The 115,343-nt window shown below is 45.6% G+C and carries 109 protein-coding genes, 2 tRNA genes, 5 pseudogenes and 1 other annotated feature (1 of these 117 running past the window's edge); of the genes and pseudogenes, 20 read left to right on the forward strand and 96 right to left on the reverse strand.

The features are described 5' to 3' along the window. Window positions 1-288, forward strand: a 288-nt coding sequence (locus ACWA2B_RS17550; RefSeq protein WP_449292468.1) for a transposase, incomplete at its 5' end; no start/stop codon positions are given. A gap of 192 nt (window positions 289-480) precedes the next feature. Here ACWA2B_RS17550 and ACWA2B_RS17555 read toward each other — a convergent pair. Beyond that, window positions 481-741, reverse strand: a complete 261-nt coding sequence (locus ACWA2B_RS17555; RefSeq protein ID WP_209949540.1) for a hypothetical protein — start codon at window positions 739-741, stop codon at window positions 481-483. A 322-nt stretch (window positions 742-1,063) separates the two neighbouring features. Here ACWA2B_RS17555 and cysK point away from each other — a divergent pair, with 322 nt between their 5' ends. Continuing rightward, window positions 1,064-2,002 carry a cysteine synthase A gene (gene cysK / locus ACWA2B_RS17560; protein WP_029517693.1) on the forward strand — a complete coding sequence of 313 codons (939 nt, stop codon included), beginning with the start codon at window positions 1,064-1,066 and terminating at the stop codon, window positions 2,000-2,002. A gap of 105 nt (window positions 2,003-2,107) precedes the next feature. Here cysK and ACWA2B_RS17565 read toward each other — a convergent pair whose 3' ends face one another. From ACWA2B_RS17565 to ACWA2B_RS17575, 3 genes are all read right to left on the reverse strand, one after another. Continuing rightward, window positions 2,108-2,287: a hypothetical protein gene (locus ACWA2B_RS17565; protein ID WP_449292469.1), complete on the reverse strand. Its 180-nt coding sequence runs from the start codon at window positions 2,285-2,287 to the stop codon at window positions 2,108-2,110. Between the two features lie 153 nt (window positions 2,288-2,440). Then, entirely contained in the window at window positions 2,441-2,788 is a 348-nt protein-coding gene (locus tag ACWA2B_RS17570; protein ID WP_069010548.1) for a YolD-like family protein, read from the reverse strand. Between the two features lie 854 nt (window positions 2,789-3,642). Continuing rightward, window positions 3,643-4,869, reverse strand: coding sequence for a serine hydrolase domain-containing protein (locus ACWA2B_RS17575; RefSeq protein WP_069010547.1), 1,227 nt, complete (start codon window positions 4,867-4,869; stop codon window positions 3,643-3,645). Between the two features lie 299 nt (window positions 4,870-5,168). Between ACWA2B_RS17575 and ACWA2B_RS17580 the strand changes: the two genes are divergently transcribed. After that, window positions 5,169-6,962 (forward strand): response regulator, encoded by a 1,794-nt coding sequence (locus tag ACWA2B_RS17580; RefSeq protein WP_449292470.1) that lies wholly within the window; start codon window positions 5,169-5,171, stop codon window positions 6,960-6,962. Between the two features lie 37 nt (window positions 6,963-6,999). Here ACWA2B_RS17580 and ACWA2B_RS17585 read toward each other — a convergent pair. After that, window positions 7,000-7,284, reverse strand: a pseudogene (locus ACWA2B_RS17585) (IS110 family transposase); the annotation flags it as partial. Window positions 7,285-7,649: 365 nt separating this feature from the next. Here ACWA2B_RS17585 and ACWA2B_RS17590 point away from each other — a divergent pair. Beyond that, a pseudogene (locus ACWA2B_RS17590) lies at window positions 7,650-8,096 on the forward strand (transposase); the annotation flags it as partial. A gap of 219 nt (window positions 8,097-8,315) precedes the next feature. Here the strand turns inward: ACWA2B_RS17590 and ACWA2B_RS17595 are convergent. From ACWA2B_RS17595 to ACWA2B_RS17640, 10 genes and pseudogenes are all read right to left on the reverse strand, one after another. Continuing rightward, on the reverse strand, window positions 8,316-8,630 hold the full coding sequence (locus ACWA2B_RS17595; protein WP_449292471.1) for a hypothetical protein: 315 nt from the start codon (window positions 8,628-8,630) through the stop codon (window positions 8,316-8,318). 21 nt (window positions 8,631-8,651) lie between these two features. Next, window positions 8,652-9,320: an MFS transporter gene (locus ACWA2B_RS17600; protein WP_449292493.1), complete on the reverse strand. Its 669-nt coding sequence runs from the start codon at window positions 9,318-9,320 to the stop codon at window positions 8,652-8,654. Between the two features lie 30 nt (window positions 9,321-9,350). Beyond that, window positions 9,351-9,878: pseudogene (locus tag ACWA2B_RS17605) on the reverse strand (MFS transporter); the annotation flags it as partial. Then, a complete protein-coding gene (locus ACWA2B_RS17610; protein ID WP_029517701.1) occupies window positions 9,875-11,008 on the reverse strand; it encodes an MGDG synthase family glycosyltransferase in 1,134 nt (377 codons plus the stop codon). The gene ACWA2B_RS17610 and the pseudogene ACWA2B_RS17605, both read right to left, overlap by 4 nt. 22 nt (window positions 11,009-11,030) lie before the next feature. After that, window positions 11,031-11,732, reverse strand: coding sequence for a polysaccharide deacetylase family protein (locus ACWA2B_RS17615; protein ID WP_029517702.1), 702 nt, complete (start codon window positions 11,730-11,732; stop codon window positions 11,031-11,033). Window positions 11,733-11,762: 30 nt separating this feature from the next. Beyond that, on the reverse strand, window positions 11,763-12,929 hold the full coding sequence (locus tag ACWA2B_RS17620) for an MGDG synthase family glycosyltransferase (protein WP_209949530.1): 1,167 nt from the start codon (window positions 12,927-12,929) through the stop codon (window positions 11,763-11,765). Window positions 12,930-12,953: 24 nt separating this feature from the next. Further along, complete coding sequence (locus tag ACWA2B_RS17625; RefSeq protein WP_039272208.1) at window positions 12,954-13,475, reverse strand: phosphatase PAP2 family protein; 522 nt, start codon at window positions 13,473-13,475, stop codon at window positions 12,954-12,956. Beyond that, a complete protein-coding gene (locus ACWA2B_RS17630; RefSeq protein WP_449292494.1) occupies window positions 13,453-14,079 on the reverse strand; it encodes a YqaA family protein in 627 nt (208 codons plus the stop codon). The genes ACWA2B_RS17625 and ACWA2B_RS17630 overlap by 23 nt, the downstream gene beginning before the upstream one ends. Before the next feature lie 32 nt (window positions 14,080-14,111). Beyond that, entirely contained in the window at window positions 14,112-14,261 is a 150-nt protein-coding gene (locus tag ACWA2B_RS17635; RefSeq protein WP_449292472.1) for a hypothetical protein, read from the reverse strand. A 20-nt stretch (window positions 14,262-14,281) separates the two neighbouring features. Continuing rightward, entirely contained in the window at window positions 14,282-14,863 is a 582-nt protein-coding gene (locus ACWA2B_RS17640; RefSeq protein ID WP_049816996.1) for a YkoP family protein, read from the reverse strand. Window positions 14,864-15,781: 918 nt separating this feature from the next. Here ACWA2B_RS17640 and ACWA2B_RS17645 point away from each other — a divergent pair. After that, a pseudogene (locus ACWA2B_RS17645) lies at window positions 15,782-16,110 on the forward strand (response regulator transcription factor); the annotation flags it as partial. A 1,214-nt stretch (window positions 16,111-17,324) separates the two neighbouring features. Here the strand turns inward: ACWA2B_RS17645 and ACWA2B_RS17650 are convergent. Further along, window positions 17,325-17,410: transfer RNA gene (locus tag ACWA2B_RS17650), tRNA-Leu, on the reverse strand. 246 nt (window positions 17,411-17,656) lie between these two features. On the opposite strand from ACWA2B_RS17650, the gene ACWA2B_RS17655 reads away from it, so the two are divergent. Beyond that, window positions 17,657-17,815: a hypothetical protein gene (locus ACWA2B_RS17655; protein ID WP_013311032.1), complete on the forward strand. Its 159-nt coding sequence runs from the start codon at window positions 17,657-17,659 to the stop codon at window positions 17,813-17,815. Between the two features lie 129 nt (window positions 17,816-17,944). Further along, window positions 17,945-18,133, forward strand: coding sequence for a hypothetical protein (locus ACWA2B_RS17660; RefSeq protein ID WP_023989396.1), 189 nt, complete (start codon window positions 17,945-17,947; stop codon window positions 18,131-18,133). A 75-nt stretch (window positions 18,134-18,208) separates the two neighbouring features. On the opposite strand, the gene ACWA2B_RS17665 is transcribed toward ACWA2B_RS17660, so the two are convergent. The 3 genes from ACWA2B_RS17665 to ACWA2B_RS17675 all read right to left on the reverse strand — a co-directional run bounded on the left by ACWA2B_RS17665 (window position 18,209) and on the right by ACWA2B_RS17675 (window position 19,020). Beyond that, a complete protein-coding gene (locus tag ACWA2B_RS17665; protein WP_165149143.1) occupies window positions 18,209-18,361 on the reverse strand; it encodes a hypothetical protein in 153 nt (50 codons plus the stop codon). Window positions 18,362-18,457: 96 nt separating this feature from the next. Then, window positions 18,458-18,784, reverse strand: coding sequence for a YnfA family protein (locus ACWA2B_RS17670; RefSeq protein WP_029517707.1), 327 nt, complete (start codon window positions 18,782-18,784; stop codon window positions 18,458-18,460). Between the two features lie 53 nt (window positions 18,785-18,837). Next, complete coding sequence (locus ACWA2B_RS17675) at window positions 18,838-19,020, reverse strand: hypothetical protein (RefSeq protein ID WP_029517708.1); 183 nt, start codon at window positions 19,018-19,020, stop codon at window positions 18,838-18,840. A gap of 353 nt (window positions 19,021-19,373) precedes the next feature. On the opposite strand from ACWA2B_RS17675, the gene ACWA2B_RS17680 reads away from it, so the two are divergent. Next, window positions 19,374-19,652: a hypothetical protein gene (locus ACWA2B_RS17680; protein WP_449292473.1), complete on the forward strand. Its 279-nt coding sequence runs from the start codon at window positions 19,374-19,376 to the stop codon at window positions 19,650-19,652. A gap of 30 nt (window positions 19,653-19,682) precedes the next feature. Continuing rightward, on the forward strand, window positions 19,683-20,714 hold the full coding sequence (locus ACWA2B_RS17685) for a glycosyl hydrolase (protein WP_029517710.1): 1,032 nt from the start codon (window positions 19,683-19,685) through the stop codon (window positions 20,712-20,714). 72 nt (window positions 20,715-20,786) lie between these two features. On the opposite strand, the gene ACWA2B_RS17690 is transcribed toward ACWA2B_RS17685, so the two are convergent. From ACWA2B_RS17690 to ACWA2B_RS17715, 6 genes are all read right to left on the reverse strand, one after another. Then, entirely contained in the window at window positions 20,787-21,002 is a 216-nt protein-coding gene (locus tag ACWA2B_RS17690; protein ID WP_013311038.1) for a hypothetical protein, read from the reverse strand. 186 nt (window positions 21,003-21,188) lie between these two features. Beyond that, window positions 21,189-22,292, reverse strand: coding sequence for a glycerol dehydrogenase (locus tag ACWA2B_RS17695; protein WP_029517711.1), 1,104 nt, complete (start codon window positions 22,290-22,292; stop codon window positions 21,189-21,191). Window positions 22,293-22,425: 133 nt separating this feature from the next. Beyond that, window positions 22,426-22,974, reverse strand: a complete 549-nt coding sequence (locus ACWA2B_RS17700; protein WP_449292495.1) for a GNAT family N-acetyltransferase — start codon at window positions 22,972-22,974, stop codon at window positions 22,426-22,428. Window positions 22,975-23,175: 201 nt separating this feature from the next. Then, a complete protein-coding gene (locus ACWA2B_RS17705) occupies window positions 23,176-24,162 on the reverse strand; it encodes a ketoacyl-ACP synthase III (protein ID WP_449292474.1) in 987 nt (328 codons plus the stop codon). Between the two features lie 31 nt (window positions 24,163-24,193). Beyond that, the gene (locus ACWA2B_RS17710; RefSeq protein ID WP_029517714.1) at window positions 24,194-24,544 is read right to left on the reverse strand and encodes a hypothetical protein; all 351 of its coding nucleotides are present in this window, start codon (window positions 24,542-24,544) and stop codon (window positions 24,194-24,196) included. Window positions 24,545-24,727: 183 nt separating this feature from the next. Then, window positions 24,728-25,381, reverse strand: a complete 654-nt coding sequence (locus ACWA2B_RS17715; RefSeq protein ID WP_449292475.1) for a cell wall hydrolase — start codon at window positions 25,379-25,381, stop codon at window positions 24,728-24,730. 457 nt (window positions 25,382-25,838) lie between these two features. Between ACWA2B_RS17715 and ACWA2B_RS17720 the strand changes: the two genes are divergently transcribed. Both ACWA2B_RS17720 and ACWA2B_RS17725 read left to right on the forward strand, forming a co-directional pair. Continuing rightward, entirely contained in the window at window positions 25,839-26,504 is a 666-nt protein-coding gene (locus ACWA2B_RS17720) for a cupin domain-containing protein (RefSeq protein ID WP_165149139.1), read from the forward strand. Window positions 26,505-26,616: 112 nt separating this feature from the next. After that, a complete protein-coding gene (locus ACWA2B_RS17725) occupies window positions 26,617-26,847 on the forward strand; it encodes an LSm family protein (protein ID WP_029517718.1) in 231 nt (76 codons plus the stop codon). A 189-nt stretch (window positions 26,848-27,036) separates the two neighbouring features. Here the strand turns inward: ACWA2B_RS17725 and ACWA2B_RS17730 are convergent, their stop codons facing one another. Then, on the reverse strand, window positions 27,037-27,165 hold the full coding sequence (locus tag ACWA2B_RS17730) for a hypothetical protein (protein ID WP_013371969.1): 129 nt from the start codon (window positions 27,163-27,165) through the stop codon (window positions 27,037-27,039). 168 nt (window positions 27,166-27,333) lie between these two features. Here ACWA2B_RS17730 and ACWA2B_RS17735 point away from each other — a divergent pair, with 168 nt between their 5' ends. Next, window positions 27,334-27,600, forward strand: a complete 267-nt coding sequence (locus ACWA2B_RS17735) for a DUF2642 domain-containing protein (RefSeq protein WP_025719729.1) — start codon at window positions 27,334-27,336, stop codon at window positions 27,598-27,600. Window positions 27,601-27,671: 71 nt separating this feature from the next. Here the strand turns inward: ACWA2B_RS17735 and ACWA2B_RS17740 are convergent, their stop codons facing one another. Then, complete coding sequence (locus ACWA2B_RS17740; RefSeq protein ID WP_029517719.1) at window positions 27,672-29,216, reverse strand: GH25 family lysozyme; 1,545 nt, start codon at window positions 29,214-29,216, stop codon at window positions 27,672-27,674. 239 nt (window positions 29,217-29,455) lie between these two features. Further along, window positions 29,456-30,481 carry a YeiH family protein gene (locus ACWA2B_RS17745; RefSeq protein WP_069010298.1) on the reverse strand — a complete coding sequence of 342 codons (1,026 nt, stop codon included), beginning with the start codon at window positions 30,479-30,481 and terminating at the stop codon, window positions 29,456-29,458. Window positions 30,482-30,599: 118 nt separating this feature from the next. Here ACWA2B_RS17745 and ACWA2B_RS17750 point away from each other — a divergent pair, with 118 nt between their 5' ends. After that, entirely contained in the window at window positions 30,600-31,487 is an 888-nt protein-coding gene (locus tag ACWA2B_RS17750; RefSeq protein WP_029517721.1) for a LysR family transcriptional regulator, read from the forward strand. Window positions 31,488-31,547: 60 nt separating this feature from the next. Here ACWA2B_RS17750 and ACWA2B_RS17755 read toward each other — a convergent pair whose 3' ends face one another. The 7 genes from ACWA2B_RS17755 to ACWA2B_RS17785 form a co-directional block, all read right to left on the reverse strand. Continuing rightward, the gene (locus tag ACWA2B_RS17755; protein WP_340932632.1) at window positions 31,548-33,125 is read right to left on the reverse strand and encodes a glycoside hydrolase family 43 protein; all 1,578 of its coding nucleotides are present in this window, start codon (window positions 33,123-33,125) and stop codon (window positions 31,548-31,550) included. A 16-nt stretch (window positions 33,126-33,141) separates the two neighbouring features. Continuing rightward, window positions 33,142-34,098 (reverse strand): pectinesterase family protein, encoded by a 957-nt coding sequence (locus ACWA2B_RS17760; RefSeq protein ID WP_029517723.1) that lies wholly within the window; start codon window positions 34,096-34,098, stop codon window positions 33,142-33,144. Between the two features lie 25 nt (window positions 34,099-34,123). Then, a complete protein-coding gene (locus ACWA2B_RS17765; protein WP_029517724.1) occupies window positions 34,124-35,008 on the reverse strand; it encodes a dienelactone hydrolase family protein in 885 nt (294 codons plus the stop codon). Between the two features lie 23 nt (window positions 35,009-35,031). Beyond that, window positions 35,032-36,393 (reverse strand): glycoside hydrolase family 28 protein, encoded by a 1,362-nt coding sequence (locus ACWA2B_RS17770; protein WP_449292476.1) that lies wholly within the window; start codon window positions 36,391-36,393, stop codon window positions 35,032-35,034. Window positions 36,394-36,564: 171 nt separating this feature from the next. Then, the gene (locus tag ACWA2B_RS17775; RefSeq protein ID WP_029517726.1) at window positions 36,565-38,085 is read right to left on the reverse strand and encodes an extracellular solute-binding protein; all 1,521 of its coding nucleotides are present in this window, start codon (window positions 38,083-38,085) and stop codon (window positions 36,565-36,567) included. 28 nt (window positions 38,086-38,113) lie between these two features. After that, window positions 38,114-38,737 (reverse strand): YesL family protein, encoded by a 624-nt coding sequence (locus ACWA2B_RS17780; RefSeq protein WP_029517727.1) that lies wholly within the window; start codon window positions 38,735-38,737, stop codon window positions 38,114-38,116. Window positions 38,738-38,758: 21 nt separating this feature from the next. Then, window positions 38,759-39,718, reverse strand: a complete 960-nt coding sequence (locus tag ACWA2B_RS17785) for an ABC transporter permease (RefSeq protein ID WP_023989418.1) — start codon at window positions 39,716-39,718, stop codon at window positions 38,759-38,761. Window positions 39,719-39,986: 268 nt separating this feature from the next. Between ACWA2B_RS17785 and ACWA2B_RS17790 the strand changes: the two genes are divergently transcribed. Then, complete coding sequence (locus tag ACWA2B_RS17790) at window positions 39,987-40,886, forward strand: carbohydrate ABC transporter permease (protein ID WP_013311057.1); 900 nt, start codon at window positions 39,987-39,989, stop codon at window positions 40,884-40,886. Here the strand turns inward: ACWA2B_RS17790 and ACWA2B_RS17795 are convergent. Beyond that, window positions 40,883-43,144: a helix-turn-helix domain-containing protein gene (locus ACWA2B_RS17795; RefSeq protein WP_069010294.1), complete on the reverse strand. Its 2,262-nt coding sequence runs from the start codon at window positions 43,142-43,144 to the stop codon at window positions 40,883-40,885. The genes ACWA2B_RS17790 and ACWA2B_RS17795 overlap by 4 nt on opposite strands. A 168-nt stretch (window positions 43,145-43,312) precedes the next feature. On the opposite strand from ACWA2B_RS17795, the gene ACWA2B_RS17800 reads away from it, so the two are divergent. Next, window positions 43,313-44,809, forward strand: a complete 1,497-nt coding sequence (locus ACWA2B_RS17800; protein ID WP_449292477.1) for a GDSL-type esterase/lipase family protein — start codon at window positions 43,313-43,315, stop codon at window positions 44,807-44,809. A 290-nt stretch (window positions 44,810-45,099) separates the two neighbouring features. Then, complete coding sequence (locus ACWA2B_RS17805; RefSeq protein ID WP_069010293.1) at window positions 45,100-45,432, forward strand: hypothetical protein; 333 nt, start codon at window positions 45,100-45,102, stop codon at window positions 45,430-45,432. Window positions 45,433-45,687: 255 nt separating this feature from the next. Here the strand turns inward: ACWA2B_RS17805 and ACWA2B_RS17810 are convergent, their stop codons facing one another. The 12 genes and pseudogenes from ACWA2B_RS17810 to lspA form a co-directional block, all read right to left on the reverse strand. Next, window positions 45,688-46,227 carry a GNAT family N-acetyltransferase gene (locus tag ACWA2B_RS17810; RefSeq protein WP_449292478.1) on the reverse strand — a complete coding sequence of 180 codons (540 nt, stop codon included), beginning with the start codon at window positions 46,225-46,227 and terminating at the stop codon, window positions 45,688-45,690. Between the two features lie 226 nt (window positions 46,228-46,453). Further along, window positions 46,454-46,527: transfer RNA gene (locus ACWA2B_RS17815), tRNA-Ile, on the reverse strand. 124 nt (window positions 46,528-46,651) lie between these two features. Further along, complete coding sequence (locus ACWA2B_RS17820) at window positions 46,652-46,816, reverse strand: hypothetical protein (protein ID WP_014282411.1); 165 nt, start codon at window positions 46,814-46,816, stop codon at window positions 46,652-46,654. 147 nt (window positions 46,817-46,963) lie between these two features. Continuing rightward, entirely contained in the window at window positions 46,964-47,605 is a 642-nt protein-coding gene (gene pyrE, locus ACWA2B_RS17825; protein ID WP_013311063.1) for an orotate phosphoribosyltransferase, read from the reverse strand. Next, window positions 47,602-48,396: an orotidine-5'-phosphate decarboxylase gene (gene pyrF, locus ACWA2B_RS17830; protein WP_080658631.1), complete on the reverse strand. Its 795-nt coding sequence runs from the start codon at window positions 48,394-48,396 to the stop codon at window positions 47,602-47,604. Before pyrF ends, pyrE begins: the two co-directional genes overlap by 4 nt. Before the next feature lie 67 nt (window positions 48,397-48,463). After that, window positions 48,464-51,679: a carbamoyl-phosphate synthase large subunit gene (carB, locus tag ACWA2B_RS17835; RefSeq protein WP_340932641.1), complete on the reverse strand. Its 3,216-nt coding sequence runs from the start codon at window positions 51,677-51,679 to the stop codon at window positions 48,464-48,466. A gap of 1 nt (window position 51,680) precedes the next feature. Further along, window positions 51,681-52,817 carry a glutamine-hydrolyzing carbamoyl-phosphate synthase small subunit gene (gene carA / locus ACWA2B_RS17840; protein WP_029517734.1) on the reverse strand — a complete coding sequence of 379 codons (1,137 nt, stop codon included), beginning with the start codon at window positions 52,815-52,817 and terminating at the stop codon, window positions 51,681-51,683. A 61-nt stretch (window positions 52,818-52,878) separates the two neighbouring features. Further along, window positions 52,879-54,200, reverse strand: a pseudogene (locus ACWA2B_RS17845) (dihydroorotase). Window positions 54,201-54,259: 59 nt separating this feature from the next. After that, the gene (locus tag ACWA2B_RS17850; RefSeq protein WP_023989427.1) at window positions 54,260-55,174 is read right to left on the reverse strand and encodes an aspartate carbamoyltransferase catalytic subunit; all 915 of its coding nucleotides are present in this window, start codon (window positions 55,172-55,174) and stop codon (window positions 54,260-54,262) included. Continuing rightward, entirely contained in the window at window positions 55,171-55,737 is a 567-nt protein-coding gene (gene pyrR / locus ACWA2B_RS17855) for a bifunctional pyr operon transcriptional regulator/uracil phosphoribosyltransferase PyrR (RefSeq protein WP_029517736.1), read from the reverse strand. Before pyrR ends, ACWA2B_RS17850 begins: the two co-directional genes overlap by 4 nt. 504 nt (window positions 55,738-56,241) lie before the next feature. After that, a complete protein-coding gene (locus ACWA2B_RS17860; RefSeq protein WP_165149110.1) occupies window positions 56,242-57,213 on the reverse strand; it encodes an RluA family pseudouridine synthase in 972 nt (323 codons plus the stop codon). A 1-nt stretch (window position 57,214) separates the two neighbouring features. Further along, the gene (gene lspA / locus ACWA2B_RS17865) at window positions 57,215-57,706 is read right to left on the reverse strand and encodes a signal peptidase II (RefSeq protein WP_023989430.1); all 492 of its coding nucleotides are present in this window, start codon (window positions 57,704-57,706) and stop codon (window positions 57,215-57,217) included. 235 nt (window positions 57,707-57,941) lie between these two features. On the opposite strand from lspA, the gene ACWA2B_RS17870 reads away from it, so the two are divergent. Next, window positions 57,942-58,676, forward strand: a complete 735-nt coding sequence (locus tag ACWA2B_RS17870) for a TraR/DksA C4-type zinc finger protein (RefSeq protein WP_069010288.1) — start codon at window positions 57,942-57,944, stop codon at window positions 58,674-58,676. Between the two features lie 22 nt (window positions 58,677-58,698). On the opposite strand, the gene ACWA2B_RS17875 is transcribed toward ACWA2B_RS17870, so the two are convergent. The 37 genes from ACWA2B_RS17875 to ACWA2B_RS18055 form a co-directional block, all read right to left on the reverse strand. Continuing rightward, the gene (locus ACWA2B_RS17875; protein ID WP_029517740.1) at window positions 58,699-59,046 is read right to left on the reverse strand and encodes a DUF5665 domain-containing protein; all 348 of its coding nucleotides are present in this window, start codon (window positions 59,044-59,046) and stop codon (window positions 58,699-58,701) included. A gap of 185 nt (window positions 59,047-59,231) precedes the next feature. Continuing rightward, window positions 59,232-62,321 carry an isoleucine--tRNA ligase gene (ileS, locus tag ACWA2B_RS17880; RefSeq protein WP_165149107.1) on the reverse strand — a complete coding sequence of 1,030 codons (3,090 nt, stop codon included), beginning with the start codon at window positions 62,319-62,321 and terminating at the stop codon, window positions 59,232-59,234. A 79-nt stretch (window positions 62,322-62,400) separates the two neighbouring features. After that, window positions 62,401-62,682, reverse strand: a binding site (T-box leader). A 167-nt stretch (window positions 62,683-62,849) separates the two neighbouring features. Then, window positions 62,850-63,359 (reverse strand): DivIVA domain-containing protein, encoded by a 510-nt coding sequence (locus tag ACWA2B_RS17885; protein ID WP_023989434.1) that lies wholly within the window; start codon window positions 63,357-63,359, stop codon window positions 62,850-62,852. A 172-nt stretch (window positions 63,360-63,531) separates the two neighbouring features. Continuing rightward, window positions 63,532-64,314, reverse strand: coding sequence for a YlmH family RNA-binding protein (locus ACWA2B_RS17890; RefSeq protein ID WP_340956075.1), 783 nt, complete (start codon window positions 64,312-64,314; stop codon window positions 63,532-63,534). A gap of 8 nt (window positions 64,315-64,322) precedes the next feature. Next, the gene (locus ACWA2B_RS17895; protein WP_029517743.1) at window positions 64,323-64,580 is read right to left on the reverse strand and encodes a YggT family protein; all 258 of its coding nucleotides are present in this window, start codon (window positions 64,578-64,580) and stop codon (window positions 64,323-64,325) included. Window positions 64,581-64,587: 7 nt separating this feature from the next. Beyond that, the gene (locus tag ACWA2B_RS17900; RefSeq protein WP_069010286.1) at window positions 64,588-65,040 is read right to left on the reverse strand and encodes a cell division protein SepF; all 453 of its coding nucleotides are present in this window, start codon (window positions 65,038-65,040) and stop codon (window positions 64,588-64,590) included. Further along, window positions 65,031-65,732, reverse strand: a complete 702-nt coding sequence (locus tag ACWA2B_RS17905) for a YggS family pyridoxal phosphate-dependent enzyme (protein WP_029517744.1) — start codon at window positions 65,730-65,732, stop codon at window positions 65,031-65,033. Before ACWA2B_RS17905 ends, ACWA2B_RS17900 begins: the two co-directional genes overlap by 10 nt. An 8-nt stretch (window positions 65,733-65,740) precedes the next feature. After that, a complete protein-coding gene (pgeF, locus tag ACWA2B_RS17910; RefSeq protein ID WP_069010285.1) occupies window positions 65,741-66,625 on the reverse strand; it encodes a peptidoglycan editing factor PgeF in 885 nt (294 codons plus the stop codon). A gap of 81 nt (window positions 66,626-66,706) precedes the next feature. Continuing rightward, window positions 66,707-67,051 carry a YlmC/YmxH family sporulation protein gene (locus ACWA2B_RS17915; protein ID WP_176715675.1) on the reverse strand — a complete coding sequence of 115 codons (345 nt, stop codon included), beginning with the start codon at window positions 67,049-67,051 and terminating at the stop codon, window positions 66,707-66,709. A gap of 112 nt (window positions 67,052-67,163) precedes the next feature. Then, window positions 67,164-67,946, reverse strand: coding sequence for an RNA polymerase sporulation sigma factor SigG (gene sigG / locus ACWA2B_RS17920; RefSeq protein ID WP_007431182.1), 783 nt, complete (start codon window positions 67,944-67,946; stop codon window positions 67,164-67,166). Window positions 67,947-68,042: 96 nt separating this feature from the next. Further along, window positions 68,043-68,783 carry an RNA polymerase sporulation sigma factor SigE gene (sigE, locus tag ACWA2B_RS17925; protein ID WP_176715674.1) on the reverse strand — a complete coding sequence of 247 codons (741 nt, stop codon included), beginning with the start codon at window positions 68,781-68,783 and terminating at the stop codon, window positions 68,043-68,045. A 105-nt stretch (window positions 68,784-68,888) separates the two neighbouring features. Further along, complete coding sequence (gene spoIIGA / locus ACWA2B_RS17930) at window positions 68,889-69,875, reverse strand: sigma-E processing peptidase SpoIIGA (RefSeq protein ID WP_029517748.1); 987 nt, start codon at window positions 69,873-69,875, stop codon at window positions 68,889-68,891. A gap of 188 nt (window positions 69,876-70,063) precedes the next feature. Next, entirely contained in the window at window positions 70,064-71,188 is a 1,125-nt protein-coding gene (gene ftsZ / locus ACWA2B_RS17935) for a cell division protein FtsZ (RefSeq protein WP_013311084.1), read from the reverse strand. Between the two features lie 67 nt (window positions 71,189-71,255). Beyond that, on the reverse strand, window positions 71,256-72,527 hold the full coding sequence (gene ftsA / locus ACWA2B_RS17940; protein ID WP_039272246.1) for a cell division protein FtsA: 1,272 nt from the start codon (window positions 72,525-72,527) through the stop codon (window positions 71,256-71,258). Window positions 72,528-72,725: 198 nt separating this feature from the next. Then, window positions 72,726-73,490 carry a cell division protein FtsQ/DivIB gene (locus ACWA2B_RS17945; protein WP_029517750.1) on the reverse strand — a complete coding sequence of 255 codons (765 nt, stop codon included), beginning with the start codon at window positions 73,488-73,490 and terminating at the stop codon, window positions 72,726-72,728. Window positions 73,491-73,546: 56 nt separating this feature from the next. Beyond that, complete coding sequence (gene murA, locus ACWA2B_RS17950; protein WP_176715673.1) at window positions 73,547-74,857, reverse strand: UDP-N-acetylglucosamine 1-carboxyvinyltransferase; 1,311 nt, start codon at window positions 74,855-74,857, stop codon at window positions 73,547-73,549. Further along, window positions 74,847-75,752 carry a UDP-N-acetylmuramate dehydrogenase gene (gene murB / locus ACWA2B_RS17955; RefSeq protein ID WP_029517752.1) on the reverse strand — a complete coding sequence of 302 codons (906 nt, stop codon included), beginning with the start codon at window positions 75,750-75,752 and terminating at the stop codon, window positions 74,847-74,849. The genes murA and murB overlap by 11 nt, the downstream gene beginning before the upstream one ends. 146 nt (window positions 75,753-75,898) lie before the next feature. Continuing rightward, the gene (gene murG, locus ACWA2B_RS17960) at window positions 75,899-77,008 is read right to left on the reverse strand and encodes an undecaprenyldiphospho-muramoylpentapeptide beta-N-acetylglucosaminyltransferase (RefSeq protein WP_340885915.1); all 1,110 of its coding nucleotides are present in this window, start codon (window positions 77,006-77,008) and stop codon (window positions 75,899-75,901) included. Window positions 77,009-77,014: 6 nt separating this feature from the next. Continuing rightward, complete coding sequence (gene spoVE / locus ACWA2B_RS17965; RefSeq protein ID WP_029517754.1) at window positions 77,015-78,112, reverse strand: stage V sporulation protein E; 1,098 nt, start codon at window positions 78,110-78,112, stop codon at window positions 77,015-77,017. Window positions 78,113-78,161: 49 nt separating this feature from the next. After that, window positions 78,162-79,583, reverse strand: a complete 1,422-nt coding sequence (gene murD, locus ACWA2B_RS17970) for a UDP-N-acetylmuramoyl-L-alanine--D-glutamate ligase (RefSeq protein WP_340885918.1) — start codon at window positions 79,581-79,583, stop codon at window positions 78,162-78,164. 4 nt (window positions 79,584-79,587) lie between these two features. Then, window positions 79,588-80,556, reverse strand: a complete 969-nt coding sequence (gene mraY / locus ACWA2B_RS17975; RefSeq protein ID WP_013311092.1) for a phospho-N-acetylmuramoyl-pentapeptide-transferase — start codon at window positions 80,554-80,556, stop codon at window positions 79,588-79,590. 22 nt (window positions 80,557-80,578) lie between these two features. Continuing rightward, complete coding sequence (locus ACWA2B_RS17980) at window positions 80,579-81,982, reverse strand: UDP-N-acetylmuramoyl-tripeptide--D-alanyl-D-alanine ligase (RefSeq protein ID WP_342435182.1); 1,404 nt, start codon at window positions 81,980-81,982, stop codon at window positions 80,579-80,581. Beyond that, on the reverse strand, window positions 81,982-83,469 hold the full coding sequence (locus ACWA2B_RS17985; RefSeq protein WP_069010279.1) for a UDP-N-acetylmuramoyl-L-alanyl-D-glutamate--2,6-diaminopimelate ligase: 1,488 nt from the start codon (window positions 83,467-83,469) through the stop codon (window positions 81,982-81,984). Before ACWA2B_RS17985 ends, ACWA2B_RS17980 begins: the two co-directional genes overlap by 1 nt. Before the next feature lie 55 nt (window positions 83,470-83,524). After that, on the reverse strand, window positions 83,525-85,441 hold the full coding sequence (locus ACWA2B_RS17990; protein WP_025721601.1) for a stage V sporulation protein D: 1,917 nt from the start codon (window positions 85,439-85,441) through the stop codon (window positions 83,525-83,527). An 81-nt stretch (window positions 85,442-85,522) separates the two neighbouring features. Then, entirely contained in the window at window positions 85,523-87,877 is a 2,355-nt protein-coding gene (locus tag ACWA2B_RS17995) for a penicillin-binding transpeptidase domain-containing protein (protein ID WP_069010278.1), read from the reverse strand. Between the two features lie 60 nt (window positions 87,878-87,937). Beyond that, window positions 87,938-88,318, reverse strand: coding sequence for a type VI secretion system membrane subunit TssM (locus ACWA2B_RS18000; RefSeq protein ID WP_029517759.1), 381 nt, complete (start codon window positions 88,316-88,318; stop codon window positions 87,938-87,940). A gap of 24 nt (window positions 88,319-88,342) precedes the next feature. Continuing rightward, window positions 88,343-89,293 (reverse strand): 16S rRNA (cytosine(1402)-N(4))-methyltransferase RsmH, encoded by a 951-nt coding sequence (gene rsmH / locus ACWA2B_RS18005; RefSeq protein WP_023989455.1) that lies wholly within the window; start codon window positions 89,291-89,293, stop codon window positions 88,343-88,345. Between the two features lie 17 nt (window positions 89,294-89,310). Then, window positions 89,311-89,748: a division/cell wall cluster transcriptional repressor MraZ gene (gene mraZ, locus ACWA2B_RS18010; RefSeq protein ID WP_013311099.1), complete on the reverse strand. Its 438-nt coding sequence runs from the start codon at window positions 89,746-89,748 to the stop codon at window positions 89,311-89,313. A 331-nt stretch (window positions 89,749-90,079) separates the two neighbouring features. Beyond that, entirely contained in the window at window positions 90,080-91,345 is a 1,266-nt protein-coding gene (locus tag ACWA2B_RS18015; protein WP_013311100.1) for an adenosylhomocysteinase, read from the reverse strand. A 65-nt stretch (window positions 91,346-91,410) separates the two neighbouring features. After that, entirely contained in the window at window positions 91,411-93,042 is a 1,632-nt protein-coding gene (gene bshC, locus ACWA2B_RS18020; RefSeq protein ID WP_449292479.1) for a bacillithiol biosynthesis cysteine-adding enzyme BshC, read from the reverse strand. Between the two features lie 122 nt (window positions 93,043-93,164). Continuing rightward, window positions 93,165-94,103 (reverse strand): ABC transporter ATP-binding protein, encoded by a 939-nt coding sequence (locus ACWA2B_RS18025; protein WP_029517761.1) that lies wholly within the window; start codon window positions 94,101-94,103, stop codon window positions 93,165-93,167. An 11-nt stretch (window positions 94,104-94,114) separates the two neighbouring features. Next, complete coding sequence (locus ACWA2B_RS18030; RefSeq protein WP_013311103.1) at window positions 94,115-95,065, reverse strand: ABC transporter permease; 951 nt, start codon at window positions 95,063-95,065, stop codon at window positions 94,115-94,117. Between the two features lie 4 nt (window positions 95,066-95,069). Next, the gene (locus tag ACWA2B_RS18035; RefSeq protein WP_039272253.1) at window positions 95,070-96,002 is read right to left on the reverse strand and encodes an ABC transporter permease; all 933 of its coding nucleotides are present in this window, start codon (window positions 96,000-96,002) and stop codon (window positions 95,070-95,072) included. 197 nt (window positions 96,003-96,199) lie between these two features. Then, window positions 96,200-97,903 carry a peptide ABC transporter substrate-binding protein gene (locus ACWA2B_RS18040; RefSeq protein ID WP_039272254.1) on the reverse strand — a complete coding sequence of 568 codons (1,704 nt, stop codon included), beginning with the start codon at window positions 97,901-97,903 and terminating at the stop codon, window positions 96,200-96,202. A gap of 153 nt (window positions 97,904-98,056) precedes the next feature. Further along, window positions 98,057-98,446: a DUF3397 domain-containing protein gene (locus tag ACWA2B_RS18045; RefSeq protein ID WP_013311106.1), complete on the reverse strand. Its 390-nt coding sequence runs from the start codon at window positions 98,444-98,446 to the stop codon at window positions 98,057-98,059. 4 nt (window positions 98,447-98,450) lie between these two features. Next, entirely contained in the window at window positions 98,451-99,410 is a 960-nt protein-coding gene (locus tag ACWA2B_RS18050) for a ketopantoate reductase family protein (RefSeq protein WP_340956092.1), read from the reverse strand. 126 nt (window positions 99,411-99,536) lie between these two features. After that, window positions 99,537-100,187, reverse strand: coding sequence for an RsfA family transcriptional regulator (locus ACWA2B_RS18055; protein WP_039272257.1), 651 nt, complete (start codon window positions 100,185-100,187; stop codon window positions 99,537-99,539). Window positions 100,188-100,484: 297 nt separating this feature from the next. Between ACWA2B_RS18055 and ACWA2B_RS18060 the strand changes: the two genes are divergently transcribed. Then, window positions 100,485-101,570 carry a coiled-coil domain-containing protein gene (locus tag ACWA2B_RS18060; protein WP_341039646.1) on the forward strand — a complete coding sequence of 362 codons (1,086 nt, stop codon included), beginning with the start codon at window positions 100,485-100,487 and terminating at the stop codon, window positions 101,568-101,570. 101 nt (window positions 101,571-101,671) lie between these two features. Here ACWA2B_RS18060 and ACWA2B_RS18065 read toward each other — a convergent pair whose 3' ends face one another. The 5 genes from ACWA2B_RS18065 to ACWA2B_RS18085 all read right to left on the reverse strand — a co-directional run bounded on the left by ACWA2B_RS18065 (window position 101,672) and on the right by ACWA2B_RS18085 (window position 107,872). Beyond that, window positions 101,672-103,003, reverse strand: a complete 1,332-nt coding sequence (locus ACWA2B_RS18065) for a PhoH family protein (protein ID WP_029517767.1) — start codon at window positions 103,001-103,003, stop codon at window positions 101,672-101,674. Between the two features lie 303 nt (window positions 103,004-103,306). Beyond that, a complete protein-coding gene (locus ACWA2B_RS18070) occupies window positions 103,307-104,368 on the reverse strand; it encodes an LCP family protein (RefSeq protein ID WP_311078925.1) in 1,062 nt (353 codons plus the stop codon). A 125-nt stretch (window positions 104,369-104,493) separates the two neighbouring features. Continuing rightward, window positions 104,494-106,335, reverse strand: a complete 1,842-nt coding sequence (gene typA, locus ACWA2B_RS18075) for a translational GTPase TypA (RefSeq protein WP_029517769.1) — start codon at window positions 106,333-106,335, stop codon at window positions 104,494-104,496. Between the two features lie 291 nt (window positions 106,336-106,626). Beyond that, entirely contained in the window at window positions 106,627-107,118 is a 492-nt protein-coding gene (locus ACWA2B_RS18080; RefSeq protein WP_029517770.1) for a LiaF transmembrane domain-containing protein, read from the reverse strand. A 94-nt stretch (window positions 107,119-107,212) separates the two neighbouring features. Then, a complete protein-coding gene (locus tag ACWA2B_RS18085; protein ID WP_029517771.1) occupies window positions 107,213-107,872 on the reverse strand; it encodes a TerC family protein in 660 nt (219 codons plus the stop codon). A gap of 216 nt (window positions 107,873-108,088) precedes the next feature. Between ACWA2B_RS18085 and ACWA2B_RS18090 the strand changes: the two genes are divergently transcribed. Then, window positions 108,089-108,784: a TerC family protein gene (locus ACWA2B_RS18090; RefSeq protein ID WP_069010274.1), complete on the forward strand. Its 696-nt coding sequence runs from the start codon at window positions 108,089-108,091 to the stop codon at window positions 108,782-108,784. Between the two features lie 73 nt (window positions 108,785-108,857). Here the strand turns inward: ACWA2B_RS18090 and thiI are convergent, their stop codons facing one another. From thiI to ACWA2B_RS18120, 6 genes are all read right to left on the reverse strand, one after another. Next, on the reverse strand, window positions 108,858-110,084 hold the full coding sequence (gene thiI / locus ACWA2B_RS18095) for a tRNA uracil 4-sulfurtransferase ThiI (protein WP_069010273.1): 1,227 nt from the start codon (window positions 110,082-110,084) through the stop codon (window positions 108,858-108,860). 1 nt (window position 110,085) lies between these two features. After that, on the reverse strand, window positions 110,086-111,234 hold the full coding sequence (locus ACWA2B_RS18100; RefSeq protein ID WP_029517774.1) for a cysteine desulfurase family protein: 1,149 nt from the start codon (window positions 111,232-111,234) through the stop codon (window positions 110,086-110,088). Between the two features lie 157 nt (window positions 111,235-111,391). After that, entirely contained in the window at window positions 111,392-112,084 is a 693-nt protein-coding gene (locus ACWA2B_RS18105; protein ID WP_029517775.1) for a lytic transglycosylase domain-containing protein, read from the reverse strand. A gap of 222 nt (window positions 112,085-112,306) precedes the next feature. Continuing rightward, window positions 112,307-112,699, reverse strand: coding sequence for a hypothetical protein (locus ACWA2B_RS18110; protein ID WP_029517776.1), 393 nt, complete (start codon window positions 112,697-112,699; stop codon window positions 112,307-112,309). Between the two features lie 44 nt (window positions 112,700-112,743). Then, window positions 112,744-112,971: a DUF1540 domain-containing protein gene (locus ACWA2B_RS18115; RefSeq protein ID WP_029517777.1), complete on the reverse strand. Its 228-nt coding sequence runs from the start codon at window positions 112,969-112,971 to the stop codon at window positions 112,744-112,746. Between the two features lie 187 nt (window positions 112,972-113,158). Then, window positions 113,159-113,665: a YpuI family protein gene (locus ACWA2B_RS18120; protein WP_029517778.1), complete on the reverse strand. Its 507-nt coding sequence runs from the start codon at window positions 113,663-113,665 to the stop codon at window positions 113,159-113,161. A gap of 186 nt (window positions 113,666-113,851) precedes the next feature. On the opposite strand from ACWA2B_RS18120, the gene ACWA2B_RS18125 reads away from it, so the two are divergent. Beyond that, window positions 113,852-115,343, forward strand: partial view of a S8 family peptidase gene (locus ACWA2B_RS18125; RefSeq protein WP_341039648.1) — the 5' portion only. It continues 389 nt past the right edge of the window; only the first 1,492 of its 1,881 coding nucleotides appear in the window; it begins with the start codon at window positions 113,852-113,854; the stop codon falls past the right edge of the window.

The raw sequence follows: 115,343 nt of genomic DNA on the forward strand, positions 1-115,343 counted from the left end.
CAGTGTACCCAGTCTCGAAACCACCGCAAAGTGGTGACTCGGCATGTCTGGGAAGACAGCAAAGAGTGGGTACGGAGCAACCGGCTGAGCCCATCTGGTAAAAAGCTGTACCGCAAACGAAAAGAGACGATTGAGCGAAGCTTCGCGGATGCCAAAGAGCTCCATGGGTTTCGCTATTGCCGTTTGCGCGGTCTTCCAAACGTCAGGGAACAAGCCCTTATGACGGCAGCCGTGCAGAACATGAAGAAGATGGCGATCCACCTAGATCGCCTGGAGAAACAGGGGTAACCCCCCCCTGCTTCTCCAGAGACCAGAGCATTATGATGTGAAAAAGAAACCCACGTCTCAAAATGACGGGGTTTCTCGACAATCTGGGCCGTCAATAGACGGTCTTTTTTGTATTCTCTTCTCTATGAACACTCTTATTCATATTTCATAAACTACTAGTGTAGCAAATATGTCTACAGAAAGAGGGTTAATTCAAATGAAACCAAAGAAAAGTGGAAAAGGCGTAGCCCCTGTCATATCCTCCCGCACTTTCTCAATCTCGGGAAATTCAAGAACTGTTTCCAGAGATTTAGTGTTCCGTGTTACAGCAGAGGATACCTTTGCCACAATTCTTTTAGATGATGTATCGATATCCTTATTAAGAACATAAATTACTTCGTATTGTAGGCATTTAGTCGTAAACTCTCGCAAGAGCAACTTGATGGCGCGATTGATACACCGTAAGCTTGCCAAAACAAAAACGCCTCCCCGTATGTTAACGGTGAGGCAGAAGGATTAATTCCTTACTGCTCTTTTTGCCTTCTACTAAATACAAATTCGTTATCCGCCGACCACTAGGTTAGCGGGTAAAAGGATACACTGTATACATTCTTAATGACTCTCAGGTTCTGAATAAGCTTGGACTACTTTTTTATGAGTAGTACCTTAGGTTTAAACTGTTCCATCCGTTCCCGCTCCTCACTATGAATTAACAGAACATGGTTATGAAGAAAAATTCGTGATAATATCTATGTCATAGTAAGTAGATATGAATTAATTGTTTGGAGGGATAATTTTGACTAAAATTCACCAAAAGTTGACTGAATTAATTGGAAATACTCCTTTGCTAGCACTGTTGAACTACAGCCAAATCCAAAATATTGAGGCAAACGTGGTAGCAAAGTTGGAATATTTCAATCCGGCTGGTAGCGTTAAGGACCGCATTGGATATGCTATGATTAAAGACGCTGAGGAGAAAGGCTTAATCAATAAAGACTCCGTTATTATTGAACCAACAAGTGGCAATACTGGAATCGGACTTGCATTTGCAGCTGCGGCTCTTGGATATAAACTTATAATTACACTTCCTGAAACGTTTAGTATCGAACGTCGCAAGCTTTTGACTGCGTTCGGTGCTGAGCTTGTGTTAACACCGGGATCCGAGGGGATGAAAGGCGCTATCAAGCGTGCTGAACTATTGGCTGCCGAAACACCAAACTCTTTCATACCACAGCAGTTTAGCAATCCTGCCAATCCAGAAATCCACCGCAAAACTACAGCTGTAGAAATCTGGCATGATACGGATGGCGGTGTAGATATTTTTATTGCGGGCGTAGGTACAGGTGGAACTATTTCGGGCGTTGGCCAGGGATTGAAGGAACGAAAACCTTCTGTAAAAGTGATAGCCGTCGAACCGTTCGATTCACCAGTGCTGTCTGGGGGTACTCCAGGTTCACATCAACTACAAGGACTCGGTGCTGGTTTCATTCCAAATAACTTTAATGAAGAATATGTGGATGAGGTTTTCAAAGTTAAAAACGAAGATGCATTTGAAACTGCACGCCTGCTTGCCAAAACAGAAGGGCTGCTTGTTGGTATTTCTTCTGGGGCTGCGGTTTATGCAGCAACACAAATTGCGAAGCTTCCAGAAAACAAAGGCAAGACGATCGTGGTCATATTACCTGATACAGGTGAGCGTTATTTGTCCACTCCGCTTTTCTCAGACGTAGAATAATAACAAAAGAGACAGGAATCCCGCTGCCTCTTTTGTTAATTTTCCAAGTACACAAGCAAGAGCTCATAGAATTGTTTCATTAACCTGAATTGATTTCTTTCTTCGCTAGCGGTCCATTTTTTGCACAACAAATGGACCGTTAGTGAAGAAAAAGTTACCTTGGTCCAGCGCGATGTTGTTGGAGCTCATCAGGATTTTCTGTAAAAAGTAGGCTTCCCCATAGTAGTCTTGTACCAATCTGTATGCCTCTTTCTTTAACTTGATGCGGGTGTAGTGCATCGTCATCAGGAAGTTTTCGATTGCGATATGAGGATTGATCTGCTCAGCTAAAACACTAGCATCAAATGCTCCTAGAAAGACTTCGGCTGAATTGTCGTAGATAAGGCAGCTGAGACATTTCTTGTTTGTTGAATAACATCAGTAGAATATTTACTACCCTTAGATTTTTGCTAGATACTTGCTGAAAATGATATCCTCCAACTTGATCCAACTAAAATCATCCTCGCCACGAAACAGTTTCACTTCCCTGCGAGCAGTATTTATAGACGTGATTACACCTGTGAGTTCTTCGTCATCGAACGGGCTAAAAACCACTAGTGTTATAGGTTGACGTGTGTTGTAGGACTCTATAAGCGCTTGCTCGATCAACTGGACTTCCTGATCGTCAAGTTCCGGCTTGCCTCTCCGCTGACGGTCTTTCATGAGTTTTAAGTATGCTTCCTTGTGTTCTGGTATGATAATCCTGCTGCTTTCCCATAAGCCGTTACCTTCTAATTTTTTCGACATGTATGTAGCCTCCTGATGTATTATGTAGAAATTATATTCCGAACATACGTTCTAGACAAGGCTTTTTGTATACCGAATCCAAAACTTTTGTCCTAGAAAAATATTCCTAGGTCTGATAGACTAGACGAAAATACAAAATCAGAGGGATAAAATGAAAATTTTGGAGCATTAAAATTGGCTAACCACCGCATATTCACCTGGTTAGATCAAGTTTTGAATAATGATTAAGTTTCTTTCCCTCAAATTCATCTCCTATATTGTCCCATACGATTGTATCGACATTATTCCATGCATCTTTCGAATTGTCATATCGCTATTCTCCATAAAATAAGTTTTAGACGGACTTTGAAATTGGAACAGTGACAACCAGTACGAGAAAATAATGTCCTAGACTGTCGCTGTTCCATTGAACTAACGTATCCCGTTAGCGGAATAACATATACGAAATTCTGATATTTTTGTACAATAGTCTTAATGTTTGATTTTCCTTGAAGTCTTTTTTAAATAGAAATTGTAGTCTGGTGCAATATGTAGGTTAGTAATATTACGTTGTCTATACCTACTATGTATTTCTAAAAATCCATATATCTCTTCTTATTCTCTATATCGAATTTGCGTCTAACCTATTTTACGATTTTGGCGGTAAACCATCTGTTGGCGGGAGTGGTAAAGAAGTCGATAGTAGAGCTTGACCGACCGAATATAAAATACGCCGTCGTTATGCCCCTCGTGAATCTTATCTATCGTTTTATTCTGAATGCGGACATTTGTGCCTCGATTGCATGAAACGACGGTTAATCACAGCAGAAACCGACATCCGCCCTCAAATAAAGGACGCGATGTCGGCTTTAAACTTAACGGCCAAACTCCTTATTGATTATTTTATTGTGAGCAGGCTCCACTTCCGGAGCTACCGAGTTGATGCACGTTACCAAAATATGCTGCCCGCCTAGAGATCCGAAGGCTCTCGATTCAAATCCGAAAGTACCGCCAGCATGCCCCCAGTATGATTGCCCGTCAGCTGTTTTTATTTCATAAATCCCTAGTCCAACTTTACCTATAGGTGAATCTACTGTCGTGAGCATCTGGTCCATTATCTCTTGATTTAGAAGCTTTCCGCCCAACAGCGCACTGAAGAAGGTGGTCAAATCTTTGGTTGTTGAGACTATATCTCCGGCTGCATTTGCCCATGATTGATTCATCTCTGTTAAATCATACAAATGACCCGATCTGTCCATATTATATCCTGTGGCATGCTTACCTGGAATATCGTGACTATTTTCCATTACAAATGTCCCTGTCATCCCGAGCGGTTCGATCAACCGTTTCCTGATCTGCTCCGCATACGTCTCTCCTGTTACCTTCTGAATAATTTGACCGGCTAGTATAGTATTCATGTTCGAATAGTTCCAGCCCTTCCCTGGCGCATATACAGGCGGCTTAGCTAGTCCCATGCTGATAAGCTCGTCGGACGAATAGTAACGGAATGGATTTTGAGGCAAGGTAATATCTCGAAAATCAAGATCAGTATAGCTCGCAAGCCCGCTTGTATGGTTCAATAACTGACGAATCGTAATTTTGTTGCCGTCATACCCATTACCCTTTATGACCCCCGGCAGCCATTTTTCGACCGAATCATCCAGGTTCAATTTTTTCTCCTGAGCCAACTGCAATACAACGGTAGCAGTGAATGTCTTCGTGATGCTTCCAATACGGAATGAAAAATCCGGCTCCACCGGGCGTGGTACTTCGAAACTGGCTGTACCCGTAGCGTAGGACCAGCGTTCCCCATCCTGTAGCCCGCCTGCCACGACACTTGGAACTCTTTTGTTGGTAACTACTTGATCCATGACGCGTTTGACTTCTTCCCGATGCTTTCTTTTCTTTTCTTTCTCGTTGAGTTCTTTTTTGGGTTCTTTTGCGAATTCCGACGATAAAATATTGTCGGTATTGGCAGCTTTATTGATAGCTTGATAAGTTGCCGTCTGACCCTCTGCGTGGACAGTTCCATAGGCCACTGTACCCGCCAATATAGCTATTAAAGTAAGTGCAACTCCTTTTCGAATGGTGAATGATTTCATAACGCATCGCTCCTATTATTTTGAATGTTGTTCTGCTTTACCCCCTCACCTTACCTCTGATATTGTTAAATCGAACAGTGATAAAACCGTCTAGCTTTTGATGACATCGTACTTGGACTTGTCACATATACCGCATGACAAACTATCAACTGTCTTATATGACGTGCTTGCTAAGCTACGTTCTAACCGCCGTTACCCCACCCTCTTTCGCTTGACGGATCGGGAAGTTATATTGCATGATAGGTCTGAATCATTCGGAATTTGATTTGCAAAAAAATATAAGAAGGTGTGCGTAATTCGTGTTCTCGATAATGAAAAAAAGGGTCTGGTATGATTGGATACTTGTGGCCATACGAACGCTTTGGCTGGTCATTATCGCAAGCGCTGGTTTTGTCGATCCGTCATTAACCGTTGTGTCGCTTTGGGTTGTACTTTCTCTCGCTTTCGTCGTTTATCTCGTTCCATTAATCATCCTCTATAGGAAAGAAGACTGGTATCTCACAATCGAAGTCACGGTAACGGGCTTTTTTTATCTTTATTTAGCTTACACAGCCCCGGGATTGCTTTGGTCTTTTGTTTTACTCGTGATTACTATCGGCTTGACGAGCAGTCGAAGAAACTATGTGTGGACAGGTATCCTTAGCGGAATCGTATTCCCGGTATTGAACGGTTGGATTGCTGATCGTCTCCCGTATGAGTTTATCGTTAGCTGCAGCCTTGGTTTTGCCATCGGCTTCGCGTTTAATATTTTAATTCAGTCCCATAAGCAAGCCCGAATTATTCAAGAGCAAAAGCTGTTGCTGGAGCAGCATATTAAGCGGATTGAGGAACTTACGCTGATGGAGGAGCGCAGCCGGCTGTCACATGAGCTGAATGACACGATTGGCCATACGCTTACCTCGCTCATCGTCGGCGTCGAATCACTGCGATCGTCCGTACCAGATGCGCAAATAGAGAGGATCAATTCGCTTGTCGGAATCGCCCAACACAGTCTGGTTGATATCCGAAAGCATCTGCATCAGCTCTCTCATACTCCGTTGAACCATTCGTTAAGTGAATCGCTGCGGCAATTAACTGAAGATTTTATGAAGTCAACAGGTATAACGGTCAAATTCCGTGTGATCGGCAGTGAGACTCTTGTTATGCAAAAAATAAACAATTGTTTATATCGTTGCCTTCAAGAGTCTCTAACCAACGTGGTTCGGCACGGCAAGGCGAGCATGATATCCGTTCAGTTACATTTCAATAGTCAGCAGCTTCGATTACAGATCGAAGATAACGGCATCGGAATGGAAGAAATCCAATTTGGATCTGGGCTCAATGGAATGAAGGAACGACTTGAACTATTTCACGGCACGGTGTCCGTGCATTCCGAGTCAGGACAAGGAACTTTCGTCATATGTGATATTCCGTTGCAGACAGAGCCTGTACATGATGCAATCCGCCTGCTGATCGTTGATGACCAGGTGATCATTACCGACAGCTTGAAGCAAATTTTGGATCAGCATGCTGATTTTAACGTCGTTGGTACAGCCAGGGACGGGCGCGAAGCATTAGAACATTGTGATCGCTCCCAACCAGATATCGTGCTAATGGATATTCGTATGCAAGGAATGGGCGGGATTGAAGCTTTAGTTGAGATGAAACAACGATGGCCTGATATGAAGGTTGTATTCATGACAACGTTTAAGGATTCCTCGCAGGCAGCAACTGCATTGGAGCGCGGGGCAGAAGGCTACATGCTGAAGTCGATTCATCCGCGGGAGATGAAGGAAGCCTTGAAACTTATTTATAATGGAGGAACCTGGATTGACCAATCGGTCGCTACGCGAGTCTTCGAAGAGATGAAGCGTCAACGTGAGCAGTTGGAGAAAATCGGTTCAAGTCAGGGAAACTACCCGTACGGGCTTACGAAACGCGAGATGGAGATTCTGGAGCAACTGTCGAGCGGTCTGCGCTACAAATCGATTGCCGCCAAGCTATTTTTATCGGAGGGAACGATCCGCAATTACTGCTCGATTCTCTACTCGAAACTCGGCGTCAACAACCGTGAAGAAGCATTAGAAATGGCGCGAATGAAGAATATCGTGTAGCTGGAGAACTTCCCGATGGTACTCACGATATAGGGGTCACGTGCTGTTCTTTCACAAAATGGGCCAGGTTCAACCAGTAGTGGTCGGTTGTTTCCATGCCAACGATGACGTCCTGGAACCCTTGCTCCGTAGCAATCTTTCTGAACCAGCTAACGAACAATTCAAAGCCTTCACGGTCGTTCTCAAACGTAATAGCCTTCTCGAACTCGACTCCGCGGTAGTCTTGTGCCCGGGCGACATGTTTGAATTTAGCGATGTCTACACCGATAATTAAGGTAGAAGAAGTGATTTGATTAATACGTTCATTTTGAGTAGAATTCATCTTGTAGTCTCCTTGGTTTGTTTTTGGATCCCGTCGCTGGCCAGCATCTTGGACCCATTTACATCATACCAAGGAGTCTTTTTCATTCTGAAACCTCTTATTTCAACTTACGCTCATATAAAAACTAAACCCACTTCATTATCAATATAGGGGACAAACTTGATAAATAGTGATTACTTTCTTCGTTGCAACGGCATTTTAAATTGACTGATTATTTATGTATTTGAAAGTTTATCAAGGGTTGGGTAGCAGCAACTTCCTCGTGTAAATCTTCATTTGTAAAATGAAAATGCTGGCTGTACTGAACCACGACTTGTTCTAAACCAATTTTCCTGATATCGATTCATAATAACCGGCCTGATTTGCAGCGTCCCAATACGATCCGTAGCCGGAAAACCTTCAGTCACTGGGAGCCGGATACGGTCATTTCCAGCCGAGGAAAGAGTAAGCTTGCGTCGACACATCGTGGAGGCAAAAACACGTTTTTACCAAGTGATTATATGACGATCGCACGGCATTATCGATGAAAGCGCGACCGTGGGCGAGGGAAAGAATTCGCCTGTCACTGAGAGTTGGAACGACTGTACGGCGTGGGCGTCTATTTCGCCGACCCGTACTCATCCTGGCAACGAGACTCCAACGAGAATGCCAAGTCTTGAGCGTGAATTTATCTCAAAGGGGCATAACTTCGCTCAGGTGACAGATGCTGATCTGGGACAAGCTCTCGCCCTGATTAACAACTGGCCCCGAAAAACTTAAGATGGAAGTCCTCTCACGAATCGTTACAGGAGGAACTGTTGTACTTGTCTTGACAATCCGTCTATTAAAAAAGGTGAAAGAAAACCATCATTTCACTGGTATTCTTTCACCTTTTACGGTTTAAGGCTTTTTCAGTAGCTTATATAATGACTCTACTTATTCAAACTGTAAATTTCCATCAGTTATTATAAATCCAAATGTTTTATTTAAGGCTTGTAACTCACTCCCATGAACTTCCGTTATTTTGATTATCTTATTGTTATCATCTCTAATCACTTTGAAATCGGATTTCCTTTAGCATCATAGTAAAAGTTATTTGATCTACCTTCATTTTTTATATCCTTATCAACAAACAATCTGACTTGCTTGCCATGGAAGAGAAATCTGTCCTCTTTCTTATCATAAGTTAGACCATAGGCAATGTAATCCTTTAAAGAATCGTAATTAAAATCGGCACCTTCACCAGCTTCTTGTACTGAGGTAGATGAACTGAGGCTTGTATCGTGATGATTTTCGATGGCTTGGATTTCAGGTGTACTCGGCGGAATGGGGAGCGCGATGAAGTCCAGCGGCAAGCCGATGAGCAAGACCAGGTATCCATACTCGGTTCAACTAACCCGATCAGGTCCATGAGCGTTCTCCCTCTTGTGCTGCAAAGTCCCGCCAGCCGAGACAAGCTTGTTTTGCGGCAAAATCAAATAAAAAAGTGCAAGAACCGCCAGTAAAGCAGCGCTGATGCTAATGGCAGCGGCATTCGTATACTGGCTGGCTATCCCTCCCCCGATGACCGGGCCAATCATAATACCGAGCCCTTCAATCCCGGAGAGTACTCCCCACCCGGTCCCCTTCTGATCCTCCGGAACAAGGTACGACAGCACCGCATTCCAGGCCGGAAGCACGGCTGAGTAAGACAATCCCAGCATAAAGGCAAACAGCATCGTTAATGCAGGCGGCGGCATGGATACGACTAACAGAGCCAATACGACCGTAAGCGATACGAAACCGGCGAACAGCATTTGCTTGTGCCCCCATCGATCGGCCAGCTTTCCCATCGGGACAAGAAACAGCATCGCGCCGGCCCCGCCTAATATGAGCATTAGCGAATATTGCGGCTGGCTCAGACCGAGTTGGTCAGCGGCAAAACCGGGCAGTATCGGCAGCAGCAGTCCCGCGGCGGTCATCTGCAGGACCATGCCTGGCAGCAGCCATTTCAGCTGAACGAGCCTTCTTCGCAGTCCTGCCGCTTGTTCGGCAAAGCTGACATTCTGGAGATGCAAGGGGGTTGTTCTGTTAATCCCGAACGATGCGATGCAGCCGACGGCGAGCAGCGCAACCATCAGCCGGAAGGCAGGTTCGAAGCCATAATCGAAGGTGAGATTGATTGTGACCGGCCCCAGACCGATGCAGGCCAACCACACGGTGTATATCGCTCCCATCTGGGCCGCCCGCTCCGTAAGTCGGACTTTCTCCAGACAAATGAGCCATATAGGCGACGCCCCCATCCCAAGCATCACGGAACCGGCAACAAGCCCCCAGGCATACGGACTAAAGAACACGGCGGCTAGTCCGGACAGCATCAGGACGAAAGTGGCGGGCAGCAGCCAGCGCAGCGAAAACCTGTCCAGCAAATATCCAGCCACACATTTAATCAGCGTATCGGCTGTATAATGAAGCGAGACGGCAAGACCGACCAAAGCAACGGTTTGCCCCGACTCGTTGACGGCAAAGTTCGGCAGGAACGAGAACAAGAAAGCGCTTCGGACAAACTCTGTGCAAAAAAGCACCGTGAACAGCGTCAGAGTAGAAAGCTTGAACGCGCTCCTCCCGCTCATCATATTCCACTCCTTCTTAAGGGACTTGCCTCAGGAAACAAATGCCGGACAATATGGTCCGCAGCCGCTTTCTGCCTTGCTGCGAGCAGCCCGTTCATCATCGACTGCTTGATCTGCTCAGAGGAGATCATCGCTTGTATCTGCAACACCAGATCATGAATCGTAAAGGCCACGACTGCCGCTCCTTTGCGCTGCAAATACAGGGCATTTTCCTTCTCCTGCCCCAGAAACGGATTTAGGATGAAAATTGGAACCCCGGCCTGAATCGTCTCGGATAGTGTAACGCCTCCCGCTTTCGTGACTACGCAGCAGGCGCTGCTCATCAGAACATGCAATTGATCGGTGAAGCCGAATACATCCACACTTGCATCATCCGCCCAGCTCTCCGCAAGCCTCCGTCTCCATCCTTCCTGCCGGCCGCAAATCACTTGAATGCGGACGCCTGACAAGAGCAGCAGCTTCCCGATGAGCCTCGATAGCGAATGCAATGTGCCGCAGACGTTAGCCATAAGCAGAATCACATGCTCATCTGCTTCTTTAACGGAGCCGGGACCACTCATTGCCGCATCATGAAATGACTCTCTGACCGGAATTCCGGTCACGGTAATACGACTCTCGGGGACGCCCTGCCTGACCATGGCCTCTTTCACGTCGCTGGCAGGGACAAAATAATGATCCGGCTTGGCGAACAGCCATCTTCGGTGAACGTCAAAGTCCGTTATGACAACAGCAGTCCGGGGACGGATCGCAGATAATGCCACGCTGCTTGGCAAGCTGCCGAACGGGAATGTATAAATGATGACTTCCGGCTGGTACTGGAGGATGATTTTCTTGAGCCTGTCGCCGCCAAGACTGTTCATCCAGGCTGCGATCTTTCCCTTCATGGGAAGCTGGTTGGTCAGATGGTAGGTCCATCCGTAATAGGGAATGCCCAGGCTGGCTGCATACAGGCTTTGCCGGTACAGATAGCGGATTATTTTGTTCAGCACAGGATAGGCTTCCCGGAACAAGTCGACAACCGCCACCTGGCAATAACCATTGCGGATCAAGCTTTGCTGCAACACCTTGGACACCTGATGATGACCTTCTCCGTAATCGGCCGTTAAAATTAAAATTTGCGGTTCCTGTCCCACTATTGTCACCTCATTTCCTTTGTCAAGCCATTTCATCCAGACGAACGAATTGCAAGTTGCGTCCCTGTAATTGATGCAGTACTTCCTCCAGAGCCCGAAGCATAAAATATGGCGCGTGACGGTCCGCTCCCGGCGAATCTCCGCTGTCATGCAGCAAAATAACAGATCCGTCCGTAATTCCGTTCAGCAGCGTTGCCTTCAGTTTCTTGCGGCAGCTTCTGCTGCGCCAGTCCCCCGCCTTCAAGGACCAGAGTACAATGCGGTACGATTTGGGATGAAAGAAATCGAAAGCGTTCATGAGCCCCCACGGCGGACGATAGTGATCCGGCCTTTTTCCAATTATGGATTCAATAATATCTGCGGTCCGTTTCATATGATCACGCCGCACCGTCCAGGGAAGCATCAGCCAATTGGAGATGTGATTGTAATTGTGGATTCCAATCTGATGACCTTCACGATCCATTCTTCTGATCAGATCCGGGTGCAGCTCCGCCTGCGAGCCAAGCACGAAGAATGTGGCCTTCACTTGATAATCCTGCAATAAATCCAATAATTCCGGTGTATACCTCGGATGCGGCCCATCGTCGAACGTGAACGCTACCTGGTTCTTGGTCGTTCCCTTACGAAAGGCTCCAAATTTGATCATTCTTGGCAGAAAACTAGGAATTATCATATACAGACTGATGAAGCCTATGAGCCCAATCAACAAATATTTAACAAGCAACGTCTTTATCCTCCTTAGTGAAAATTAAGCTTAAGCATACTGCTGCAAGGAGCAAACCCATTTTTCTTCCTGTGTATCGCTCTGCATGCTCAGAATTTGCATGACCGCATGTCTGGCGGAATCCTGCTGTCTGCACAGCCCTGCCTTCTCCCTCATTTCTTCCAATAGGGAAGGCTGTTGAACCAGCCGCTGAAGCTGATCCTGCAAATTGTCAATCTGACATAGATACGCTACTCCCGCTTGAATCAAATAACCGGCATTATCCTTTTCCTGCCCCAGCCGTGGCTCCAGCAGCAGCATGGGAAGCTGAAGCGCCAGCGCTTCGGAGGTCGTCAGTCCGCCCGGCTTGGTAATCAATACGTCTGCGGACGCCATCCATTCATGGATTCCCTCCAGGAAGCCTGTCAGTATGACGTTATCCCTGTCTCCCAACGCTTCACGCAGGCGGTACAGCAGCTTCACATTGCGTCCGCATACGATGACAAATTGCACGTTAGGGGGAAAAGAGTCAGATTGCATTTGCTCGATGAAGGATTTATCGATAATCCCGCAGCCGCCACCCATCACCAGCACGACAAAGGCGTCAAGAGCCAAGGCCAGCTTCTCGCGCAGCCGGTCTTTATTGTCATGCTGACTGTAGGATGGGCGAACAGGGATGCCCGTTACAGCGATTTTGTGGTCAGCAACGCCTTTTCTCTGCAGAGCTGCACGCACGCCTTCGGAGCCAACCAGATACAGATCCGTAGACGGATGTATCCAATAGCTGTGATCGGAATGGTCGGTAATGACCGTTGCCGCAGGCAGATCCGTCATCCCTTTTTCCTTAAGCAAGGAAATGGCGGCTGATGCCAGCGGGAACGTGCTGACAATCAACGTCGGCTGTTCCTCATTCAGAAGTTTGAGCAGCCGCTGCAGGCTGGTCGTGAGAAAATGCTTCAGGAAGAAAGTAAGTGTACTGTCCGTCCGGGTCTTCTGATACATATATCCGTATGAGGAAGGAAAATGCTTCACCCATTGCAGGAAGCAATACCGTTCAACCACATGCATGCGGGGATGGATCCATTGCATGAAGTCGATCACCTCTACTCCCTGTTTGTACAGCACCGATGCCTCTAAAATCGCCTTGGCCGCCTGCATATGTCCATCCCCGAGCGCGCCGGACAGAATCAGCAGCTTTTCCCGTTTCATGCTATTCATCAACAATCGCCTCCCTCGTGAAATTTAACTATGCATGAACAAAACAACCAGCACCGCCGTTAGGAATCCGACCATCCCACCAGCCACACAATCGATCGGATAGTGATAGCCCCAATAAACCCGGGATATGGCCACCAACAAGGCCAGACCAATCAAGACAAGCATAATTGCCGGCGATGAGGCCAACATAAAAGGTGTAACCAGGGCGAAAATAGCGGTAGTATGGCCGGATGGGAAGGAATAATCCTTCAACGGGAATTTGCCTACCTTCACCTGCTCCAGCTTGCGGAAAGGCCGGTCTCTGCGCACCTTTCTCTTGATCAGGACAGCAATGATATGGCTAACGGCCAGTGCGATCAAGCTTTGCAGCCCGATTCTGCTGAACTCCCCCTCGGCGAACCATGCCAAGGACACGGCGCAAATGATGGTAAACAAAGCTCCGCCCAAATGGGTAATCCATCCGAACAATCGGTCCATTGCCCTACTGCTCAGCCGCTGGTTGCACCAGAAGAACATCGTTTGATCAATTCGCCTTATCCACTGCATCCTGTTTTCCGCCTCCATTCCCTTTTTTTTCGATCGGTTGATGTTCATCCCTTATCTTCCTCCGCTCGCACAGCTTCCGTATCAAGAACCATATTGCCGCAATCGCAACACCAATGCCCACCAGCGTAATCGTGAGAACTTGGTTCACCATATTCTCTGCCGCACGGCCATATATATAGAAGAGAAAACCGACTACATAAAACTTCACCGCCCGGCCAATGGCCGCATAGCTGAGCAGCTTCCACAATGGATAATTCATGCATCCAGATAAAATCGTAAATATTTTAAATGGGATCGGAGTGAACGATCCGATCAGGATTGCAGCCTCGCCGCGGCGGGCAAATAAGTCGCTTGCCGAATCCAGCCATTTTTTCTTCATTACACCACCCATAACATGCTTTCCCGACACCTTGCCGATCCCATAACCGATCGGTGTCCCAAGCAGACTTCCTGCAAAGCCAACCGTAGCGAGCCATAAAGCCGACTCCGGTTGCACCGCGCTTAAAGAAAGCTGCAGGAAGAACGCCGGGATGGGGAAAATAATCGCATCGAGCATAGCGTGAATGAAAAGTCCCGTCGCTCCAAAGTTCTGTAAAAATTCCATAATTTTATCCATGAATGCCTATCCCGCCTTTGTTACAGAGCATGATGAAAAATAGGTTGCCTCCGGGCGGTATGGGTTTCCAATCGCTGTGTTTCCAACTCCATACCGCCCTCCAGGAACTTACTCACCACGCTCTTAGTTTCTTTTTTTTTAATTAATTGGAGCTTGATTTGGGTAGACATAACTCCTTTGAAACGGACCGTCACTTCACCGTCATAAATCGGTTCCTCAGCGAGCTGCGGGAGTGAATCAGCATCATCGGTATCAATTTTTCGGTCTTGCGGCCAATCCGCTTCTTGCCTTCAGGGTGCATGACGGATAACAATAATCGGAGATAAGCCGTTGTAATGCGTTGGAACAGATCGGATTTCATCGGTTGTTGTTCGAAACCAAGACCATGTATCAAACCACGATGAAGCAGCGTAACGCCGACTAACGCCTTCACCTCTCTGAACTCCGGCTGACTTGCGAATGCCTCGCTGATCTGCTGCATGGATTTCCGTGTAAGCCGGGCCGTCATGAGCGCTGCGCGGTCTGAGTCTTCGGATTTGATCAGCGTCAGAATCGTTTCATTATTGAGATGGAGTTCCCCGACCAGATCGCCTTTATTGATGATCGTGGAGTCCGCACAGACGATACTCTCCCCTCGGTGTTTCTTAATCATGACTTTGCAAATTCCAAAGTGCGATGTATGCGAGCCGCGAAAGCGTGAAATCCAATCGAACCCTCTTTCCCACACCATCCAGGCCGCCTGCATTGAAGATTTGCGTAAACGAAGCAACATTGATCCAATCATCCCTCATTCTTATTTTAATCGACAAATTTTATTGAAATTGTCCAACTGAAATAATATTCCTATGTGAATTCCTTATTTTTGTTACTTTTATGATAGAGGATTTAACCAAAAAAGCATCCGGGCTGAGGTACTGGATGGTGGCCCGTCTTGAGGGGGGCCTTCACTCAATTTGATGCACATCGCTGATCGCTCAAGTTTAATCTGATATATAAGTGCGACCAAAAATAATTTCGTTACATGCTAGTTGAGATTCATTTGCACTCCTAACAATCCAATCAGGTAATACTGATAAGATGGCTTCTCCTTCTGAAAAGTCCGGATGACCCGAATCACATCGGTACGATGCTGATCGGAAACCTTCAATTAAAGCAGTGTGCAGCGCGTGCCGGGAAAATGACGGAAAGTCCCCTCATAGACATCTTCTTCAACAAACCCTGCAACCTAAGGATTCGTCGCCCTCTTACGGCCGAAGCTAAACAATCCATTCAGTTCTGCGTACCACCTGTAAGAAATGTACAGCTGAATAAGAACGTGAGTTCAAATCCCTGAAGTAGCGAATCGTTAAAGAGCAGCGTTAGGAATCCGTCTCCAATATAGCTATTATAGTAAGTGCAACTCCTTTTCGAATGGTGAATGATTTCATAACGCAATCGCTCCTATTATTTTAGAATCTTGTTCTGCTTTACCCCCTCATCTTACCTCCGATACTGTTAAATCGAACAGTGATAAAACCGCCAAGCTTTTGATGACATTGACTTGGACCTGTCACATATACCGCATGACAAACTGTCAACTGTCTTATATGACGTGCTTGCTAAACTACGTTCTAACCGCAGTTACCCCACCCTCTGTCGCTTGACGGATCGGGAAGTTATATTGCATGATAGTCTGAATCATTCGGAAATTGAGATGAAGGAAGCCTTGAAACTTATTTATAATGGAGGAATCTGGATCGACCAATCGGTCGCTACGCGAGTTTTCGAAGAGATGAAGCGTCAACGTGAGCAGTTGGAGAAAATCGGTTCAAGTCAGGGAAACTACCCGTACGGGCTTACGAAACGCGTGATGGAGTTCTGGAGCATCTGTTGAGCGGACTGCGCTACAAATCGATCGCCACCAAGCTATTTTTATCGGAGGGAACGATCCGCAATTACTGCTCGATTCTCTACTCAAAACTCGGCGTCAACAACCGCGAAGAAGCAATAGAAATGGCGCGAATGAAGAATATCGTGTAGCTGGAGAATTTCCCGATGGTACTCACGATATAGGGGGCACCTCACGAAACGGAAAAAATCGTATGCTAAGCAATGCGTTGCAGAAAAAACCGGACCCTTACAGGGGAATCCGGTTCTCGTCATAGCAGCAAGTGAAGTTGAACTATCGTGTCCCGTTACTTTAACGATGTAATCGAACTGAAGCTAAATGCATTAGATCCAAATATCATTGACTGCTGTTAATTCTGACTCAGTCTCGCCAGTGTTTACTACGCCCCTGGGCTCTACTAACATGATATGATACTCCTGGTTAGCGAAAGTTTTGTGTTCGACACCCTTGGTACAATAAACAACATCTTGGGAAATCTTTACTTGGCTATCGCGGAAATCAATGAACATCTCTTCTTCGAGCACGATAAACACCTGGTTGGTATCTTGATGAGGAGACCAATGTATTGATCTTAGATAATTTCTCATTCAGACTATTACTTTATTTTTCAGTCTAGAACTTTAGACACCTACAATAAAGACCGCAAAGGCTTAAGCCCTTACGGTCTAATTTACTTCTGGCATCCTGAGTCCATTTTCACTTTTCTTGTTTCGTTTCGTCCCCCGTCCATAGTCGTTGGTGACAAAATCCAGTATTCGGTTGACAGCACCAAAAATGGCCAGGCGGACATTACAGATACCAAGAATGAAGCATCTAACGATTATGTAGATATGCCACAATGGTACATGGAGGAACTGGCCGTCCATGTTAAAAGCATGCGGAAATTAAGGTTTGAGACAAAGGCAAATGGGACATGGAAAGGCGGGGATCGTAACTTTGTTTTTCATTCAGGTACAGGGAAACCCTATTACCATACAACGCCGTCCCAGCAGTGGAAAAACTGGTGTGAGCGGCACAGCTTCCGTAATGTATCACTTCATGATCTCCGCCATACAAATGCAACGTATTGCTGGGCCAGGGAGCATCTATCGAGGAGATTCAACATCGATTACGACATTCCACATCTCAGGTGTCTTCAGATACCTATGCTCACATCACCAAGAAGCTTAGTCGTAAAACAACAGCACACCTCGATGTCTTCGATCCAAAAGTTCGTCCCCAATCCGTCCCCAGGAGCGAAAAAGGCGCTCGCTCCCTGTGATCCTGTGATATGGAAGCCAGGATTTCAATCACTAAAAAATAAAAAATCCCTTGATAATCAAGGGATTCAAAAGAAAAACAATAGTGCCGAGGACCGGGATCGAACCGGTACGGTAGTCACCTACCGCAGGATTTTAAGTCCTGTGCGTCTGCCAATTCCGCCACCCCGGCATAATCTTAGGAACGCTATTTTACACTTACTTGTTCTTGTCTTACAAGTATCTGAGAAGCTTACTTATTAAGAAGTGTTCTCGCTATGTAAATGTCGTTCAACCGGGCACCAACATATAATACGATAATTTCATCGGATTGTAAAGTTTTTTTTAAAAAAATAATAAAATTTCTTTTTGTATAACTTATGCACATTTGAATTACACTAATAAACGTCTTTCCAAACTACCAGAAGGGGTGTTACGAATGCGTGAAGGTATGATTCCAGCTGTTCTTGGAACGGTAGTATCGGCTTCAGGCGCTGTGTTGCTGAGCAGTAAGTACAAACTTGCAGCTACAGGCATTCTCGGTTTCGGACTGGCTCATGTTGTTCTGGGAGCGATTGATCTGATTGAGCATCGCTAGTTGTTTGGGAAGTGCCGGGCGGGATTACTCCCCCCCCGGTTTTATTTTTATCAACGTTTAGTCTGGAGTACAAACGTTTATGTAAAGTATAGAAGCTGATGTACCTAATAAAAGGAGCTGTGATGTGCTATGAGAGATAATAACTCTGAAAAGAATCGTACTGACGATCAAATTGAACATAAACAATCCCTGGACAAGCGCGAGCCAGGATTTAATCGCATTCCTGACACTGATGCAGATACACCTGCTGCTACCGATATGATTGATGAAGCCATAGGTCGCGGGATAGACAAGTTACGTAACGATTTCACAAAATAAAGCGTGGGTAATAGGACATAGGTTTAAAGTAGCCCTTAATGCATTTGTTTTGATATGTACAGCGATTTCGTAAAATCACTTAAAGATCAGCATGATCCAGCCAATGATCGAGATCCACAGCACGATGCTGATTAAGAGTCCACACATGATACCAAAAGAGAAATTACCTTCATTTTTTGGCATGGTACTGCCAAATTTCAATCTAAGCTTCATTTGATTCCAGTTCATAGAACCCCCTCCTTAAGTTCTATTTCGGAATATGAAGCTTGTTTTTGTAGACCTATAGTCATGTTTTTAAAAATAAAAAAAGGGTTTTTCGTCCTATCATCCTGATCGCGGAAACAGGATTACAGCTATACCGACCAAACAAATCAATCCACCAATGAAATCGTACAAGTCGGGTGTCTTTTTATCAATCCACCAGCCCCATGCAATGGAAAGAACAATAAAGACACCACCATATGCTGCATATACACGCCCAAAGGAGGAAAATACCTGAAAGGTAGCAATAATTCCATACACAGCTAAAATTAATCCGCCGCAAAGTCCGACATACCATGTCTTCCCTTCCCGCAGCCACTGCCAAATCAAATATCCTCCTCCAATTTCAGCGATGCCAGCCAATATAAAAAGTAAAGCTGCCTTTAGCACCATTTCACATCCCTAATTCTTTAAATTTTTTTTGATTTTTTTGGGATATCTCATTAGAGCACTCGACCTAAAATGATAATTAATGCAATCACACCAACCAGAATCAGCAGGTTGCTGACCTGACGCCATAAGCTAGGCACTCCCTCGGAGTGGAGCTTCCGCTGATTGGCATCAAAGTTCGCTTTTGCTCCTTCAGCATCTGCCGATCTAGAGAATGGTCTGTTTTCTTCATTCATAAGAGTACCTCCTTTTCAATCCACTTTAATCATACCAAACTTTTCCGTCGATTTCGCGTTGCTTTTATGTATATACTTACCACATATTTCTGATTGCATCTTCATATATGTGAAGTGTACCCCCTTATGTCAATATTTCGCTGAATATAAAGTCTGATGTCGAATCAAGGTAGAGTGGGTATTTAGACGTCTTTCATTGCAGGACGGTAGTTATGGTATAATTTAGTCAACTTGTTCAAGATCGTAACCAGTGCTCAATTGTTTACTCAACTTGCAATTAAATTCACATCCAAGAATCCACATTCCGTTTACAACCTGCATATTCTGTTTGTAAACCCAGGAGGAGGATACCGATGTCCCCAATCTTTTTAGCAAGTTTAATGATAATGGGTATATTTTTATTTCAGGCAGCCATCGTTTTCGGCATCATACATTGGATTTCGAAACGCACTCAACGTCCAGCACAAACCAAAATGTATCTCACTATGAGTTTGCTCGTTGTAATTTTAGGCTTCCTTGTATGGGACAACTGGATACACTCACAGGAATTCAATGGATGGGCCATGATTAGTCTGCTGATGATTATTATTAGTGCCTATATACAGCTTAGAAAGCAAAAAGAAAAATACTAATCCATTACCATGCATCAAAGGAGGAGCGCCATGAAATCTCACTCAACACGCTTTTGGTTACAGAGGGTGCTACTGCTAATGCTTGTTTTACTCTTCAGCGGCTCTCAGCAATCGTTCATTGTTGCCGATGCCGCCCCGCCAATTAATGTTCAGGCCTCTGCCAAAGCCAAGCAATTACTTGCCTACCTATCTAATGTACCGGATGGTATGCTAATTTCCGGGCAGCATGATTACTTAGAGGCACCGGATGAACAAAATAACAAGCTACAACAAATCAGCGGACAATACGCAGGGCTTCACGGCTATGAGTTTGGAGGATTAGCCAATCAGTCTCTTACGGCCCTACGAGAGCAACGTCAGCATGTTGTGAATAGTGCTATCCAATGGAGTCGGGGCGGCGGAATCGTAGCTGTTACCTTCCATCAGGCGCTACCGGGCAAACCCAAAACGTGGAAAAACGTACAAGCAAAAATTACTCAAGCTGAATTTAATCGTTACATCACGCCAGGTACCCCGCAATATAAACAACTGATCGCCGATCTGGATGAGGTGGCTCTGTCCCTTAAGACCTTACGAGACGCGGATGTACCTGTTTTATGGAGGCCCTATCATGAAATGAACGGCAACTGGTTTTGGTGGGGAGACAAGCAAAATTACGCCAAGTTGTGGAATTTAATGTATGATCGATTTACTCATGTCCATCATCTGGATAACCTGTTGTGGGTGTGGAGTCCCAATGCCCCAAACGCATATAGCACTCCTTATGATCTTTCCTTCCCAGGTATTAACCGGGTAGATATTCTTGCAGCTGATATCTATAACAATGATTACAAATCCTCTTACTACACCGAATTACTAAAGCTTGCGCAGGGCAAGCCTATGGGAATCGGAGAAAGTAATATTCTGCCAAGTGCGAAGGTGCTGCAGAACCAGCCAGCCTGGGCCTATGCCATGACATGGGGTAAGGAACTGTCGGCAACCAATTCACAAGCAGCAATCAGACATTTTATGAACCAAAATAATATCATTACACGAGACCTTCTTCATGAATCTCTGGACTGAAAGAAAAAAGCTTTCACTTCGCTCTAGAAGCAAAGTGAAAGCTTTTTTATACCAAAATCCAAATAAAGTTCTCTAACTATTCCTGATAACCTCTTCTAGATCAATATCGGCATATGCCTCTTCTCCAAGATGTACGGATACAATGGTGTAGATCCGCTTGGACAGTCTAGACATCAGCCGATCACCCGGTGCTACAGAGTATTCTTCCCGATAATCTCCAATTTTGTGAAAACCGCTGGACATATGGATGTACAAGTTGCCCCTACGTGTTTTACCATGCACCAACATCAAATCTCCTCCTGCTGTGTAACCAACCTAATCTCCCTGTTACATGTATATCGGTCAGAACAAGATAGGATATAAGTCCCTGGTATCCTTCTTTCGTTTCACATGTAGTGCACGTACACGAAACGGGTCTGCCAGTGATGTGACAGACCCGTTTTTGCAAACCCATTTTCGTGATTTAGGAAGAAACTATTCTTGATAGGATTCTGCTATTGCATTCGCTGCAATGATTGCATTGTACACGTCAGCAGGACTAACCGGGAACGGCATGTTGACCATTGTATCATTCGATGCACAAGCAGCTTCAGCCACTTGGCGCCATTCAGCCTCAACAAATTCCTCTACACCCAAGTCACGAAGTGTCAATGGAAGACCTACATCCTTAACCAGTTTAATCACGGTTTCCAGTTCTTCTTTCGGTGCATTTTCCAGCACTAGCTGGGTTAACAAACCAAATGTGACTTTCTCACCATGCTGTGCTTTATGAAGCGAAGGAACAGCCGTCATACCATTATGAATGGCGTGTGCTGCTGCCAATCCACCTGATTCTGCACCAACACCGCTCAGATAAATGGTAGCTTCAATCGTATCCTCCACCGCACGAGTATATACTTTACGATCCACAGCACGTTTGGCCTTCACAGCATTTTCCAGCAACGTATCATAACAAAGACGAGCAAGTCCCAGCCCTGTAGTGGAAGGCTTATTCAGAACCAGGTTATCCCCGTTGGCCTGATAGCAAGCACGAGCTTCAAAATAAGTGGCCAGTGCATCACCGATTCCAGCTGCAAAGAAACGTGCAGGCGCTGCTGCCAGAATGCCTGTATCCGCCAGTACAACGTCTGGATTAGTAGGCAGGAACAGATATTCATCAAAAGAGCCATCTTTTTTGTATATAACCGCAAGCGCGGTACAAGGAGCATCTGTAGAAGCAATCGTTGGGAAAATAACAACAGGCAGCTTTTCATAATAAGCCGTTGCCTTAGCGGTATCCAATGTTTTTCCCCCGCCAATGCCTATGATAATGTTCGAACCATGTTTACGCACCAATTCGCGGTTACGATCAATCTCTTCTTTTGTACATTCATATTGGAATTTCTCGAAGACCACTTGGTTACCAGCTGCTTCAATTGAAGCGCCTGCCTCCTTTTGGGCCCTTTCAAGTATGAACTCATCGCAGATAACAAAGGCTTTATCGCCATAATCCTTAATATAGTCATTTAACGACGAGAGCAGATTTTGTCCAGAAATAAATTTCTTGGGTGAAGTGATGGATCTTACAACGTTTGCCATGTAAATTCCTCCTCAGCTTTGACTCATACTCAAATTAATAACCATTTGGGCATGTGACCCCTTAACTATAAACCTCTTTTCACATTATTAAAAGGCTTATTATGGAATATTTTATGAACAAATTGTGTATCTATTATACTTGAACAGTCGAGCTCCATTCAGAATACAGGATACCCATCATGATACGATCATAACTGTTGCCATCACGAAGAACAGCGGAACGAACTCTACCCTCAAGCTGGAACCCCGCCTTCTCATAAGTTCGGATCGCTTGTGTATTGTACTCAATCACATCCAAGCCGACCCGATTTAAATTGAGCTCATAAAACGCATACCGAAGAATGAGACCTACAGCTTCTGCCCCAAAGCCCTTGCCACGGTACTCCGTATTACCTATACCTATTGCCAGTTGTCCGCTGCGATTATTCCACTCAATCCCGTGGATAGCAACAAATCCGATCAGGACATCATCTGCCAATATTCTTAATCGAAAATAGACCTCGTTAGATCTGGGAGATCCTTCTGACTCCATCTGTTTCAACGTGTAAGGAAGCGCTAAATCCGTATCTACATTTCGCAGATACTTCGCATCCTCACCCCATTTGAACATCACTTCGGCATCTTCTTCCCTGACTGCGGCCAGCTTTATTCGTTCTCCATAAAATAAATTTTCGATCTTAATGACCCTTCAGCTCCTATTATGAAATGTGTGCTATGTTTTCTGTCATAATTATCATGCTATCCGATGTCCGCAATATAAGCTCTCCCTTATGAATTCAATGTTTAAATTTTACAAAATAATCAAACATAACACAACCAAATCATTACAATTGTCATTGTGTGATACAAAAAAAGACCTTGCAGCTGCAAGGTCTTCGCATAACTAATATTTAAACAACATAGCAACCAGCTGATACCCAGCTCCAATCGTCCAGAACAGCACATAATCACCGCGCCGGATACGACCCGATTCAATACCTTCATGTAGAGCAATGAACGGGCTACTGGTTCCTGTGTAACCATATCGATCACCCACATAAATCATTTGGGCATCCTCTAGCTCCAAGTGATCCTGAATCTTTAATACATTTGCTAACGAGAACTGAGACAGACAATAAGCCCGTACATCCTGAGGCGATAGCCCATTCTTTTTTAAAATGCGTTCAAGCAGATCAAATGTAGGAGGCAAGGCCATATTAGCATCGAACGGAAGCCACTGAATATATTTTCCGGGGGCATTCCTTTGGAGTGTTGCCGCTAATCCCTGAGCCGGGTACAAAATTTTATCTATATTGACTGGGTCCGTAAAATACATAGAATCTATAAATCCGGTGTCTTCTTCTGTACGCTCCAAAATAACCGCACATGCAGCATCTCCATAGTTCGCATAAGTAATCTCATCCTCCGGACCGGAAATGAGTGAATTATAATCCGACCCGATAATAAGCGCTGTCCGCACGTCAGGATTAGATAACATCGACCGACTGGCTTGATCGACAGCGACTGTCATCCCTGCACAATTCGCGTTGGAATCCATCACGGCCACATCATGTCTGGCCCCAATCGCATGGTGAACAAACAAGGCATTCATCGGAAACAGTGACTCAGGAACTTGAGTGGAGAACACGATCATATCCACGTCACGGCCTGTCATACCAGCCTGTTCCAGAGCTTTTTGTGCAGCCGCAATTCCCATGGTTAAACCGTTTTCGTTCGGGTCATCAATGATATAACGCTGTCTTCTGCCCATATGCTCCATGAAACGTCGAATATCCTTGCCCCGCTCGTCAAAATGGCGAACATAGTATTCGTTATCCAACGAATGGGACGGATGGTACACACCCAGTGCTTTTATTTTGATATGGCTCATCAGGCTTCCCCCTTACACATACGTCAGCGCATTATTGTACAACAATATCTACGTTGTTTAATCCTGCTTCGCGTGCTACTCGACCAAGCTGCATTTTAATAATGGTTTGTTGAAGGCTGATACCAAAGATTACTTTGGCAAATCCGGTTTCTTTATAACGTACAAATGAGCCCTTCAATTTTTCCACTTCTCCCGGACCCAAAAGTGCCATCTGGGTACAATCTACCTTGAGTGTAAAGCTGGACGCCTGAATGGATGAGGTTTTGGCTACATAATCTTTTACAAAGCTATCATACTCCTCCTGGCTAAACACTCCATTCACCGCCATATGTACCGTTTTCATGGCTTGATCTACTTCGATAGTGTAAGGATGTTGACTCATTTTAGAAAGACTCCTTTAATTTCATTTTTTTGTCTATTAAGAGTATCGGAATAATAGGTAGAATTTTTAATATTAAATCAGATAAATCACCACTAAAATATTACAAATTTGCGAATATAAAAAACCGTCACTGCTCCTAAAGAAGCAACTGACGGCTAGAAATTTGCGTATTCTCATGTGAAATTAATTCGTAAACGTATGGCGACCGAGTGAGATGACAGCCGGGCGACTTTTACTCCATTTGGCTGTGGCAATGGCCGGGTTGTAATAAAACAAGGACCCATTGGTCGGATCAGCACCATTAAGTGCCTGTCTGGCTGCGCGGTACGCAGTCTTGTTGGGTTTCAGGCGGTATTGTCCATCCTGTACAGCGGTGAATTGGCCAGGCTGCAAAATAACGTCCGGGATCGAGCTTGGAAACTCGCCGGACTGAACACGGTTTAATACGACAGCGCCGACAGCCACTTGACCTTCAAACGATTCTCCGCGCGCCTCAGAATAAATGATACGAGCCAGTTGATCCAGCGCGGTTACGCGCACCTTACCGAAGGATTTCAGCTTGCCTTGTGTAGCCGCTCCGGCTACTCCATCAGGTGTCAGACCGTTATCCCGTTGAAAACGAGTCACCGCTTTACTGGTCAGAGAACCATAGTACCCAGTAAACCCGGCTTTGAAATAACCGAGCGAATGAAGCTGCTGTTGAAGCTCCAGCACCCGTTCGCTTTGAACCCCTTTCTTCAAAGCTGACGATTGTGCTTGTGCTTGTCCTGGTGCGGCTGAAAATACAGTACCTAACATACATGCGCAGGACAGGATTAAAATAGATAATTTTTTCATATTCCAGACAACCTCCTCTTTCATGTTCTGTCCGGTGCAACCATTCCGGCCTGTACAACTCAGGGACGTTTATCCGATGATGTTTCTTATGACATAACTTATGCCTAGCTGCAGAAATGACGCGTGGCTACATACGGAATGGGACAATCATGCTTTCACACGTCCGTTGCAGTATACCACAAGCCGCATTTACGTATCATCCGGCTCTGGTCCTAAGACTACCCAAGCAAATAAAACGCCATCCCTAAAGGAATGACGTGTATTAAAAGCAATGGAGCATGTTCTGGATACACTTGAATACGTGACTTTTTTCGCTATTTTTCGCTTTAACTTACCCGGGACCGAAGCCTGATTTCTATGAATTCAAATCACATTTCCGCGCACACATATATGGGCGTATGCATAGAGTAGCGTACGATCCTCAAATTTCGAATAACAGAAAGGCTGGAAACGACGCGTGAATTCATATATGGATTACACCTCTCCTACTGTACAATTCACCTATGATTTAAGAGACAATGTTTTGTTTCAGAAGGATGCTCAAAATTCGATCAACGAGCTGTCGATCCAGCAGCTGAATACATTGGCAAATGTATCGCTGCTGGATATTCGCCTCAGCACTGCTAATGTTGTGGAGCCTCACTATCATCAAAATGCCACAGAACTGGTCTACTGCATCTCTGGAGCCGTAACCGTGTCACTGATTAACCCCTTTACCCGCGAGTTACGGCATTTTCCGATCACACCTGGCCAAGTGGCTAACGTCCCTCAAGGATGGTGGCATTATCTGGTCGCCACGATGGATAACACTCATTTGTTGACGATTTTTGATGCCCCGACCCCTGAATTTATACTGGGATCTGACATTTTGCGCCTAACGCCAAATAACATTATGGCTCATACTTACTGCCTGGATGAGAATAAGGTTCAGGAAGCGCTCGTCCCTATTAAAAAGCCTGTCATCATCGGTCCTCCCAATGACTGCAAGCAGCAGCCCCCCCGAAAACCTGGGATACATGTGAGGCTTGCTGATACTTCACCACACTATCAAGCCGTCCCCCAAAGAGATTACGCCTATACTAACGGATATCCTGGCTTCTCTTTTAATCCCTATCAAGAATAGGCTAACTCTAGTCAGGTCCTAAGTTCGAGGGAATACCTTTTCCCTGTATGTTCGCCGTTACCATAAGACCGTCCCTCTCATAAAATGCCAATGTATAAGAGGGGGTGATGGAATGGACGCTTACTACAACTGTTTGAACTGCATGAATAAAAAGGTGCGTATTCTCACCATGGACGGAAAACAGTACGAAGGAACCATTATGGATGTGGATCGTAATAATGTGTACTTAAAAACAGAACGGAACGGACGTGTACAAACGTCTGCCTTTTACCCTGGCTACGGGTATGGGAATCAAATCTTAACATTGAGCCTGTTCACCCTGCTGGCGATTGCGTTAATTTAATCCCTGACCCATTGTCCGTTCCTGTCTATAGATGCCAATGTACCTCAAATGACAGCTGTCTCGCCCGGCACCATTTGTGTAGGGCTTGTACGCTGTTATTTGAGGTGTTTTATCATTTATTCCATCCTCTAAAACACTTAACCCCCCATCAGTTATATACCGATGGGGGGTTAAGCTACTCATTTTAAATTAAACCCATAAAGACTTCGTAATGATAACGAGCAGAATGAACAGTACCAGAATAGCTCCTGTCGATGTCCAAACTCCTGGGTAGCCTCCTACTGAACCGCCGCCACAACCTCTTTCACATTCACTCATGGTCATTGCCTCCTTCAATTCAAGGTACAACATAGCTTATGTATTGAGCTTTCCTATGGACCGGGCTTTTTGGCAATGTTATGAATGTTTTCGCTGATGGGCATTAGCCTACACCTTTCCTAGGCAGGAGCATAGGATAACACAACTAATCTTGAAGGAGTGAAGCAATTGAATTCAAATCAAATGCTCAATTACAACGTTAATCAACCTTTTCCTCACCATCCTACCTCTCATCACGTCGTGGTGCACCCTGTAGATCCATACGTCGTAGAAACATTAAAATCGGTGATCGGCAAGTACGTTGTACTTGAGACCACTCGTGGCAGAATTGATGGATGCGTAGTTGATTGTAAGCCCGACCATGTCATTTTAGATGTATATGGGAAAAAATTCTTTGTTCGAATCAGCGAAATCGTATGGATCATGCCCAACTAAACAAAACAGACATTAAAAATCCTCGCAGATCCTATTCCGGATTCGCGAGGATTGATCATGATATGATTATGCTAATCGAGCTCTCCTCCAAGTGAAGCCCGGAGTTCATCTATCGTTCCGTTGTATTCATCCAAATCCACTTGGCCTCGAATACCCGGAACACTGCCTGTGCTACTGTACTGCCAAGCCCACCAGTTATTCCAAGCTGGAACCGCGGTCGGCTTTTGCGTAGTGCTGTATCGGGCTACCCACAGTTTATACATAGAAAATGTAGGATCAAACTTGGAAGCAAAGACATTACCCGTGTATACGATCGGCTGACGTCCGGTAAGCCTCTCCATTTCATCCAAAAAGGCATGAGCCACTTCATTAATTTGTGCAGGAGTAAGACCTTTGGGGTTATTTTCATAGTCCATCACAGGGGGCAGATCCAGCCTGCCTCCTGCTGAATCTAGAGCCCTAGCAAAGTTAGCAGCTTCCTGACGAGCTCCATCCGCGGTAGTTGCGTTCAAAAAGTGGTAAGCGCCAACCAAGATGTTAGCCTCTCTGGCACCCTGTACATTTATCAAAAATTGATTATCTTGATATTTTGTGCCCTCTGTAGCTTTAATAAAAGCAAATGTTTTACCTGCCGCTGCCACTTGCTGCCAATCAATATTGCCATTATAGTGTGAGACGTCAATCCCTTGCGCGTGTCCATCGGAAGAAATCACAGGTGCAACAGGTATGGTAGGTAAAACGTTCTCGGTAGTTGATGGCTCCTCCGTTTCCTGATCCAATGCTATAACAACCTTACCATCATCTGCATTGAGTATATGAAAAGGTGTGCTGTTATTAAGATCAACCACAATACGTACCGATGCGGGAGTTGTACTAAACATGGAATATCTTACTTGGGAAACATCTGGATCTTCTGTGACTGGAAAACTTCCTTGTCCACTATTGTCAAATGATTGCGATGCTAGAAATTCCTCAGCAAACTTTGTATCCGGTATGTCTACAACAATACGGTCTGCATGAGTCAACGTAGTTACTTTGGGGGTTACTTTTCCATTAACAGCTATAGTCAATTGGTGATTAGCGAAGCTAATTTGGTTTATAGCCGTGCGCGCACTCTCTTTAGGATTACTTACAGCTGGAGTAGCAGAATGATCATGAGTGGACTCGCTATTCCCGCTTGAAGCAGGTGGAGTCGTCAGGAACACGGTTTTAAGCTCGTTGTTCCAGACCACATCAACCCCTGTCTGTTCGGATACAAAGCGAAGCGGAACATAAGTCGTCCCCTCTCTAAGCAAAGGCGCTACAGCCAATCCCATTTGATGATCATTAACAGAGGCCATGGGATTGTTGACCTGAAGACTGAGGTTAAGATTTTGCTTATGTATAGTTATGGTCCCTGTCTTGGACTCCCAATTCACGCTATAACCCAATTCCTCTACAATGAGACGGAGTGGAACCAGTATATTCCCCTTTACTTCTTGAATCTGAACACCTTTGCCAACACTTATATCTTTACCGTCTAACTGAAGATGTGAACTCGAAGAGGCAGCGTGACTCTCTCTTGGAAATGCTAGTAGAAACAGAAACAAAAAAGCAAATAAACAAATTTTCTTCATTATGTACCCTACCATTCTCTATATTTTCGCTTATGAAATTCTTGCACTCTATGATTCTCAGGACCTCCATTTTGATAGACGCGAATCATATGTAAAAAGTTACGATTGATTCAGTACATATTTCAGTTTTATCATACAAAAGTACTAAAAAACTCTACCAGCTATATAGCAAGCAGAGCTTTTTCCAGTTTTATTAATCTGGTTTACTAGCAATCTTATCACAAACGAATACTTCATGTTCATACTGTTAAAAATGTTAAACCTATAAGAATAATCGAGGTAACAGACAGTACCAGTAAGGGAAGCATTGCTTTCTCTCGCAAAGCCTTAAAGCTCACATTCAGCCCCATACCTACCATAGCCATCGTTAACATAAAGGTGGTAACTTGAGAAATTCCGTTTGTCAGACTAGATGGAACTACAATATATTTTCCAAAAACATAGCTGCCCACAACACTTGTAGCCATAAAGCCGATGAGGAACCAGGGAAACTCCACTTTAGCATCTGTACGAATTTTTCCGGTTCGTTTCATCCAAACCATTAAAACAAAGCTGAGCGGTATGAGCAAGAAAACACGCCCCAGTTTGGCTAATAAGCCCATTGCAAGAGCATCCTGTCCGGCAGGCGCTGCAGCTAAGGCCACATGTGCAATTTCATGTAAACTGACGCCCGACCAGATCCCATATTGCATATCCGTCAAAGGAAGCCAGGGTCGAAGCACGGTAAACAAAATGGCAAATATCGTACCAACCAAGGCAATGAGTCCTACTCCTATGGCTGTATCCTCATCTTTGGATTTTAACAAGGGAGAAACCGCTGCAATCGCTGCTGCACCGCAAACTCCTGTTCCAATACCAAGAAGAAGCGAAAGCGAAGCATCTGCCTTGAAACGTTTTGCCAGCCAAACCGTAAAAAAGATGGAAAATACAACGGTGCCCACATCACGCAAAAGTAAACCCAGTCCATGATGAATGACAACATCCATATTCAGCTTCAGCCCAAATAACACAATCGCTCCGCGTAGTATTTTCTTTGCTGAAAACTCAACCCCTGAGCGCACAGCTTCAGGGTATCCCCACAACTGTCGGTACAGAATAGCGAGAAACATGGCACAAGCCAATGGACCTACATAATGAAAGCCTGGCAATTCGTTCAGACCGTAGCCTGCCAAAGCAAATAACATCGTTAGGATAATGCCAAATATACGCTGGAATAATCGCCCTCTGTTCGAAAATAATTTGGTATGTTGTGTATGACTATTCATGGTGAACCCCTCCAATTCTACATACATCCAGCTTAATATGTTTTTTGTCATAAGAAAAATAAATCATTATAATTATGATAATAAGTAAATAGATATAATAAATTTGGAGGAATGGGCTTTGGACCAATCTTTAATCGTATTTGTTAGGGTCGCAGAGAAACAAAACTTCACACGAGCTGCCGAGGTATTACACATGACCCAACCTGCGGTAAGTCAGTATATTCAAATGCTGGAACGTAGCGTAGGAACCCGTCTCCTGGAGCGTAGTAATAAATATGTGCGCTTAACCAAAGCAGGTGAAATTGTGTATCATCATGCCCAGGAGATTATCCGACTCCATACACGTATGCAGTACTTGGTGGATGAGCTAATGCATACGGCAAAGGGTAACCTGTCTATTGGTGCAAGCTACACGTATGGCGAATATGTGCTGCCGCATGTGATTGCGCAAATGAGAATCCAGTATCCACTCATTCAGCCCTCCATTACCATCGGCAATACATTGGAAATTGAAAAGCTCGTGATCCATAATCAACTGGATGTGGGGATTATCGAAGGAGAATTTCAGCATGACCATCTACACATTGAATCATTTGCTGATGATCGAATGTATATCGTCGTTCCGCAAAATCATCGTTTGGCTGGTAAATCTCAAGTGGATATAAATGAGCTGCATGAGGACATCTGGATTCTGCGGGAAGAAGGCTCTGGAACCCGGGAGGCGGCTGAAAAGATGTTTGCACAGCTTCGATTTTATCCTTCTCATATGATGAATTTTGGCAGTACACAGATCATCAAAGAGTCTGTAGAAGCAGGCTTGGGGATTTCTTTGCTGTCCCAATGGGTCATTCAGAAGGAACTTGCTTTGGGAACATTAGAAGTATTGGATATTCTCAATCTCCCGTTCATTCGGAAATTTTCTTTTCTGACCCCTTCTGCAGTATTTGAGACGAAAGCATGCACCGCTTTTTTGGAGGTTTTGCGAAGTTATAATGTGAAAAGATAACGTGCATAAACAAAAAAGCACCCATAAAGGTGCTTTCAGCATTCATCATTATAATATTTTTTATGAAGAAAGATGATCCATACCATGATATAAGAAATGAGAAAAATCAGCGTAGCTTCCTTGGAACTGTTGCATATCATGAGCAGCAATACCTACAAAATTCCCTGTAAAACCACCGGATAAAAAGCTGATATCCTGCATTTCAAAAAGTCGCTTCCAAGCAGGTCTATCTCCGACTCCATAATAAAATTGCCCGTGGGATGCATGGACTTCCACAGCTAAATGTATAGGAAGATCGTCCTGAAGCGTAATCGCTTGGGGAACTAAAGTAAATGTATTGGCTTCACATCGCATCAAGCGTAGTACCTTCCCTTGTCCTTCCTCATAGCTAATATAGGCGTACAAATAATCTTCTTCATTAAGGTACAGTAGTAGCCCCGCCATCTGCAAATAGCTTGTTGGCTGGTACTCCAGTGCTGTTTCTACCCGGAAATGATGATCTGTTTGCCGAATGGCAAGCACGTGATGCTGGAACAGACTTTGTATGGATTCCCCAGCATGGATTCGAAGATAGCCCGGGCGCTGACTTAATGAACACCAGCTCTCGTTCGCTAGGATACGCAATGTGTTCCACGTTTTATCTAATAGGGCTCCCTCGAAAAAATCCTCGAAAATATTACTCTTTTGCTCTTGCTTAACCGAAATTGTCCCTTGAGGTGCAGGCACCTCCAATTGAGGCGTATGGCCCCCCGCGGTTAATCGCAGCCAGCCTTCATCATTCCAGTACACTTGCTGCAAGGCTGTTTCCCGTCCTAAAATGGCATATTTCCCCTCTACCGGACGTGTGCATAAATGAGCCATGTACCATTCGCCGTCCGGTGTTTGTACAAGACTGCCATGTCCTGCACATTGTAACGGGAAATCCTGTCGATCACGTGATGTAAGCATCGGGTTGTGCGGGTCTACTTCATATGGTCCGGTTATTTGCTTCGAGCGTGCTACGGTAACGGCATGCCCCGTACCCGTTCCGCCTTCCGCTGTAACAAGATAATAATATCCGTTTTGCTTGTAGATATGAGGCGCTTCTGTTTTCTTCAAAGGAGTACAATCAAAGATTTTAACAGGCTCCCCAATGAGCTGTTGTTGCTTGCTATCATACTCCTGCATGACGATACCGGAAGATTTATTGCTTTCCAACATGCGATAATCCCACAATGCGTTCAACAGCCATTTGCGTTCGTCATCATCATGAAATAAAGACGGATCAAATCCGCTACTATTCAGATAAACGGGTTCCGACCACGGTCCTTGGATCGTAGGCGCCGTCATCACAAAATTATGAACATCCTTGAACGGACGTTTGGTGCTTTTCACATCCGTATAGAGCAGATAAAAAAGGTTATCCGCATAACTAAGCTGTGGTGCCCAAATACTGCAATTTTTAGGATTACCTCTTAAGTCAACCTGATCGGTCAAAATATCTGTGCAGTGCTCCCAATGGGCCAAATCTTTGGACTGGTACACCCGTACTCCAGGCAGCCACTCAAACGATGACACCACAATATAGTAAGTATCCAGGGCTCGTGTAATACACGGATCGGGATTAAAGCCTTTTAATATGGGATTTTGGATCATCATGAGACCTCACTTCTCCTTACTTCCAAAATGTGACTTCAGCAAAAACCTGTTCCTTGCTCCATGCTTCTGTTCCCGCCTCAAAACAATCCGCCCACGGAACACGCTGCTTACGTAACGTAGCAACTTCATCGGGTCCGTTATATTCCTGATAACAGACGGTTTTCTCGTTCGCAACATTGTTCCAATTGTCCCAGCCACGTGGGTCAATATGATCGCCCATTTTACAATCGACAAATACGGTTTTGGCATATTCCCGCCACGGACGGCCCAAAAAAACCGGGGTAATATCAGGCTCTGCAGTTAGGTAGCATTGGTTGAATACATAGCCATACGCTTGTCCTTGCGGCGTAGAGGCGGCTGTGACGTAGCTCGTTTGGTTCTCATGATGGCGTAAACTGCGAATTTCGCAATCTTCAAAATAAGCGGTAGCCCCACCAAAAATAAAGTCCACCGTACCCTCTATATAACAATGCTGATAGAGCTGCCGATAGTGTCTATGGTGCTCCTTCAAATGGATTCCACCAAACTGGAGTCGTTCTTTCGGTGCAGGAGGTAGAGGGCCTGTAAATAAAGTATCCTGGTGCCCTTTAAAGGTACAGTTTCTAAAGACCGTTTCATCGCAATGAGCGTATACCGCAACGGCCTGCCCAATGGCTTCTCCCTGTCCTGCCGTGTTGGAAATCGTGAGATTTTCCAAGATCAGATGGCTACCGCCTAAAAATAAAGTGGGTGTCGCAAAGGTCCCTATTTCCTCACCCGCTTCATTCCGCTCCTTGGCATACCGATTCATTCGAATCTCTACCTGCCCGATGCCTATAATATGAAGATACGAACGGTAAATTCGCACCTCTTCCTCATAAATACCTGATAAAATAGTTAACGTTTCCATTTCATTGGAAGCCGACTGCTCCAATACAGCAATTGCCTCCTGAATCGTATGGAAATCACAAAAGGATTCTTTTCCAACTAGCATGATTACCCCGATCCTTTCATTTGATTTACAGGTGCTTGGCTAAAAATGTCTGCCACGCCGTGCGCATTTGCAGCGTCTCCATATGTCCACCGCCTGCAATCACAGGCTGCCAATGCTCTGGGTGACCTGCCTGCTGGTAAGCTTCCAGCAACCCTTTTGCCAAATGCTCGACTCCTTCAATAGGACACATCCGGTCATTTTGACCTGTTATACTCATCCGTGGACGAGGTACGATCCGCTTTTGAATATCAAGGGTGGTAAAATGCTTCAGCAAGCCGGGGACATAGGAATAAAAGCCATGATGGTCCAATCCCCGTTTAGCGATTAGCGTATGGGCATCTACCTGTCCACAAATATCAACCGTAACCTGTATCCGTTCATCTAACGCAGCCATCCACCATGCCATGAGTCCGCCCATCGACATACCGATTGTTGCGATACGGGAAGCATCAATGTCTTCACGCTGGCACATATAATCCACCAAGCGACGGTTATCATACAGCATCATGCCCCACAGCACTTGGCCCTGCCAGAGCATTTCCTTTACCAGCTCGCTTTCGGTTTTGCCCCCACGTTCATTGAAGCCCCACATGTCAATGCAGCATACGCAGTACCCCATGTCTGTCAGGGTTGTAGCAAACGAGGGCTGCTGCAAGTAAGAGCTGCTATGGAGCAGTTCCTTACGTCCATTCGTATAGTTGCCCCCATGCGAATGGTTAAAAACGACCATTGGAAACGGACCGTTCCCTTGCAAGGGTGTAGCTACATAAGCGGGTACAGATTCGATCCCGTTCAAGTCCAGCAGGAGACACTCCAGTCGGTACCCCTCACGCTCTTCTTCATTCAACAGAGTTGCCGTTATAGGGCGATCTGCCGGAAGGTCTCCCAACAATGCTTGTAATTTATCCACGTTGTACCTCCTTTCATGTCCTCCTAATTCATCCTATTTTGTTCAGAAGGTTGTATCGTTACTTGTTCTATCAGCTTTTCGGGCTCAGCTGTATTCTTCGAATGGCAACGATTGATTTCAACGTCTTCCCCATTCTCAATATAAAAGGCAGGACCTTGATGATTTTCAATCGTCACCTGTTGAAAACGAATATCCCTCACGTTACCTAGATAAAAACCACGGTTATTCATATCTTCGATCCCTGTCATCATGGCCGGACGACCGGGAATTGCATTTTTAGCCATAGAAATATCAATATTGGAGAATGTAATTTCAGCAATATATTGTTCTGCTAGTCCGTATAAGAATCCAGCAGCCGCATGAACCTGTCGTGCCGTAATATCGGAAAAATGAATTCGTCTAAAGCACGGGGTTTCATCGGTAATCGGATAGGGATTTTTGTCCCACACATATTTGTCTTTGCCCCGAGGGCCGCAGAAATAATACAGGTTCAGAATAAATGGACAAATGACCTCCTCCATCACAATGTTGCTGACGCGGATATCCTCGATGATTCCGCCACGTCCCCGTCTGGATTTCAGACGTATACCCCGATCTGTTTGCTTGAACACACAATTGCTGATCGTAACATTACGAATATCACCACTCATTTCGCTCCCCAGTACAACTGCGCCATGTCCATGCACCATCGTACAGTTGGTAATCGTAATATTTTCACATGGAATTCGCTCTTGTGTATCTTCGGTCCCCGCTTTGATCGCAATACAATCATCGCCCACATCTATATTGCAGTTGCTAATACGAACATTGGAACAGGATTCAGGATTAATGCCATCCGTATTGGGGGAGTCCGCCGGGTTAAGAATGGACAAATTATCAATCGTAACGTTATAGCAAGCGATGGGGTTCACAGTCCAACTGGGGGAATTTTTTAACATAACATCTTTAATGGTAACCCGCTGACAACGGTCAAAGCTGATTAATTTGGGTCTCGGATACTGTAACTCCTCTGGATGATTTCGGTGCTTTTCCCACCACGGCTGACCATTTCCATCCAGCGTTCCGCTACCTGTAACTGAAATATTCTCAAGATTCTGTCCATAAATGCATGACGCATGCACTTCCCGCTGAACGCCTTCCCATCTGGATTCCACTACAGGGTAATCAGCCAGATCCGTACTGAAGGACAGAGTTGCGCCAGGGCTTACATGCAGCTCAATGTTACTTTTCAGAAAGATAGCACCTGTCAGATACGTCCCAGACGGAACAACAACGGTTCCTCCTCCAGCATTGCTGGCCGCTTCAATGGCAGCCGCAATCGCTCCCGTAGCCAGCGTCGTGCCATCCTGAACTGCTCCATAATCTACAATGTTATACAATTGCATTTCGTTCTCTCCTGTCTTTTTTTTGTGAATACGAAAATGATTTATAGACTGGGCTTGAAAATACACTGGAAAACGGAATAGGCGGAATGGTGCTGGACAAGTGTCAGCGATGGTAAGCACCTTCCGCCTGCGTAGTGGCAATTCATGTACACTCATGCTCAACCTATATCTTTATTTTTTCGTTTTCTTATACGCTTCCTCATACTCAGCAGTAATCCGTGATCCACCGGAGTTTTTCCAGTTTTCTACGGCTGCTTTAAATCCGGCTTCGTCAAGCTCACCCATAATAAATTTGAAGGAGGCGTCGGTAATGATTTTCTCCAGCTCTGTTCCTTGCTCATTAGCGGTGACTGAATCCAGTGGCACGGTCGGGTCCAGAACAGCAAATTCATTATTTTCTCGGACTAATTCATTAGCCAGTTCCTTTTCTGGATTGGCATCTTTTAAGTTATAAGTCACTTCACTTGGTCTGGAGCTTGAAAATGGCTGAACATCTGCTTGCCACAAATCTGTATTCGTAATTTTGAAGGCTCCATCTTTTTCGATTTTATAATGAGTGCCTTCAATACCACCGGTCATATACATATATACATCTTTGTCAATTAAATCATCTACAAATTGCAGCAGTCTCTTCAACTCAGCTTCTGTTTTTACTTCGGATTTCGGAAATGCCAGCAAACCTCCTACCCCGCTTCCCTCAGACCATACGTGGTATTTGCCATCTCCATTCGAAATCTTGTTAACTGGTACCAGCTTCAGCCCCTTTTGCAGGCCTTGGGACAAGGTTCTGAGGTTAGAGATATCGATCATGCCTGTATAAATACCTGCTTTACCTTGTGCAAATTGTTGCTGCTGGTCCGTTTTAGCGGTTACAGCAAAGTCTTTAGAGAGATATCCGTTTTTGTATAACTTATTCGAATACTTTAAGGTCTCCAAATATTGGGGAGTATCAAATTCCGGCGTAAACTTTCCGCTTTCATCTACTTTCCAGCCATTAGGTGTGCCAAAGTAGGAACTTAAAGTTTTGAAGCTGCTGTAGCGTAGATCCGATCTGTCAACAAATCCAGTCGTATCCTTTTTTCCATTCCCATCCGGATCATCTTCTGTAAACGCTCTCGCAACTTCATACAACTCATCCAGTGTCGTCGGCACCTTCAATCCTAAGCGATCCAGCCAATCCTGACGAATGACCAGACCTGCCCGAGCCAGATTCTTCTGGAACGGAACGCCATACAGTACCCCTTCAATGGATGCGGCTTCTCGCACTTCAGGCGGGATCTTCTTCAAATTTTCATAATCATCCAAATACTTTCCTACATCCCAGAATAGTCCTGATTTCAATGAACTACGCACTGAAGAGTTAGTCATCATCGTCAGCGTCACCATATCAGCCAGTTCACCAGAAGCCAGTGCGGTGGTAATTCTCTCTTCTTTGGAAGCATCCGGCACCCAGTTGAACGTGATTTTAGAATTGGTGTATTCTTCAATTTTGCTTTTGATCGTTTCTGTAGGCGGAGAAGCTGTATGCAATACGTTTAACCAGGTAAATTCCAGTTTGGATTTCGGATCATAGGTTTGGCCGCTTTGATCCTCTCCCCCCTTATCACCACAAGCTGCTAAAAAAACACTCATGACCATTAGTACAGCAAGAAGGCCTGATACTCCCTTTTTCGTCGTGATTCCCTTTTTCATCGTGTTTGCTCCTTTTCTGTTTGTATATTCATGCCATATCTTCCTCTTTCACCAGAACCTCTCGCTCTATTTTGCTGAATACCTGATGCGTCATCCACATCACGAGATAGCCCATAATACTTGCTCCGGCAAAAGTTAGAATTCCTGGGTACAAGCCTAGAATCAATGCAAATAGCACGACAATGGCTACAAAAAGAACAAGCGTGTATTGTAAATACGAAAATCCAATCACGATCGACATCTTGACCTTCAGTCTGATGCCTCTCCAATCATAGTGAGCCAGCAGCGGGAAAATATAGGCCAAAGAGATAAGATACAAAAAGGCTCCAATAAGCGTCACCACACGAACATACCAGGACGAGACGTTGACGATATCCACGTAGAGCACGTAACCCACAAGGCTGTAAAGCCCCCCAATGATGGCTGCTTCTTTAAAGCTTTCTCTAAAGTAACGTACAAACGTCGAGAAAATGGCGACTTCCTCATTGCCCCGAATCCACTGTCTTAAAATACTAAGCATAGCAACGGTTGCAGGCCCAACGCCTATAAAACCCAAGCCCAGAATCGTCGCAACCGTCCAAAGCAAGTTAAGGTAGACCAGGCGTAGCAGGCGCATGCACCATTTGTTCATGTTTTCTACAAACCGCACCATTTTGCATCCTTCCCGTCGTCATTAGTAAACGCCGTCTTCACCAAATTTCTTGGCCAGTCGATTGGAGCCCATAATCAGGATTAAACCTACCACACCTTTAAAAAGCCCTACCGTTGTACTAAAACTTAATTGTCCATTCTTTAAGCCCGCAGTATAAATGTAAGTGTCAAAGATTTCGGCAACTTCGCGGTTTAAGGAGTTCAATAGCAGATACATATGCTCAAAGCCCAAATCCAACGTGCTACCGATCTTCAAAATTAACAATGTAATAATGACTGGGCGGATCGCAGGCAAGGTAACGTGCCATGTCTTTCTCAGGCGTCCAGCTCCGTCCATCTCTGCTGCCTCATACAATTGCGTATCTACCACTGTAATCGCAGATAGATAAATGATGGTAGACCATCCCAGTTCCTTCCAAATCACTTGCCCGATGTAGACTGTTCGCAGCCATTGCGGAGAAGTTAAGAAACTGATCTTCTCACCACCTAGCGCGGCAATCATTTCATTCAGCACCCCACCGTCTACGGTTAGGAATACATAAGAAATCGAAACAATGATAACCCATGACATAAAGTGCGGGATGTAGATAATGGTTTGGATAATGTTCTTAAAGAACATCTTCCTGACTTCGTTCAGCATAAGCGCCAAAATGATGGGCAATGGAAAAAAGATTACAATGTTCAATGCAAACAAAACCAGCGTATTGCGAAGCAGCATAAAAAACGTAGGCTCGGTAAACAAACGAATAAAATGCTTCATGCCTACCCATGGACTGCCTGTGATTCCCTGAAAAGCTTGATAATCCTGAAATGCAATCACCAATCCCCCCATAGGAAAGTACTTAAAAATAATGAAGTATACCAGTCCGGGTAAAACCATTAGATAGAGCAGCTTGTGTTTCTGCATTCGTAAAAGGCTTTCCGTCGTTCTTTTGTTCTTTTTCATTTTCATGTTTGGTGCGGGGACACTTGAAACTTTCATTAGTTCGACCTCCTTCAAACGTTCCTGTATACGTTTTCAAGAGTATGCGATTTTCAGCATTCCGCATATAATCACCAAATGATAGCGTTTACAAAATTGGGTGTGCAGCCTACTTTTCAACCTTTCACCTTAGCTAATGATTACTACACAACCTAATGATCATTCGCTTTTTTCCAGGCTTAGGGAACACCTCAAGATTTGATTATATACGGAATTCTTTCCTCTTGATAAGGTTGCCATGTAAACGATTACGAGGAGGTCAACCACATTGACACAGCCATTACGAAAACAAAAATTACGAAAAAAAGAATCGCTGGGCAGCCGTATCTTCAACATTGTAAACAGTACACTATTGATTCTCATTGCCCTCACATGTCTCTTACCTTTTTTGAATATCATCGCCAGCTCTTTTGCCTCAACCGAAGAAGTGATAGCCAAGAAGTTCATTTTATTCCCAGTTACTTTTTCCTTGGATGCCTACCGCTATATTCTGTCGACTCCCACCATTTTTAGAGGTCTCGGGGTTTCGGTCGGCGTAACGATCGTCGGTACAGTTGTAAGTATGATATTTACTGCTTTTATGGCTTATGGATTATCCCGAAGATATCTACTCGGCCGCAATACGATTAACTTCATTGTCGTGTTTTCTATGTTGTTTAGTGGGGGGATGATTCCAACATTCCTGGTTGTAAAAAGCATGGGGCTTATCAATTCGTATTGGTCCTTGATTCTTCCTGTCGCCATTAATGCGTTTAACCTGATTATCATGCGTAACTTCTTTCAGGCGCTGCCAGATGATCTGGAGGAATCAGCCAAGATGGACGGGTGCAACGATTTTGGTATCTTCTTTAAAATTATGTTGCCATTAGCCCTGCCTTCTATTGCAACCATCTCTCTATTCTACGCTGTTGCCTACTGGAATACGTATATGCACGCCATTCTCTATATCAATGATTCTGCCAAATGGCCGATTCAAGTCTTGCTACGTCAAATTGTAATCGTTTCCAGTGGTATGCAGGCAGAAGGAACTGCTGTAGATGTCATTCCGCCTGCGCAGACGATTAAGATGGCGGTCATTGTCATTGCGACCGTTCCGATGTTAATCGTGTATCCATTTGTGCAAAAGCACTTTGTCAAAGGAGCTTTGTTAGGAGCGGTTAAAGGTTAATTGGCTTGCTTCATCTTTCGGTAAGCTCCCGGTGTAACCTGTTCCTTTTTCCGAAAAGAGCGGATAAAGTTTTGCGAATTATGATATTGCAGTCGCTCGGCGATTTCCTTAATCGTCATATCTGTCTCAACGAGCCACTTCTTACCCATTTGCAGCCGGTAGCCCATCAGATATTCACTAAACGTCGTTCCGTATTCTTTTTTGAAAATACTGCTTAAATAATTCGGATTGTAATGAAGTCGGTCTCCAATGAGTTCTAATGATAATTCCTGGTCATATTCAGCACGGATAATAGCAGCAATTTTCTCCGAGAGACAGCGGAATTGCTGGTTGGTCTTCTCCTTCATGCTTTTTACCATGGGGAAAATAACTTGCTCTATCAGCATACGTTCTATCTCTTCCGGGTTACGGATGTCCAGCAAACGATGATACAAGGCATGATTGTCTTGCGTCAGCAGCACTTCAATCCCTAATAGTTGCTCTAATTGGATGAGGTTATTCACAAACCGTACCAACAGCACCTCAAAGTTCATGGAATGATTGTTTTTTACCATCATTTCCTCCAATAATGAGTGCACGGTATGATATACCTGCTCTTCGTCCCCTATTCGGATGGCATCAAATAGTTTTGATTCCAATTCCGTAGGATAATGGAGCAGCACCGGACCTGAAATGACCATGGAAATATCTTCATAAAAAATAATCGACTCTTTGCCTAAATTTAAACGGTGATGCAAAGCTTGCTTGCTCATCTCACAGGCTTCTTTACTTTCTAATAAGTTATCATACGCCGTACTAATGCCGATGCTGATGGAAACATTTAAATACTCTTTTACGTTTCGAACCAAAAGGGTCGCATCATCCAAGACTTGCTTTCTCATTTCCTGTTCGCTCAACCCTGTCAAAATTAATATGGTGGCCTGAGTGTTATCGTTCAAAATGATGGGAAGCATTCGCTGCTGCTCTGGAATCGTTTCTTCTACGATTTTGTTAATAGCCAGCAGCAAAACATCTTTATCCGAGGGCTCTCGATCTCCCAGATTATCCAGTTGGACTAACAAGGTAATATACATTTGATTCTCGATCTGCGGATAACCCAAGCGTGGCATTTTTCGTGCCAATTCCTCTGCAGAAATACGTTTGCGGAACAGGTTGAGAATCAATTGGGTTTCCAACTGTGGCATTTCGGACTGAATGAGACTTTCCAAGCTTTCCTTCTCGGTTACAATGTTATCGATGGAATTAATAATCCATTCAATTTCATTTTTAGAAGGTTCATTTTTGAAAGCGAAATTAGGATTTTTAGGCAAGCTTCGTTTTATTTGCTGAAATGGCTTTGTAAAGTAAATGGCAATGAAGTACGCCACTACCACCATTAAGAGCGTTAATACAAGTCCCATCATGATGATCCCAAATTTGGTCGTTTGAAAGGCATCCGCAATTTCTTTCTTATCTAATACTGTTAAGTAAGTCCAATTGTTATAGGCAGATTTGGCATAGATGACTTGTCGTGCAGGCTGCTGATCCGTTTTCTCCAAAGTTAGCATACCTGTGTTGCTCGGCTTCACTGTGGCTTCTGAAATATGCTGGAGCTGCTGGGTGGACAATAATTGTTCGGCAGGCTGGGTTTCATACATTAAATCGCCTTGATTATTCAAGATAAAAACAGCCATATGATCCTCGGTTTGAATCGTATGATTTAATGTTTGCAGCGAAATATCCGACAGAGCAATGGCTTGCTTCTTCTTAGAGAATACAGGCAAGGTATTAACAAAACGAATCCCTTTATCTGTTTTAACCCAGAATAGTCCCTGATTCTGATGGTCGATATAGGTATTAACCAGCTTCTCCCTTTCTGCTTTCGTCAAATAAGACAGGCTTCCATTGGAGATTCTCCAATTCTGATCCAGACTGATGAGTGAATATTCCGTTCCCTCTAATCCCATCGTAGCAATATAATTGAGCTGAGTATTCACATTCCGATACGCTATAAAATCTTTTTCTGTAATGGGATTTTTCACAACATCATTAAAGGAACTGGTCGTGCTATACGTATTAAAAGCATATTCAATCGTTTGAATTTTCTGCTCCAGGCTATTTCTGATCTGTGCCATATAGCTTTGCTTGGTATTGGAAACCCTCTCCACAACGGAGCTAATTGTTGTAAAATAGATGTAGCTGCCAAAACTGGCCACAAATCCTATTCCTAAAACCAGAATCGTAATAAAAATGGTGTAGAACATTCTTCCTTTTTTCATTGCGCTCCCCCTCTGGCTCTTTGCATCACATCAAAATTATAGCGCTTTCATAACAAGGTTTAAATCATTTTTTTCACGTGTGCATTATTTTTTACATCCGTATCATTCCAATTTAAGTCGATTTTGTTTGGTTGGCGGCAGTTAAAAAGAAATTTGGAGGAATTACTTATGTTACATGTTGTTAGTCCTAAAGAACCGATTGTAAAAGAAGAATTTCCGTCAGAAACTTCCTTTCTCTCCCTCTATCCCGTAGCAGTTGGTGAAGCTCGTCCTTTTATATTGGTATTACCTGGCGGTGGTTACGAGCATTTGGCCTCACATGAAGGAGAGCCTATAGCTCGGTGGTTAAACGATCTAGGTATTCATGCGGGTGTGCTGGAGTATCAAGTCGGTGATTTCGAGATTACTTCCTTGTTGGAGGATGTAGAACATGCTCTGCAATGGATTCGCCAAACATCGCATGACTGGCTGGTCATCCCTGACCAAGTGGGGCTCATCGGTTTTTCAGCAGGCGGTCACTTGGCCTCCATTGTCTCCACTATAGGGACGGTAAAGCCAGATCTTCTGTTGTTGGGATACCCTGTAATTTCATTTTATGAGCCTTATACACATATCGGAAGCCGTACGCATTTTTTAGGGGAACAGCCGACGCTGGAACAGCTTCAAGCCTTTTCATCCGATCGGCAAGTGACTTCAAAGACACCTCCAACTTTGATGTGGACTACAGCCAATGATGGCGCTGTACCGGTAGAAAATAGTCTGTTGTTCGCTTTTTCATTATCCAGGGAACGTATTCCGTTTGAACTGCATGTATTTGAGGAAGGACGACACGGCTTGGGACTGTCAGAGGACAACCATGAATGCCATCAATGGCTCAATCTGGCGGAAACTTGGCTTCAAAAACATGGATATGCTCGGGCGAGACAACAGATCACAACTCGACTGTTTATCGCCGGGGACTCCACTGCAGCTCAAAAAGGGGCTACCGAAAAACCGATGACAGGCTGGGGTGAACACTTGCAAAGCTATTTGGCACCGTCTGTTCATGTGGACAATCGTGCTGTCAATGGGCGAAGCACCAAATCTTTTATAGCAGAAGGCCGATTAGCTGATATTGAAAAAGATATTCTAGCTGGAGACTATCTGTTTATTCAATTTGGACACAACGATGAGAAAAAAGAAGACCCCACTCGCTATACCGATCCTGATGGAGATTATCGTCAAAACTTAATTCATTACATTCAGTCCGCTAGAGAGCGTGGTGGAATTCCAGTGCTATTGACCTCTGTAAGCCGCCGCCGATTCACCGCAAACGGTGAACCTGATCCGCTGGCTGTAGGAGCCTATCCCGCTGCCATGAGACAAGTAGCCGCGGAAACCAAAACACCCCTGCTCGATATTTTTGAAGCTTCTCAGCAGCTTTATCGTTCCATGGGTGAAAAAGAGTCCCAGCAGCTATTTATGTATTTGCCTGAAAAAACACATCCTAATTACCCCGCTGGTGTAACAGATAATACCCATTTCTCTGACGAAGGAGCAAGACAGATTGCTCAGCTTGTAGCAGAAGCCATTCGTCAGTGTGCGGAACTGTCTGCATTAAAACAGCGTATGGTAGAAAAGAATCCAGACAGCGGTGAGAGGATTGCGCACCAACTTGTCAACTGATATCAAGAACTAAATAGATATAAACACGAAAAACGGACTTGGAACTAATCACTCTGACGTCCGTTTTTTATTCGCTTTAGGTCAAAGATTGCCCAGCTATAGAGAATAGTTCAAAAGTATGATAAATCGAAAGAAATTACTCATTTATTATAATTTAATTTTTTATTATTCAATAGGCCTTTTGTATCATTTAATTGTCTTATATTGACAAAATTTGTCGAATAAAGTGAAAATAACAATTTGCATGGTATATTTTAGGAGCATGTATAAACACACCAGGAGGTATTTTTATGAATACTAAGAAAATCTTATTAACAACAGCAATGTCTTTGGGGCTAATTGGTAGTATCATCGTCCCTAGTGCGTCCGCAGCAGTAGGTCCTTCGCCAGTAATTACGCCTGTTGTAGAAGTTAACGGAGTATATTACAGAACGGCTACATTGCCACGAAATTATTCCTATGCGCTGTCAAATTACCCGGGCGATACTTATAAAGTGGCGAGCGGAAATGTCACAGTCTCCTCTTCCGGCGTGGTAACAACCACCACTGCAACGAGCGCAAGAGTAGAAATTTACGGCGGTAACGGTAAATTGAGAATGGTGTATACCGTCAAGGTAAACTAAGGTTGGAATAAGCGTTCCTGGGAGTACGGAGTCAACGATCATTATCAAAATGGTGATTTGATAGCGAGTTTTTTAAGCACTGTCCGTTTATTGGGACAGTGCTTCTTTATGGGGCGAGTAGAACTCATACTGCTATTTTATCAGTAGAACTCTATATTAATTTTCATTGAACTCTATTTAACGGCCTCTTGAGAAGTTTTATTTAAATGATCCTCAAAACTGCTCGAACGTCCTCTTTTCTAAACTTTCGTGAGATCAATAGAGATACCTAAAAAAATCCAAGTCCCCCTCGCTCCAATCGATCTTTCCTACTTTTTTAATCATTATTCCATCAATTTCCTCAAAGCCTATTCCATTTGTAATCATTTTTTCATTATCAATTTTTAACCATTTAATTTTGTTCTTTACAGGCTTATATCCATTTCTTAAATACAAGTTCATATTATCTGCACATAAAAGTATAAAATCAATATTTCCTGTAACGGATAATTTTTCAATTTCTAAAAGCAGCGCTGAAGCTATTCCCTGTGATCGAACATTTTTTGAAACACACAAATCAATTAAACCCAGTACTCTTATGGATTCTCCGTTTAGATTCATTATCCTATAATCTAATCCAACATGACCTATAAGTTGATATTCATGGTTAAAAGCTAGAAGTCTAAAATGAGGAAGTTGCTTGAAATAAATTCTATCCTTAGGGTAGATTTCTGAAAAACTGTCGATTAATAATGTTTGTATACTGGCTGCTAACTCTTCACTTATGTCATGTTCAAAAACTTGATCTATTTTCAAAATACCACTCCATCCTTGAACCCGCATTAGCACTAGCTTAATAAAGAGGCTTTGGCAAATTCAATTTAACATCATAAAAAAGCATCCTCGATGATCCGACCAGCGGTGGAGTACGAGCCTTATCCGAAACAAGGTCTGTCTCAATGAATCCGTGGGCAGTTCAAAATTTCCTTTTCCCTCTATAAACAACAAAAAAACCCTTGCTAAGCAAGGGTTTTTGAGGAAATGGGCCCTGAGGGACTCGAACCCCCGACCAATCGGTTATGAGCCGACCGCTCTAACCAACTGAGCTAAGGGCCCTCAAAAAAATATGTATACTCACGTCACACATTCATAACAGCAACGTTAATTAATATACAACATTTTCTTGTGTTTCGTCAATAGTCTTTCGAAAATTTTCTTTTTAAAAATTATTTTTGTGGACTTACGGAATAAACCGGACACCATAACGACCTTTGCGCGAGCGGTACACCTCCACTGCGCGGGGATCATTGTAGCCATACATCCAGCCGTCGTGCTCCAACCTTTTTGCCAGACATCCTGCCTGAAATTTAGTCGTGTACAGTCTGCCATAGTAAATCCAATACATCCGAGCTCCCTCTTTTCACATGATGGTAGGAGTTAGTGTAACCGGATCGAATTCGATTTACACGGCCTGGGCCATAACAATCTACAATGGTTAGCAAAGAGTACGAATCGCTCTAATCATTAGACCTATTGGCCTCTATAGCTCATCTTATTTACCAAAGGAAGCGGGGTCCTGGCGCCAGGAACGCAGCAGTTCCATCTCTTCTTCCTGAATGGTTCCTTCACGCAAGGCAACGTTCATCAGGGCTGTATAATTGGACAAGCTTTGCAGCTCCACACCCGCTTCTTCAAAGGCTTGAGTCGCTTTGTCTAGCTGGTAGCTGAAAATGGCCAGTACCGCTAATGGCTGAGCGCCTGCTTGTGCTACGGCCTGTGCTGCTTTAATGGAGCTGCCTCCTGTAGAAATAAGATCCTCGATAACCATAACCTTCTGACCTGCACTAATACGGCCTTCGATTTGGTTTTCTTTCCCATGTCCTTTGGCTTTGTCCCTTACATAGGCCATTGGCAGATTTAGCTTTTGCGCCACCCAGGCTGCATGAGGAATCCCTGCTGTAGCTGTCCCTGCAATGACTTCAGTTTCGGGGTATTGCTCACGAATAAGAGCAGCAAATGAGTCTGCGATCAGCTCGCGCACCTCCGGGTAGGACATGGTCAGGCGATTGTCACAGTAGATTGGCGATTTAATGCCGGATGTCCATGTAAAAGGCTGTTGTGGGCGCAATGCCACCGCCTGAATACGTAACAGATGGGATGCAATTTGCTCAGGTATACTATTGAATGTGGTCATACTTGTATCATCTCCTCAATAATGTGTTCCGCTGCGGCGCGTGGGTCTGCTGCTGCGGTGATAGGACGTCCAACGACAATGTAGCTGCTGCCTTGGGCAATGGCTTGGCCAGGTGTAAGCACACGCGACTGATCGCCTGTAGCACTACCTGCCGGGCGTATGCCAGGAGTTATCGTCTTAAAGTCTGATCCACATACAGCACGAATGGCAGGTACTTCCAAAGGTGAAGCTACCACACCATCCAGTCCCGCCTCACGGGTCAGTTGTGCGTAACGAACCACTGCATCCTGTACCGTACCAGGAATACCTAATTCCTTATTCATGGTCGTCTGATCCGTGCTGGTCAGCTGTGTGACTGCAATAATGAGCGGCATGGAAAGCGAGCTGTCTGCGGAAATAGCTGCTTCTGCACCAGCTTTAGCGGCTGACATCATATTAACGCCCCCAGCAGCATGTACGTTGAACATATCTACACCTAAGCGGGTAATGCTCTCTGCCCCTCCCCGCACCGTGTTAGGGATATCATGCATTTTCAAATCCAGAAATACGGAGTATCCTCTGGACTTTAGTTGTTCTACAAAAGCTGGCCCTGCACTATAAAACAGTTGCATACCTACTTTTATATAACAAGGAATCCCTTCTAGCTGCCGAATTAACTGCTCAGCCTGTTGTGCATTGGGATAATCTAACGCAACCATCAGCCGTCCTGCCATCTGCTGAAATGCTCCATTCACCGTTCTCCATCCCCTTTTTACGTCAATTCGGGTACATTTGCCCGTGATAAAGGACATCCGTCAGCCGAAGCTGATGAATGTCCTTCCCTGTGCTACTTATTTCCTCACATCTATTCGTAACGCATTATTTGCTCAGGACCGGCATGGATTCGGATGTGAAATTGATCGTTTCCAGCATTCTTAGCAAAGCGCGTACTGTATCCAGTGAGGTCATGCAGACAATGCCATTCTCAACTGCTTCGCGGCGGATACGGAATCCATCACGCTCTGGCGTTTTGCCTTTGGTCAACGTATTGAAGACAAAGTTGGCTTCACCCGTGCGAATCATATCCAGGATGTTCGGATTACCTTCGCTCAGTTTGTTGATCGTGTTCACTGGAATATTGGCCTGCTTCATAGCAGCCGCCGTTCCACCTGTTGCAATAATTTTATAGCCCAGTCTGTAAAAGCCCTGCATCAACTCGACAGCTTCTTCTTTGTCCTTATCTGCCACTGTAATGATGATCGCCCCAGTGGATGGAATTTTCATACCAGCTCCCACAAGTCCTTTGTACAGTGCTTTGGCATACTGAATATCGCGTCCCATAACTTCACCTGTCGATTTCATTTCCGGGCCCAGCGTCGGCTCTACACGACGCAGTTTGGCAAAGGAGAATACCGGAACCTTAACCGAGACATAATTACTTTCAGGCCATAGACCTTCTGAATAACCTGCATCTTTAAGCTTACCGCCCAAAATAGCCTGTGTAGCCAGATTCGCCATTGGGATATTTGTTACTTTACTCAAGAAAGGAACTGTCCGCGAGGAGCGAGGATTAACCTCGATCACGTACACCTCGTCTTGATGAATAACAAACTGGATATTTACCAGACCGATCGTTTTCAATTCCTTAGCGATGCTGATTGTAATTTCCACAATTTTTTGTTTCAACTCGGCAGACAAGTGCTGTGGTGGATACACCGCGATAGAATCACCTGAGTGAACCCCGGCCCGTTCTACATGCTCCATAATGCCTGGTACCAATACTGTCTCGCCGTCGCAGATGGCGTCAACCTCAACTTCTTTACCCAACATATAACGGTCGATGAGCACCGGGTGCTCTGGATTGATTTTAACCGCTTCTTCCATGTACCGCAGCAATTCCGTATCTGAGTACACGATTTCCATAGCGCGTCCGCCCAGAACGTAGGATGGACGTACCAGAACCGGATAGCCCAGCGCCTGTGCGGTTCCTACTGCTTCATCAACTGATGTGACCGTGTTGCCTTTAGGCTGTGCGATAGCCAGACGAGACAAAAGTTGCTCAAACTTCTTCCGGTCTTCCGCTTCATCGATACTTTCCAGACTCGTACCCAAAATATTCACGCCTGCCGCACTCAGTGGAGCTGCGAGATTAATGGCCGTTTGACCCCCGAACTGGACGATAACCCCAATCGGTTTTTCCTGCTCGATAACATTCATTACATCTTCGAAGAAGAGCGGTTCAAAGTAGAGGCGGTCGGATGTGTTAAAGTCCGTAGATACCGTCTCCGGGTTGTTATTGATAATCACTGCTTCGTAGCCCGCTTTTTGAATAGCCCATACCGCATGTACGGTGGAGTAATCAAATTCAATCCCTTGCCCGATCCGAATCGGTCCGGAACCGAGTACGATAACTTTCTCTTTGCTAGATGGAATCACTTCATTTTCCACCTCGTAAGAGGAGTAGTAGTACGGAGTTGTGGCTTCAAACTCGGCTGCGCACGTATCTACCATTTTGTAGACCGGACGCAGGTTTTGAGCTAGACGGAATTCACGTACCTCACGCTCGGTTGTCATACTGTCGTTTTGGCCCATACTGCGAATCTCGGCGATAGAGCGGTCGGTAAAGCCTTTACGTTTGGCCTGATAGAGTGTTTCGTAGGTCAGCTCAGATTCTCCAGCGATAATGGCTTCGAACTTGATGATTCCCTCTACCTTATCGAGGAACCACCAGTCAATTTTTGTCAAATCTTGAATCTCCTGCTGCTGCCAGCCGCGACGGAACGCCTCAGCTACCAAGAACAACCGCTCATCATCTGCTTTAATCAGACGATCCTTGAGCACGTCATCAGACAGCTGATCGGCTCCCTTAAGATGCAGACGGTGTACACCGATTTCCAAAGACCGTACCGCTTTCTGGATGGACTCTTCGAATGTGCGTCCGATGGCCATGACTTCACCCGTTGCTTTCATTTGCGTGCCCAGCTTGCGGTTGGCAGAAATGAATTTGTCAAATGGCCAGCGTGGTATTTTGCTTACGATGTAATCCAATGTTGGCTCAAAGCAAGCATACGTCTGTCCCGTTACCGGATTCACAATTTCATCCAACGTGTAACCCAGTGCAATTTTGGCAGCCATTTTAGCAATCGGATATCCGGTTGCCTTGGAAGCGAGCGCCGAGGAGCGGCTTACGCGCGGGTTTACTTCAATGACATAGTATTGATAGCTGTGCGGATCAAGCGCAAACTGTACATTACAACCGCCTTCGATATTGAGGGCGCGGATAATTTTCAGAGAAGCAGAGCGCAGCATCTGGTATTCGCGATCTGACAGCGTCTGACTCGGAGCTACGACGATACTGTCGCCAGTATGCACGCCGACTGGATCAAAGTTCTCCATATTACAGACAACGATGCAGTTATCATTGCCATCACGCATGACCTCATACTCGACTTCCTTCATGCCTGCAATACTTTTTTCCACCAAACATTGTCCGATTGGACTGTATCTCAAGCCAGAGCTGACGGTTTCACGCAGTTCTTCTTCTGTGGAGCAGATACCACCGCCTGTTCCCCCTAGCGTATAAGCCGGGCGAACGATAATTGGATAACCGATTTCGTTAGCAAATTCTAAAGATTCTTCCAAGGTTGTTACAATGACACTCTCTGGTACAGGTTGTTCCAACTCGCGCATCAAATCACGGAACAGATCACGATCTTCGGCTTTTTCTATCGAATTCAGTTGAGTTCCCAGCAACTTGACGTTTTCACGCTCCAGCACTCCGGCGCGAGCCAGTTCCACTGCCATATTCAGACCTGTCTGTCCTCCCAGCGTAGGAAGCAGACCATCTGGACGCTCTTGACGGATAATCTGTGTTACAAAATCAAGTGTAATCGGCTCGATGTATACTTTGTCTGCCATGTTGGTGTCTGTCATGATGGTTGCCGGATTACTGTTGATCAGTACTACCTCGACGCCTTCTTCTTTGAGCGCTTGACAAGCTTGTGTACCAGCATAATCAAATTCTGCTGCCTGACCAATGACGATAGGACCGGAACCGATCACGAGTATTTTTTTAAGTTCTGTATTTTTCGGCATATTAGCGCTCTCCTCTCACTGCGGCGGCGATAGCAGCCTGACGCGGTTGCTTTGGATAATTTCTTTTGTGCTCACGGATCATGTCCAGAAAGCGGTCAAACAGGTAACCATTATCGTAAGGTCCTGGTGCAGCCTCTGGATGATATTGCACCGAAAACGCGGGATACTTGGTATGTTTAAGACCTTCAATCGTTTTATCGTTGTTATTAATATGCGTCACTTCAAGCTCAGTACCTTGGATCGAATCCTCATTCACCGTGTAGCCGTGATTTTGTGATGTGATAAAGCAGCGTCCGCTCTCCAGTTCTTTCACCGGATGGTTACCACCGCGATGTCCGAATTTCAGCTTTTCCGTATCCGCTCCCGAAGCTAAAGCGAACAACTGGTGTCCCAAGCAAATTCCGAAAATCGGATATTCCCCTAACAGTTCTGCTACCGTACTAACGGCATGGGGTACGTCTTTTGGATCTCCAGGGCCGTTAGACAGCTGAATACCGTCCGGATCCAAGCGACGAATTTCCTCAGCTGTCGTATCATGTGGAACGACAACTACATCGCAGTCCCGTTTATTCAGTTCGCGCAAAATGCCGCTTTTTGCACCGTAGTCAATCAATACGATCCGCTCTCCGTTGCCAGGACTGCTGTACGGATGAGGTGTAGAAGTCATAGGAACCTGATTGCGCAGTTCTTCAATGGTCAAGTCAGACATCATTTCTTTCAGTTCTTCCAGCGGCTGGGAACCAGTCGTCAAAATGCCCTTCATCGTGCCGTGATGGCGAATAATCCGGGTAAGCATGCGGGTGTCGATGTCGCTAATGCCAATGATGCCATATTCCTTCAGCAAATCGCCCACGCTGTATTGAGCACGCCAGTTACTTGGCGCTGGCTCGTAATGTCTAACAGCAAAGCCATGGACATAAGGCCGTACCGATTCAAAGTCATCACGAGTAATTCCATAGTTGCCAATCAGCGGGTAAGTCATCGTTACGATTTGTCCGCAGTAAGAGGGATCAGTAAGCACCTCTTGATAGCCTGTAATCCCTGTGTTGAAAACGACCTCGCCTGTTTTATCACCTTCCGCACCAAATGATGTGCCTGTAAACAGCGTGCCGTCCTGAAGTAACAATCTTGCCTGCATCCCGTCTCACTCCTCTATATTGTTTCCTGCTATAAGGTTCTATTTTTTTAGTGGTTTCTATTTATTTTGCTTCGTCAGCAGACCATACCAGTTTGCCATCTACCCAAGTTTTCACAGGCCAGCCTTTGAGCTTCCAGCCTGTAAAAGGAGTGTTGCGTCCTTTGCTGGCAAACGTTTGCGGATCAACTGCCTGCTCCTGCTCCAGATCAATCATGGTCAGGTCAGCTGGAGCCCCTTCTTCCAGGCGTCCCGTATCAAGGCGGAAGACACGCGCTGGATCAGCAGTCATACGACGCACCAGAAAGTCCAGCGTCCACTGTCCGGTAGCTACGAATTTCGTGTACAACAGCGGGAAGGCCGTCTCAAATCCAACGATCCCGAATGGCGCCAGCTCCATCCCCCTTGCCTTCTCTTCCTCACTGTGCGCTGCATGGTCGGTTACGACGATGTCAATCGTACCGTCTTCCAGTCCCTCGATGCATGCCTGCACATCACGCGGGGAGCGTAGCGGAGGATTCATTTTCCAGTTCGCATCCAGCCCAGGGATATCCTCATCTGACAATACCAAGTGGTGCGGGCATACCTCAGCCGTTACCTTGATGCCAAAAGATTTCGCATGGCGGATTAACCGCACTGACTGCTCCGTGCTGACATGGCATACATGATAGTGTGCCCCGGTTGCCTCGGATAGTAAAATGTCCCGTCCGACGTGAATCGCTTCAGATTCGTTCGGAATGCCTTTAAGCCCGTGGCGCTTGGCAAATTCGCCGTCCGTCACTGCTGCTCCTTCAACAAGTGTGTTATCCTCACAGTGTGCAATAACCGGCATATCCAGTGCTTTGGCCCGCGTCATGGCGTCCTTCATCATTTGCGCGCTTTGCACCCCGACACCATCGTCAGTAAAGCCGATGGCACCTGCTGCTTTGAGCGCTTCAAAATCTGTCAGCTCACGACCCAGTTCGTTTTTCGTGATGGCTGCGTAAGGAAGAACCTTGGCTAGCCCCGCTTCCTGTCCCTTTTTCAATACCAGCTGAACTGTGTCCACATTGTCCGTCACTGGACGTGTATTTGGCATGCAGGCAATCGTCGTAAATCCGCCTTTAACCGCCGCGCGGTACCCGTTTCAATCGTTTCTTTATATTCAAAGCCGGGTTCTCTCAGATGCACATGCATGTCGATTAAACCGGGGATGACCAGCTTCCCCTGGGCGTCAACTTTCTCGACTTCGCGCTCCTGCCCAGATGCGCCTTCTTCCATAAGTAGGCTGATTCCAGCATCCGCACTTGCGATAGCCAAAATCTTTCCGTCGGCGATTAGGATGGATTTCAATTCAGCCTCGCCCTGCTCGTTCAATACGCTTGCATTCATAATTAATTGTTTCATCTGAAATATTCCTCCGCTCAGTTTTTTGCAACTTTTCCCTACGATCCTACTGACAGCTTCTACAGCTTCATTGCCCGTTCCATAACCGCCATGCGGATCGGAACCCCGTTTGCCATTTGAGGAAAAATTCGCGATTGTTCGCTTTCCACAACTGCACTATCAATTTCCACATTCCGATTCACTGGAGCTGGATGCATGATAATCGTTCCGGGCTTCAGGTTCGCTGCTCTTTTCTCTGTCAAACCGTACTGCTCTCGGTATTCATCCGCTGAGCGCAACATCCCTTCGGCATGCCGTTCCAGCTGTACCCGAAGCATCATGACCACGTCCGCTTGTAGTGCCTCTTGCATCGGAACATAAGGCGCGTAGGCCGCAAGATCAGGTGCTTGCATATTATCAGGAGCGCAGAAGCTTACCTTGGCTCCGAATTTTTGCAAGGCCCACAGATTCGAGCGAGCGACACGGCTGTGCAGAATATCTCCTATGATGGACACTCTCAAGCCTTTAAGCTCACCGAAAGTTTTGCGCATGGTGTACAGGTCCAGCAGAGCCTGCGTTGGATGCTCATTGTTGCCGTCCCCCGCATTAACCAGTGGGACACTGACCTTCTCAGCGAGCTCTTGCAGCACTCCGGCTGGCTTTAACCGGATGACTCCTGCATCAATGCCCATGGATTCGAGCGTACGTACTGTATCGTAAATGGACTCCCCTTTTTCCACACTGGAAGCCGCAGCGGAAAAGTTCAAAACCTGAGCGCCCAGCCGCTTCTCTGCCATTTCAAAAGAAAAGCGGGTACGAGTGCTGTTTTCAAAAAACATGTTGGCCGCAAAGCGTGATTGCAGTACTGGAACCAGTTTTTCTGGTTGAGATTCCCAATAATGAGCGCGATCCAGAATGGACTCGATTTCATTTCGGCTGAGTTCCTTTAACCCGAGTAGGCTACGTTCTTTAAGTTGACTGGCTGTGGTGATCATAGCTGTTCCCCCCGGTTCTGAATGATTGTCACTTCGTCCTTACCGTCCGTCTCTTGAAGGGCTACTACGATTTCCTCAGATTTGGAGGTCGGGATGTTCTTGCCGATGTAATCCGGACGAATCGGAAGCTCACGGTGTCCGCGATCCGCTAGTACTGCCAGCTGAATCATTTGCGGTCGTCCGCAGTGCATCAATGCATCCATCGCCGCGCGGATGGTGCGGCCTGTGTACAGCACATCGTCAAAGAGAATGACTTTCTTATCATGAACCGATACGTCAGCAGGATTCATCAAAAGCTCTTTTCCATTTCCTTTAGCTTCGGCTACGCTGTTCCGGTCATCCCGGTAGGCTGTGACGTCCAGCTCTCCCCATGGAATTGGTGCGCCTTCAATCTCAGCAATTTTTTCAGCCAGGCGTTGCGCCAGATGAACTCCGCGTGTTCGAATACCTACTAGCACACAATCGTCAATACCTTTGTTTTTCTCCAAAATTTCATGTGCAATCCGTGTCAATGCCCGACGAATCGCAATTTCATCCATCAGTACATGTGTTTCATTACTCATGCTTCCAGCCTCCTCAGGTGATGTTCCCTTCAGACCTGGTCCCGTGTTCGGATACAAAAAAGACTCCTTGCCCAAGTTTGGCAAGGAGTCTCGTGTGAACAGTCTTCTACTGTTCTCCGATCTCTCGGACACACTGAAGACATACCGCCGCAGCGGATGCACTGATCAGTGATCCATTCACGTTACCTTGCCAGCCTCACGGGACTGATTTAAAGGTGCTATTCAGGATTTCCTTTGTCCTGCTTCTCATAGTGTGAGATGGTTAGCCATCTCTTGGACAAAGTTCATCGCAACTACAAGAAGTATGACAGATTGAAAATCGTGTGTCAACACCCGTTCAACCGGAACCACCGGAAGCACTTTAATAATTATACAATGTAATTGTATAATTATCCATAGTTGTTTTTACCCATGCCTTGTCTCACAATAAAAAAACCGCCATTTAGGCGGTTTAACTTAATAATTTATTCAGGTTTGTGAATAGGAATGCAAATCACCATTGTTTTAACGACTACGCAAGGATGCTAACACATCCTCCATATCAGGAGGAATCGGTCTGCTGAATTCCATGTATTCTCCAGTGGATGGGTGCTTAAAGCCCAGTACCGCCGCATGCAGCGCCTGACCATCCATACGAACCCCTTTGCTGCGCCCATACATAGGGTCACCAACCAATGGGTGTCCAATAAATTTCATGTGAACACGAATTTGATGTGTTCGTCCTGTTTCCAATTGAAGTTCAAGGAGGGTATAATCCCCCAATCGTTCAATGACGAGAAAATGGGTGACGGCATGCTTGCTGTTACGTTCCGTCACTGTAAACAATTTGCGATCACCCGAATCGCGGCCAATCGGAGCATCTACCGTTCCCTGATCGTGGCTCAAATGACCGTGAACTAAGGCTATATATTTCCGAGTCACACTATGATCCTTAAGCTGTGCTGCAAGTGATGCGTGAGCCTGATCATTTTTAGCCGCCATTAGCAGTCCTGATGTATCCTTATCAATACGGTGAACAATACCAGGACGTAATTCCCCGTTAATGCCCGAAAGATCGTGACAATGGTACATCAGTGCGTTAACTAATGTTCCCGAAGAGTGTCCCGGTGCAGGATGCACGACCAGACCACGTTGCTTGTTAATAACAATAACGTCCGAGTCCTCGTAAACGACATCCAACGGAATATTCTCTGGAACAATATCTACAGTTTCTGCTTCCGGTACTGATAATACAATCCGGTCTCCTTCAGCCAGCTTGTAGTTCGCCTTAATTGTCGTACCGTTCACCAGCACACGACCATTTCCGATCCACAGCTGTATCTGAGAACGAGACACTTCCTTCATTTCTTCGGCGATATATTTGTCAATACGCGTTTTGGCATCCCCGGAAGCCGCTGTCCATTCCAGAGATTCACCCTCCAGTTCGTCCTCATAAGACAGACCTGCGGCTTCGCCATTTTCATTCACTTCGCTCATGCTATGACTTCCCTTCGATGCTATCATTGCCATTTCCCTTTTCCCGACGCGATTCCAGCAATGTATCCAAAATAATCAATGCTACACCGATGACAATTGCCGAATCTGCCACATTAAAAATGGGGAACGTATAGCTTCCAAAATTAAATTGTGCAAAATCAACCACTTCCCCTGAAATAGCCCGATCCAGAAAGTTACCGACTGCTCCCCCCAGCACTAAACTTAGCGCAACAGGAAGTAGCTTTTGTCCAGCCTTAACTGTTTTTCGCAGATACCAGACGATACCAATCACCACTACAATTGTAATCACGATAAAAAGCCAACGTTGACCTTCCAAAATCCCAAAAGCAGCTCCACGATTACGATGGGAGGTGATTAAAAAGAAATTGCCGATGACTGGTATTTGTTCGTACAATTCCATTCGTGTAGCCACCAAATATTTGACTCCCTGATCAATCAAAAAAATTATTAGCGCAATACCAAAATAAATCACAGTCCTTCGTCACTCCGATCCGCTTATATCCGTTGTTGAACCCATTTATTGTAGCATAAGCGTTCTCAGATCGTCCACGAAACCCGCAAGCTATCAAGCACAGACCATCCATAAAATGAACTCCTTCGCATTTGATTAGAATTTCCTATGTAAAAGAGGTCTTCCCGGTGCAAACTACAAGGAGCATACTCGACACAACGCATGCGCATGAAACCTAGAACAAGGAGAGGATTCCATGTCCCCATTGACGGAGCAACAATTGCAGGGTCTGCGTAACGAACTGCTGGAACGCAAAAAGGAAATTGAGCATCGCTTGCAAAACAACGACCATTACGGACTCGGTGATTCACAGCGCGATCAAACCGGTGAGCTTTCTCCCATTGATAACCATCCAGGCGATCTGGCTACCGAAACCTACGAGCGAGCCAAAGATATTTCCTTATTGGAGCATGATGAGTTTCAATTGGAACGTATCAAATCAGCCTTGATGGCAATGGACAAGGGGACCTACGGCATTTGCGCCGCCAGCGGTAAACCTATTCCCTATGAACGGCTACTGGCTGTTCCCTATACCATTTACTGCAAAGAGTACAGTCCCGAAACAGAAGTGTCTAACCGCCGCCCAGTGGAGGAAGAATTTCTCGCTCCCTCGTTCGGCAGAACGAGTCTGGATGAGCGTGATGATCAAAACGGCTTTGACGGTGAAGATGCCTGGCAGATCGTCGAAAATTGGGGTACCTCTAACACCCCAGCCATGGCCGAAAGCGGAGAAATCCACAGTTATGATGATATGGAAATTGAAGCAGGCGATGATAATATGGGCTTCGTAGAACCATACGAAAGCTTTGTTGCTACTGACATTTATGGACAAAATGTATCCGTTATTCGCAGTTCCATTTATCAGCGTTATATCGAAGATGGCGAGGGCGAAGGTCTACTGGAGCCGGATACGCACGAAGACGAATCGTGAACTTCAAGGTGGAAATCGCTTCCTAATAGGTAGTAAGCTCCAATTGTCGTTGTACGATCCGTACAATATCAGCGATATAATCACCGATAATCGGCAAATTCAACGCTCCGAGCACTTGCAGCACATAAATAATGGTAGCGGCAAAAAAAGTAAAACCTAGCGCAATGCCGATTCCCCGGGAAACGCCTGATATTAGATTTAGCCAGAGCAATCGCCAAGGCTTATTCAACAGCAAAGCGTAATCTGCAATACGTGTCCGTTCCATCTGCTCTGACACAGCACGTATCAGCTTTTCAACACGACTTAATCGCTCTGTCTGATTACCTATTTTGCTTTTATCTGTGGCTATGGCAGCTCCTTCTCCGTTCATCCCTCGGAGACTCCTCTTCTGTCTACGCCTTGATCGTGCCGTCATGTGCACAATCCCCCTTTTCCCATGGCTGCCCTGAACGCAGCAAACGAGCCGAAGCACGTAACGGAGAAAACCCGTTTCCGATGCTTAGGCTCGTTTTTATATGCTGCCTGTTATTGTATTATGGGACAGGGGGCTTGTAATTATTCCCCAATATGAACGCCGATGGTTTTACCGTTCACTTCCACATGTTCTGCCGGTTCGGCTTGACCAAATGTCACAGTCGTAACCAATACGTTCTCACGCAACACAGTGTCGAAGCTTGCGATGGCCTGGCGCAGCTCGTTATCTACATCCAACGTCAATGCCACATACTTTTCAATCGGCAGATCCAGTTTTTTACGGTAATCCTGTACCGCACGAACCACTTCACGTACCCAGCCCTCTTGCTCCAGCTCCGGTGTAATGTCCGTGTTCAACGCTACCGTTAAGCCATAACCGGAAGCAGAAGCGAAGCCTTCTTTCGCTTTTTTCTCTACCAGCAATTCTTCAGCTGTAACTTGCAGCTCTTCACCTTCTGGAGAAGCGACATTTAACATTCCCTGTTCTACAACAGTACGGGTATCCTCAGCAGACATTCCTTTGAAAAAGTTTTGTAGGAAACCGACATTTTTGCCGTATTTCTTGCCTGCTACTTTCAAATTCAGTTTCAGTGTAAAATCTACAAAGCCGCTATCGTCCGTCTCAACATGAATATGCTTCACGTTAATCTCATCTTTGATGATCTCCTCATAGCCACTCAGTTCAAAATCTTGATCCATGGATAGAATCAACTCGGACAACGGTTGACGCGTTTTCAAACCCGTTTCGTTGCGGACGTTACGCGCCAATTCAACGACACGACGTGCCGTTTCCATATCTCGTTCCAATTCCAGATCGATCAAGGATTCATTGGCAGTCGGATAATCATCCAGATGAACACTTTCCCCGTTGCTCAGGTTGAGGTAAATATCCTCTGCAAGCAGTGGTGTAAACGGCGCAAGCAGTTTGGCAGTCGTTAACAGCACTTCAGTCAGTGTACGGTATGCATCCAGCTTATCTTCTGTAAGACCATTGCCCCAGAATCGGTCGCGTGAACGACGGATATACCAGTTGCTCAGCTCATCCACAAACGACTCAATTGCTTTGGATGAGTTCAGGAAGTCATTTACAGCCAGCGCTTTGTCCACTACCAAAATCAGGCTGTTCAGACGGGACAAAATCCAGCGATCCAACTTATGAGCCGATGGTTTGAACGGGTGCTGTGCCGGATCAAATCCGTCGATATCCGCATATAAGGTCAGAAAAGCATGTGTATTCACAAGCGTATCTACCAGCTTCGATTTAGCCTCACCTACGATTCCTTTGGAAAAACGTTTGCTATTCCATGGTGCACTATCGGACAACAATGCCCAGCGGAAAGCATCTGTACCATACTCGTCAATCACTTCCCACGGGTCAATAACATTACCCTTGGATTTGGACATTTTCTGCCCCTGCTCATCCAGTACATGGCCTGTTGCCATGACAGCTTTATAAGGAGCTTTGCCAGTCAGCATAGTCGAAACCGCAAGCAAGCTATAGAACCAGCCACGAGTCTGATCAATCCCTTCACAGATCATATCTGCCGGAAATTGTTGCTCGAACGTTTCATTATTTTCAAAAGGATAATGATGCTGTGCAAACGGCATGGAGCCGCTATCAAACCATACGTCGATCACTTCCGGTGTACGAGTCATTTCGTATTTACCGCATTGGCTACGAACCTTAATATCATCTACATATGGTTTGTGCAGCTCGATGTCCGCTGGTACGTCGCCAATCGCACGTTCCCTCAATTCAGCAATACTATGCGGAGCAAACTGTTCTCCAGTTTCCTCACAAACCCAGATGTTTAGCGGTGTACCCCAATAGCGATCACGACTGATGTTCCAATCCACCAGTTCCTCCAAAAACTTGCCAAAACGTCCTTCACGTACATGACCCGGATACCATTCGACTTCGCTGTTGTTGGCAATCAGTTGATCCTTGATCGCAGTTGTTTTGATAAACCAACTGTCCATAGCATAGTACAATAATGGAGTATCGCAACGCCAGCAGAACGGATAGCTATGCTCGTATTTTTCCTTGCTGTACAGCAGGCCTTTTTCGGACAGCATTTTTACAATATCTACATCACAGTCTTTCACAAAACGACCTGCAAAATCAGTGATTTCCTCTACATAGTTACCTTGAAGATCCACCACGTTAATGAACTCAACACCATTTTCACGACATACCCGGTAATCATCCTCACCATGCGCTGGAGCCATATGAACGATACCTGTACCGCTGGAATCTGTTACGAACTTCGCACCCAGAATCTGATTACCCTTCTCAACCTGAAAATACGTAAATGGCGGGGTATAGGTTTGGCCAACCAGTTCTGAACCAGATAGCGTGCCAATCACTTCATGCTCGCCTTTAATGACGTCTTCAACCAGATTTTTAGCAACGATGTATACACCGTCTTCCTGCTTCACACGTGCATATTCCAGTTCAGGGTTGACGGCGAGCGCCACGTGACTCGGCAAGGTCCAAGGTGTTGTCGTCCAAGCCAGTACATATTCACCACTGCTATGCAGCTTGAATTTGGCCGTGGCACTCAGATCCTTTACATCTTTGTAGCCCTGCGCTACTTCATGAGAACTTAGCGTTGTCTGACAATCCGGACAATACGGACTCACACGATGACCACGATACAGCAGATCTTTTTCATGAATGGTCGCCAAAATGTTCCATACGCTCTCGATATAGTTATTATCCAATGTAATGTACGGGTTATCGAGGTCTGTCCAGTATCCGATCGCTTCGGTTAGATCACGCCATTGTTGCTCGTATTCAAACACGCTCGCCTTACATTTTTTTATAAACTTTTCAACGCCGTATTCTTCAATTTCAGGTTTATGGGAGATCCCCAGTTGCTTCTGTACACCTAATTCTACCGGCAAGCCATGCGTGTCCCAGCCTGCCTTACGTACGACGCGGTATCCCTTCATTGTCTGATATCGGCCCACAAAATCCTTAATTACACGGCCCAGCACGTGACCGATATGCGGTTTACCGTTAGCTGTTGGTGGGCCCTCATAGAACACAAAATTTGGCTTTCCTTCACGATTTGTGATGGATTTACGGAATGTGTCCTCCTGCTTCCATTTGCTCAGGATGCGCAGGTCACGGGACCGTGCTTTTTCTTTAACATCCACTCTGTTCATACTGTCATACTCCCTCTCTGCTCATCATTGATTTCCCTAGCATTTCCTAAAAAAAGCAACAAAAAAAGCCCCATCCCTGTAAAGGGACGAGACTGTGCTCGCGTTACCACCCTGATTCCGTAAAAATAGACCATTCTAAAAATACAGTCTCATCACGGCTCTCTGAGCCCCACTCAACTACAGCAGGGCGCCATTATAACGCATGGCAAACGGTGATTGCTTACACACGCCATACATCTTAAGCGCTTCAGCTCACTTCTCCGGGAGGATCTTCGGTCATGTTCTGAACGTTGGCTTGCACCGGAAGGCCAACTCTCTGAGGGACAAATCATGACGTACTCGTTCCCATCAACGAATTAAACATGTTAAATTCATCGAATATTAAACAGCAACATCGTTACCTTGAATAACAACCATCAGCCGACGGACGGATAATCATTGAATTCAGTATAGTATTTACAGTTATAGCCTGTTTAAAGTGAAAAGTCAACCCTAACAACGTCTAATAAAAGCTTGTCAGAAATGAAATTAGTAAATTTCTTTCATCTCACGCTCGCGTTCCAGTACTTCGCGTTCCCGGTTTTCAAGAGCTTCCCAGCCGTCTTGGCTTAACAAGTCAAGCTGTGCTTCCACCAGTGTACGAAACCGTGCTCGGTAAATCGATGCCTGCTTCTTCAGCTCTTCAACCTCCAACGCGATCTTGCGGGATTTGGACAATGCTTCGTTCACAATACGGTCCGCATTTTTTTCCGCTTCCTTCACGATCAATTGGGATTCTTTCTTGGCGTTGTTACGAACTTCATCTGCGGCTTCCTGCGCTACGATAATCGTCTTACTCAGCGTATCCTCAATGGTCGCGAAATGATCGAGCTTCTCCTGTACGTTCAACAACTCGGTGCTCAGTTCTTTATTTTCACGAATAACGCCCTCGTAATCTTTGATCACCTGATCCAAAAATTCATTAACCTGATCCTCATCATAACCGCGAAGCCGGCGGGCAAATTCCTTGTTATGTATATCCAATGGCGTTAATGGCATGCCGTCCACCTCCTATAAGATTGACAAAAAATACATTTTCCGCGTCACGACGCTCACTATCATCTATCGGTCATCATACCCCGTTTTGTGAATACTGTACAGAGCAAAATCGTTCCAGTTCTTCGCTATAGCTTAATTCTTTCGACAGAAAGCTCGTGATTCCTGCCTACAGCTATACAAACTTACCAATTTTGACACGGAATCTTCCCTTTTTTGTCATCCCGTCTGTTTCAAGCACTTTGAAACGCCCAAAACCCTGCATGGAAATAACGTCTCCAGCTTTAAGTGGAGTGGATGGATTCTCCTCCACCTTCCAATTTACCCTGCACCGTCCCGCCCGAATCGGTGTTAATATTTTACTGCGGCTTAGCTTGTACACATCGCTAGCAATACCGTCCAGACGCAAAGAAGCGACCGTCAGGTCTAGCGTCTCTAATGCAACTTCCTTCGTTCGCAGACTCGCTACAGGCAATAGTTCTGTCCATACATGAACACGGTGTACCTGCTGCAAATGCATCGTCATAAAATCACCGATCTCTGAAGCTACCAATACATGACACCCATCATCCAGTACATGAATATCTCCAATTTTCCCACGTTTGATTCCAAGTCCCAGTAGGGCACCTAGATAATCACCGTGCTCAAGGGTACCTATTTTAAGATCGTCAGATGTGATGGAAAGGACCTGAATCCCCATCTCCTCACCGTCCAAATACGAATAATCGGGCGCAATCAGCGCCCGCTTTCGTTCCGAAGCCATGTATCCGCCATCTACCCTAATCGTGACCTTGTCTTCCTTCGAAGCAAGTGTCTCCAATATGTACTGTTGGCGCGGGTCCAAAAAATCAGTCAGCTTCTGCTCATGATAAGCCCCCGCATGACTGATCCATTCGGAAGCACGATCCACATAATCCCGTTCATCCGGGTGAAAATGCTCATAAATCTCAGTTCGCATAACTCCTCCTAGACGAGCTTACCAATTAAAGAAATCAAACCGTACGACGCAAAACGCAGAGCAATCAGCGCAACGATGGGAGAAATATCAATCATCCCGAAGATTGGCGGTATAAACCTGCGAAAAGGAGACAAATACGGCTCCACAAACTTGGCAAGTAAATCACCAATCACACTCTCTCTAGCATTAGGAAGCCATGACAGCAGAACATATGCAATGATCATGTACGAATAAATCTGAAATAGCCAGTAAATTACCTCGATCAAGAAAAGTTCACCTCATTCTGTTAAGTTCTTGTTCAGTGTCAGCCAGTATTTCCGTAATAGAGCCTTGAATCTCAACCGTATCTGGTGTACACAGAAAAATATTGTTCCCGACTTTGGAAATACCACCACCCAGTGCATACACAGTACCACTCAAAAAATCAATAATGCGTAGCGCCTGATCCTTGCGAATTCGTTGCAAATTGACTACGACGGTGCGATGGGAACGGATATGGTCGGCAATTTCCTGTGCTTCATCATAAGAACGCGGCTCATACAGGACAACTTTCACATTTTTCTGTGAATGGATGCTGACAACATTAGTGCCCTTCTGGTTCTTACGTTTATCAAAGCTTGGGGTTTCAATTTCTTGATCTTCCTGCGTATTCATAACCTCTCGCTCTATAACTTCCTCTTCTTCCTGAAGCCCCAGAAAGTTCATGAACTTATTCATTACGCCCAATGGAAATCCTCCTCTCGTCCGACCAGTACGGAACCAAGCCGCAGCCAGGTCGCTCCTTCTTCAACCGCCACTTCAAAATCATTGGACATCCCCATAGACAAGTGAACGATGGGTTCCCTGGTCAAGGCTTGTCCATTTAACCTATCCCGTAATTCACGCAATCCCCGAAACACAGGCCGAGTTTTTTCCGGGTCTTCCTCATGAGGAGCCATCGTCATCAAGCCAATCACGTCCACATGTTCCAGCTCGCGAATTTGTTCCAAAAAGGGGACAACCGCCTCAGAGGACAAGCCATATTTGGACATTTCCCCAGAAATATTGACTTGCACAAAAGCTTTAACTCGCAGTCCCAGAGCAGCTGCCTTCTTATCCAATTCCTGAGCGAGTGATAAGCGGTCAAGCGAATGTATAAATTTAAATTTTCCAATTACATCTTTAACCTTATTCGTTTGGAGATGACCAATAAAATGCCACGTTCCCCGGTCACCCAGCTTACTCCATTTATCCGCAGCATCCTGCCAGCGATTTTCGCCCACATGCTCTAAGTCGCTATCCAATACCGATGTCATTGTCGCCGCCGAAACATATTTCGTGACAGCGATCACATTTACTTCATCACGCGAACGTCCGCTTCGGGCACATGCCGCTTCTACACGGGCATTCACTTCTTTAATTCGTTCCTCCAAAGACACGGGAGGACTCACCTCTCTTCCAGACCAATCCAACTCGCCATTCTTCCTGTGACGCCGCCTTCTTTGCGATATGAAAAAAACAAATCGCTACGGCTACTCGTGCATAAGGTTGTACATTCGATATGGCTCGGCAATATTCCTGCTTTCATCATAATGTGTCGATTGCATTGTTTCAAGTCAAGTAGTGTTTTACCGTCGGCTAAGGGGAAGTAAACAGAACCTTCCCATTTATCATTACCCGGGCAATCATGCTCCAAAACCCGAATTTGGTTCATCACGTGCTCATCCACCTCATAGGATTCAGAACCAATGGAAGGACCAATAGCTGCTAGTATATCAGACGGCTGAGATCCATATTCGTTTTGCATGGTCTGTACCATTTTCAATGCGATTTCCGCAACGGTTCCCTTCCAGCCTGCATGCGCCAACCCAATCACACGGCGCACTGGATCACAAAAATATAAGGGTACACAGTCTGCATAAAAAGACGTCAGCAAAATGCCAGGTACATTCGTCAACAGTCCATCTGTGTCCTGAAAAGCGGATGCACGATCTATAAAGCCCCGCCCGCGGTCAGTAGCCTTGACCACAGCAACATGATGACCATGAACCTGCTCACCGCACGTCCATGCTTCAGCAGCAAAACCAAGTTGCTCTGCAATGAGCCGCCGGTTACGAATGACTTTCTCGGGGTCATCCCCTACATGAAACGCACAGTTCAGACTAGCGTAGGGAACCTCACTGACACCTCCATGACGACCTGTAAAACCCGCTGTTAATCCCTGAACCTGTCGTTCCCAGGATTGAATATATAACAACTCCGGTACGGGACGTCCGCCATCTTGCATTGGCATAGCCCCCGTAGCCTCGGTATTCATTACAAATGGTTCCATTCATTCTCACCTCTACTGCCCAGTGTACCAAAAAGCCGCCGCTGTGTCTTCACAACATACTAAATTACGAGTCCCTCTTGTTCAAAAGACCCGTCGGTCATTCCGCTCCTGACGTTCGATATACGGCTTTTCCTCCCTTTCATCCGGTGGATCATGCAATCCCTCCAATCGAACAAGCACAACATCCGAACCAATTTTCACAATGTTGCGCCACGGAATAACCAATTCGCTTCCCCCTCCAAACCAGCCCATGAATCGACTGCTGCCCGGAACCACAATAGCTTCAATTTTCCCTTGTCGTACGTCAATCTCCAGATCACTGATTTGTCCCAGACGTCGCCCATCTACAATGTTAATGACATCCTTGGTTTGAAACTCGGAAATTTTCATGGCTCTTACTGACGTTTCCGGTGCACTCACACGCATCACATCCTTTAATTCACTATATGAGCGAAAGAGCCCAAAAAATGTCCTGTAAACGCAAAAACGATCCGGATAGGATCGTTTTTATCGCTGAATCATTCAAGCATTCATTTCATTAGGACTTTACATGTTTTTGCATTTGCTGAATAGCCGACTTCTCTAATCTTGAAACCTGGGCTTGAGAGATACCGATTTCGTCGGCAACCTCCATTTGCGTCTTTCCTTCATAAAAACGCATAGACAATATCATCTTTTCACGCTGGCCCAGGCGATGCATCGCTTCCCGCAGAGCGATTTCCTCAATCCATGAGACGTCTTTATTTCTGTCATCACTGATCTGATCCATCACATAGATTGGGTCGCCCCCGTCGTGATATATCGGCTCGAACAGCGAAACCGGATCCTGAATTGCATCCAACGCGAACACAACATCTTCTTTAGGCACATTCAGTGCCTCTGAAATTTCAAAAATCGTTGGTTCCCGCGAGTTCAGATTCGTCAGACTGTCCCGCACTTGAAGCGCCTTATATGCAATATCCCGTAACGAACGGGATACACGGATCGGATTGTTATCCCGCAAATAACGGCGGATCTCTCCGATAATCATCGGCACCGCGTAAGTGGAGAACTTTACGTTTTGCGAAAGGTCAAAATTATCAATCGCCTTCATTAGGCCGATACATCCTACCTGAAACAAATCGTCCACAAACTCTCCCCGATTGTTAAATCGTTGAATCACACTCAGGACGAGTCGGAGATTGCCGTTGACCAATTTTTCTCTGGCTGATCGTTCATTATTTTGCTGAAGTGATGTGAACAACTCGCGCATTTCTGCATTGGTTAATACCGGCAGTTTGGCGGTATCCACACCGCAAATTTCCACTTTGTTTCGGGTCATCGTGTCTTACCTCCCAAGGAGCAACATTAATGTACATTATCTCCTGAGGGCATTTTTTTATTCGCCGTTTCCATCGCTTCCGGATATACCCATGCATTATACCATTTTATTAAATTCTTTTCGTAAGCGCTTTATTATTCGTTTTTCCAGACGCGAAATATACGATTGCGAGATACCCAACAGGTCAGCAACATCCTTCTGTGTCTTCTCTTCTCCGTCTTGTAAGCCGAAGCGCAGCTCCATAATCAAACGCTCTCGATCCGTCAACTTATCCAGTGCTTTATGCAATAATTTACGGTCTACCTGCTCTTCAATATTACGGTAAATGGTATCATTTTCCGTCCCCATCACATCGGAAAGCAACAACTCGTTACCGTCCCAATCAATATTCAGAGGCTCATCAAAAGAAACTTCCGTTCTTGTTTTACTATTGCGACGCAAATACATCAAAATCTCATTCTCAATGCATCGGGACGCATAGGTGGCAAGTTTGATTTTCTTCTCCGGATCAAAAGTGTTAACCGCTTTGATTAGTCCAATAGCACCGATGGATACGAGATCTTCAATGTTGATGCCCGTATTCTCAAATTTGCGGGCAATATATACGACTAACCGCAAATTTCTTTCGATTAGCATCGACCGTACTGCCGCATCTCCAGAAGAAAGTTTTCCCAGCAAATATTCTTCTTCGTCTCTCGTCAGCGGTGGGGGGAGCGCCTCGCTGCCGCCAATATAATAAATTTCTTCACTTTTCAGCCCAAGTAAAAATAAAATACGATAATATTGCAGTTGCAACGCTAGCCTAATTTTCATCTTCAATTTCATCTGTTCTCGCATATCATTCTCCCCCTTTTGAAAATAGTGCAATTCCTGCTGTGCTCCGTGCATTTCACCATTGGATATTTCTTGTCGCCTTCAAACATCATTTTGTGTTATGCTCCATCATCCTGATTCTGTAAAATGTTCACTCAAATGTGCATCTCGTTTCTGGTTGGTATCAGCACTGCCCCCTTCTTGTGCCGTCACATCCGGGTGGATGATGGCGCGATACTTCCCCTCTGCCGACAATGTTCCCCCGTCCAAGCCAATCAACACTCGATGATGTACAAAATGAACCCCATTCATCACCACCTCTACCCGGTCTGGTTTAAGGGCAAGCATAAAGGAATGACTGCGGTTAATTCCACGATAGGGGACGAGACGAACACGATCCTGCCAGCTAAACGATTCGTCTCCCAGTTCCATCACCAGTTGGTCAGCATTACCCTCAGAACATTTTTGGAGCCAGGAAGCGGGCAAATACGACTCCCACAATGCTGCCTCCATGACCATCACCGGGGTTCGGGTCAAAGGATCATGGAGCTGGTTACCTGTATCCAACAAGCCTGTACACTCAATATGATCCTGCCCAATCCACACCTGCACTTGTCCCAGAAACCCACTCATCCTTTCTGTGCGCTGCTTTGAGGACTGCACAATTCGAAAGAAAAGCATCACTCCGCCAAATGCGCATAAAATAAACCAGAATGCAATTTTCAGTTCAAAAGACATTCCTCCTGAAGCGGTGTACCAGATGCCATTAAACAATTCCCCCGTATTTTGGAGAAAATAATGCATCCCCAAAATGCCACCTGCAGCTACAAAATTGATCATGTAAAAGGCACCCATTGTACGAAGATACTTTTGCATGCTGCCAAATCCAAAAGCCACCAGCAGCATTATGACCGATAATGCCAGTTTGATCAGGAACGTAAATAAAAAGGACAGTTCCGGCACAAACATCATGACCACGTACATTGCGCCGATTCCAGCTGAAGCCATCAACCTCCACCACACCGGACGGATTTTTCTCATCCAAGCGGTGACCATCAGCAGCACAGCATCAATGAACAAATTGGCCAAAAAAATCAAGTCGATATAAACAACCAAGGCTTCACCCGCCCAGCGTTTGCAGGATAGGCTTAAGTATAGTAGTCATGCTGTTCAAAGTCTGTCTAACGGTGGGGACGGTGACCGACTAATTTTGTCGGAAAGAGGAGAAGCACCTGAACTGCAGGATACGTAAAACAGAAAGAAGCCCGCATCTCCAGGGAGAATGCGGGCAGTCTGAATTGAAACTAGTTATCGTTATTATTATTGCGCGAACGGTTACGTAAAAATGTAGGAATGTCTAATTGATCACTGCTTTGAGTGTTACCAAATGGACGCAAGTTAGGAGAGCCTTTTTCCGCCGATTCAGAAGTAGCCGGGTTAGCTGCCGGTTTACGTCCCGGTGCTGGTTGACTTGGCTTGCCTTCAAAGCCAGTGGCAATGACGGTAACCTTGATCTCTTCTTTCAACTCTTCGTCAATGATAGCACCAAAAATCATATTTACTTCCGGATCGGAAGCCGATGTTACAATTTCAGCTGCCTCATTAACCTCATACAGAGACAGGTTGTTGCCGCCAGTGATGTTCATAATCACACCACGAGCACCTTCAATGGATGTCTCCAACAACGGGCTCATGATCGCCTTGCGTGCTGCTTCAGCCGCACGATTTTCACCAGTTGCTTCGCCAATCCCCATCAAAGCGGAGCCACGCTCCGTCATGATCGTCTTAACGTCAGCAAAGTCAAGGTTGATTAGACCCGGTACAGCGATCAAATCTGAAATACCTTGTACCGCCTGACGCAGAACATTGTCCGCTTCACGGAATGCTTCCAACATCGGGGTTTTCTTGTCCACAATTTCAAGCAAGCGGTCATTCGGGATTACAATCAAAGTGTCTACTTTTTCTTTTAATCCCTCAATACCAAGTTCAGCTTGATTGGAGCGCTTACGCCCTTCAAACGTGAACGGTCGGGTTACCACGCCTACAGTCAGCGCGCCGCATTCCTTGGCAATTTCAGCAATGACAGGAGCCGCTCCGGTTCCTGTACCGCCACCCATTCCCGCCGTTACGAATACCATATCCGCACCTTTGAGCGTATTCATAATGAGCTCACGCGACTCTTCAGCCGCTTTTTTACCCACATCCGGGTTAGCGCCGGCACCCAGACCGCGGGTCAGCTTATCGCCAATTTGAAGCTTATGCTCAGACTTCGCTAAATGAAGTGCCTGGGCATCTGTATTGACTGTAATGAACTCCACACCCTGAACACCATTTTCGATCATTCGGTTAACCGCATTGCTGCCGCCGCCTCCGACGCCGATCACTTTAATTTGAGCCAAGCTCTCCATTTCAAAATCAAATTCCAACATACTATTCCATCTCCCCCTCAATGTGCATGGATGGCCCGTCCATGATTGGCATAATTAGCAATGAACGTTATATAAATTCACTGAACATATTTTTTAAGCGTTCAATCAACCCCTGCTTTTGCTCGCCTTCCGCAACGGGACTACTGCTTTTGGTTCGGTTAGTCGGCTTCTTGGCACTTCCGCCACTGTTGCTAACGCTAGTCGATCTTCCGCGATAGTAACGAATAGCATTATGCAAGATTCCTACTCCGCTCGTGTAGCCCGGATCCCTTACACCGATAAAATCAGGTACGGCGATCCTTACGGAAGCAGCCAGTTCGCTTTGTGCCACCTGAAGTACACCAGGCATGGAGACGGTGCCTCCGGTAAGTATATAACCTCCCGGAAGCTCTGTGTAACCCAAGCGCTTAACTTCCGCCTGAATGAGTTGAAAAATTTCCTGCACTCTCGGCTCAATAATAGCAGCCAAATCCTGCTGGTTAAACTCCTTATCCACATTACTGCCGATACGTGTCACTTTAAAGACGACATCGACTGCCGCATCATCATACCATGCGCAGCCGTATTTAAGCTTTACTTTTTCGGCTTGATCGGTAAGGGTTCTCAGTCCGTAGGCAATATCATTGGTTACAAACTCTCCACCAATCGGAAGTGTTGATGTGGCAACAATCGTTCCTTCCTGGAAAATGGCAACATTCGTAGAACCTGCACCAATATCCACCAGAACTGAACCCATCACCTTTTCATCCTTCGAAAGAGACAATTGTCCGGCTCCAAGAGGCAGCAAGACCAGATCTTTAATCCTCAAGCCAGCTTTCTCAACGCAGCGCAACAGATTATGTATCGGGGTCTTGCCTCCAGTAACAATCGTAGCCTCTACTTCGAGACGAACTCCAATCATACCGCGAGGGTCCTGAATGCCTTCAAGGCCATCTACGACGTACTGCTTGGCTACCACGTCAATAATTTCTCTCTCCGGTGGTACGGCAATAACTTCAGCTGCCTTCAGTACACGCTCAATGTCCTCCTCACCGATTTCACGGTCCTCGTTGGACACAGCTACTACGCCATGACTATTTTGCAGGCCAATATGATTGCCTGAAATCCCCACATACACTTCTGTTATTTGAATACCAACCATGCGTTCTGCGTGATCCACGGCGTTACGGATTGATTGCACGGTTTGATCAATGTCTACAATTGCACCTTTGCGAATCCCTTCCGAGTCGGCAGATCCAACTCCAATAATATTAAAGGTTCCATTATTCATTTCCCCAATAATAGCCCGAACTTTGGATGTACCGATGTCCAAACTAACAATGATGTCATTGTTGCTCAAGTCTGTGGCACCTCCTGACTCCAAAATGAATTTCGTTCTTTAAACACACTCTGTACATATTCAACAAACTCCATGCTTTCCCTCTTTTTTCTACAAATTTTTTAGAAGCCAATTTATGGTTGCAGTCACATAAAAATTTGAAGAAAAAGAAGGAGGCAAGTCTATTACCCATAAAATCAATTCTAGCATTTTTTCACATCACTGAGTAGTATCTTTTTCTTGGCTCTCTTCACTCGTATCTGGTTTGAACGGAACGTAGGAATCCGCCTCCAACATGGTGATCAAACCTGGATCTTCTGTTTCTAGCACCTGATTCAAATAGCTGATTTTAGAATTCAGTAGAGAAACGGTTGTTATAACCTCAAACTGGGAACGTGTGTACATTTTGATGCGGTCCGGAAAAGAAGGAATCGGCGCAGGAATGATTTCCGAAATATCGGCAGTCCATTCCCCCGGAATGCGTGATAAAGCATCACACAGCTTTGCTTTGTACGGATCATCAGATTTCCATTTGGTCAAAATAGGCTTCTCAACGGCTATTCCGCTACTCCCCACGCCCACGCTTGTCCCATTCGCTAGAATAGCACGAAGGCTCCCGTCACTCTGCAACTCGTAAGCGACCGTAGCAAACTCTTTAATGTGAATAGCAATAATACCCGGAAACTGCTTGTCCACTGTGACTTGCTGTATCGATTGAATTTCCCGCAACTTCTCAGAGATGTCAGATGAACTGACTCCGAAATACTGATCTCCAACAGCCAGACCGCTTCGGTTAAGAAGCTGGTCTCGGGTCGAAAATACATTACCATCAAAACGAATTTCAGAAACCCGACTCAACGAAGAACGGAAAAAGAGAACAGCGAGCAATACGATAAACAACAAAATGAGAAGAATAGTAATCTTCCGGCTTGTTCTTTTTTTCGTTCTGTTCTTTCTAAGAACAGGTATTTGAGCATTTGGCATAGCTTCTCTCCACAAAAGCCTTTTGTCCCCCCGTTAATGGAGGGACATTACAGGCATTAATTTACGAAATCCAGTTGCTCCGGCACCGGAGACTGACGGCTCATTCGGGCACCCAGTCCCTGAAAAAGACGCTCGATCCGGTCATATCCTCTGTCAATATGATGAACCTGCTCGACAACGGTACGTCCTTGAGCCGCTAGACCCGCTATGACCAGCGCAGCCCCTGCCCGCAGATCGGTAGCCTCTACCGTAGCCCCGTACAGACGTGAAACTCCTCTTATAAAGGCAGCATTTGCATCAACCGTAATATCAGCACCCATTACATTTAGTTCATCCACATGTTTGAATCGGCTTTCGAAGACGGTCTCTTTCATGACACTGAATCCGTCCGCCAAAGAAAGCAGAACCATGACCTGAGATTGCAAATCCGTCGGAAAAGACGGGTAAGGGGAGGTAACGATCCTCTCCACTGCTTTGGGACGACTCATACAACTTACGGTCATTATATCATTCAAGATGCCGACTTGAACACCAGCCCGCCTGAGGACATGAATCAGAGCAGACAAGTGGGATGGATTGCAGTGTGTCAACGACACACTTCCTCGTGTAGCTGCAGCTGCGATCATAACCGTTCCAGCAACTATGCGGTCAGGAATGACCTCATACGTACACGGATTGAGGCAACTGACCCCCGTAATTGTAATCGTGTCGGTTCCAGCACCGATAATGCGGGCTCCCATGGCATTCAAGAAGTTTTGTAAATCCTGAATCTCCGGTTCCCTCGCTGCATTGGTGATCGTTGTTCGTCCTTCAGCCAACGCAGCGGCCATCATAATATTTTCCGTTGCACCTACACTCGGGAAATCCATGTGGATGTCCGAGCCGATCAGCTTGTGGGCTCGAAACGTGATTTGCTCGTCTTTTTCCTCTATCTCTGCGCCAAGAGCTTTTAAGCCCTCTAGGTGAAGATCAATTTTGCGCTCGCCTATGGCACAGCCTCCGGGCTGGTAAATAGAAACTTCTCCATATCTGGCGAGCAGCGGTCCCATCAGAAAGATAGATGAGCGCATTTGCTTCATCAAATCTTCCGGAATTTGGAACGTTCGGACGGACGACGTATCCACGTATACCGTTTCCTCTTCATGTCGGCATGTACAGCCGAGTCTTTCAAGGATGTGCAGCATGACCTTAATGTCTAAAAGATGGGGCACATTCCGAATTTCTACCTTACCTTGTGCAAGTAAGCTCGCTGCAAGAATAGGTAGTGCCGCATTTTTTGCCCCATGGATACGTATGGTGCCTGACAGGGGACGGCCTCCCTCAATCACCAATTTGTCCAATGTATCACCTCCGAGTTTACCGCTCACCCACTACGAAAACCTCCGGAACTAGCTTGATGCCGGTTTGAGATGATATTGTACTTTGAATATGCTTCATTAGGGTAAGCACGTCCTCTGCTGTCGCTTGACCGGTATTTACAATGAAATTGGCATGCTGTACAGATACCTCTGCGCCTCCCGCCTTCAAGCCCTTGAGACCTGCGCTCTCAATAAGACGGGCAGCATAGTCTCCTGGAGGATTGCGGAACACGCTTCCTGCACAAGCTAACTGTAGCGGCTGAGTCAGCCGACGGCGGTCTTTAAAAGCCGCAAGCGCTGCTGAAATTTCCTCGCGGTCGCCCCGCTTCATCCGAAACACTGCCTCTGTCACCATTCCACGTTGCTCATGCAACACGGAGTGACGATAGCTGAAATGCATATTCTCGGCATCGTACACAGCCAATTCCCCTGTATCCAGCACAATCTCAGCGGACTGGAATATTTGTGACACATCAGACCCATGGGCACCGGCGTTCATGTAGACAGCCCCACCGACCGATCCTGGGATACCACCAGCAAATTCAAGACCGGATAGGCCCTGTTTGCTGGCCATAACGCACAGTTTGACCAGTGAAACGCCTCCTCCAGCAACGATCTGTTCATCTTCAAAATGAACATAATCAAATCCTGGTCCCAGCTTGATCACAAGTCCCCGTATCCCTTTGTCAGAGACGAGCATGTTGGAGCCCCGCCCCAACTGCATCCAGGGAATTCCGTGCTCGCTAGCCAGCTTCAAAACTCTTGCCAGCTGCTCTTTGGTATCCGGGATGACAAGTGCATCCGCAGGGCCTCCAATCTTCCATGTCGTATATTTGGACAGCGGCTCATGCTCCAGCACTTTTCCGATATCATGCTCCGCTAATAATGGCATCCATTGCTGCATTGTACTGAAACCTCCTTGTTGCTTGCCCCGCATGGTTATAAGGCTCTCACCTGACAACCGGCAGCCTGAGTGATGGTCACAATCTATAGGGTATCCTATGTAAATACCATCCGGTGTGTGACAACCGCCCAATTCTACGCTGCAAACTACCTTTTACGGGCAAGACGTTCCATTTCTTTTACTAAAATATCCGCTGAGTCAGGCTTGCCAAGCGCAGACGCCGACTCCGCCATGCGACTCCGCCATGCCTTATCCTTCATAATTCCCGCTATAGATTGAAACAGGGCCGGGCCACTCAGTTCCTTTTCTACAATCATGACGGATGCGCCTGCCTTTTCAAGGGTACGAGCATTAGCCTCCTGATGGTTATTCGTCACATTAGGTGATGGGATCAGAATGGACGGAATGCCGAGCGATGTAATCTCTGCCAAGAAGGACGCACCTGCGCGATTAACAATTAAAGAAGTACAGGCCAGCACCTCTGGCATATTGTGAATATAGGGAAGCACATGTAGATGATTGGGCAATGAGCCGATCTGATTCCGTATGCTATCCAGCGTTTGCTCGTAATAAGATTCTCCGGTTACATATACAAAATGGACGTCTTTCAGTTGCGAAAGTTGCGGAGCCATTGCAATCATGGCGTCATTAATGGCCTTCGCTCCCCTGCTGCCACCGACCACAAGGACAACTGAGCTGTCCATCGGAACCCCAATCGTAGCAAATCCCCGATCCCGGTTAGCCAAACGAACTGTTGTAGCACGCGGGTTTCCGGTGTACAGTACATTTTTAGCTTTGGGAAAAGCTCCTTCTGAGCCTTCAAAGCTAACAGCCACTGTATCCACATAGCGACTCAGAAATGTATTAGTCAGCCCTGGAATTGCATTTTGCTCATGAATAATGCTGGGAATTCCCAACTTGGAAGCTGCATAAACGACGGGGCCACATACATATCCCCCAGTTCCAATAACGACATCTGGCTTAAATTTCTTTAATAATGCTTTGGATCTGCGAACCCCATTGAAAAAACGCATGATCGTTTTTATATTTTCCACAGACAAGCTGCGACGAAATCCTGTGATATCAATAGCCTCAAATGGAATTTTTTCCTGAGGAACCAACTTACTTTCGAGTCCTCGTTGACCGCCAATGTATAAAAATTCAGCGTCTGGATCAATTTCTTCGCACTGTCTGGCTACGGCCAACGCCGGATAAATATGCCCTCCGGTGCCGCCGCCGCTCAACACGACGCGCATAAACGTTCACCTCGCATAACGTGATAAATTTAGTAAAATGCCCAGAGCAGTTAGCATTAAGGTCAGAGAAGAACCTCCATAGCTGATTAAGGGCAGTGTTATTCCTGTCACCGGCATTAAACCGATAACGACACCAATATTAATGACGACCTGTACGGCAACCATTGCGACAATACCCACCGCAAGCAAACTACCATAGGTATCCGGAATGGTTATAGCGACACGCATTCCTCTCCACACGAGAACCAAAAAGAGCCCCAGCACCGTCATTCCACCGATAAAGCCAAGCTCCTCCGCCAAAATGGAAAAAATAAAATCAGTTTGCGGCTCAGGAACGTAGCTATATTTTTGTCGACTCATGCCGAGTCCCAAGCCCGCCAGCCCGCCAGGACCAATCGCATATAGCGATTGAATAATTTGATAGCCTGCGCCAAGCGGATCGGACCAAGGGTCCAGAAAAGCTGTGATGCGCTGGAGTCGATAAGGCGCAGCTGCAATCAGTGCAGCAAACCCCGCTGCTCCCGACAGAGCTAGCAGACCGAGATGCTTCATACGCGCGCCTGCCGTAAATACGATGAGCATGGACGCTCCCATCATTACCGTACCTGTGCCCAAATCGGGCTGGAGCATAATAAGCCCAAAAGCCAGTCCCATGAGTCCAAGCGGCGGCAACAGGCCGCGCGTAAAAGAGCTAATATCATAATCAGGACGACTGAGCCAACGAGCGAGAAAAAGAATCATACCTAGCTTCATAAACTCGGAAGGCTGAATGCCGAAAGAGCTAATACCGAGCCAGCTTCGTGCCCCGCCTCTTACTACACCAATGCCGGGAATTAATACGGCAACCAGCAGCGCTAGACAGATCAACAATACGACCTTGGCATATTTCTGCCAGACCCGGTAGTCCGTTCTGGCAGTAAAGTACATCGCTACTAGGCCGAGCCCCGCAAACAGCAATTGTCGCTTAACAAAATAGTAGGAGTCCCCGTACTCGTGAAAAGCGAGGACGGCGCCCGCACTATATACCATAACCATGCCGATGGCTAATAAGCTTACAATACAAACGAAAAGCCATAGATCCGGCGCTGGACGAGACTGCTTCATCAGGAGGCCACCCCTTGCATAAAAGTAGGGGCTTATCCAACCCCCCTACTTACAATTTATGCGCCGCCTCTTTAAAAATACGTCCACGCTCTTCATAGGATCGGAACATATCCCAGCTTGCACAGGCGGGTGAGAGTAATACCACATCTCCCGTCTCAGCAAATTCAGAAGCCTTGTTCACAGCCTCCACGAGCGTAGCGGCGGCATCCTCCCCATTATCGACGACCTTGACATGCTCTATTCCGGCCTGCTTGGCCCGCTCAGCCAGCTTATGCCGTGTCTCACCCAGGAGCACAACGGCTTTCACACCTTCCTGTAAAGAAGGTACGAGCTCTGTATAATCAGAGCCACGATCCAATCCTCCGGCAATGAGTACAATAGGCTGCTTAAAGGAAGATAAGGCCATCATCGTTGCTTTCGAATTGGTTGCTTTGGAATTATTGTAATAAGCTACACCAGCGTGTTCTAAAACATATTCAAGCCGATGTTCTACGCCGCGAAAAGTACTTAATGGTTCCGCCAAATTTGCTGGTTCTGCGCCTGCAGCAATGGCGATTGCGCAGGCAGCAAGAGCATTTTCTACGTTAAAACGACCCGGAAGTCCAATCTCAGCTATGCCTATAATGGGATGCAGCACACCATTTCCATCGCGGTATACGATGCTACGTTCAATATCGTCCGTCACATCCGGTATGTATGGCGGATCAGCAAACAACCCTTCCTGCAAACGTTCTGTCGTAGAGAACGGAAGCAGCTTCGCTTTTATATAGGGTACCAGCTCCCGGCAGACGGGGTCGTCCCAGTTCACCACCGCAGTATCCGCCGCCGTTTGATTGGCAAATAGACGCGCCTTGGATGCAACGTAGTCCTCCATGCCTCCGTGGTAGTCCAAATGGGTCTCTGCTACATTGAGCAGGCAGGCCACAGCGGGCTTGAAATCCTTTGTTCCTTTTAACTGAAAGCTGCTCAGCTCCACAACCATCCACTCATCCGACTTGGCGTCCACAGCCGCCTCACATAAGGGCGTACCGATATTACCAGCCACGATTGGATTCATGCCGGATGCCTCCAACAGCTTGCCTACCCAAGTGGTCGTGGTCGTCTTTCCGTTGGAGCCAGTAATTCCGATGATCGGAGCTTTACATAGATGGTAGGCGACCTCAACCTCGGTCACAACCTCAATGCCGAGCTCGACAGCTTTCTGTACGGGAGGGGCCGTATAAGGAATGCCTGGATTTTTGACAACCAGCTTCACTCCAGGATGAATCAACCCCTCTGGGTGACCCCCGCATAAAACGGAAATTCCCAAAGCCTCTAATTCAGAAGCTTCGGGACATTGTTCCCTATCTTTTTTATCATTGACTGTCAGCTTCGCTCCGGCCTGGTGCAGCACCTTGGCAACTTGCACGCCGCTTTTGGCCAGACCGATAATGACGACTTCCTGATCTCTGTATGCGTCTGGATGGTTCATTGGTCTACAACCCCTTGTTGAGATAAAGTCCGAGTCCTGCCAACAGCAGTCCTACAGCCCAGAATGTAATAACTACGCGCCATTCGGACCAGCCGGACAGCTCGAAATGATGATGAATCGGGCTCATTTTGAAAATACGCTTGCCACGTGTTTTAAAGGAAGCTACCTGCAAGACCACGGACAGCATTTCAATTACGAATACACCGCCGATAATGAGAAACAAAATTTCGCTTTTCGTAACGATGGCAATGGCACCTATGGCGCCGCCGATTCCCAGCGAGCCTGTGTCACCCATAAACACCTTGGCAGGATGAGCATTATATACGAGAAATCCTAGTACAGCGCCAATCATAGCTGCTGAGCATACTGCTGCCGGAAGCGAGGTTGCCTGAATCGCGACAATGGCATAAGCAGCAAAGGCAATGGCACTTGTACCGGACAGCAGCCCGTCCAGCCCATCCGTGAAATTGACAGCGTTGCTAATTGCCAGCATCATGATAATAATGAACGGATAATAGAACCAGCCGCCCCAATCAAATGACCATGACGTTCCAGGGATGCCGATCGCAGTACTATGATCATTGCTAAGCAGAAGCCAGCACATGATCGCGCCAAACAATAATTGTCCAAACAGCTTTTGACGCGCCGTCAGGCCTAACGAGCGTTTGAATACAATTTTGATATAGTCGTCCAAAAATCCGATCAGCCCAAAGCCGAGTGTAGCAACCAGCAGAACGTAAAAGTCCGTATTTTTGATAGCTGAAAACTTAAGAAAGGTCAGCGTAAAAGCCACCAGAATCACGATACCGCCCATTGTAGGCGTACCTATCTTTTTAAGATGGCTTTGTGGCCCGTCATCCCGGACCTGCTGGCCAAATTTCATTCGCCGCAGCAGCGGAATGAGCAGTGGAGCGGCAATGACCGCCAGTATAAACGATACGACGATCGTCAGCAGTAATAATTGAATATCCATGGGAGTCTCCCTCTCGTCAACATCAGTTCTGTAGCGGACCGTTTTTCAGCGCATCCACAATTTCTTCTAGTCGCATCCCTCTGGATGCCTTAACCAGCACAATATCATTGGCGTGGAGATGAACCCGCAAATGCTGGATCAACTCTTGCTTATCTGTATAAGCGTGCACGTTAACAGCTGGCATCAACCCTTGCGCGCCCTGTGCAATCGAAGTGCCTAACGCACCGTAGGTAAACAGTACCTCTACGTCGTGCTTTGCCGCAAAAATTCCAATTTCCTCATGGAATTGCTTTTCCTCAGGTCCCAGCTCCAGCATGTCACCAAGTACGGCGACTTTACGTCCATCCGTTTTATACGCAGACAACGTCTGAATTGCAGCCTTCATTGAAGCCGGACTGGCATTATAAGCGTCGTTTAGCACAGTAAGTCCATTAGGACAGTTCACGACCTCAATACGCATGCCCGTCAGTTTTAAAGACGACAACCCTTTACGTATATGGTCTGCATCGACATTGAAATGACGCGCTACCGCCAGTGCTGCCAAACCATTTACAACATTGTGCTGTCCAAGCAAGGGAAGTCGGAAAGCCTCTTTGCCAGATTGGGCTGTTATGAATAAGCTACCTTCTCCATCCGAAGTGATTTCAGTTGGATAGTCATCGTTGCCTGCAGCTAGCCCGAACGTAAATAATTTTAAACCTTCAGGCTTGACCGTTTCAGACTCCGCCAACACTTGTGAAAGCAGTGGTTCATCCCCGTTGTAGATCAGCAAACCACCGGGCTTAAGGCCACTTGTGATTTCCAACTTTGCACGAGCGATTTCCGCACGAGAACCAAGCTGCAGTAAGTGCGATTCGCCTATGTTCGTTATGATAGCTACATCTGGTTGGGCAATATTAGCCAGCAGACGAATCTCTCCACGTCCACTCATGCCCATCTCCAGAATGAGAATATCTGTATCCTGCGGCATGGACAGTACCGTTAAAGGCAAACCGATATGATTGTTATAATTTCCTTCGGTTTTGTGTACTTTAAAAGTTGTGCCCAGCAGAGCGTTTACGATGTCTTTCGTTGTCGTCTTGCCGTTGCTTCCCGTGATCCCAACGACAGAAACGCCAGTTTCGCGTAAGTATACAGCTGCTAGATGCTGAAGGGCTTCTAACGTATCCTCTACCTCAATAGCGTTCTCAGCCGGAGGTACGCCATGATCCTTTTGCCATAAAAATGCAGCTGCACCTGCCTCACTTACGATCTGCTGCACATAATTATGCCCATCAAATCGTTCGCCCACGAGTGGAACAAACAACCCTTGGCTCTGCGGCCTGCGAGAATCTGTAAAAACGCCTTCGACTATCTGTTCGGCGTCCGCTTCTCCGTGAAGTGTTCCTTCACACATAGATGCAATCTGACCGATTGTTCTTTTCATCACTTGGATAAACCCCTTATCGCTTCTTTGGCTACGATGCGGTCATCGAATTCATGCACCGTTTTTCCGATCAACTGGTAAGTCTCATGACCTTTTCCCGCAATCAATACTACATCGTCAGGGCTTGCCATTTCAACAGCTTTATGAATTGCAGTTCTGCGATCCACGATCAATTCGTATCGTTCTGCGGGTATACCTTCATCAATCAGCCCTTGTTCGATGTCTTTCAAAATCACTTTCGGGTCCTCTGTTCGCGGATTGTCGGAAGTAATAAACGAATGATCACTGTAACGCGCAGCAATTTTCCCCATCAACGGACGTTTCGTACGATCCCGGTCACCGCCGCATCCAAATACACACCATACTTTACCGACCGCAAATTCCTTTACGGTGCGAAGGACATTTTCCAATCCGTCCGGTGTATGGGCATAGTCTACAATAACAGCAAAGGGCTGACCCGCATCTACAGGCTCTACCCGCCCATCTACGCCCGCGATAGACTCTAGACTCCTCTTGATATCCGCCAGCGAAATTCCCTCCAGCAGAGCTGCGGTAATGGCCGCCAGTGCGTTGTACACATTGAACTTGCCCACCATTCGAAGCTCAATATCGGTATCTCCTTTAAAAGTGGACACATGGAAGAAGGTTCCCTTGGCACCAATAGTGATACGAGATGCCTGCACATCAGATTCCTTTTCCACGCCGTATGTAATCACTTGGGCCGCAGTTTGAGCCTGCAAATAGGAAGAAGCCGGATCGTCTGCATTCAGAACAGCATATTTGCTATCTGATGCATCACGCGAGAAAGCATTTCCCAACCTAGAGAACAAAAGTCCTTTTGCAGCACGGTACTCCTCCATTGTGTTGTGGTAGTCCAGGTGGTCCTGCGTCAGGTTTGTAAATATAGCTGTGCGAAAATCAGTTCCCTTGACGCGACCCTGCTCCAACGCATGTGAGGATACTTCCATGACACAGCATTGAACCCCCTGCTCTGCCATATTTCCCAGATAACGTTGAAGTTCCACCGCTTCGGGCGTAGTGCCAGACATTGGATAAGACTGACCACCGTAACGCATTTGAATCGTACCAATCAGTCCGGTGTTCACCCCGGCGTCCTTCATGATCTTTTCAATCAGATAAGTTATCGTTGTTTTACCGTTGGTTCCGGTTATGCCGATCATGCGCATGCGTCGGCTCGGTGAATCAAACATATAATCCGCCAAAACCGCCATGGCATGTCGTGCATCCTTAACTACAAGCTGCGGAACAGGTACATCCAGTTCCCGTTCAACGACCAAAGCTGCCGCTCCGGACGCAATTGCCTGCTCGGCATATTCATGTCCGTCCACTGTAAAACCTGGCAGACACAGAAATAAATCTCCCGGTTGCACTCGACGTGAATCCGCCCCGATTCCTCGGCAATCCACTGTACCGTCACCCACGACACGGGAGACGGCCAGCAGTGAAGCCAATTGTTGAAGCTGCATCTTTCATTCCTCCATTGCTCTCTCGTTATTCATAGTATGGTATAAAATGAACCTATCAATCCCCCATGTAAATACGGATCGTTGATCCCCGCTCCAATCTGGAGCCCGGCTTCGGCGCCTGACTCACGACCGTCTTGCCTGACCCGGATTTTACGAGCATAAAGTTCATATTCATATCTTCGTACAAATCAGCTGCAGTAGCACCTACCAGATCAGGTACCGTTTCGATCGGATTTTCTCCATACTTGTACTCTTTGGCAATTTGATTGGTGCGAGGTGGTATTTTTAAGGCAATCAGCGCGTCCTTTAAAATATTTTGCACGATTGGCGCAGCAACAACCCCGCCGAATTGAATGCCCTTCGGGTTATCGACAGCGGTATAGACGACGATTTGCGGATCATCTGCCGGTGCAAAACCAATAAAGGATACAATATGCTCCGAGGAAGAATAACGCCCGTTAATCACCTTTTGTGCTGTCCCCGTTTTACCTCCCACCCGGTAGCCTTCAATAAAAGCAGGACGACCTGTACCTTTAGCAACGACACTTTCCAGCGCTTCCCTTACCTGTCGGGAGGTGTCCTCTGAAATGACCCTACGTACCAGTTCTGGTTCTACTTTTTCCAGCACTTTTCCGGTTCCCGGCTGAACCCAACCTTTTGTAATGTGAGGCTTGTAAAGATTACCGCCATTGATTGCCGCTGATACAGCCGTAACCTGCTGGATCGGGGTGACAGACACCCCTTGACCAAAAGCGGTCGTCGCCAGTTCTACAGGACCTACCTGAGGTAGCTTGAACAAAATGCCGTTGCCCTCACCAATCATGTCGATCCCCGTTTTGCTGCCGAAGCCAAAATTGCGAATGTACTTGAACAGTGTTTCTTTGCCTAACCGCTGCCCCAATGTTACAAAACCAGGGTTGCAAGAATTCTCCACCACTTGAAGGAAAGTTTGGCTCCCATGTCCGCCTTTCTTCCAGCAACGCAGACGTGCTCCACCGACTTCAATATATCCCGGATCAAAAAAACGGTCATTTTTGAGATTGACCTTCTTTTCTTCCAAGGCAGCCGCCAATGTAATAATTTTAAAAGTAGACCCAGGTTCATATGTCATCCAGATAGGCAGATTTCGATTGTAGATTTCAGGCGCATATTGCTTGTATAGCGCTGGCTCATAGCTTGGTCGTCCAGCCATGCCTAATATTTCACCCGTCTTGGGGTTCATAGCTATAGACAACGCGGACTTCGCCTGAAATTTGACCATGGCTTGGTCAAGCTCCCGCTCCATAATGGACTGCACAGACTTATCAATGGTTAATTGTAAATTCAGTCCATCCTTCGGTTCAATGTATTTTTCGGAAGAACCTGGCATCAGACGACCACCTGCATCTGATAAATATGCAATACTTCCGTCAATTCCCCGAAGCTTACTGTTTTGCTGCTTCTCTACGCCTGTCAGCCCTTGATTATCAATTCCTGTAAACCCAAGAATATGAGCGGCTAGATCACCATAAGGATAATAACGTTTGTTGTCTTCAGCAACAACGATACCCGGCAGCTTCAAATCACGAATTTGCTGCGCTTTCTCCATCGTAATTTTTCGTCCGCCGGGCTGAAGTTTTTGGCTTGCTGTTCGTTTGGTAATCAGCTTGAGCACTTTATCCTCACTCATATCCAGCAAGGGCGCCAGCCTGCGTGCCGTTTCTTCCGGCTTCTTAATCTGTACTGGTATCGCCATGACTGTGGGCGAACTGACATTGTAGGTCAGCGCCGTACCCTGCCGATCCAAAATTTCGCCACGCTTGGCGGCAAATGGAATATTGCGGCGCCACGAATCCTCAGCCTTGGCCGAGAGCTCGCCTCCTTTACCCAATTGAACATAGGCGAGCCGGATCGACAAGGCCGCAAACAGTACAAATAATCCCATTAGCCCCCATACCAGCCTTCGCCGCATGGTCACGTTAGATTTTTTCAAACGCGCTCCCTCCGTTCCTCAAATACTCATGACATGTCTTACCTCATGAATATTCAAAAGAACGAACATTAGAACAAGCTATCAGTTATCCTCGCCTTTAATCTCAGCAGCACTTTTCTCATCTGCAACAGCCGATATTCCTCTCTTAGGAGCTCCCGCATCTGTTCCAGCTTCGGCAGTAGTACCGGATTCGTTTTTATTATCGGCCTCCGTTTTTGTTGCGCTCCCAATCTGGTTAGCTGCAACTCCATTGGTCGAGTCCTGTGTATCCTCCGGTTTCACTCCGGTCACCGTTTCTTTGGCCGGCTGAAGCATCACACTGACGATTCGCTTTCCATTTACCATTTGCGCCTTTTGAGAGACGACATAACCTTCGCCGCTTACCTGCACACCAACCCTCATAAGGGTTAGAACTTGAAGTGTGTCACGCAACGAAACACCTGTAAAATCAGGGATAGTCATGTTGGCACTATCCTCAGTCAGCAAGTAAATGCGTTGTCCGGGTTTCATTTTGACGCCTGCTTCAGGATACTGGCGAACAATTTTGGAGCCTTTGCCTACCGTTTCATAGGCAATCCCCTGTTTGAGCAATGCGTTTTGCGCATCCTTCTTCACCTGACCCGTTAATTGTGGTACCGTTGGCAAGTTCACTGTTTTTACAACAGCGCTGCCTGATTTATTCGTTTTAGTTCCCGTTTTTGGAACACCCATATATTGCAACGATTGGGATACGATTTTTTTAAATACAGGCGCTGCTGCTGTACCGCCGCCTACCGATTTGTTAGGTTCGTCCATAACAACCAAAACAGCCATTTTCGGATCATTTACCGGTGCAAAACCTATAAAGGACACGACATCCTTCGAATGGTCATATACTTTTCCAACGACCTTCGTCGCTGTACCTGTTTTACCAGCTACACGATATCCGTCGATATAAGCAAGGCGTCCCGTACCAATTTCCTGGTCAGACACAACCTGCTCCAGATAGCTACTTGTCTGAGCTGCAGATTCCTGAGTAATCACTTGGCGGATTTCCTTTGGCTGAATCGTCTGCACTTCGCCTGTATCTGGGTTTATAATTTCCTTTACCAGATGAGGCTGCATCAGCTTCCCCCCGTTAGCAATTGCCGAGATGGCAGCTACCTGCTGGATTGGCGTCACCTGGACACGTCCGTGTCCATATGAAGCTGTTGCGACCTCGGATTTGTACTGGGTATGGAATGTGATAGCTCCGGTAGACTCACTCGGAAGATCAATACCCGTTTTCACCCCGAAACCAAAGTTATTAATATATTTCTTCAGCCTTTCGCCACCCAACTTATCCAGCCCCAGATGGACAAAGCCGACGTTACTTGAACGCTTGACTCCCTGAAGATAAGTTAACGTTCCCCAGTTACGGCTTACGTCACGAATATCCCAACCTCCGACCCGAATCATACCAGATTGGTAGGATTCATTCGGATTGAATACCTTTTCTTGAACCGCGGCAGCCAAGGTCACAATCTTAAACGTGGAGCCCGGCTCGTAGATGGACTGAGTAGCATTATTACGGAAATTTTCCAAAGGTGTACTCCCATATGTATTGGGATTAAAATTCGGGTAGGTCGCCATACCGAGAACATCCATCGTTTTGGGATCAGCCGCTACCACAGTCATCGTTTTCGGATTGTATTTTGCAATAGCTTCCTGCATGGCATCCTCTATATAATACTGAATCGTATCGTCAATCGTCAGCTTTAAATTTTTACCATTTTGTGCCGGCTCATAGACACTTCCCGATCCTTGAAGAGGAACTCCCTTCCGATCCCGCTGATACAGAAGCTTTCCAGCCGTCCCCGAGAGCTCTTTATTATAATAAGCTTCCAACCCCATACCTGCTGTGCCATCTTTTCTTTGATAGCCAAGAACATGGGAAGCCAGCTTATTTTCTGGATAATAGCGTTTGGATCCTTGAACAGTGTCCACAGCTCCAATTACTTGATACTTATCCTTCAAATACTCTTTGAACGTATCCACTTGTGCCTTGACCTCAGGATCTACCTTCCAGCCTCCATTGCGGATCTCGCGGTTTTTTAAGTAGTTCCCCGCTTTATCCTTTGCAGAAAGATGCCTTCTCAGCTCATCCTCAGGTGTTTTGAGTAATTGGTGTAGCTTAGCTACAACCTCATTCTCCAAATCATACTCCTGAATAATGGTAGGATTGACAACTACCGTATAAGCTGGTGCATCCGTAGCCAATACGTTTCCTTTACGGTCCGTAATGGTTCCACGCTTGGGCTGAATCACCTGATCTTTTTCCACTTGAGTAACTACCAGGTTATGCCAGTACTCCCCGCTCACAACTTGAATCCAAAATACCTTAAGTAGCAGAACAAGAAAAAAGAGGGTAATACATCCCCCTATCAGCAGTGTACGAAGCTTTATTCTTTTGACCATAGCTCAAACCTCTCTGCAAAAAAATGTACGTCAGAGCATAGCTTGATGCTATGCCCTTAACTATTTGGCAGCCTGCTTTTCCACACGAATGGGCTCTCTTGTTGGTTCGATATATCCCTGTTCCTTTGCAGTCGGCACGATCTGATTTTCCAGACGCTCTTTTTGAATCTTCAGTTGGGCGATATTGGTCTGTAATTTGGAAATGTCCTTGCTTGCCGTATTAATCGAATAATTGATTTGATAAATGTGAGCGTACCTGCCAATCAACATACCAGCAATGACAATGCACGCTACAAGTGTCAATAGATACAGCAGCTTTTCTCGAATCGGCAGCTCTCTGCGGCGTGTAACGACTTTGGTGGTCTCACGATACCGTTGTTGCTGAACCTGTTCCTGACGGGCTCTTTCTTTTACAGCCAAATTACCGCGTGTATAAGCCATGTCGCCTCTCCTTCTCCATTAAATTTACAATTTTTCGGCAACTCTCAGCTTCGCTGACCGGGACCGTGGATTAAGCTCCAATTCCTGCTCTGACGCTACAATCGGCTTACGGTTCACCAGCTTCAGATCGCCTATCATTTTGTCCTCCAAAATAGGCAAATCAGATGGATAGATGCTTTTCGCCAAATACTCCTTGAAAATATGCTTGCATATCCGATCCTCCAGAGAATGGAATGTAATGACCGAAATTCTGCCTCCTGGAGCCAGACATCTTATCGCCTGATGCAAAGTATCTTCCAGTGCACCCAACTCATCATTTACAGCAATCCGCAAAGCCTGGAAACTGCGTTTAGCCGGATGTCCCCCGGTTCTGCGTGCCGCAGCCGGAATTCCTTCTTTGATAATATCGACAAGTTCCCCTGTTGTGTGAATAGGCTTGTTCAATCGACGTTCAATCATGATCTTTGCGATCCGCCGTGAAAACTTCTCTTCTCCGTAATGAAACAAAATACGCGCAATCTCTGCTTCCGACCATTCATTGACAATTTCGTAAGCCGTAAGCGAGCTACTCTGATCCATCCGCATATCAAGCGGCGCATCATGATTGTAACTAAATCCCCGTTCCCCCTCATCGAACTGGGGCGAGGACACACCCAGATCGAACAAAATACCCTGGACCTGCGGGACGCCGTCTTTTTCGGGCAATCCCAATTCAGTCAGCTTGTCCTGCAAGTGGCGGAAGTTAGATTTCACTAATGAAATCTTTCCTTCATAGGCTGACAGCTTCTCTCGCGCATTGTTCAATGCCCAGTCGTCCTGATCAAAGGCAATAAGCCTTCCCTCAGGGCCAAGCTGTGATGCAATGACGGAACTGTGTCCTGCCCCTCCCAACGTGCAGTCCACATAAATCCCGTCCTGCCTGATGTTTAGTGCCTGTGTTGCTTCTTCTTTGAGTACGGTAATGTGGTGAAACAAACGGCTGACCTCCTAAATTACAATTCAAAGTTGAAATCAACCAATTTCTCAGCAATGTCATTAAATGCTTCCTCTGATTGGTTGAAATATTGCTCCCAAGTGTGCTTACTCCAAATCTCTACACGGGTGGACACTCCCAATACGACGCACTCTTTAGTAAGCTTGGCGTATTCGCACAAATTCCCCGGTAAATTTACCCTGCCCTGTTTGTCCAATTCGCATTCAGTCGCCCCCGAGAAAAAAAAACGGGTAAACGCCCGCGCATCGGCCTTCATCAGAGGCAGTGCTTTAAGTTTTTTCTCCATGACAGCCCACTCATCCATAGGATACACGAAGAGGCATTGGTCCAGCCCGCGGGTAACCACGAACGAGGCACCGAGAAGTTCACGAAACTTGGCCGGTACAGTAAGCCGACCCTTCTCATCAATGCTATGTTGGAACTCCCCCATAAACATTGGTTTCGTCACCCCTTACCCCATTCTCCCACTTTGGCCCACTTTCCACCACCTAAGCATAATAGATTCGCTTTAAAAAATCAAAGACCTCTTTTTCATTACCAAAAAGTGATAGAAGCTGGATCCATAGCATTATGTCTGTTATTGTAGCCCTGCGTCATAAGATACAAAAAAGCCCCTTATCCCATGAAGCCGGCACCCGACAATATGCATCAGGTTTCGAAACCACACGGAATAAAGGGCTTACTCTCTGTCCATTATGTCAACCTAAACAAACACTTGCATTAAAAACACAACACTTTTGCAGCGAAAATCGTGACGAAAAATCCGCTTACGCGTTCCAGCTGTCCAAATAGATCTTTTGGTCTTCAGTTAACGTGTCAATTTGAATTCCCAGACTATCAAGCTTGAATCGAGCTACCTGCTCATCAATTTCATAAGGTACATTGATAACGGCCTTACCAAGCTCATTATAACGATCATTCACGTATTTCAAGCCAAGCGCCTGAAGCGCAAATGTCGTATCCATAATTTCTGCTGGATGACCATCGGCGGCAGCTAGATTCACAAGGCGTCCTTCTGCCAGCAAATACATTTTACGTCCATCTTTAAAGCGATATTCCTCAATATTACGACGCACCGTACGAATGGATTCGGAACGTTTAGCAAGCTCAGGCTTACTAACCTCCACATCAAAATGCCCTGCGTTACACAGCACAGCCCCATCCTTCATCACATCAAAGTGTTCCCCTGTAATTACAGCCTTGTTACCAGTTACTGTAATAAAGAAATCACCCAGTTTGGCAGCCTCTACCATTGGTAACACATGGAAACCATCCATATGGGCTTCTACAGCCTTGATTGGATCAACCTCGGTTACAACAACGTTGGCTCCCAACCCTTTCGCACGCATTGCAACCCCTTTGCCACACCAGCCATAACCTACCACAACCACTGTACTTCCGGCTACAACCAGATTAGTCGTACGAATAATGCCGTCGAAAGCTGACTGTCCTGTACCATAGCGGTTGTCAAACAAATATTTGCAGTAAGCATCATTAACAGCCACCATCGGAAAGTGAAGTTGCCCTTCTTTTTCCAATGCCTTCAAACGAATAATGCCAGTAGTTGTCTCCTCTGCTCCCCCACGGATCGTAGAAATCAGATCAGGCCGTTCGGATTGCAACAGAGTAACCAAGTCACCACCATCATCTATAATGAGATCCGGCTTTGTTTCCAGTGCCTTGATTTGCAAATTTTTGAATTCTTCTGGGTCCGGATTGTATTTAGCTAATACAGTAACGCCATCTTCAACTAATGCGGCGCAAACATCATCTTGTGTGGACAATGGATTACTACCCGTAATAGTTACCTGCGCTCCACCTGCTTGTACCACTTTAGCCAAATAAGCCGTTTTGGCCTCCAGATGTAGACAGATGGTTACCTTCAAACCAGCAAAAGGCTGCTCTTGCTCGAATTGTTGACGTATACGGTTCAATACCGGCATATGTGCTTCTACCCAATCAATTTTCAAATGACCTTCAGGAGCCAATTTAAGATCGTGAACTATGCTATTTTGCAGAGAATGGGAAGTCATACTTTGTTTCCTCCTTCAAATTGGTTAAATTTTATTCCATGATAAATCCTATATAAAACAACAAATTATACATAAATAACACGATGCGTCCCCGTCAAATCCAATGGTACATTCATAATCGTATCCATCAGACTGAGACCATAACGATTCAGAAAATGATAGATCGTATACGCCCGCTCCTGCGGCTGTCCAAATGGGAAAAGCGACCATTCAATACGATCCCACTGGCGAAGTGCTGTTTCATTTTGTCGAAGCAACGCTTCCTGAACTTTTGCCTCCAGATAGGCGATCTGTGACAGAATCTTATCGCGGTTGGTTTCTCCAAGCCGTAGCAAACCTTTTTCAATCAAACCTGTCTGCTGCACAAGCGGTTCGTACATGCGGACAAAAGCTTCCTTTGCCCCGGAAAACTGATCCTGCATTCCAAGCTGATCTTGAGTGGCAATCCATTGCTTTTTCCGTTCCTCAAGTCCGTCTCGAACTTGACCAAAACTTAATTCATACTTAAGCATATGCTTTTCCACACCTGACTCTACCAACGTAAAAGACATTCGTGGCAGCAGTATCGGCATCTGCATCTCCAACACCCCGAAAGCATCCCGTGTAATCGCCCAGTAAGCAATCTCTCCTAGACCCAGCACAGATGCCAGCACCGGAAACAGTGAATCCTGCATTAGAGGACGAGTTAGCACATTATTACTAAAACGTTCGGGATGTCTATCTATCTCTTCAAGCAGTTCATCCACAGTAAACACCACCAGACCGTGTCGATCTGTGAATAGCCCAGCTTTTTTGAAAAGCAGCAAACGTTCATCTTCATGGATATAAAAGAGATTCGCGCCGCCTTCATGCACATCCGCTTGTAAATGATAGCCATAATCTACGATCCGCGTGGCAGTCGTCCGGTAAGCCTGCTCCAACTCATCATTGTGCAGAACCAGCCGCTTAAAAACGGATGCTTCCAGCTTGCGTAGCGAAGGATCTGCTGAATCTAAAAGTACTAATCCATAGCTGCCGAACAAAAGGCCCAGCAACTTGGCAAAGGCTTCACTCAGTCCATATGAGTCCGTTAATCCGTTCTCAATCATGCGCATTATATCAGCCTTATGTTCTGAATCTGGCAAGCTTTGCTCTATATCCGCTATCGCTTGCTTCCACTCAACAGTATCAACTTTAATCGCACTAACCGAAGAACGGCGTTCTAGTTGCTTATTCAGCTTGATTTTGACGGCTTGTGGGTCATTTGCCATTACGTATGTATGATTGACCTCATCCCAGTCATGATCTTCGCCAGCAATCCAGAAGACGGGGATAACCGGACGTCCAAGCCGTTCCTCAGCTTCTCTCGCTGCCTTAATAATTGTAGCGGCTTTGTAAATGACCAGCATCGGACCTGTGAACAGCCCGCTTTGCTGTCCGCCAGCTACTACTAAGGCATCTGGACTATCCAGACGGTCCAATGAAGCACGAACCGCCTCATACGAATTGTATTTCTCATTGTATATACGAAGACATGCTACGACATCCTTACGGTTTAATCGCAGATGCCCCGTCTTATCCAGCCACTTCGCCCGTTGGGCATAAGCATCGGCGTGCAGCACATTATATTCATACAAGTCGCTTGCGCGTCCTGTACCCTGTATATAATCTTCTGCCAAAGCCGACCCTCCACGAAGCGTTTCCGGAATTATTTTCATGGGTCTGCCTCCTGTCTCCACCAAAACCTTACTGCTTGATTGTACCGAAAGCCCATGTCCACGTCAAAGCTTCCTACAAAAAAAACCGCCGAATAACTCGGCGGTTGTTGCATAAAACAAGATCAGGCGTAAGGCTCAGCTACAAAATGTCCTTTAGACACTTCGATGAGCGTGGCATTTTCCAGGTTATAAGCCCCTGTCTTATTGCCAGATGCATCATGAATCGGGCCTGCTTGGTCGCCTGGCATAATAATCCGTTTTTTGTTAGCTTCTACTTCTGGATCAGGAAGTGGGATCGCCGACAAAAGCATTTTCGTATAAGGATGGATCGGATTTGCATACAACTCAGCGCTTTCTGCAAGCTCGACCATTCTCCCCATATACATTACAGCTACCCGATCACTGATGTGCTTAACCATCGACAGATCATGCGCAATGAACAGATATGTCAGACCCAAACGTTCTTGAAGCTCTTTTAGCAGGTTGACAACCTGAGCCTGGATAGATACGTCAAGAGCTGAAATCGGCTCATCACAAATGATGAATTTAGGATTAACCGCTAGTGCGCGTGCAATACCGATCCGCTGACGTTGACCACCAGAAAACTCATGCGGATAGCGTGTTGCATGGTCAGGGTTCAAACCAACCAGATCAAGTAACTCTTCAATCCGTTTCTTACGTTCTGCACGGCTACCCGCCATATTGTGAATATCCAGCGCCTCACCAATAATATCAGAAACAGTAAAACGCGGGTTCAATGATGCATATGGATCTTGAAAGATCATCTGCATATCACGGCGCATGGCTTTCATTTTACTCGGTGATAATTTGTAAATATCTGTCCCGTTAAAACGTACGCTTCCTGCTGTAGGTTCATACAAGCGCAAAATCGTACGACCCGCTGTAGACTTACCACAGCCGGATTCGCCAACCATACCCAGCGTTTCACCCTCACGAATATAGAAATTCAGGTTGTCCACCGCTTTGAGCACACGGTTTTTGCCAACATTAAAATACTTTTTAAGACCTTCAACCTCAATTAAATTGTTGCTACTCACCATGATCTCACCTCCTATTTCTTCAACTTCGGATCAAGCGCATCACGCAAGCCGTCGCCAAAAAGGTTGAACGCAAGCATAATCAAACTGATCAAACCTGCCGGGAAAAGCATCCGCCACGGGTAATACATCCACCCGGTCAGAGCTGATTCAATCATTGAACCCAGCGACGCCTGAGGAGCCTGTACCCCTAATCCAAGGAAGCTCAGGAATGCCTCGGAGAAAATAGCACTTGGAACTGTCAAAGTCAGTGTGACAATGATTGGTCCTACCGCATTAGGCAACAAGTGACGGAATAGCAAACGACCTGCACCAGCACCCATTGAACGGGAAGCAAGTACGAATTCTCGGTTTTTAAGTTGTAACATCTCACCACGCACAATCCACGACATGTTAATCCATCCCGTTACACAGAGCGCAATAATAATTGTGGTAATACTTGGCTCCAGTACAACCAGCAACAAGATCGTAACAAGCAAGTAAGGAATGGAGTACAGGATTTCAGAAAATTTATTCATGATTTCATCAACGCGGCCACCAAAGTAACCCATGATTCCACCATAAATAACTCCAATCATCAAGTCAATCATTGCAGCAGCCAAACCAATAATCAAGGAAATCCGAGCGCCCATCCAAGTACGTACAAACATATCACGCCCCAGATCATCTGTTCCGAACCAATGTTCCGCCGAAGGAGGAAGATTGGTGCTCAACAAATCATTCGTGCGGTCATCGTATGGGGACAGCATCGGGCCAACGATTGAAGCAAGCACAATGAGAACCAAAACACTCAAGCTCGTCATAGCCAGTTTATTTTTACGAAGTCGCTCCCAAGCATCTCGCCAAGCGGACAAGCTTTCGCGCTGAATAACTTCAGACTGCTTTTCATCCGCTCCGACCTTCTGGAAATCTTCCGGTTTTACCTGAAGCTTATCCAAGTTCACAGCATTATCTTTAACAGACATAAAGTTATCCCTCCTTCCCGCCAGTAAGCTTAATCCGCGGATCAATAAATCCATATGCAATATCCGTAATAAAACGTGCCACCATCAGCAAAATACCGTAAAAAATAGTAACTCCCATAATCATGGTATAATCGCGGGTTGTAATACTATCTACGAATACCTTACCAATACCGCCAATCCCGAAGATACGTTCAATAACAACTGAACCTGTAATAATATTGGCTGTCATTGGTCCTACATAGGTAACAACCGGCAGAATGGCGTTACGTACAACGTGTTTGAACATAATTGTAATGGATTTTAAGCCTTTAGCTTTGGCAGTCTTAATGTAATCCGCATGGAGCACTTCCAGCATGCTGGAACGCGTTAGTCGTGCGATAAACGCAATCGGTGAAGCGGATAGAGCCGCAACAGGTAGAACGTAATCCATCGGACCTTCAAAACCCATAACATTAAACCAACCTAACTGTTGAGCAAAGTAAAATTGAATTAACGATGCCAGAACGAAGCTGGGAACCGCAATCCCCATGATAGCTAATATCATTGCGACGTTATCTATGAGCCTACGATGGTACAAAGCTGCCAGCATACCTAGCAAGAGACCGACAATTATCGACACGATTATGGCAACAAAACCCAATTTCAAGGAAACTGTGAACGTTTGTCCGATTATGTCAGTAACACTTTGATTCAGTTTTTTCATAGAAATGCCAAAATCACCTGAAGCAATATCACCTAAGTATTTGAAATATTGGATATATACAGGCTTATCTAGCCCATATTGCTCCATTAACCGGGCTTGAATCTCAGGAGAAGTCGCTTTTTCACTCATGAAGGGGTTACCCGGAATTGCTTTCATGAGAAAAAACGTCGCAGAGATCAGAATGAATAAAGACAGCAGCATATAGAAGAATTTACTGATCAAATAACGCGTCATTGCCCGTTTACACCCCCCATAAATTTTTTTCGACACCATTCGATTTTATCGAAATAGAATTGGACTGTCCAATCTACTTATTTGCATGGTTACATGATGATGGAAAAGACTAGAACACACAAAAAAAACGGGATATATATGGTTCTATCCACATATATATCCCGAAGTAACTATCAAACTTCAGAATTGAGCTTCAGTTACTGTGTAATATACGCTCTTGTGAAATCAATTGCTCCACTAAAGTCAAGCCCGATGTCTTTTACATTCGGTTTCGTTAAGGAAACATTTGAATAGTAGTAGATCGGAAGCATTACCATATCATCTTGAACCAGAATTTTCTCTGCTTTCGCAAAATCTTCCATGCGTTTAGCTGGATCAGTTTCTGTTTTGGCAGCTTTAATCAAAGCGTCATATGCAGGGTTAGCGTAACCCGCATTGTTGTTACCATTGCCTGTTGTCCACATATCCAGGAATGTCATCGGATCATTATAGTCAGCAGACCAACCACCACGAGCGATTTGGAAATTCAGCTTGTTACGTGTTTGGATAAATACGCCCCACTCTTGATTTTGGGTTTTAACGTCCACACCAAGGTTTTTCTTCCACATATCAGCTACTGCCAAAGCAATCTTTTGGTGACTTTCACTGGAGTTATACAGCATGGTTATTGTAGGAAGTGTAGTTATGCCTTCCTCTTTCATACCTTCTTGAAGCAATTTTTTCGCTTCAGTGAAGTCTTCTTTGAAGTAATCATCTTTATTCTCACTACGGAATTCTTGAGATACTCCTTTGATACCTGGAGGTACAAAGCCGTAAGCAGGAATTTGACCGCCCATTGTTACACGTTCAACGATCGGTTGACGTTGAATAGCCATCGCAAACGCTTTACGGATTTTGGCATTGTTAAATGGTTTTTCAGTTACATTAAACAGGTAGTAGTACGTACTTGCAATTCCTTTAGCCTTAAACTCGTTAGACAATTCGTTTTTCACAGCCGTAATTTGGTCAGTAGGAATTTCACCTGTTGGCATACCTGCATAATCAAGTTGTCCACTTCTGTACGAAGCCAGTTCAGTTGCACCACTGTTTACAAGGGACATCGTAATTTTGCTCAACTTGATTTCGTCTTTACCCCAATAGTTTTCGTTCTTGGTTACTTCGATCTTTTGACCGCTATCCCAAGCCGTTAATTTGAAAGGTCCGTTAGTAATCATGCTATCTTTCTGAACAGCCCACTTATCGTTACCTTTAATAGAAGGATTTACAGGATAGAAAGTGTAGAAAGAAGTCAATCCTAAGAAGTACGGAGTTGGGTGATCCAGCTCTACTTGCAATGTATGGTCATCAACAGCTTTGACACCTACATCTTTAAAATCTGTAACTTTAGTGCCTTTATAAGATTTCGAAGTGCTCAGGTTGTAGCCCTCAGCATTTTTGATATAGTACAATTGGTAAGCATATGGAGGTGCCGGAGCCGTCGAAGGGTCCAATACCCGTTGCCAAGCAAATACGAAGTCGCTTGCTTTAACTGGGTCGCCATTACTCCATTTTGCAGTATCACGAAGTTTGAACGTGTAGGTTTTGCCGTCATCAGAGATTTTCCAAGATTCAGCAACGCCAGGGATTTCTTTGCCGTCAGGGCCCATACGTACGAGACCTTCATACAAAGTTTTCAGAACCGCGTTCGTTTGACTATCCTGAGCTTGTGCCGGATCGAAGGTTGGCGGCTCGGAAGAAAGGTTAACGCGCAAAATTTGCTTGTCGGCCGGAGCCGGCGTAGTCGAGGTGTTTTCTTGTGCGCCCTTACCATTGGTATCGTTCTTGCTGGAGCCGCAACCTGCGAGCAATGCGCCAACTGCAAGAATGAGTGTCAAAAGGACTAAAAAGCTTTTCCTTTTCATCTAGCGTTTTCCCCCTAGTTCTAAAGTGGTATATGTTTATAGATTATACAACCAGCGGTCAAAAAAATCTACATTACATTTCTTCAAATTGAGCTTTTTTTTCAAAAAAACATGATTAATTCATATTTTTTCACCATTCCATGTCATCTTATATCACATGATGTTGAATATATTCTTAAATATACCAACAACAGTCAACAAAATATACGCCAATGTCATTGCTATAAAAGTTAATCTCCAGACCGCTCTACATAATCTTTTACCATCAACCTTTCCTTTTATTCGATTTTGAGCTCCTCCAATTAAACCCAAGGCCAGTAATAGGAGCAGTAGAATCAAATAAAAACCGAATCGAGATGTAAAAATGACGTTAAAGAGTGCTGCGACGGAAAATATCAGAAAAAACGTGGTAATATCCATAGAAGTAAGTAACGATTTCTTTTTTTCCATTTTAAGAATGTAGCGACAAACCGCAAACACGATCAAAAACGGAAAAAAGGGAAGAATACTGAAAGTGATAATAGTACCTTGTATAAGACTCAACTGATCACCCCTCTTTTAGCCGCATACCTTCAATTAATTGCCACAATACCTCATGAGTTGGTGCAGTAACCCCAGCCTGATCTGCCATCTGCACCAGTTGTCCGTTAATTGAAGCAACTTCCGTCATGGACTGTGCAAGTACATCAGCTAGCATGGACGAGTGATTTTCTGCCGTTGACCGGCATACATTTATAATTTGCTCCCACCATGCGTTTTCCCAGTGGATACCATGAGCTTCATACACTTGAATGCCTTCATCGTACAACCTGCGCATCATATGTATTCGAATAGGGTGCGAAAGCAGCTCGCCATTACGAACTCGCCATACCGCCGTCAGCGGATTGATTACAGCATTGATCAACAACTTGCGATACATACCGTTCTCGATTTCTTTCGACAAGCAAGCGTCAAATCCTGCTGCAAGCAGCCGATTTAGCACACATTGGTTAAAATTATTGTTCTTCGACTCCTCCCCTTCCTCCGAACAACCTATTTCAGTAACACCCGATCCTGCATGTACAATAGATGCGACTCCCTGCCTCTTGGCTCCTTCAGTCGTCACAGCAGGATATACCACAGCTTTAGGCCAAGCCTTTCTAATGCGTTCTATATGACCGATTCCATTTTGCAAGCAAACGATTCCTATAGCTCTGTCCATTTGAGCTGCAGGCTGGATCTGTTCTAATACTTCCTCAATCGCCCCCTGTTTGGTCATAAGCATTATCCATCGTGCCGGAGCCTGTGAATTTAACCGTTGCCAATCTGCCAATGGCGCTACCTTCAATTTATCTCCGGACACATGTATTGCCACCTGTCCCTCCTTATCAAACACAGTAATTCCTTCATGAGTAATGACGCGTGCCTGCTCAAGTGTACGTGTCCACAGCCTTACTTTTGTACCCGAGGCAGATAACCTCCCGGCAAACAACAATCCCAGCGAACCCGCTCCAATAATATCAATCACCTTTGTATCGTCTCGCTTCCATCTTTTTTTCTACTATATCATATGCACTCTAAAGAAATACAAAAAACGCCAACTACGGCAAAGCGCTAGTTGACGTTTTATTTCAGAATTGCAGAAGTAATCTTGTTACTCAATGCGCTCCAGATTCCCATTGGCGTCCATTTTGAATCTGGATTTAAGCTCTTCCTCATCTTCAGTAATTAGAGCCAAGCGCCGAGCCCGGTCCATAATCTGAATCAGAGCTTTATAATCATCATTCACAACACGATAGTCGGTTTGCACCTCATTCACTTCTTTGGACAGCCGGTCATTAATGGAGCGAAGCTGATTCAATTCTTCTTCCTTTTCCCGTAAATCTTTCTCCAGCATCTTAATCTGCCGATTCGTTTCCTGGACGGATCCCTTCCATTGACGCAAGAAACGAATTACTGCATCAATAGATAATGTATCCTCACTCGTACCATCTGTTCTGTACCCACCTTCAACTGTATCAAGCGAGGCAAAAGCCGCAACCTGTGATACACCTACCGGGTTCTGCTTGCGGATATAACTGCGCTTCTGGCGCTGTGCTTTGGCAATGCTAATTGCTTCATCGTAACGTTTGCGCACGCAACTGTTCCAACGAAAGCCGCATGCTGCAGAGGTTCTTCCTATCTTTTGTCCAACCTCCTCAAACGCAGCAAGCTGCGTTCCACCTTCACGGATATGCCGCAATGTCACCTCCGCCAATATCAAGTCATCTTCCACACTCCATGCATCTTGTCTTATTGCAGTCATGCCTCTAGCCCTCCTAACAACATCCTGAAATAACCGTCTTCATGAACCGATCCTGCCGGTATTTGAATAGGGTATAAAAGCTGTTTATTCATTCCTATGCCTCTCGTAGAGTTCATAGAATCTATTTGATACTAAATTGTATTTCCATTTCTGCAAGAACTCATACGTGAACGTAAACAGTTTCGGGTTTCAAGCATGCTCAGACTGCTGTACAATAAAATGAATGGTTAAAGAAACAGAAAGGATCATATACATTACTATTAGTTTTTTTCGGGAATACATAAAAGGGGAAACCAAATGAACAAACGAATAAAAATCACAATCAGCACCCTGCTGAGCACCATTATGTTGCTAACTTTCATATATGTACGTCCTACTCTAGCCGCTCCCTCCCAAGAAGAAAGTCAGATTTTACAAGATAGCCTGTCGATTGTAGAGATAGACCATGAAATTGAGCGAATCAGTCAGGAGCAACAGACTCTTTTGCAGCGCCAGCAGGAACTGCGAAGTAACCTCACCGTTCAGCAAGAGCAAATGACCATACAACGGAAGCGTGCAGGCTCTGTGCTGCGATCTTATTATATGGGGGAAAGGGACAAGCTGTTAAGTGTGGTGCTAGGGGCAAAAAGTATAAGGCAACTTCTCTCTCTGTACGATTACTACTTGTTATTGATTAGTCACGATCAGGATGTGCTTCAAGAATACGAATCCAATTATCAATCTATGCGAAAAACAGAACAACAAGTCACCCAAGCCTCAATGGAATTGGAGACAGTCAAAACAAGCTTACTGGCTCAACGTAAACGCATTGTCCTGCTTCAGTCGCGTGTAAATGACGGCGTTAACGCCAGTAATGACCCGGATACCCTACGCAAGCTAATTGGCGAAATGACAGCTTATTGGGAGAATGTAGGTGTCTACGAGGTAAATAAACACTTTAAAGCATTAGCTCAAGCTATGCAGGATTTACCGCAATTCATTCAACAACAACAAGGTGCCATGGTTACAAATGGAAAAGTCATTACGATAAGCATTCGTGAAGAGGACTTTAACCGTTTTTTAAAGTCAGAAAATGAATTGTTTAATCACTTCAACTTTACATTTGCGCAGGATCAAATTATGGTAGAAGGCCAACAAGGAACGATGAAATTAAGGGTAGAAGGTCACTACACGGTGGAGAATGAACCAAAAAATTCAATTTTATTTCATGTGGATCGATTAGTATTTAATGGTCTGGAACTACCTGATACGACCCGCAACAAGCTGGAAAGGGATTTTGATCTGGGTTTCTACCCACAGCAGCTTATTTCCTATGTCAAAGCCACAGAAGTACGCACTTTAGCAGGAATGCTTGAAGTTAAGCTCGAATTAAATTTTAAGTAAACTGGCTTTTGCTTGCCTTCAATGTTCTGAATTTTCACGCGTATAAAACAAGACCCCGGGATATTCCCGAGGTCTTGTTATTTGTAATAACGATATGGACTTTATAGCAGATCGGCTGCCAACTGTGCGAGCTTGGAGCGTTCTCCTTTTTCCAACATGATATGCCCGCTAATCCCTTCTTGCTTAAACCGCTCCACTACATAGGTTAAACCGTTGCTGGCTGCATCCAGATAAGGGTGATCAATCTGCTCCGGGTCTCCCATCAAAATGATCTTGCTTCCCTCACCCACCCGAGACACAATCGTTTTAATCTCATGTCGGGATAAATTCTGCGCCTCATCGACTATAATAAATTGCCCAGGTATCGAACGTCCGCGAATATAAGTAAGTGCCTCCACCTGAATACTGCCCAAGCCCATCAAAATTTTGTCGATATCACCTGATTTTTTGGCATCAAACAGATATTCCAGATTGTCGTAGATTGGTTGCATCCATGGACGAAGCTTTTCATCCTTTTCTCCTGGTAAATAACCAATATCCTTGCCCATAGGAACAACAGGTCGAGCAATCAGCAGTTTCTTGAAGCGATGTTCATCCTCTACTTTAAGCAAACCTGCCGCCAGCGCCAGCAACGTTTTGCCCGTACCCGCTTTTCCTGTAATGGTCACGAGAGGGATATCATCATTAAGCAAAAGCTCCAATGCCATCCTCTGTTGAGCATTGCGCGCGCTGATTCCCCATACTGATTCGTTACTCAAGTACAGCGGCTCTAATCGCTCTGCCTCCTGGTTAACTTTCAGTAATGCTGATTTTCCAGTTCCCATTTCATCTTTCAGAATGACAAATTCATGTGGATACAGTGTATAAGGTAGTTCCAGTGACTTGATTAGTAAAAAACGGTTAGAGTAAAATTCATCTATGATGGACGGGTGCACCTGTATTGCCGAGTATCCGGGGTATAGCTCACTTAAATCGCCTGTTCTATCGGAGAGGTAGTCTTCAGTCAGCAGTCCCAATACATCTGCTTTGATCCTGACCAGCACGTCTTTACTGACCAAAACGACCGAACGCGGCTCAGGCTGCTCCTGCTCTTCCAGATGATAATTCAAGGCGACCGCCAAAATCCGGTTATCGTTCGAAACCTCCCCGAACATCTCCTGAACTTTCAAAAAACTTCGGTGGTTCAACTCAACCTTAAGCCTTCCACCTTGGGGAAGTGGAACGCCACTATGCAGATGGCCCACTTCTCTCAATCCGTCCAACAATCGCGATACATTGCGGGCATTCCGTCCAATCTCATCCGCGTTGCGTTTTTTGGAGTCGATTTCTTCCAGAACTACAGCTGGAATAACAACTTCATGTTCTTTGAAGGTAAAAATGGCTTTCGGATCATGCAGCAGCACATTCGTATCCAGCACAAAAATTTTCTTCATTAAATCCCCTCCAAAGCGGCGTGGACAATCTCGTGTTTCATACCTATACCTATTCACTGGGTACCTAATACTTGCTGATTCCCTGAAAAAAAGAACCCCAAAGCAGCATAAAACAACGAAAAGTTGTAAGTGAAGATAGCCTCTGAGCCTGTCCATTTTTGAATTTAGACACAAAAGGCCCAGTGATTGCTCACTGGACCTAGACTTGGTTCACTATAACTTTAGACATACCTCAACCCCCTTATGTTATATAAGAGCTTTACTCGCTGCGAGTATAACATAAGCGGGAAGAAATATACATACTCAGGAATTGGAAGAAGCTGCGGTATTGTCGCTTGCTTTTTTAGCTAACTCCTCTTGTAGCGCTTGTTTGGCCAAATCGAGCTGTTGCTCATCAATGTACACATACGGGCTACGCCATGTTCCCGCTACCGGATTGTATTTCACATTTTGCTTGGAAATATTCCAATAGGTTTGTACGATATTCTTCATTTGCTGTGACTCAATATCTGTCATCATATTCTTATCAACCGATTTAATAATTGCACTAAACTTGGTCAAAGCGTTAAAGGATTGCATTTGGTCAATTAGAGAATGAAGCACCTGATTTTGTCGACGATTGCGATCAAAATCGTCAGATTCAGCTGTTCTCGGACGACAATTCGATTTGCGGTAGCGAACAAAATCAAGAGCCTGGTCACCGTTCAAATGCTTGGCTCCAGCTGTCAGATTAATATCGGTACCATCTGCACGGTCACGATAACACATGTTTTTATCAACCGTCACATCTACGCCACCCAAATTATCTACTACATCTCTAAAGCCCTGGAAGTTAATAACCGTCACATAATCGATATCAATGTTTAAATATTTGCCGATCATCTTCTTCATCTGTTCTTCAGCAACTTCACCAGATTCTTTTTCTCTAGCCTTAAACACCGGATAATACTCATTCAACTTGCGAGGTTTATATCCATCCATTTCTAGACGCGTATCGCGCGGTAGGGACACGATGGTAGACGATTTAGTATTGGGGTTCAATGTAGCTACCATAATAACGTCGGACAAATAAGTCGGATGATCAGGGCGGTAATCGGTTCCTAGCAATAAGATAGTCAAAGGCTTAGCTTCTGCCAATTGTGTTTTGGGTACTTCCTTGTTGATCCCCGTATCCAAAACTTCCTCTACCTGATTGTAAAGATAGTAGGTATAACCACCTGCTGCTAAAATACCTATAATGAGCAGAAACAAGACAAACTTCATAAACGATCTGAAAAAGCTTTTTTTCTTTTTCGTTTTTTTCGGTTTGGCGGATTTTTTCCCGGTTTGTGTCCGGGGAGGCAATCCGTTCGAAAGATTACTCATGCTTCAACACCTTTTCCTGCGTTTTGAGAAATATAGCTTTCTCCAAGTTTACAATCCTAAAACACACACAGCGGCGCATCCCGTTCCCGGGCGTCGCCGCTGTGGCCAAAGACCAATCCAATCAATTACATATTTGCTTGTGCTGTTTTACGTTGCTTCTCTGCACGCTCGCGTTCACCTTTGTTCAAAATCTTTTTACGCAAACGGATGGCATTAGGTGTAATTTCGCAATACTCGTCATCATTCAGGTATTCGAGCGCCTGCTCCAAAGAGAAGATTACAGGTGTTTTCAGTTTAACTGTATCGTCTTTTGTTGCTGAACGAACGTTTGTCAGTTGTTTTTCTTTACAAATGTTAACGACGATGTCGTTATCACGTGTGTGCTCTCCAACGATCATACCCTCATAGATTTCAGTACCTGGCTCTAGGAACAAAATACCGCGATCTTCTACGCCCAGCATACCATAAAATGTAGAGCTGCCGTTTTCTGTTGACACGAGTACACCCTGATGACGTCCACCTACTTGACCGCCAACAAATGGTCCATAGCTGTCAAACGCATGGTTCATTACGCCATAACCACGAGTCAAAGTCAGGAAGTTTGTAGTGTAGCCGATCAGACCACGTGCAGGGATCAGGAATTCCAAGCGAACTTGTCCGGTGCCGTTATTAATCATGTTAACCATTTCGGCTTTACGGGAGCCCAAACTTTCCATAACTGCGCCCATGCTTTCTTCCGGAATATCAATAAGGAGACGTTCGATTGGCTCCATTTTCTTACCATCAATTTCCTTGACGATAACTTCCGGTTTGGACACTTGCAGTTCGTAACCTTCACGACGCATGTTTTCAATCAAGATACCCAGATGCAACTCACCACGTCCGGATACAATAAAGGCGTCCGGGCTATCCGTTTCATCAACACGTAAGCTGACGTCCGTTTCGAGTTCTTTCAGAAGACGCTCACGCAATTTACGGGATGTTACCCACTTACCATCGCGACCTGCGAATGGGCTGTTGTTAACCAAGAAGGTCATTTGCAGTGTCGGCTCATCAATCTTCAGTACAGGCAGCGCTTCAGGATGGTTTGGATCAGCAATGGTTTCACCAATGTTGATATCTTTAATTCCCGCAATCGCTACAATGTCACCAGCGCCCGCTTGATCCGTTTCAATACGTTTCAGGCCTTGGAAGCCGAACAGCTTCTCAATACGCGCCGATTTACTACTACCATCACGTTGCATAACTGTGACTGCTTGCCCCTGCTTGATGATACCGCGGTTTACACGACCTACTGCAATTCGGCCAAGGTATTCGTTATAATCCATCAGTGTTACGAGGAATTGAAGAGGCTCATCTACATTCTCAGTTGGAGCCGGAATATGCTCTACAACTGTTTCGTACAATGCTTGCATGTTATCGTCTTGCTTTTCAGCATCCATGCTGGATGTTCCGTTCAGCGCCGAAGCGTACACAACAGGGAATTCCAGTTGCTCATCATTCGCACCCAGCTCGATGAACAGATCCAGTACTTCGTCAATAACTTCTGCCGGACGAGCCGCCGGACGGTCAATTTTGTTCACTACAACGATAGGCGTCAGATTTTGTTCCAGCGCTTTACGCAGTACGAATTTCGTTTGCGGCATGCAACCTTCGTAAGCATCTACGACAAGCAAAACACCGTCAACCATTTTCATAATCCGTTCCACTTCGCCACCAAAGTCGGCGTGTCCTGGTGTATCTACAATGTTAATCAGATAATCTTTGTAAGTGATAGCTGTATTTTTAGCCAAAATCGTAATACCGCGTTCACGCTCCAGATCGTTGGAGTCCATGGCGCGCTCCTGAACAGCCTCGTGTTCTCTAAATGTTCCGGACTGTTGAAGCAGCTTGTCGACAAGCGTCGTTTTTCCGTGGTCGACGTGGGCAATAATCGCAATATTGCGAATGTTTTCTCTAGCATGCATGGTTTGTATCCATATCCTTTCCGTATATCAAAATAGTGTCTCTATCCTGAAGCAGTGCTGATTCAAGGCTAACAATCGTTCTTTAGGCCCACTCCCTGCCAGCCTTCTATATGTTTCAGGCTTTGTACAGACAGCTTCTCTCTCCGATTCGCGTGAAAACCTTAAAATAAGCGTCAGAAATCATTCCGACGCTCTTATCATATCCATTATATTATAGTTGAAATATGTCATAAAGCAAGACATTATTGCCTGTTCCGTAATTTACCGCCATAAAATCTCATTGCTTGTCGTTTACCATTTGCGTTTGCCACGGTTGTTTACGACCAACCAGATTCCAGCGCCGATCAGTAAAACTGCAATAACATATATGATACCCGTTCTTAACAGGGTAATGACCAATAAAAACACCGATACCAAGCCCAATATCACGCCCCCCGTATATACATTACGAGAAAGCGAAATATCATTAATGGCGTACTCCCATAATCCAACCGCCACACCTAGAAGTAACAAAGGCCATAAATAGGCCATTAAATTCCAGCCCCAAATATTGCAGAGCAAAAATAAGAAGCCATAAACCGATAAAATCCCTGCTGGCAGCAACATAAAGGGTGAAACTTTACGCTTCATGTACATTGCATGCAGTACGATTCCAGGTATTAAAAACAGCAAAGGCCAAAAGTTTCGTCCCAAGAAGGAGAACGTCCCCAGTTTCCCCAACAAAATAATCAGTCCTACGGCAACAATGCCCACTCCGATCATACGCTCTTTTCCGGAATTCATCGTGGTCTCCTTTGTTTGCTGAATTTGTTTTTAGGTCGCTTAATGTGATTGTTTTTAAGTATATTTTAGCCGATGTTTTCCAAAAAAACTACGTTCAAATATGATGAGCACGTAGCTGACGATATATTCCTGCAATCACAACTGCTGAGGCTAAGAGTCCTGGTAACCATGCATGTATAAGCTCTCCCGTACCTGCTAACCATACACCCAATCGGGGATCACGCAGTAGCATTTCTCCTGCCGTAAAAGCCAGGATTGCAGATCCGAGCAAAACAAGTACAGGGAACCGGTGAAGCCAGATCGCAATTACGTTGCTGCCCCAGACAACTATCGGAATGCTAATTGCAATACCAATGACAATAATGGCGATATCCCCATCTGCTAGTGCTGCAATAGCTAATACGTTATCTAGACTCATCACAAAGTCCGCTACCAGAATCACCTGTATAGCCTTCCATATGGTTGTTTCTGCTCTGACTCCTACATGATCCTCACTCTCATAAAGCAGCTTAAACGCAATCCATAACAGAAGTAGACCACCTGCCGCCTGAATAAAGGGTATGCCCAGCAAAATGACAGCTACAAAAGTCAAAACACAGCGCAGGAGGACTGCACCGACTGCCCCCCACCATATAGCTTGACTCCGCTGCCTTGCAGGCAAATTTTTGCTCGCCATGGCTATAACAACCGCATTATCACCGCTTAACACCAAATTAATCATTAATATTTTCAACAGCAAAATGATATGCTCCATGTGTACAAACACCCCCATCCTACTTGTATGCGAAATAGGACGAGGCTATGCTTATAAGCTTTGTCAAATAAGTCATCCTTTATTAAAAAATGATGTCAAATTCGTTGAGTAAAGACCTTGAAATCAATAACAAACAGCCATATAATGAATCGTATTTCCGGAAAACGGGTATTAAAATAAACACATACAACGATTTTAGGATGTTTAATCAGGGAGATGAGAACGATTGATATGTCCGGACTTCAGTTCTTTTGGCTACTGCTTAATGTGATATTTATTGATCTTCTGCTCGCAGGGGATAATGCGATTGTAATTGGACTTGCCGCCAGAAAGCTGCCTCCTGCAACGCAAAAAAAAGCGATACTGTACGGCACCGGTGGTGCCCTGCTTATTCGCATAGCAGCCACCATTGTGGTACTCTGGCTGCTTCAAGTACCGTGGTTGTTACTCATCGGGGGGATTATGTTAGTCTGGATTGCGTATAAGTTGCTCGTAGACCAGGAGGACCATACCGAAGTCAAAGCGGGAACAACATTATGGGGTGCTATCCGCACGATTGTTGTAGCCGATGCGGCTATGGGTCTGGACAATGTGATTGCTGTTGCTGGCGCTGCCCAGCAGCATTTGCTACTTGTAGTGCTGGGCCTGTTAATCAGCGTGCCAATCGTGGTATGGGGAAGCACTCTTTTTATCAAACTGATCAATAAATTCCCCTGGATTATCTATTTGGGATCGGCTGTACTTGGTTATACGGCCTCTAATATGATTACTGAAGAACGTAAGCTGGAACCTTACTTTACCGAGCACCCTGCGCTGCGTATCTTGTTTATTGCTACAGTTATGGCTGGTATTTTGCTCACGGGATATCTTCAAAATCGCAAAGCAATGTCCAGTCGAGAAAAAGCTGTTTAAAATGCTTCAAAAACTGTTTTAACTAAAATCAAAAAAGGCAGACCCCATAATAACAGTGGGTCTGCCTTTTTGTTTAAAACCAATCTTCCTGTATAACTTCCTCATTACGCCCCTCTATAGCTCCGCCTGCCTCCAGGACAAGCGTTTCCGTTGCAGCCACAGCCTGTTCAATCAAGGCATTTAAATCCCGAATAGAGGCTTCAATCTTTTGAACAACCCACAAATTTGGATTGGTCGTTGGAGATTTAGGAACAAACAATGTGCAGCAATCCTCATATGGAAGGATGGATAAATCGTAGGTGCCAATTTGCTTAGCGATTTCCGTGATCTCCTGCTTATCCATCATGACGAGAGGTCGCAGCAATGGTAATTCTGTCGAACGGCCAATCACATTCATGCTGGATAACGTTTGACTAGCAACTTGACCCAGACTGTCACCCGTCACGAGTGCCAGCGCTCCTTCACGCTCAGCCAGCATCGTTGCAATTCGCAGCATAGACCGTCTCATTAGCGTTATAATCAGATTGTCCTGTCCAGTGCGCGTAAAGGCCGTCTGCACCTCTGTAAACGGTACAAGGTGGATTTTGATCCGCCCTGCATAGCCTGCTAATACCCTTGCCAATTCAATGACCTTTTCTTTCGCACGCTCACTTGTAAACGGATAGCTATAAAAATGTACACATTCAATTTCCAGTCCTCTACGCATGGAAGACCATCCTGCTACCGGGCTGTCGATTCCACCAGACAGCAGCAGCATAGCTTTACCGTTCGTTCCTAACGGAAAGCCCCCTACAGCCATAATAACATCGCTGAATATATAGGCCGCCTGCTCTCTGACTTCCACACGCAACTCAATATCTGGTTGATGCACATCGACCCTCAACGCTTGAAACTCTCGCAAAATAGGAGAACCAATTAAATGGTTCATCTCTTGTGAGGAATGAGCAAACTCCTTCCACACTCTGCGGGCATTTACCTTGAAAGTCGTTCCCTCGGCCACATTCAGCTCACGCATCAAAGCTACAGCGGTCTCAATTATAGCACCCAGCTCGACAGGAGCCATTTTGACAGGACTGATTGTCGTGATGCCAAACACTTTTTGTAACACTTGAATGATCTGTTCATAAGGCTCTCCTCCGAGTACCACATAAATCCGTCCAAATTCCTTCCGCAAAGAAGCGCCAGGGAACGGCTTGAGCAGCAGCTTCACGTGATTCAGTACTGCCTTTTCAAAACGAGTTCGATTCTTCCCTTTTAATGTAAATTCACCGAAGCGAAGTAACAGCATATCATAGTGCATTTTAACGTTTCCACCTTTCAAGGGATTCCAGCTTGGCTACAGCCTGTTGCAGTGCAAGTATAAGCTCATCGATATCCTGTTCCGTATGTTCATCACCAAAGCTGATACGAATGCCGCCAGATGCTTCTGCCTCATTGCGGCCCATCGCCTGCAGCACCCGGCTGGGCTCGGCCAACTTCGAAGAACAAGCCGATTTGGTGGATACGGCCACACCTAGTTGCTCCAGCGTATGCAGCAGCACCTCGGCCTTCATACCCGGATATGAAAAGTGGACAATATGCGGTGCTTCCTCCCCGCTGTTTAGCCGCAGTTGAGGGATTGTCTGCACTTCTGCGACCACCCGTTCTCTCCACTCGGTCATACGTCGTGCTGTTTCTGCTTGTCGTTCGCCCGCTAGTCGTACCGCTTTGGACATACCAACAAGCAGTGGCACATTTTCCGTACCTGCACGAAAACCCTGCTCCTGAGAGCCGCCACTATGCAGTGGGAAAATCTCTACACCTTCCCGAACGAATAGTAGTCCAGCACCTTTAGGTCCACGCAGCTTATGCGCAGAGAGGCTGTACAGATCAGCCCGCCAGCCCCGGATATCAACCGGCAGCTTTCCAAACCCCTGTACACCGTCAATATGAAATAGAATACGGGGGAACTGTTTCTTCAGCGCAGCTCCGATATCATGCACCGGTTGCACCCTTCCCGTCTCATTATTGACATGCATAATACTGACTAAAATCGTATCTTTACGGACAGCGGCACAAACCTGTTCGGCGCTCACATGCCCTTCCGCATCGACAGGTAAAAATGTAACCTCAAAGCCCAGATTTGTCAGTTGTCTGCAAGCTTCATACACAGACGGGTGTTCTGTCGATACAGTAACAATATGCTTGCCTCTGGTCTGATACTGCAAAGCTACTCCCTTAATAGCAAGATTGTTGCTTTCCGTTGCCCCAGATGTGAAGACAATCTCTGATGGATACACTCCCAAAGCCGCAGCACATACTTCGCGCGAACGCTTAAGCAACTTATCCGCATCCTCTCCATACCGATGCATCGAAGATGGATTGCCATAGTGGCGTCTCATGATCTCAGCAACGGTTGTAATCACCTCTTCAAAAGGCGGAGTTGTCGCCGCATAATCAAAATATTTCATTAAACTCCCCTTTCTGCCCTACAACTGCTGCAACAAAAAAAGACCAAAACAGGGAAAGGCCGCTACATTATAGCGACACCCTTTCCCCATATTGACCCTGTTCTGCGGACCTAATCTAATTGAAATTACACACTTTTTTCGTTATAAGCTATAGGGCTTAGATCGTATATTTTTCACGTGCATTTTGAATCTTGTTAATATATCTTTGCGTTTCCAGCGGAAGCTTATCTAGTACAGACATTAACTGTTCATCACTACTTACACCAAGCCGCTGCACCCGTCCGGGACCTGCATTATATGCAGCCAGCGCCATATTTTCTTGTCCGTTAAAACGTTTAATCTGATAAGACAAATAACGAACTCCAGCATCAATATTTTGTCCAGGATCATACGGGTCACTGACTCCCAGACCTTGAGCCGTAGCATCCATAAGTTGCATAAGCCCTTTGGCCCCGGCCGAAGAAGTGACCGACGGATTGAATGAAGATTCCGTATCAATAACTGCTTTAATCAACGCTACTGGAACGCCGTATTTCTGACTAGCCTCGTTAATCATATCATCATATGCCGTAGGTGTTGTAGGCCCGTCTGTTGCTGTGCTGGAAGGAGCGGGATACAATGACGAAGCCGTTCCCCTCGAAGGTCCCAATTGAAGCCAAAGCAAACCATTTTCGTCTCTGGTAACATCACTTGAATTTTCTCGAGTCACAGCACCATCTGTTTCCAACTGACCTACTTGTTCCAGTAATCCGGAAAAAGCGTCCGTTGTCCCCGTCTGGGTTGTAGCACTCATATTATTTAACAGCTGCATGTCTAACATGGACTTGGACACGCGCGGATCAATTTGCATGTGGTGTTCCCAACTTTCTATAGTTGTTATATCCCAAATAGCTTGTCGTTACTGCTATGATACAACTTTTTACTATGTACTTCCATACCTTTTAATGAAAAAAAGCTCCGTTTCTGTCGAAAAGACAGCGGAGCTTTATAGATCAGCTTAAATGTAATTATATCACTAAGATGATTTTTCTCGGATATACAAAAGAAAACTGTACTTTTTCCTCCAGCAAGGTCAGCGAACGAACGGGATAAAAGCAAAATAACTCAATGTCGCCAGCGCCCCAAGACCAATCGACCAAATGCCGGTCGTTTTGCTGCCATTCACATAAGCAAAAAAGCCTAAAACTGCAGCAATAGGCCCCAGTACTATGGACCACATAAACAATGAGGCAATTCCCGCAGCCAGACCAACATAGCCAGAAATACGACCACTATTGTTTATAACTTGCTCTTCACCCTTGACCTCATGTCGAGTCACAACTGAGCCGGGAGCAACCTCTGCTGCATATTCCTCACGATCATTACGGCGCTTGGCAGATCGTTCATGAATGTGACGGGGGTAATCTACACGTTTGCGGCTAACATGCTCTTCATTCTGATGCTTGTCGTTTTCATGATCTTCCATAATAAACTGCACCTCCAAATGCAAAATGAATCGCGTAATAAAATTTACACGGACTTCGGTTTAAAAGTGTGGCAACAGGTTGCGGCTGACGTGTCGGCCTTATCACGTTCTTCTGAACTGAAGCTTTCCCCCGCATATTCTTCTTTAAATTTCTTTCCGGCATGACCATCAACTTCAATCATGATCAAATCTGCCTTGCACAAGTTGTTTTCTCCCCAATAATGACAATTGGCTACGCTACACTTAACGATTGGCTTGGCCTCTTGGCTCATGATCATCACCTCGGATTCATTGTCCCCCCGCTATCCCGCACCTATGCGTTTATGGTATATGGCAGTTGGTGACATACGAAAAAAGCCGCTTCCTTCACCTCCTCCAAAATGGCAGGAAGCAAGTAGAAAACGGCTTGCTTGTCTTGTTTTAGTTTTTGATTAGAAATGATCTTCCCCGTTGAATGCTTTATGCATGAGTACGGCGAGTCTGCATCCGGCGCTGAGTCAAATAGTCACTTTCATAATAAGTCAGATCATCACGCAATTCTTCAAAATTTTTCGTAATGTCCATGATCACTTCGCGAGCGGCTGGCACTGGCGTTTTACGGAAGCGGATAGCATCTTGTCCCGTATACGCATAGCGTCCATCCTCTGCGTAAGATTCATTTTTGGGATAAAAAAAGCTGTTCACGCAGTCATGGTAAACGTTATACAATGCCTTTTCCGCAAAATCGACGTCAAAATTGGCACGGCGTAAAGCCACACCCAACTTTTCATAAGATACTTCGGAAAAAACAAGGACATGACGGAGATCCGACAAAAAGCCTTTGTAAAAGAGCACGGACTCCTCATTGCCATCTGCAGCCAGTTGCGGCAGAGCATGCTCATTGAGGAATGTTTCCACCCGTTTCACGGCAGTTTTCAGTCTCTCCTGCGCCGACTCACATAATTTTTGTACGTTGACTGCTGACATCAAGGCAGCTCCCCCTTATTTGTTGCTTGTTCATCAATTTGGTTACCCGAAAATAGTCCCCTCTAACCGAAAGAGCTGTAATTTTCAGTATTTATCCTACCACAAATAAGCATTGAAAGGTATAAAAACATGCCAACCTCCTCACGCTAAACCATAAATTTATGAATTCTCAAGGAGGACGGTCCCATGTCTCGGCGAAAATGGTTAAAACCCCTGCTAGGAGCAGCTGCCGGGGTGCTTCTCATCACACTGATGCTGCCTTCCCGTGATCACCGCCATACACCGCAGCCCGAATATACGGCCAAGATGGTGCCACAGCAAGAGAAGCAACTCAAAAAAGGAATGTTGGCTTTGGACCTGTCCGCTACGGATACCCTCACACGCATGGATGCAAGGCAGGATATTCAGTACGTGATGCGGGAACTTGATGGTAAAACTGCTGATCAGAAAAGGGAATTTACCCGCACGCTACAGCAATCGCACAGTCATCTTCATACGTTACAGTGGATTCACACAAGCGACGGGAATACGAACACCTACACGGGCAGCAAAGCACAAACTCGTCTGCTCAGTCATCCTCAAATTAAAAGCAGCTTGGCTGCGGCTCGCCGTTCCGTCATGCAAAATAAATCCTACGAATCTGCTGCATTTCAGGCTGAAGGCGGTAAATATTTTGTCATGGCAGAACCATCGGCTGACGGAACATGCGGCGTTGCTGCTCTGGTCAGTCAGCAAGTATTGCGTGACGTGGAGAAGCATCAGCGGAAAAATTTGCGTTTGATTCCCTATCCAAAAGAAGGCAGCTACAAAATCGAATCCGTACATCCCGACACATTGCACGATATTACTGTCAAGACGGGCCACGACAACGAAAATGCAAGCCATTATTTTGAAAATGAAATTGTCGTTCGCTTCCATCATAATCCTGATTCACGACAACTGCAGGAAATTGCAGCAGATTTACACTGTGCGCCAGGCCGCAAGCTTGGTTATACCTATGTATTTCATTCGGATAAGATGAACTTTAAGGAGCTAAAGCAATATTTTTCAAGAAAGTGGAACCCGCTTTATACGGAACCTCACTATATGTATCTAACCAATGAGAGCACACCTATCAAAGCGGACAGCTCTATTCCCAATGATTTGCTCTTTTCCCGCTATCAATGGAATCTGCCGGCAACTGAAACCAACCGAGGTTGGAAATTAAGCAAAGGCAGCAAGGACGTAATTGTCGCTGTCGTAGATACGGGAGTAGATTTGGATCACCCCGACCTAAAAGGTCAAATCCTTTCAGGTCATAACGTGGTAAACCCGTCTGAAAAGCCTTATGATGACGTCGGTCATGGAACGCACGTCGCCGGCATCATTTCTGCCCTCGTGAATAATGGTGAGGGGGTCGCTGGCATGACATGGTACAACAAAGTCATGCCGATCAAGGTACTTGACCAATCCGGCTCCGGTACGACTTACTCGGTTGCAGAAGGTATTATCTGGGCAGCTGATCACGGTGCCAAGGTCATCAATTTGAGTCTGGGCAATTACGCACAAGCTGAATTTTTGCATGATGCGATCAAATACGCCTATGATAAAGATGTCGTATTAATTGCAGCCACAGGCAATGACAATACGGAACGGCCTGGGTATCCAGCAGCGTATCCTGAAGTGTTTGCCGTTTCCG

The organism is Paenibacillus sp. CMM36 (assembly GCF_053570945.1).

What these genes read in the sequence shown, in the direction of transcription:
- ACWA2B_RS17565 (WP_449292469.1), bottom strand. Translation starts at nt 2,287, where the DNA reads ATGACGATGCACTACACCCGCATCAAGTTAAAGAAAGAGGCATACAGA.
- ACWA2B_RS17570 (WP_069010548.1), bottom strand. Translation starts at nt 2,788, where the DNA reads ATGTCGAAAAAATTAGAAGGTAACGGCTTATGGGAAAGCAGCAGGATT.
- ACWA2B_RS17575 (WP_069010547.1), bottom strand. Translation starts at nt 4,869, where the DNA reads ATGAAATCATTCACCATTCGAAAAGGAGTTGCACTTACTTTAATAGCT.
- ACWA2B_RS17620 (WP_209949530.1), bottom strand. Translation starts at nt 12,929, where the DNA reads ATGAATAGCATGAAACGGGAAAAGCTGCTGATTCTGTCCGGCGCGCTC.
- ACWA2B_RS17625 (WP_039272208.1), bottom strand. Translation starts at nt 13,475, where the DNA reads ATGCAGTGGATAAGGCGAATTGATCAAACGATGTTCTTCTGGTGCAAC.
- ACWA2B_RS17630 (WP_449292494.1), bottom strand. Translation starts at nt 14,079, where the DNA reads ATGGAATTTTTACAGAACTTTGGAGCGACGGGACTTTTCATTCACGCT.
- ACWA2B_RS17635 (WP_449292472.1), bottom strand. Translation starts at nt 14,261, where the DNA reads ATGTCTACCCAAATCAAGCTCCAATTAATTAAAAAAAAAGAAACTAAG.
- ACWA2B_RS17640 (WP_049816996.1), bottom strand. Translation starts at nt 14,863, where the DNA reads ATGTTGCTTCGTTTACGCAAATCTTCAATGCAGGCGGCCTGGATGGTG.
- ACWA2B_RS17655 (WP_013311032.1), top strand. Translation starts at nt 17,657, where the DNA reads ATGCGTGAAGGTATGATTCCAGCTGTTCTTGGAACGGTAGTATCGGCT.
- ACWA2B_RS17660 (WP_023989396.1), top strand. Translation starts at nt 17,945, where the DNA reads ATGAGAGATAATAACTCTGAAAAGAATCGTACTGACGATCAAATTGAA.
- ACWA2B_RS17665 (WP_165149143.1), bottom strand. Translation starts at nt 18,361, where the DNA reads ATGAACTGGAATCAAATGAAGCTTAGATTGAAATTTGGCAGTACCATG.
- ACWA2B_RS17675 (WP_029517708.1), bottom strand. Translation starts at nt 19,020, where the DNA reads ATGAATGAAGAAAACAGACCATTCTCTAGATCGGCAGATGCTGAAGGA.
- ACWA2B_RS17680 (WP_449292473.1), top strand. Translation starts at nt 19,374, where the DNA reads ATGTCCCCAATCTTTTTAGCAAGTTTAATGATAATGGGTATATTTTTA.
- ACWA2B_RS17685 (WP_029517710.1), top strand. Translation starts at nt 19,683, where the DNA reads ATGAAATCTCACTCAACACGCTTTTGGTTACAGAGGGTGCTACTGCTA.
- ACWA2B_RS17690 (WP_013311038.1), bottom strand. Translation starts at nt 21,002, where the DNA reads ATGTTGGTGCATGGTAAAACACGTAGGGGCAACTTGTACATCCATATG.
- ACWA2B_RS17695 (WP_029517711.1), bottom strand. Translation starts at nt 22,292, where the DNA reads ATGGCAAACGTTGTAAGATCCATCACTTCACCCAAGAAATTTATTTCT.
- ACWA2B_RS17705 (WP_449292474.1), bottom strand. Translation starts at nt 24,162, where the DNA reads ATGAGCCATATCAAAATAAAAGCACTGGGTGTGTACCATCCGTCCCAT.
- ACWA2B_RS17710 (WP_029517714.1), bottom strand. Translation starts at nt 24,544, where the DNA reads ATGAGTCAACATCCTTACACTATCGAAGTAGATCAAGCCATGAAAACG.
- ACWA2B_RS17715 (WP_449292475.1), bottom strand. Translation starts at nt 25,381, where the DNA reads ATGAAAAAATTATCTATTTTAATCCTGTCCTGCGCATGTATGTTAGGT.
- ACWA2B_RS17725 (WP_029517718.1), top strand. Translation starts at nt 26,617, where the DNA reads ATGGACGCTTACTACAACTGTTTGAACTGCATGAATAAAAAGGTGCGT.
- ACWA2B_RS17730 (WP_013371969.1), bottom strand. Translation starts at nt 27,165, where the DNA reads ATGAGTGAATGTGAAAGAGGTTGTGGCGGCGGTTCAGTAGGAGGCTAC.
- ACWA2B_RS17740 (WP_029517719.1), bottom strand. Translation starts at nt 29,216, where the DNA reads ATGAAGAAAATTTGTTTATTTGCTTTTTTGTTTCTGTTTCTACTAGCA.
- ACWA2B_RS17745 (WP_069010298.1), bottom strand. Translation starts at nt 30,481, where the DNA reads ATGAATAGTCATACACAACATACCAAATTATTTTCGAACAGAGGGCGA.
- ACWA2B_RS17755 (WP_340932632.1), bottom strand. Translation starts at nt 33,125, where the DNA reads ATGATGATCCAAAATCCCATATTAAAAGGCTTTAATCCCGATCCGTGT.
- ACWA2B_RS17760 (WP_029517723.1), bottom strand. Translation starts at nt 34,098, where the DNA reads ATGCTAGTTGGAAAAGAATCCTTTTGTGATTTCCATACGATTCAGGAG.
- ACWA2B_RS17770 (WP_449292476.1), bottom strand. Translation starts at nt 36,393, where the DNA reads ATGCAATTGTATAACATTGTAGATTATGGAGCAGTTCAGGATGGCACG.
- ACWA2B_RS17775 (WP_029517726.1), bottom strand. Translation starts at nt 38,085, where the DNA reads ATGAAAAAGGGAATCACGACGAAAAAGGGAGTATCAGGCCTTCTTGCT.
- ACWA2B_RS17780 (WP_029517727.1), bottom strand. Translation starts at nt 38,737, where the DNA reads ATGGTGCGGTTTGTAGAAAACATGAACAAATGGTGCATGCGCCTGCTA.
- ACWA2B_RS17785 (WP_023989418.1), bottom strand. Translation starts at nt 39,718, where the DNA reads ATGAAAGTTTCAAGTGTCCCCGCACCAAACATGAAAATGAAAAAGAAC.
- ACWA2B_RS17795 (WP_069010294.1), bottom strand. Translation starts at nt 43,144, where the DNA reads ATGAAAAAAGGAAGAATGTTCTACACCATTTTTATTACGATTCTGGTT.
- ACWA2B_RS17800 (WP_449292477.1), top strand. Translation starts at nt 43,313, where the DNA reads ATGTTACATGTTGTTAGTCCTAAAGAACCGATTGTAAAAGAAGAATTT.
- ACWA2B_RS17805 (WP_069010293.1), top strand. Translation starts at nt 45,100, where the DNA reads ATGAATACTAAGAAAATCTTATTAACAACAGCAATGTCTTTGGGGCTA.
- ACWA2B_RS17820 (WP_014282411.1), bottom strand. Translation starts at nt 46,816, where the DNA reads ATGTATTGGATTTACTATGGCAGACTGTACACGACTAAATTTCAGGCA.
- pyrE (WP_013311063.1), bottom strand. Translation starts at nt 47,605, where the DNA reads ATGACCACATTCAATAGTATACCTGAGCAAATTGCATCCCATCTGTTA.
- pyrF (WP_080658631.1), bottom strand. Translation starts at nt 48,396, where the DNA reads ATGTCCTTTATCACGGGCAAATGTACCCGAATTGACGTAAAAAGGGGA.
- carB (WP_340932641.1), bottom strand. Translation starts at nt 51,679, where the DNA reads ATGCCGAAAAATACAGAACTTAAAAAAATACTCGTGATCGGTTCCGGT.
- carA (WP_029517734.1), bottom strand. Translation starts at nt 52,817, where the DNA reads ATGCAGGCAAGATTGTTACTTCAGGACGGCACGCTGTTTACAGGCACA.
- ACWA2B_RS17850 (WP_023989427.1), bottom strand. Translation starts at nt 55,174, where the DNA reads ATGATCACCACAGCCAGTCAACTTAAAGAACGTAGCCTACTCGGGTTA.
- pyrR (WP_029517736.1), bottom strand. Translation starts at nt 55,737, where the DNA reads ATGAGTAATGAAACACATGTACTGATGGATGAAATTGCGATTCGTCGG.
- ACWA2B_RS17860 (WP_165149110.1), bottom strand. Translation starts at nt 57,213, where the DNA reads ATGAGCGAAGTGAATGAAAATGGCGAAGCCGCAGGTCTGTCTTATGAG.
- ACWA2B_RS17870 (WP_069010288.1), top strand. Translation starts at nt 57,942, where the DNA reads ATGTCCCCATTGACGGAGCAACAATTGCAGGGTCTGCGTAACGAACTG.
- ACWA2B_RS17875 (WP_029517740.1), bottom strand. Translation starts at nt 59,046, where the DNA reads ATGAACGGAGAAGGAGCTGCCATAGCCACAGATAAAAGCAAAATAGGT.
- ileS (WP_165149107.1), bottom strand. Translation starts at nt 62,321, where the DNA reads ATGAACAGAGTGGATGTTAAAGAAAAAGCACGGTCCCGTGACCTGCGC.
- ACWA2B_RS17885 (WP_023989434.1), bottom strand. Translation starts at nt 63,359, where the DNA reads ATGCCATTAACGCCATTGGATATACATAACAAGGAATTTGCCCGCCGG.
- ACWA2B_RS17890 (WP_340956075.1), bottom strand. Translation starts at nt 64,314, where the DNA reads ATGCGAACTGAGATTTATGAGCATTTTCACCCGGATGAACGGGATTAT.
- pgeF (WP_069010285.1), bottom strand. Translation starts at nt 66,625, where the DNA reads ATGGAACCATTTGTAATGAATACCGAGGCTACGGGGGCTATGCCAATG.
- ACWA2B_RS17915 (WP_176715675.1), bottom strand. Translation starts at nt 67,051, where the DNA reads ATGCGTGTGAGTGCACCGGAAACGTCAGTAAGAGCCATGAAAATTTCC.
- sigG (WP_007431182.1), bottom strand. Translation starts at nt 67,946, where the DNA reads ATGACCCGAAACAAAGTGGAAATTTGCGGTGTGGATACCGCCAAACTG.
- sigE (WP_176715674.1), bottom strand. Translation starts at nt 68,783, where the DNA reads ATGCGAGAACAGATGAAATTGAAGATGAAAATTAGGCTAGCGTTGCAA.
- ftsZ (WP_013311084.1), bottom strand. Translation starts at nt 71,188, where the DNA reads ATGTTGGAATTTGATTTTGAAATGGAGAGCTTGGCTCAAATTAAAGTG.
- ACWA2B_RS17945 (WP_029517750.1), bottom strand. Translation starts at nt 73,490, where the DNA reads ATGCCAAATGCTCAAATACCTGTTCTTAGAAAGAACAGAACGAAAAAA.
- murB (WP_029517752.1), bottom strand. Translation starts at nt 75,752, where the DNA reads ATGCAGCAATGGATGCCATTATTAGCGGAGCATGATATCGGAAAAGTG.
- murG (WP_340885915.1), bottom strand. Translation starts at nt 77,008, where the DNA reads ATGCGCGTCGTGTTGAGCGGCGGCGGCACCGGAGGGCATATTTATCCG.
- spoVE (WP_029517754.1), bottom strand. Translation starts at nt 78,112, where the DNA reads ATGAAGCAGTCTCGTCCAGCGCCGGATCTATGGCTTTTCGTTTGTATT.
- murD (WP_340885918.1), bottom strand. Translation starts at nt 79,583, where the DNA reads ATGAACCATCCAGACGCATACAGAGATCAGGAAGTCGTCATTATCGGT.
- mraY (WP_013311092.1), bottom strand. Translation starts at nt 80,556, where the DNA reads ATGGATATTCAATTATTACTGCTGACGATCGTCGTATCGTTTATACTG.
- ACWA2B_RS17980 (WP_342435182.1), bottom strand. Translation starts at nt 81,982, where the DNA reads ATGAAAAGAACAATCGGTCAGATTGCATCTATGTGTGAAGGAACACTT.
- ACWA2B_RS17985 (WP_069010279.1), bottom strand. Translation starts at nt 83,469, where the DNA reads ATGCAGCTTCAACAATTGGCTTCACTGCTGGCCGTCTCCCGTGTCGTG.
- ACWA2B_RS17995 (WP_069010278.1), bottom strand. Translation starts at nt 87,877, where the DNA reads ATGGTCAAAAGAATAAAGCTTCGTACACTGCTGATAGGGGGATGTATT.
- ACWA2B_RS18000 (WP_029517759.1), bottom strand. Translation starts at nt 88,318, where the DNA reads ATGGCTTATACACGCGGTAATTTGGCTGTAAAAGAAAGAGCCCGTCAG.
- mraZ (WP_013311099.1), bottom strand. Translation starts at nt 89,748, where the DNA reads ATGTTTATGGGGGAGTTCCAACATAGCATTGATGAGAAGGGTCGGCTT.
- ACWA2B_RS18015 (WP_013311100.1), bottom strand. Translation starts at nt 91,345, where the DNA reads ATGACTTCCCATTCTCTGCAAAATAGCATAGTTCACGATCTTAAATTG.
- bshC (WP_449292479.1), bottom strand. Translation starts at nt 93,042, where the DNA reads ATGAAAATAATTCCGGAAACGCTTCGTGGAGGGTCGGCTTTGGCAGAA.
- ACWA2B_RS18025 (WP_029517761.1), bottom strand. Translation starts at nt 94,103, where the DNA reads ATGGTGAGTAGCAACAATTTAATTGAGGTTGAAGGTCTTAAAAAGTAT.
- ACWA2B_RS18030 (WP_013311103.1), bottom strand. Translation starts at nt 95,065, where the DNA reads ATGTCTGTTAAAGATAATGCTGTGAACTTGGATAAGCTTCAGGTAAAA.
- ACWA2B_RS18035 (WP_039272253.1), bottom strand. Translation starts at nt 96,002, where the DNA reads ATGACGCGTTATTTGATCAGTAAATTCTTCTATATGCTGCTGTCTTTA.
- ACWA2B_RS18040 (WP_039272254.1), bottom strand. Translation starts at nt 97,903, where the DNA reads ATGAAAAGGAAAAGCTTTTTAGTCCTTTTGACACTCATTCTTGCAGTT.
- ACWA2B_RS18055 (WP_039272257.1), bottom strand. Translation starts at nt 100,187, where the DNA reads ATGACTGCAATAAGACAAGATGCATGGAGTGTGGAAGATGACTTGATA.
- ACWA2B_RS18060 (WP_341039646.1), top strand. Translation starts at nt 100,485, where the DNA reads ATGAACAAACGAATAAAAATCACAATCAGCACCCTGCTGAGCACCATT.
- ACWA2B_RS18065 (WP_029517767.1), bottom strand. Translation starts at nt 103,003, where the DNA reads ATGAAGAAAATTTTTGTGCTGGATACGAATGTGCTGCTGCATGATCCG.
- ACWA2B_RS18070 (WP_311078925.1), bottom strand. Translation starts at nt 104,368, where the DNA reads ATGAGTAATCTTTCGAACGGATTGCCTCCCCGGACACAAACCGGGAAA.
- typA (WP_029517769.1), bottom strand. Translation starts at nt 106,335, where the DNA reads ATGCATGCTAGAGAAAACATTCGCAATATTGCGATTATTGCCCACGTC.
- ACWA2B_RS18080 (WP_029517770.1), bottom strand. Translation starts at nt 107,118, where the DNA reads ATGAATTCCGGAAAAGAGCGTATGATCGGAGTGGGCATTGTTGCCGTA.
- ACWA2B_RS18085 (WP_029517771.1), bottom strand. Translation starts at nt 107,872, where the DNA reads ATGGAGCATATCATTTTGCTGTTGAAAATATTAATGATTAATTTGGTG.
- ACWA2B_RS18090 (WP_069010274.1), top strand. Translation starts at nt 108,089, where the DNA reads ATGAGAACGATTGATATGTCCGGACTTCAGTTCTTTTGGCTACTGCTT.
- thiI (WP_069010273.1), bottom strand. Translation starts at nt 110,084, where the DNA reads ATGCACTATGATATGCTGTTACTTCGCTTCGGTGAATTTACATTAAAA.
- ACWA2B_RS18100 (WP_029517774.1), bottom strand. Translation starts at nt 111,234, where the DNA reads ATGAAATATTTTGATTATGCGGCGACAACTCCGCCTTTTGAAGAGGTG.
- ACWA2B_RS18105 (WP_029517775.1), bottom strand. Translation starts at nt 112,084, where the DNA reads ATGCAAATTGATCCGCGCGTGTCCAAGTCCATGTTAGACATGCAGCTG.
- ACWA2B_RS18110 (WP_029517776.1), bottom strand. Translation starts at nt 112,699, where the DNA reads ATGGAAGATCATGAAAACGACAAGCATCAGAATGAAGAGCATGTTAGC.
- ACWA2B_RS18115 (WP_029517777.1), bottom strand. Translation starts at nt 112,971, where the DNA reads ATGAGCCAAGAGGCCAAGCCAATCGTTAAGTGTAGCGTAGCCAATTGT.
- ACWA2B_RS18120 (WP_029517778.1), bottom strand. Translation starts at nt 113,665, where the DNA reads ATGTCAGCAGTCAACGTACAAAAATTATGTGAGTCGGCGCAGGAGAGA.